Consider the following 115,343-nt stretch of genomic DNA (forward strand, 5'->3'; position numbering starts at 1 on the left):
AGTTGCTAACAAATAATAAACAGAAAGGCCGGAGTAGAAACACTGTGCGTTCAACAGGTTTTTCTACAGGCTCGTTAGCTGTCAGGTATTCCATGAAAAGTACATTTGTAATTTTGGGCTATATCACTTGCGTCCTCTCGTTTGCGGGGTGCGCCAAGACAGATCCGATTGAAATTGCATCACAAAACGATATTGAAGCAGTAAAAGCTTATGTAGACGAAGGATTTGATATAAACATTATCAACTCCAATGGCACGACGATGCTATTAGCAGCAACCATAGAAGGACACTCAGATTTAGTTGAGTATTTGCTTAAAAGTGGTGCAGACCCAAATTTGAGCAATCTTCAAGGCACGAGCCCACTTTTTGGCGCTTCTCTTTCAGGGTTTAATGAAATTGTTACCCGCTTGCTTGCAAATGGTGCCAATCCTAATATTCGGTTGGACGGTATTTACGTAACACCATTGATGATTGCGATTGCAAATAATAGAACAGAAGTGGTTGCTACTTTGCTTCAATATGGAGTTGACCTCACTATAGAAAACTCCGAAGGAAAAACTGCTGCTGAGCTAGTCGAAAACGAGGAAATCCGTGAGCTTTTTAATAAGTTTGCAAGCGGCAGCTAACAAGGCAAGTCAGCATCGCACCTGCGGTGCTGGACTCGCTAACGCTCGCCGCTGCTTGCGGCGTTATGTTTTTCAAAAGATAAATTTTAACACTCATCAGCAAATCTTTTTTCTCAACAATCTGCTCGTCATTACTCGTTAATGTTTAAAATCAAGTTTCACTCTCGGCTCGCACAATTTGTTGCCAGTCATAAAATATAGGGTACGTTTCTAGTGTATTGGTTGCGTGCTCGTGTTGGTTTTTCATTTTAAAAGCGGCTTGTTCGGTGTTGCACTTCGGGGTAGTATTTCAGCCAATTTAATAAATAAACATAACAAAGCAATGTTGCTGGACTCGCTAACGCTCGCCGCTGCTTGCGGCGTTAGGCCCTATGGAGAGTTACTTGTCAGTTATCGAGTGGAAAGAGCCTTGGCGTGCAATTCAGTTCTCTGCTGAGATTCCAGGGGTACAAAAGCAGTTCGAGCAGGAAATTACAAGAAAGCATCCCTTATACGGGAGGGGTGGGAAAGTGATTGGCCGTCGCATTGATTGCGACGACGTAGTTGTCGTTCTTGATGACGGAACTTACGTAAACGTCCACCTAGTATGGGGCTCTGGCCCTGGCGCCTACCCAGATAAATGGCCATCGTGGTTTGAGTATGGAGCTCGTGAAGGCTTCATAAAAAGTATGGCTGAAGATGCTTTGGAATACGGTGATGAAGCCTAACAAACGGCTGTTGTCGCCCCTGCGGGGCTGGGACGGCCTTTCCGCCGCTGCGCGGCTACAAGTCCGCCCCAAAGCCGGGCGTTATACGTATTTATACCTATGCCAAATCTGATTAAAACATTAATATTTTTTGTGCTTACAACAGTTTGCTTCAACACCTATTCTGTTGAAATAATTGGTGATGTTAGCGAGTCGGCCAAGCGAGAGGTATTCAGTGCATTTAAAGGGGGGCTTCCGGTAACTCATTTGGGCCATGTTATAAAGGTATACCCTGAACAAACCGGAGCGACAGTTTACAAAATAGAAGGAAAAGAAGGCATTTTCACTATTTACCATTCGCGCCATGAATATGGATATAAGTATTTCAATGCGAAATATAGCTGTCCTGAAGGCGAGTGTTTTTTGGTCTTTTATAATGACAGTCAAGTGTTGTATTAACTTCAATACGTATAACAAGTTGCTTAATTTTGTTCCGGCCACAAAAAGCGCGGCCTCCACTGGACTGCGGCAGCCAATTAGCAAAGCGTTATGTAGCCTTATGAAATCATTGATATTTGCTAGCTCAGTTTTGTTTTCACTCATTTGTTTAGCAAGTGAAGTGGAATTTTCGATAAGCAGCAATGAGCAAGGTAGCGTTCATTTAGTTACCGTATATGGTTCTTCGCAATCAGGCGCAGAACTTTTAAATACGTGGCATGATAAAGCCGAAAGTCTATGCCCTGGCGGTATTAGTAAAATAGAACCAAATAGCCGACCGATAGTCAGGGATAAAGCCTGTAGCGATGCCATTGAAGTCAAAGATGGTAAACAGCAATGTGAAGAGATTCGGGCAAATGTATTTGGCAAGGTTATCTGTAATGCTACATAACAAGGCGCTGTTGTCGCCACTGTCGTGGCTGGGACGGCTTACGCTGCGCTCCAGCCGCCCCAAAGCTTTGCGTTAGGCACTGTCGTTTAGTGCGGCAAGTCAATCAATAGTTAACTTTCGTAATTTCAAGGTGATCAATGACATCGTCACTAAATTTTGAGGTCTATCGTTCAGACCACGTAGGCATTTCAGTGCCGTCTCTCGACGACGCCATACTGTTTTGGACCGAAGCCCTGGGCGCTGAACTTATCCGCACCGGTGAAATGGCTGGCGACTTCCTGACGCAGGTGACCGGCGCCAAGAATTCAACCGTAAAAATGGCAATAGTTGAGCTCGCTGGCCAACAAATCGAATTGCTAGAGTACGACGATGTTACAAAGCGCACGGAGGCTCCCTCCAGGCCTTACAGTGCCGGGATACTTCACTTGGCCATTCAAGTAAGCAACATTGAGGCAGTGATCGAAAAGGTCGGTTATTATGGCTGGAAAGCTCAAGGTCGACCCCAGAAGATCGAAGAAGGCTCGCGTGCTGGTACTCGTGTGATGTATATCGTAGGTCCGTCAGGAACAGCACTTGAACTCATGCAACCGCCGTCCTTGGATAAATGATTCTATTTTCGGGCATGTTTCACAACTTCATGACGACTCAAACAGTTTACTGAGGTTGCCTTGGGTGCCCGACAAATCGCTGCAGTTGACTGCCCAAAGCGCTCCGCGCTTCGGCTTCCCTCCGCTGCCTTCGGCTGCTCCGGCGGCAACTGAGCCAAGGCGTTAGGCCGCAAGGGAAAAGTTCATGACGCTTGAGAGGAAGCAAAACGGGCCACTGAGCTGCTAAGTGGAAAAATGGTCGAGACTGTCTGGCCCCACCAACCAGGCGAGGTAGGGATCCGATTCAAGGATGGCAGCCGGCCTCTTCGTAGACATCAACGGCAATGCCCTCGAGCTTTCGATTACCAGCTCCACCGATGAATAAAGAATCGCAGCTAGTGGGATTTCCTTGCTCGCGGCCTAACAAATATGAGCGCTCCCAGAGTAATAGATAAACCGCTGTTCTGGCCGCGCTAGCGGCCAGTCAGTTATCCATCAGCAAGATAGACTGCTTTATCTGTCATCATGGTTAGCTGACGATTTATCAGCGGGTTAACTTGTATTTTCCAATCGGAGTAGCAACTTCTAAACTATGAGCTGCTTCACTGAGTATCTGCCAGGTAATTTGCTCATCATCCGCAGTTAACGTAAGCACCTTGTCTTGCCTGGTATAGGGGTACTGTCGGTTGCCAAAGCCCTTAATAACCTCTGTTATGGTATCCGCATTGATATCAACAAAGTTGCCGGCTTCCAGTTGATTGACACTGCCATCATCATAAACCACTTCTGTCATCACCCAGCGGCCGAAAATATCATCACTCTCGCTGGCATTGCTGCAAGAGGACGTGACGAAAGCGAATAGGGTTAGTGCAACTATATTCTTTATTTGTGCCATAGATTTATACATAACCTGCCGTAGTAAGGACGCTTTGCTGCCACTTTAGTGTTAGCAAAAATTATTGAAATCATATATATAAATTATCTATTTATAAACAAATAATTATCAATTTGGTTTGTCACTGGTGATTGGGTTGTAAACATACAGCGGCACGCTAACTTGAATTTTATACTCCTTTGGCGTATGGTGCGCTTATGCTGACAATTATTGAATCACCGCTATTTACCAAGTTGTGGCCTGATTATTGGACTGAAGAAGAACGAGCCGAATTTGCCGCTTTTTTAGCTGCCACCCCTGAAGCGGGTGACGTGGTGCCGGGCTCCGGCGGTTGCAGGAAGATCCGCTGGTCGCGCTCAGGAGCCGGAAAACGCGCCGGAGTCAGAGTGATTTACACGACTCAACTTAAAAGCGGGGCTTTGGTGTTGTTAGTTATTTACGCCAAGAGTGCGCTGGAGAATATCCCTGCTCACTTGCTGAAACAAATAGCACAGGAGATGGGTAATGCCGATTGATGAAAAAGAGCTGCTGAAAAGAGATGCTGGCCGCAACATTGGCGAAGAACTGCTACTGGCGATCCGTGATGTTAAGGCTGGCAGAGTCGGCCAAAGCTATGCTGTTGAGCCCAACGAGATTATTGCTACGCGGTTAAAGTGTGGCTTGTCACAAACGCAATTTGCTAAGGCATTGCATATTTCACCACGCACATTACAGCAGTGGGAGCAGGGCCGGCGTCAGCCATCAGGCGCAGCTGAAACTTTGCTGAAAATTGTGTCGAAATACCCGCAAATACTAGAAGAAGTAATGGCTTAAAATGTGGCCGGGCAAACAAGCTTGCTGATGCTCAGCTAAACAGCATAACTATTTATTAAGTGGCGCATTTCTTCTGTTATCCACTCAGTGATTTCACTGCTCGGGCTGTCGAGGCGTTTTACTATGCCTATTTCAATTAATATATCGCTTAAAAAGCCCGTTTTACGGCTGTTATTTTCTTGTAGAGCTAGAGTGGGTAACGGCAGAAGTGAGGGACCGATCATTACCTATATCCAAGGCGCAGCAAAAACGCTGAGATCGGTATTGTCGTCTCCGTTGAGGCAATTTAAACTCTTCACCTTAAGTTGCTATGGAGCTATACATGTTAGCGATTCGAACTACAAATGCAGTACCTGGTTTATCGGTGCACAGGGATATAGTTTTGTCGTTTTTTGGCTGGGCAGTATTTCTGACGGCCGCGACTTTGTATTGTATTTTGTATAATCAGTTTGTCGCTGTATCAACAGATACCTTCGTTCATTCCTTTATCTGGGGATTCAGAGAATACGCGCCATGGCTAGTTATTACTCCGGTATTGATGATGCAGTTGCGGCGAATACATCAATGCAACAACTCAAACTTTGTTCTTCGCTACGCTGGGCTTGTTATTTTAATGCTTAGCGCAGCCTTGATTACGCGCGTTGGTGTGGAGATGTACTTTAATTCTGAGTTTGGCTTTGTTGCCGGAGTTGTGGATTTTTTTCCAATCCAACTTAGCGTGTTAGCATTTTTGGTGATCATCTGGGAATGGTGTTTAGCTCCTGTCAAAGTTGAGAATAGCCAGCAGCTTCCAGCGCCATCAGTAGATGAGCAAGGTGCGCTAGAATTTTCAGCAGCTGTCGACAGGCCCAAAAGCCACAATGTGTTGGTGATCAAAGGCAATGGAGAGCGCTTGATCCGATGGGATTCTGTCGAAGTGATTTGTGCTGCAGGGAACTACATCGAACTTTATTGTGCAGATGAGAAATACCTTTTGCGAGCATCGATGAAGCAGCTCGAACAGGATTTGCCAACGGGATGCTTTGTGCGTATTCACCGCTCTTACATAGTAAATATTGCAGCAATAGATCGCATCATTACACAAGCAGCTGGCAATGGTGTTGTCGTTTTACGCAATGCGCAGCAACTGCCCTTAAGCAAAAGCTACAAACAAGCTCTGAAAGCTTATAAGTTTGCCACGTCGCAATCTGCATAATTCCATTAATCCCTTAAATCGGATACTCACACCATAAAGACTGTTTTTGTGGTCCATTCAGGCTGAAATGAGCTCTACGTCTTACATTGATAACGCAGAGGTATTGCTTATGGACACACAAAGTCATCTTGGTTTAACCAGTCGTAGCCTGCACTGGAGCATTGCTATTGGTTTTATTGCACTTAGCCTGATTGGTATTTATATGGCGAATACGGAAACGTTTTCGCTTTATCCGATACATAAATCGACAGGTATCATTCTTTTTGTCGTCATCCTGTTAAGGGTGTGCTGGAGATTAAAACAGGGCTGGCCAGCACCTGTAGGGCAGTACCAGAAAATTGAACAGTTGTTGGCGAAACTAACTCACTGGATTTTGCTGCTGGGCACCCTGGCTATGCCAATTACCGGCATGCTTTATTCAGGAATGAGCGGGCATGGTTTCGGTATCTTTGGCTTGACGCTTGTTAAAAGCAACGACGACCCTGAGCAGCCGGGAGAAGTGATCCCTTATAATGAATTGCTGTCGGCAATAGGTGAGCAAAGCCATGAAATTATAGGATACGCCTTAGTTGTTGCTATTGTTTTGCATATTGTGGGCGCATGCAAACATCACTTGCTTGATAAAGACCGCACATTACTGCGTATGCTGGGTAAGTAACTCTTTTACCACTAACTCTCACTCGTATGATACCGGGGCTGACGGTACTGGCACTATGCATAGTTAAACCGCCCGGTTGTTGATTAAATGGCGCATTTTTTCTGTTATCCATTCTGTGATTTCACTGCTTGGGCTGTCGAGACGTTTTACTATGCCTATTTCAACTAATATATCGCTTAAAAAGTCGGTTTTTACCGCTGTTATTTGATCAACAAACCACTGTGCCCCGGCGATATGCTCCGGCACTATTGCCCAGCCCTGATTTTGGGTTACCAGCTCACAAATTAAATAGTAACTGTCTAAATCCCAGTGGTTTGGGCTTAAGGCATTTTCGCGGTTCTCGCCGGAACGGTTACACAGCACAAACTGCCGGTACTGCTGCAGTTGCGCCAGACTTAATACACCGGCATTGGCCAGCGGGTGCTTGTTACCGACAATCAGTATTTTTTTAAAATGCCCTAAAGACTGCAAGGTTAACTCTGCCGGCAGAGCGCTGTTGCTGAGCATAAAACCAATGTCGGCTTTTTGCCTGGCAATGGCCATGGCAATGTCGTCTTGTGAGCCATTGGTAATAACCAAATGGGTATTTGGAAATAAATCGCCGACGTGAGAAAAAATAGAGTGAATGGTCTCCAGCGGTAAGGCTTCATCTATCGCAATACGCAGCGAAATGGGCTCTTTGCTGGCCGCCGCCAACGCTCTTGAATTCAGGCGCAGGCATTGGTTAAGCACTGCCCGTGCTTCGGGCAGCATTTCTTTACCCAGCGCGGTTAGGGCCGGGAATTTCGAACTGCGGTCAAATAACTCAAAACCTAAATCAAGTTCTAAATTAGCAATGGCACTGCTGATTCGTGATTGCGCTTTATGCAACTGTCTGGCCGCTGCGGAAAAAGAACCCAGCTCGGCAGCGGTAACAAAGGCCAGTAATTGATCTAAGGTCCAGTTCATTGCTATCTCCTTAAGCTGCGCGGTTAACAGCCGTTGCCTGGCTTAAACCTATCCGTAAATCAGATGGTAGCTAACTTTAATGTATCTTATTTTTATATATCATGCCGGTGTTTTCACACTATGGGTATCAGATCATGCAAGTCGTAACACCCGTTCAGCCGCAGCATTCTGTCGCTGGCGCATTTTGGCGTTTTGCCATTCCGTCTATCGTGGCCATGTTAGTCAGCGGTTTGTATCAAATTATTGATGGCTTTTTTGTCGGCCACTTTGTTGGTGCCAGCGGGCTGGCAGGCATCAATATGGCAATACCACTGCTGGGTTTAATTATGGGCTTTGGTTTGCTGGTGGGTATGGGGGGCGGCAGTGTATTGTCTAAATACCGTGGCGAAAACAACCTGGCAGGCACCCAGGCAACACTGGTTACCGCGCTTGTGTTGGTGGTGTTAATTGGTTTATTCGCCACCCTGGTGTTTATTACCTTTGGTAAAAGCCTGCTAACGCTACAAGGCGCAACCGGCATAACGATGGACATGAGCTGGAGCTATGTGCAGATCATGTCGTTTGGGGCGCTTATTTCCATTGGTGCCAGTGCCATGCCGATGCTGGTACGCAATGACGACAGCCCGAACCTGGCAACGGTATTTATTATCGTCGGTGCCTTAACGAATATTGCGCTGGACTACCTGTTTTTGGCCCATCTGGATATGGGATTACAAGGCGCCGCTATCGCTACCTTAATTGCGCAGCTGGCCACCTGTGTGCTGTGCCTGCGGTATTTTATGTCGTCAAAAGCCAAAACCAAACTGGCGATAAAGCAATGTGATAAAGCCATTGCCAGCCGTATTGTGCAGTTAGGTTCGTCAAATCTGGTGATGTTTATCTATTTCAGCTTTGTTATGGCGTTTCATAACAAGCAATTTATGGCCTATGGTGATACCACGCAATTGGCGGCCTTTGCAATTGTCGGTTATTTAGCCAGCTGTTACTACTTCTTTGCCGAGGGCTTGGTAAGCGGCTTGCAGCCGCCGGTAAGCTACTACTTAGGCGCCAAACAATACAAACGCATTACGCAAACGGTAAAACTGGCGTTTTCTGTCACTGTAGGCTCGGGTATTGCTATGGTGATACTGCTTAATCTTTTTCCGCAGCTGTTTATCGGCATTTTTACCAGCGGCAACGAGGCATTGCTTGAGGCAAGTAAAAACGGTATCCGGCTGCATTTGATGGCACTGTTTTTAGATGGCTTCCTGTTTATGGCTGCTATTTACTTTGTTGCCGTTGGTAAGAGCGGCCAGGCGCTGTTTGTATCTCTGGGCAATATACTCATTCAGCTGCCATTTTTGTTTATTTTGCCGAAGTTCCTTGGCATTGATGGTGTTTGGCTGGCCGTGCCGTTATCCAACATCGCCTTTGTATTGATTGTACTGCCGATGCTATTGGTTAACCTCAAAGGCCTGATGCAACTGCATAAAAAGCAGAGCAATACAAATAGGCTTGTGGCTCATTGCTAATAAAATACTGCTGGTGCTGCAGCGCTACCAAATAAAACTGACAGCAGAATTGATGAGAACTAGACTAATATAATCACTCAGCGTAAAGTGTCGGCGAAAATTACGGTTAACAGACGGCCGGAGCTCCCCCTGGCTTATTTTTCGGAATAACCGCAATACGCAGTTGTTATATTAAATAGCTCAGTGAGTAACGCTATGATCAATCAGCTACAGCAAAAATATCAACTGTCGTTATTGTTGCTACTGAGTTGTGTAGCGGTGCTGGGCGTTTTTCCGTTTGTAGTTATTCGTTATTTTGAAGGCAACATCACTGCTGCGATCATTGATATGACTTTAGTAGTAGGGATGATCGCTTTAGTTGCTTATGCACATTACTCCAAAAAAATCCGTCTTATTAGCGCTATATTAGCGCTATTTATTAATATTGGTGTTGTAGCAATTGTTGTAGCAAACGGTATAAACAGCTTCCTGTGGGTTTACCCTGTATTTGCAAGCACCTTTATTCTGGTAAAACCGATGGAGGCCTTTGGCATAAATATGGTCGCTGGAGCTTCTCTGATAGCGCTATCTGATATTTTTGATACCGTTTCAATGGGCTCCTTCATTGTAACGATATTGATGTTATCAATAAGCGCCTTTGTTTATGCCAGCCATGGTGTAAAACAGTTTCGTTTGCTCAAAGCGCTAAATACTGTTGATGCATTAACCGGTGCATTTAATCGCCGGGCTATGAGTTCAGATATACAAGCCGCTTTATATAATGCCGAGCGTAGCGGTATTAAGCAGTTATTAGCCATTGTAGATTTAGATCACTTTAAGGCCGTTAATGATAAATACGGCCATGCTGTTGGCGATCAGGTGCTAAAAGACTTTGTTAGCATTACCACATCACATATTCGAAAATACGATCGGCTTTACCGGTTTGGTGGGGAAGAGTTTGTGTTGTTAATGCTTCAAAGCGGTGAGCAACAACATGCGTTTGTTGATAATCTCAGAGCGGCTATTAGAACAGACCTGAAAACACCAGATGGTGAAGCGATAACGGTGTCATTTGGTGTTGCTGCCTGGGTGCCGGGTACTACAGAGGCTAGTTGGCTAAAACGTGCAGACGACGCGCTTTATTTGGCAAAAGAAAGTGGTCGTGACCTCGCCGTATTCAGCAATCACTAGCCGGCAACCACTAGCCAGTAACCATAAAGGGCACCTTGCGCAACGCACAAAGCAAACCCTTAAACCAAAACCTTTCACCTGCAATATAGAGATGTCTGAAACCGCACTGGGTTTTCTGCGCCTCAGTTAACAGCTAACTCTGCTAATATCTGCTTAATTTTCGTCATATGCTGAATTTCAATCACTTTGGCTGACGGGCTGGTTTCATTATGCAGGTTATAGAAAATGGTGGTCATACCGGCGGCGACACCGGCGTTTACGCCCGGCAGGCTGTCTTCAATAACCACACATTGCTCTGGTTTTACGCCTAACCGCGCTGCCGCGTGCAGGTACAGGCGTGGGTCGGGTTTAAAAATATCAATATCATAAGCACTGTAAATATGGCCGTTAAAAAATGGCAGCAACTGGCAGCGGCTAAGCGCCTGCTGCAGCTTACTTTGCGGGCCATTGCTTACCACCGCGCATGGCCAGCCCTGTTGTTGCACCCAGGCCAGCAGTTCCGGCACACCTGCTACCGGCTGCAATTGTTGCTCAAACAATTCGGCTACTTTAGCGCGGTACCAGGCTTCGGCGTCGTTATCCAGCGTTATATTGTGCACAGCAGCTAACTGGTCAAAAATACGTTGCAGTTCACCGCCGCGGTAGTCACGCATTAAATCTGCGACATTCAACTGTACATCATAGCGGGCAAATAGCAGTGCCAGTGCCTGGTTACACAACCACTCGCTGTCTACTAAGGTGCCGTCGCTGTCAAACAGCAGGCAAAGCTTTGTCATTGGTATCCTTTAATGCTTAAGGTTCTTGTTCGGTTTGTCCGACATCATCAGCTCAAGTTGGCCACCGGCGACAATTTCACTATGGTACAAAAAGCTGCGTGCTAGTGGTTTACCGTTTAGTTTTATACTTTGGATATAAGGCCGGTCGGCGCCATTTTGCAGGGCTTTAATGACAAATTTCTGGCCGGGGTAGTGGTTTTGGTCCAGTGTAATGCTGATTTCATCAAATAATGGGCTGCCAATATAGTAGATAGGATCGGCTTCAGTGCCGCCGGTTAGCTGAAACAAGCCAATTTTTAGTAGCACCGCCAGGCTGCCCATTAAGCCCTGATCTTCATCGCCGTTGTAACCACGCTCTGGCGATAAATCACTGTAAACCGCATCTACCACCCGGCGTGACCAATATTGTGTTAGCCAGGGCGCACCGGCAGCGCTAAAGATAAACGCTGTTTGCATACTGGGCTGGTTGCCGTAGTTAATCGGAATACGGCGGTACTCCGGGTGGGTTTCATGCGCATGGGCAGTGCCTGCGGTAAAGCCTTGCTGTTCGGCAATTTCAAAGGCAGTGTTTAATTTGCTAATCAGCTTATCTTTACCGCCCATTAGTTTGGCCAATCCGGCAATATCATGCGGTACAAACCAGGTACCCTGGGCGGCATTGGCTTCCACAAAGCCATTTTCATATTCAAAAGGGTCAAACGGTTGCTGCCAGCTGCCGTCAGTATTGCGTGGCCGCATATAGCCGCTTTGTTGATCAAACTGGTTACGGTAATTCTGAGCCCGAAGGCTGAACACTTTATAATCTGCAGTCTTACCCAGCGCTTTGGCCAGTTGCGCCAGTGCATGATCCTGAAAGCTGTATTCCAGAGTTTGGCCCGGGCCACGACGATGGCTGCCATAATTGCTTTCATCGGCTGGCAGCGGATAGGGGATATAACCCTGTTTAAGATAATAACGCATACCGCCACCCGTGCTGCTGTAATGTTCATAACCGGCGCGGGCCATTACGCCTTCTAAACTGTGGTTTTTCTTTATTGCCTGATAAGCCAGCTCTACGTCAAAATCGCGCAGACCTTTTTGATAATTAGATACCAGAAACGGTGTAGTAGGCGAGCCTGTCATCACTAACGTATCCTGCCCGCCGGAGGGGCCGCGGGGAATAAAGCCGCTGTCGTTATAATACTGCAGCAGGCTATTGCCCATATCGGAGGCAATTTGCGGGTAAGCCAGTGGCCACAGCGTGGCAATAGTCCATTGTGCACCCCAGAACGAATCGGAATTATGCTGGTTAAATTTAGGCTGGCCCTGCTCGTTTAGCGGTAACTGACCAAGGCGGGTCTGCTGGCCTGAATTATCCGGATACTGGCCGTTAACGTCAGAAATAGCGCGACGGCCTTGTAAGGCATGCCACAAATCGGTGTAAAAACGCCGTTGCTGCTGCAAACTGCCGCCTTTAATCTGAATATTGCTAAGCAGGCTATTCCATTGCTGCCTGGCTTCTTGCTGCACGCGGGTAAAATCCCAGTGCGGCAGTTCTGTCGCCATATTCAGCTTAGCGTTTTCTGCTGATACGTACGAAATAGCCACTTTCATCAGCGTCGGTGCGCTTTGGCCTGTTAGCTGCACTACAACACCGGCGTTATCACCGTTCACGCCTTGTACATTGTTAAATACCATATTGCCACGCCAGGCATCCAGTTTGGCAATAGGTTGATTAAACTGAGCATAGAAATACACTCTGACCGGTTTGGTACGCCGCTCGGTACCCTGATTAGTAATAAAACCGGCTAAGCTGTTTTCGTCCTGCAGCCAGGCTTCCGCGTGGCCCAGTTGCGAAGGGCCCATCAGGCCGCCTAATTGAAACAGCACTTGTTGCGGCTGATCGTTGGCATAACGGTACTGATGAAAGCCCACCCGCGAAGTGGCGGTTAAGGCGACATCTAACTGATAACGCTGCAGATGTAACTGGTGAAAGCCGGGTTGCACCACTTCGCCCTGATGCGAAAATGCTGAGGCGTAGTCCTGTTTTAGCGTGGCAAGCGGTGCCGTGCTGGACAGCGGCATTACCGATAAACCAGCCAGCTGCCATTCATGAATATGGTTAAAACCCTGCACGGTGTCTGAGTTATAGCGGTAGCCGCTGCCCCATTCACCCACTTGCTCGGTGTCGGGGAACAGGCTGACCATACCAAAAGGCCGGGCCGCTGAGCTAAAGTAAAACCAGCGGCTGTTAGCGGTGTCCAGATAGGGATATACCAGCTCTACCGGCTGCAGCTCTGGCTCTGCCGCACTTGCGGCCAGACAACTGAGCAACCCGGTAGCAAACAGCACCAAGCCCAGTAGCAGGCTTTGCAATTTGCCAGCAGCAAAGCGGTGACGGTCTGAGTTAAAACTAAACAGCTTACAGCTAAACAACATGGGAAATCCGGATTTGTTGTAATACAGAGTGCTATCTATAACAAATTGGCCTGTCCAGTTGCAAGTGTGGTTTGTCCGCTTTAGTCTGAAATCAGCAGTAAATAAGCCTGAGTTACTTCGCTGATATGCGCTTGCATAGCAGATCTGGCGCCGTCTGCGTCGCGCCGGCTGATGCACTGATAAATTTTTTCATGCGCCAGAATATTGGGCCCGGCTACCTGTTGCTGAATTTTTCGTGCAAATAACCGGCTTAGTTCTGAGCTTTCACGCAGTTGCCACAGCCATTCAATCATCGATTGCAGCGCGCTGTTGCGGGTGGCACTGGCAATTAACTGATGAAATTTGCCGTCATAAGCTTCGGCCTCACTGCTTTTTTGTGCCTGTACCAGCAGTGTCATCTGTTGCAGGTAAGCCTTGAGTTTTTGCAGCTCTTCATTGCTGATGCGTTCAGCTGCCAGCGCAGCGGCATCGCCTTCCAGTAGTAAGCGCGCCTCCATAATTTCCAGTGGGCCGGGGGCGTCGTCAGCCACTATTGAGCTTTTCAGACCGTGGCGTTTTTCTGCCGCTTTTTGCACATAAATACCTGACCCTGGACGTATTTCTACCAGACCGGATACCTCCAGCGCGATCAGAGCTTCGCGCACTGTCTGGCGGCTTACGTCATAACTTTGTGCCAGATCGCGCTCGGCTGGCAAGCGGGTGCCCGGCTGAAGTTCGCCGGCGCTGATCCGCCCGGCCAGCTTTTCGGCAATTTGCAGGTAAAGCCTTGAGCCTACGGGTGTTGAACGCTGTGGGCTGGTATTGGGTGTTAGCTGTACAGTTTTTGTCATCGTACTCTTTCAACAAAATTGGCTTTCAAAAAAATGGGCTTTAAAAAAAATTTGGCCAGACCAATTATTTTTTATTGTAAATTGGACAGTCCAGATGCTAATGTCTATAAATCGGCCAGACCAATTTAGTCGGTTGGTCAGCACTATTCAAGTTTTTAGTTGAGGAACAATATGAAAATCATTGATGCCAAAGTCATTGTAACCTGTCCGGGCAGAAATTTTGTTACGCTGAAGATCACCACTGATCAGGGCTTGTATGGTATCGGTGATGCTACCCTTAACGGCCGCGAGCTGGCCGTTGCCAGTTATTTGCAGGACCATCTGGTGCCGTGTCTGATTGGCCGCGATGCCAGCCAGATTGAGGATATCTGGCAGTTTTTTTACCGTGGTGCTTACTGGCGCCGTGGCCCGGTGGGCATGACCGCCATCGCGGCTATCGATGTGGCGCTGTGGGATATTAAAGCCAAAGCGGCAGGTATGCCGCTGTATCAGTTGCTTGGAGGTCGTAGCCGCGATGGCGTTATGGTGTATGGCCATGCCAATGGTCGCGATATTGCTGAAACGGTAGCAGAAGTAGGCAAATACATTGACCTGGGTTACAAGGCTATCCGCGCGCAAACCGGCATACCGGGTCTGGCCAGCACTTATGGTGTATCAAAAGACAAAATGTACTACGAACCGGCAGATAATGATTTGCCGTCAGAAAACCTGTGGTCTACCAGCAAATACCTGAACAGCGTACCCAAGCTGTTTGAAACACTACGCGATACCTATGGTTATGAGCATCATCTGCTGCACGACACCCACCACCGCTTAACGCCCATTGAAGCAGCGCAGCTGGGTAAATCGCTGGAGCCCTACAAACTGTTCTGGCTGGAAGATGCCGTTCCGGCAGAGCTGCAGGAAGGTTTCCGGTTATTCCGCCACCATACCACTACGCCCATAGCGGTGGGTGAGGTGTTTGCCTCTATTCATGATTGTCAGCAACTGATCAGCGAGCAGCTGATTGACTATATCCGTACCACCATAGTGCACGCCGGCGGTATTACCCATTTGCGCCGCATTGCGCACCTGGCCGAGTTATACCATGTGCGTACCGGCTTCCATGGTGCTACCGACTTAAGCCCGGTAACCATGGGCGCGGCGCTGCATTTTGATACCTGGGTGCCAAATTTTGGTATTCAGGAATATATGCGCCATACCGATGAAACCGACGAGGTGTTCCCGCACGATTACCATTTTGATAATGGCTATCTGAAGGTGGGCGATACCCCGGGCCATGGTGTCGATATCGACGAAGCCAAAGCGGCGAAATATCCCTACAAACGTGCCTATCTGCCGGTAAACCGGTTAGAAGATGGCACCATGTTTAACTGGTAACCGGCCATGAACAGCAGTAATAGCGCCACCCGCGCTGTAGTTTGTTTTGGCGAAGCGTTGATTGATTTTATCAGCCAGAGCCAAATACAGTCTGATGGCCTGAGTATTCCATTGTTTGCCCAGTACCCCGGTGGTGCACCGGCTAATGCTGCTGTGGCAGTGGCGAAGCTGGGCGGTAACGCCCGCTTTGCCGGTCAGGTAGGGCAGGATAGCTTTGGTTATTTTTTACAACAGGCGCTGCAGCACTATGGGGTGTGTACCGAGCATCTTGTGCTACACCCTACAGCGAAAACCGCACTGGCTTTTGTATCGCATGACAGCCATGGCGAGCGCAGTTTCAGCTTTTACCGCGATCAATCTGCTGACCTACTGTATAGCAGTGCGCAAATCCGGCCTGCGTTATTCAGTGCTGCCAGCCTGCTGCATTTTTGTAGCAACACCTTAGTAGAGCCGGGCATTGCCGGTGTAACAGCAGAGTTACTGCAACAAGCGCGTAATAACGGTTTGTGGCTTAGTTTTGACGTTAACCTGCGGCACAACCTCTGGCCTGCCGGGCTGGCGGATAAAGAGGTGGTGCGTGGCTTTGTTAACAAAGCGCAGTTACTGAAGTTTTCTCATGACGAATTGGCCTACCTGAGCGATAACCCAGAGCAGTATATTCAGCAATTACTGGCGGCAGAGGCGCATCTGGTGGTGATTACCCATGATGACAAACCCGTACGCTATTTTAGCCGCCATACCCACGGCAGCCTGGCGGTGCCGCGGGTACTGGCGGTAGATACCACCGCTGGCGGTGATGCCTTCATTGGTGGCTTGTTATATCAGTTAAGTTTACAGCCGGAGTTGGCGGCTTTTTGCCGTGAAACTGCCGCTATAGAGGCTGCCTTAGCCTTTGCTGCGCGCTGCGGTGCCCATGCCGTGACCCGTACGGGGGCGTTTCCTGCTTTACCGGTGCTGACCGATGTTGCCGGTGCAGCCTCTGTTGAAGGAACTCAGCTATGAGCCTTATTTCTGTTGTGCCACTGCAACAAAGTTATAACCGGGATTTTTTACTGACGCATTGTCGCGATATTCTGGCGTTTTACACTCCCCGGTTAATAGATAGCAGCGGCGGCTTTTTCCATAATTATCTGGATGATGGCAGCCTGTTTAACCCCGGCTTTCGCCAGTTGGTCAGCAGCACGCGGCTGATTGTTAACTATGCCCGTGCATCGGTAGAGCTTAATCAGCCGGAGTATAAAGACGTGGTACTGCATGGCCTGCAGTATTTAGAGCAGGTGCATTACCAAAACGATAGCCAGTGCTACGCCTGGACGTTGCAGGATCATCAGCCGCTGGATATGACGCAGCAAGCCTATGGTTATGCTTTTGTGTTGCTGGCATACAGTGCAGTGCAGCAGGCAGGTATTGCACAGCGGCGCGCCAAAATTGCCGAAACCTATGACTTACTGGAACAGCGCTTCTGGCAGGCAGAATATGGCCTGTACGCCGATGAAATAAGCAGCGCTGGTGTGCTTAGCCCTTATCGTGGCCAAAACGCCAATATGCATCTGTGTGAGGCAATGCTGGCGGCTTATCAGGCCACTAATGAGCCGCGCTATTTAGCCCGGGCCAAATTGCTGGCTAACAATATTACCGTGCGCCAGGCCGCGCTTACCGGCGGCCAGGTGTGGGAGCATTACACTGAAAACTTCCTGCCCGATTGGGATTGCAACAAAGACGATCCGAAAAACCTGTACCGGCCCTGGGGCTTTCAGCCCGGCCATCAAACCGAGTGGGCCAAGTTGTTACTGCAGTTAAACCGGCTGGACACCGATCCTGCTCTTGTGACCAAAGCCCGTAGCCTGTTTGATATCGCTTTTAAAACCGCCTGGGATAGCGAATTCGGCGGCCTGGTCTATGGCTACGATGCGCAGGGTAACTGGTGTGACGACGACAAATACTTCTGGGTGCAAGCCGAAAGCTTCGCTGCCGCTGCCTTGCTGTACCAAACCACCGGCGCAGCGCAATACCTGAGCGCCTATCAGCAGCTTTGGCAGTACAGCTGGCAGCATATGGTTGACCATCGGTATGGCGCCTGGTACCGCTTGTTAAACCGGCAAAACCAGCGTTACAGCAATGAAAAAAGCAGTGCCGGTGCCAAGTGTGATTATCACACTCTATGTGCCTGTTTTGATGTATTGGCAGCGATGCCAGCAGGGAGTAACTAATGCAATTATCCGGTTCTGCCTCATTAAAAACCAATCAATCAGCGATGAATGTCCGGCTGGCATTTTGGGCGATGACATCGCTGTTTTTTATCTGGGGTTTTATTACTGCGCTAAATGATATTTTGCTGCCATACCTCAAAGGCGCCTTTGCGCTGAGCTATCTGCAGGCGGGTTTAGTGCAGTTTTGCTTTTTTGGTGCCTATTTTGTCGTATCGCCACTGGCCGGAATATTACTGGAGCGTATTGGTTTTCAGCGCGGCATGGTGGTAGGGCTGCTAACTATGGCCGCCGGGGCGGCATTGTTTTACCCGGCGGCGGCTCTGGGCTGGTATTGGTTTTTTCTGCTGGCGCTGTTTGTGCTGGCGGCGGGTATTACCGTGCTACAGGTGTCGGCCAACCCTTATGTGGCTGTGCTGGGCGATGAACGCCATGCTGCCAGCCGGCTTAATCTGGCGCAGGCGCTTAATTCGCTGGGCCATACCGCAGGGCCCTGGTTTGGCGCGGTGCTTATTTTATCGGCAGGTACAGTGGTTGGCGACGCCAGCTCGGTGCAGGGGCCTTACTTATTGCTGGCGGTAATACTTGTACTGGTGGCGTTATTGTTTATCTGGCTGCGTTTACCGGCACTGCAACAAAACGACACCAGCAGCAAAGCCGGTTTTGTCAGTCTTATGCGCACTTATCCGCAGCTACGTTTTGGTGTGGTGGCTATTTTTCTTTATGTTGGTGCTGAAGTGGCAGTAGGCAGCTATCTGGTCAGCTTGTTTATGCAGCTGGATATTGCGGGGATGGACAGAGTTGCCGCGGGCAAAATGGTGTCTTATTACTGGGGCGCGGCTATGGTGGGGCGTTTTATTGGCGCCGGCTTAATGCGCTTTATTGCGCCTGGTTACCTGTTGGCGGCTAACGCCGTATTGGCCGTACTGATGATTATACTGGCGGTGAATAGTAATGGCGAAATCGCGATGTGGGCCATTCTGTCAGTGGGGCTGTTCAATTCTATTATGTTTCCAACTATTTTTACGCTGGCAATTCGTGGCCTGGGTGTACATACCGGCCGCGCTTCCGGCTATTTGTGTCAGGGCATTGTGGGGGGCGCGTTAATGCCGTTGCTGCAGGCCGGTGTAGCCGATGTATGGTCGTTGCAATGGAGTTTTCTGGTACCGGCCTGTGCTTATGTGTATATCGGCTGGTACGCCCTGGCAGGCAGTAAAGTCAAGGCTGTGCCGGACGCTAAAGCATAGATAGACAACTGTGCTGAATACTTGATACCGGTGTCATTTATGTGGCTTGTCAGCTGGGAAAGCCAGCGTTACCGGGCAGTAAGATGGCAGTAACCGGGGAGTTACTGCGTTGTTCAGCAAGTTTGACAGATTTTTGCTTAGATATTTAAGTAAAAAACGATAACTAATTGACACCGGTGTCAATGGTTGTTTAAGGTGAAAACGCTCGTAAAATAATCAACAGGGGTAGACATGAAAAATTATAAAAAAAGCACCATGTCGCTGGCCATCCTGGCGGCATTAACCGCAAGTATGCACAGCACGGTGTTAGCACAAGAAGCAGAACAGGCAACTAATGAAGAAGTTGAAATTATTGCCGTTAAAGGTTTTCGCAGCTCGGTGATCCGGGCAAAAGATATCAAACGCGATTCGATGATTGCGCAGGATTCGATAGTGGCAGAAGATATTGCCGACTTTCCGGATCTGAACCTGGCCGACTCACTGCAGCGGGTGCCGGGTGTGGCCATTACCCGCGAAGGTGGCGAAGGGCGGCAGATTTCACTGCGGGGCCTGGGGCCGGATTTTACCCGGGTGCAGGTAAATGGCATGGAGGCGTTGGGTATTTCGTCGTCGCCAATGGACAGCCGCGGTGCAGTTGGCCGCTCAAGGGCTTTCGACTTTAATATTTTCGCCTCAGAGCTGTTTAACCAAATTGATGTGAAAAAATCTTACTCTGCCGATCAGGAAGAAGGCGGCATTGGTGGTACGGTAAATTTACGCACTGCCAAACCGTTTGATTATGATGGTTTTCAGGGCGCAGTAGCCGGGCAGTTAGGCACCAACACTAATACCGACAGTAAAGATCCGCGTTTTGCCGGTATGTTATCCAACACCTGGGGCAACTTTGGTGCGCTGGCTTCTGTAGCCTACAGTAAAAAAGAATCACGCGAGATGGGGTATAACACCTATCGCTGGCGCAAAGTCAGAGCAGCCAATATCAGCGACAGCGTTGACGCGGGCGATGCCGCAGAAGCGGCTAATGGTAATGTCTGGTTTGCCCGAGGTAACCGTTATTCAGTATGGGACAACGAGCAACAGCGTTTGGGCGTAACCACTGCGCTGCAATACCGGCCAAGTAATGATCTGAAGTTTGCACTGGAATATATGTACGGCAAGCTGGAAAACGAGCTGGACGAGCATCATATTTCTACCGGTGGTACCAGCAGCACTGCGCTGGGCCGGATTGAGGAGCTGGAAGTTCTCGACAATAACGGCGATCTGGAGGCGGTATATGCCCGCTTCAGTAACTCGACTGTCCGCACGGAAAACCGCTCAGACTACAACGAGTCTATTTTTCAGCAACTGACATTTAATACCGACTGGCAAATTACCGATAATCTTGGTGTTAAGTTTCAGCTGGGTACCAGCACCTCTGACTACAACCAACCCAGATTAGACAAAGTTAACTTAACCCGCCGCGGCGGTATTACCACCGACTTTACTCAGGATCGGTTTTACGGTGTTAATACCTACGACTTTGACCCGACAGCGCTGGATGGCTGGACAGTAAAAGATCTGTACTTCCGTGAAGATTATATCGCCACCGATTTTGACAATGCCAAAGCAGATTTTGATTATGCCTTTGATAACGGCGGCATTTTAACTTTTGGTGCCAATTACAAAAAGTTTAAAAACAGCGGTAACATGCGTGAAGACGGCGGTTATGCTGAAAATAAAGCCACACCGCTAAATAACGGTATCAATACCATTTCTGATGCTGTCACCAGTGTTTACTCTGAGCACCCGAATATGTCGTGGTTGCAGGCAGATGTACGGGCATTGCAGGCATTTTATGGCCTGGAAGATTTAAAGCTGGGTGAAGATAAAATTATCCAGACTAACTCTTACACGGTAGAAGAAGAAACCAGCAGTTTATACACCCAGTATTACTGGGAATCGCTGATTGGCGGTAAAACATTACGCGGTACTGTTGGTGCGCGTTACTATGAAACCACGCTGACATCCAGCGGTGTGTCTAACGGACAGGATATCGTTATTGAGCGCGATTACTCAGGTGTGCTGCCAACATTAAACCTGGTGTACGAGCTGGGCGATGATTTACTGTTGCGCTTCAGCGCAGGTAAAAACCTGACGCGGCCTGCATTAAGTGCCATTTCGGTGTCGGCCAATGTGGCACAAATGACGGGTTCTCCGGGCGAAGTGGGCCGTATCGCCATTGGTAACCCTGATTTAAAGCCGTTTGAATCGACCAACTTCGATTTAGCGCTGGAATATTACTTTGAAGGTGTCGGCTCGTTATCAGCGGCGGTATTTCATAAAGATATTGAAAACTTTATTGTGACTGAATCCGTAACCGTGCCATACAGTGAACTGGGCTTGCCGGCGTCACTGCTGCCTACCGGCGCGACAGTGGATTCACTGTTTAACGTTACCTCACCGCAAAACTCTGATGCGTCAAAAATTAAAGGTGCAGAGTTAGCGTTTCAGCGCGATCTGGACTTTTTACCGGCGCCGTTCAACCAGTTGGGTGTTATTGCAAACTATACCTGGGTAGATGGCACTACGCTGTACCGCAACGTGCAGGGCTCGGGTGAGAACCAGGAGAAAAGCTTCCCGGGCCTGTCGAAACAGAGCTACAACTTTACGCTGTATTATGAATCTGACAGCTGGGGCGCCCGTATTGCCGCTGCACACCGCAGTAAATACATCAGCGCAGTTGAAGGCGGCTTAGCTGACGAAGATGAGCGTGGTTTCCATGACACCACCTACTTCGATTTCTCAGCATTTTACCAAATCACTGACTCGCTGAAATTTACTCTGGAAGCGATTAACCTGACTAACCAACGTGAAGTGCAGTACAGTGATTCCAGTGAACGGCCTTACAACACCACCACCAGCGGCCGCACTTACATGGCGGGTTTAAGCTATAAGTTTTGATTTACTGAACTAAGCTTTCATCGCTGCTAAAGCCTGCACCAGAGCCAGATAAAATGATCTCGGCACTGGTTCAGGCTTTGTTTTTTGTGTAACTTAAGCTGTTGTAAGCAGAAAGATATTTGGACAGCTGGCGGGCACCGGTATACAGTCGGTTAATCACGCTGCATGCTTAGTTAATCTTAATGGACGCTATGTCGAGCAAAAAACCTACCATCAAAGATGTGGCCCGCCTCGCCGGGGTGTCGTTTAAAACGGTGTCCCGGGTGGTCAATAACGAAGCCTGGGTCAGTGATGACATTAAAACCAGAGTGCAGGCAGTTATTGCCCAGCTGAATTATCAGCCCAACCGCACGGCGCGGCTAATGCGCACAGCGCCGTTTTCGCTGGCGTTTGTTTACGATAACCCCAACAGCCACTACGTAATAGAAATGCAAAACGGCATTTTATCGCAGTGCCGCCAGAAGGGCTTTGAGCTGGTTATCCACCCGACAGATTCTCATTCTGGCCAGGTGCTGCAGGAGCTAACCACCATTATTGGCAGTAATCAGGTTGGTGGAGTGATTTTGACGCCGCCACTGTCAGAAAACCGTGAGCTGGTGCAGCAACTGCTGGCCCAACAGGCCAAAGTAGTGCGTATAGTGTCAGGCTCTGCACCACCGGATGATCTGTGTCCGACAATTTATGTCGACGATGAACAAGCCGGTTTTAGTATCACCCGGCATTTGCTGACACAAGGCCACCGGCGCATTGCTTTTTTGGGCTATCACAAAGATCACCAGTCTTCACTGGGCCGCTATCGTGGTTATTGCGCCGCGCTGCACGAGGCCGGGTTAACAGTGTCAGAGCAACTGGTGATCACCGGTGATTTTACCTTTGACTCCGGTGTCGCCATGACCGAACAGCTATTACAACGCGGCGACAAGCCCAGCGCATTGTTTGGCTGTAATGATGAAATTGCCGCCGGTGCTTTATTTACCGCCCGTATGCACCAACTTGCGGTACCACAAGACTTATCGATAGTGGGCTTTGAAAACAGCCCGTTCTCGCGCCAAACCTGGCCAAGGTTAACCACAGTGCATCAACCCAATGCAGAAATAGCGGCCAAAGCTGCTGATTTACTGATTGGCTTAATGCTGGAATCGGAACAGCACAGTGAACATTGCGGCTTTGAGCTGCAGTTGGTATTACGTGACTCTGTATCTTTGTTGTCATAACCTGTCATTTTTAAAGTAAAAACAAGGGCTTAAAATTCATGTCAACGTTGTCATATTTTTAATTGACAACGTTGACAGTGCGATGCTAATTTGAACTCAGAGTGATGAATAAATCACCGCTCAGTAAGCTCTGGAACATAGGAAAAACGTTCAACAAACTATAATTAGCAACGAGAGAGCGCAGGTATGAACAGGTTGAAGCAGCACAAATTAGGTAAAAAAACAGTTATTGCATCGATTCTGGCGTCGTTATTATTTCCGGCGGTGGCACAGGAGCAAGTAGAAGATAAACCATCCGACGACGATAATTATGAAGTTATTTCTGTCACTTTCCGTGGCAGTTTAGTTGCGGCGGCAGATATTAAACGTCAGGACACCAAAGTAACTGATGCTATTACTACTGAAGACATCGGTAAATTCCCCAGCGAAAACATTGCTGAAGCTATTCAGCGTATTCCTGGTGTGCAAATTTCTAACGTAAACGGTCGTGGCTCAACAATCAGTGTGCGTGGCCTGGGTTCGCAATATGCACGCACCACCCTGAACGGCCAGACAATGGCCAGCGCCGATTTTACCAGTGGTTTTCGGTTTGACATTATTCAGACTGAACTGGCATCGTTGATTGAGGTAATCAAATCTCCTACAGCTGACATGGACACCGGCGGTTTATCCGGCACCATTAATATTGATACCGCCTCGCCTTTGTCTTTCAGAGAGCAAAAAATTCTGGTCTCGGCCAACGGCCAGTATTCAGAATTTTCACCCAGCGGTGATGTTACACCCAAAGCCAATTTTACCTATATTGACCAGTTTGCCGATAACACCGTGGGTGTGTTGCTGAATATGGGGTATCAGCAGTTAGACGACCGGGTAGATAACCTCTGGATGGACCGCTGGTTCGTTGATGCACAGGACGATGTTACGCCGCGCCGGCCACGGTATCGCCGCATTGACCGTGAAACCGACCGCACGCTGTTTAATGGTACCCTGCAGTGGCGGCCCGGCAACGAATTTGAAGCTAAATTTACAGCCGTGTATGCCGGCGATGACACCAAACAGGATCTGAACCAGCAGGTGTTTTTGTTCAATGAAAACCAGATCACCCGTTTAGGTGCTGCTGAAAATGGCGTGTATAACCAGATCCAAATTAATAACTTTACCACGGAAAATAACCGCCAGTTGGAAGAGAAAGACGCAAAATCAGAGGCTTACACCCTTGAATTGGATTACGACTGGAACGACTGGGCCTTTAGCAGCGTGCTGCATTACACCGCAGGCAAAGCGGTACATGATGAAGAAGCGGCGATATTAGCGACGGTAATTTCCCAGGCTACGCTGGATATCTCGAACCCGTCGAACGTGGTGTTTAATGTTGCTGAAAACTTAGCCGATCCGGCGCTGTATCCTGCGGTAATGCCGCGTAATGAATACCCCAATGGTGCCAGCCGTCAGATGGAGTCAGACGAAACCGCAGTGCAGTTTGATGCCACCCGTCTGCTGGATTGGCACGGTTTTACCAGTATTTCTACCGGCGTGAAATACCGTAAAGAAACACTGGAGCGTGAAGTTTACCGTACCGACCGTGCTGCAATTGGTGATGCCGATCCGGCAGATTTACCGTCGATGGCTGAGTATGGTTATCTGGTAACGGATTTTCTTGATAACCAGATGAGTATCCCGCACAGCTGGATAGCACCCAATATTCAGGCCTACCGTGATGCACTGGTGGCAGAAGGCGTAACAGTACCAACATTGTTTGCTGCTCAGTCCAGCTATTCAATGGAGCGGCAAATTACCTCGGCCTATCTGATGGCTAATTTTGAAACCGAAGTATTTGGTTTGGCACTGCGCGGCAATTTTGGTGGCCGTTACGAGCAAACCAAGCGTGATGTAAACACTTATCTGACCGGTGACACTCACCCGGATAACGAAGAAATTAAACTGGCGATAGGTGAAATTACCCAAAGCTATGATTACAACAACTTCCTGCCAAGTGCTAACTTTGTGCTGGCACTGAACGATGATATGCAGGTGCGTCTGGCTGCTGCCAAGGTATTGGTAAGGCCCATTTTAACCTCCAGCACCCAATTAGCTCCGTCGGAAACCTCCGGGGCAAACTCGGTTGGCAGCCGCACTTACACGGTAAACCTGGGCCAGCCAGAGCTAAAAGCTCTGACGGCGAATCAGCTGGATTTAGGCTGGGAGTGGTATTACAGCGAGGGTGATTCGTTAACGGTAAACCTGTTTCAGAAAGATATTAAAAACGGCACCGTCAGTGAGCTGGTGTGTCCGGCGCAATACAATGGTACAGCACTGGGTATGGCCGGTTCAGAATGCGTTGACAACAGCGGCAATATTTATGACATCACCGCCATTTACAACGACAGCTCAACGCTGACGGTAAAAGGCTACGAAATTGGCTGGAACCAGGGGCTGGATAACCTGTTACCGGTGGCCGGTTTTGGTTTAAGTTCTAACTATACCCGCATTCTGGTAGACGAAAGCGAAGGTTTTACCCTGAGCAATTCCTCTGAGCAAACCTGGAATATTACCGCCTACTGGGAAAACGAGGAATTCAGTGCCCGCGTAGCACTGAACCATCGTAGCCCTTATGTTCAGGACAGCAGCGATGCATTTTTTGCCCGTGAAGGCCGGGTGGTAAACGGCCGTAATCAGGTAGATTTGCTGTTAGGCTGGACCATCAGCGATCAGTGGTCGATGCGTTTTGGCGCACTTAACGTAACCGGTAAAGATGAAGAAGCCTACCGCGATGAGCAAACCCGTGCCTGGCAAACCACCAGTGTTATCGGCCGCAGCTACTATCTGGGTGTAAGCTTTAACCTGTAATACTTCGTAAAAACAGCAGCCTGCCGCCTGGGGCAGGCGCTGTGTTGTGCATTATAACGATGATAATAAAAGGACATCCCATGCATTTATCCCCGCTAAATTTATCGCCGCTAAATTTGTCTCAGTTTCGCCGCAAGCTACTGGCATCCTGTCTGTTGGCAGGTGCGCTGTTAAGCGGTTGCAGCCCGGCAGTTGAGCAAGCGCAAACCGCAGTGGCAGAACAACCAAACAGCGCAGGCGCTGAACCAGTGCGGCAACTGTTTGAGCGGGTGGCAGGCCATGCTGTACCGCATGTGCATTTTTCGCTGGTTAACGATGAGCAGCCAGATTGGTATCAGGTTGAGGCGCACGGCGGCCAGCTTTATGTCAGTGCCAATGCGTTAACGGCGCTAAGTTATGGTACTTATGAATATCTGCGCCAGATTGGCGCTATGTCAGTAAGCTGGGAGGGCAACCGGGTGCAGTTGCCACAGCAGTTTGCCGATTACCCGGCCGAGCGGGTTACAGCATTATTTCAACAGCGCGCTTACTTAAATGTTTGTGCTTATGGTTACACCACGCCGTGGTGGAGCTGGGATCGCTGGGAGCAGGAACTGGACTGGATGGCATTGCACGGGGTAAATAATCCGGTAGCGATGGAAGGCCAGGAATATATCTGGCAGCAGCTGTGGCGTGAGTTTGGTGTGTCAGATGAAGATCTGGCCGCTTATTTCTCTGGCCCGGCGTTTACCCCCTGGCAGCGGATGGGCAATATTGAAGGCCACGAAGGCCCGTTGCCACAGGCTTATATCGATAAAAAGCACCAGTTACAAAAGCAGATCCTGCAAAAAATGACCAGCTACAACATGAAACCGGTAGTACCGGCGTTTTCCGGTTATGTGCCGGAGCAATTTGTTAAAATGTTCCCCGACGCCAGAATTATTGAAATGAAAGCCTGGAGTGGCTTTCCTAAACCCACCTATTGGCTGGACCCTGCCGATCCGCTGTTTGCCAAAGTGGCCAAACGCTTTATTGAGCTTTATAACGCCGAATATGGTGAGCAGCAGTACTACCTGATGGATGCCTTTAACGAAATGCTGCCGCCGGTATCAAGCGATAACCGCTATCAGGATCTGGCCGGTTATGGCGAGGCACTTTACCAATCATTGGCGCAGGTTGTGCCCAACGCCACCTGGGTTATGCAGGGCTGGATGTTTGGCTCCGATCAGCATTTTTGGGATCTGCCCTCCATCGAAGCATTTTTAAGCAAGATACCTGATGACAAAATGATGATCCACGATATCGGTAATGACCGTTTCGATGTCTGGCAAAAAGCCAAAGGCTTTTACAACAAGCAGTGGGTATTTGGTTTTATCCATAACTATGGCGGCAGCAACCCGGTATATGCCGATTTTGACTACTACCGTGAAAAAGTGTCCGGCGTGTTGCAGCATGAAGATAAAGGCAATCTGACCGGTTACGGCGTTTTCCCTGAGGGGATACACGGCACATCGTCGGCATACGAATATATGTTCGATGTGGCCTGGCAGGGGCAGGCCACTGCCACCGGCGAATGGCTGCAACATTACCTGAATGCCCGTTATGGCAGCACCAGCCCGGCACTATTGTCGGCCTGGAACAAACTGTACAAATCTACGCTCAGCACTAAGTATTGGGAGCCACGCTGGTGGGAAGGCTCGGCCGGTGCTTATCTGTTATTTAAACGGCCATCTATCGAATACCTGCGTTACACCGGTGCGCCGGGCGATTTAACCATGCTGGATCAGGCATTGCAGCAATTGGTCGCGCTGCCGGCGAAAGAGCAAAGTACGACGTTATTCCGCTATGATTTGGTCGATTTTTCCCGCCATTCGACTACCCAACATATTGATATGCTGCTCCAACATACCATGCTGGCGTATCAGCAGGGCAAAGTGGAGCAGGGCGATAATTTCCGCCGCCAGGCCGGGCAACTGATACTGGGGGTGGATGCATTGATTGGTGGCCAGCAGGAAACGCTTTACAGCTGGGTTAATGATGCCCGCGCCTATGGAGACACGCCGGAATTGGCAGCGTTTTATGAGCGCAATGCCCGCAAGCAGGTAACCAGTTGGGGCGGCAGCAGCTTAAAAGACTATGCCTCTAAAGCCTGGCAGGGTATGTACGCGCACTTTTATCTGCCGCGCTGGCAGGTGTTTTTCGATGCCCAGCGCCAGGCCGCAGTAAGCGGTAAGCCACTGGATACTGCCGCACTGGAGCAGCAATTAATTGCCTGGGAAAACGCCTGGCTGGATCAGCCGTTACCGCCTGCATCAGCAGTACCGGATGATGTGGTGTCTGCAGTAAAAGCACTGCAGCAACTGGTGAAAGCCAGTAAAGCGCCACCGTCAAACCTTTAAGCAGGAATACACTATGCAATCACAACGTTTGCTGGCTTTAGATTTATTCCGTGGTTTAACCATTCTGTTTATGATTATGGTTAACAGCCCGAACACCTATGGTGAGTTTTCCCATGCCTACTGGGATGGCGTTACCTTTGCCGATTTTATTTTCCCGTTTTTTCTGATCATTGTCGGTGTGGCCGTGGCTATCGGTTTACAACCGGTAGCGCGCACCGCAGAGCAGCTAAGCGCTGCGCGGGTAAAAATTTTGCGCCGTACCCTGATCCTGTTTGGCCTTGGCATCTTTGTTAACCTGATTTACCTGAAATTTGCCGAGCTGCGCATTCTTGGCGTACTGCAACGTATTGCGCTGGTATATCTGGTGTGCTCGCTGCTGTCGATGCACTGCCGCACTAAGCGTCTGGTGCAAATCACGGTGTTTATTCTGCTGAGTTATTGGCTGCTGATTTTACTGGTACCAGCCCCTGGGCTGCCTGCCGGGCAACTGCAGCGTGATGCCAACCTGATCAACTGGTTCGACAGCCAATTTCTGCCTGGCATGTTGTGGCGTGGCAGCTGGGATCCGGAAGGCATACTCAGCACTTATCCTGCCATTGCCAGCGGTTTATTTGGCGTCATTATGGGCCGGCTGGTGCTGTTGCACAAACAACAGTTACCAACACTGGTAATGCTGCTGTTTGTGCTGGGTTTTAGCAGCTTTTTGCTCGGTTGCCTGTGGAGCTTGTGGTTTCCGCTGATTAAGCAAATCTGGAGCAGTTCTTTTGTTCTGGTAACCAGCGGTATGGCCAGCATGGTACTGGCATTACTGATTTGGTACACCGATGTACAGCAATACCGCAAGTTCAGCCATATTTCACTGGTGTTTGGCGCCAATGCCATTGTGGCTTATGTGCTGCATGTCGCGCTGGAAAAACTGCTGGAACTGCAAATTGCAGGTGTGTCGGTACATGGCAGTTATTTACAGTTGGCAGAGCAACTTGGCTTAAGCCGGTTTTTCAGTGCCGGGCTCTGGATACTTGCCTTTCTGGCCTTGTGTTACGTGCCGGTATGGTGGATGTATCAGCGCAAAATCTTCGTAAAAATTTAATGACATCAGTAGTGCAGTCTGAGGAGATTTTAGTGCAGCAAAGCGAACCACTTTTTATCGGGGTTGATGGCGGTGGCAGCAAATGTAAAGCCCGGCTGGAAAATGCCAATGGCCAATTGCTGGCTGAAGCAGTAGCAGGGCCGGCCAACCCGGCGACAGACTTTGTCCAGACAACCGACTCGATACTCAGCGCCTGTCAGCGCGTGCTGCAGCAAGCCGGTTACGCCAGTGCCATGTTAGCGCAAAGCCATGTGGTGCTGGGGCTGGCCGGGGTAAATGTACCGCGGGTACAACGGCAAATGCAAAACTGGCAGCACCCTTTTGCCAGCATGCAGGTAACTACCGATTTACATATTGCGTGTGCCGGTGCCCATGGCGGGCACGATGGCGCTATTTTAATTACCGGTACCGGTACTGCGGCTTTTGCCAGTGTTAATGGCGAGCAATGCTTGTTTAGTGCGCAGGGCTTTCCGCTGGGCGATCGTGGCAGCGGCGCCTGGCTTGGCTGGCAGGGCGTGTGCGCCACGCTGGACGTGCTGGATGGCCTGCAACCGGCAACAGAGCTTACGCGCAGTATTTGCCGTCGTTTGGCGGTAAGCAGCAATACCGATCTGATCAGCTGCTGTATAGGTTACAAAGCGGCAGATTACGGCCAGCTGGCGCCGTTGGTATTGCAACAGCAGCAGGCTGGTGATCCCTATGCCAGCGATATTCTGGCCAGAGGGCTGGGTTATATTCAGGCGTTATTGCAACGCCTGCAGGATAGCGGCGCAACACGCATTGCCATGATTGGCGGGCTGGCGCCGCAGTTGGCTGCGCTTTTACCTACTGCATTACAACAGCAACTTAGCCTGGTGCGGGGCTCACCGGAAGCGGGTGCTACAGCACTGGCACGGCAATATTTTTTGGAGAAAGTAACATGACATTAATGCAGCAGGAAGCCAGAGAAACCTGGCAACGTATTCAACAGCAAATCGACAGCAACGGCAGCTTATACGCAGAACTGGCAGAGCGCATTCGCAGCTTTGATCCGGCCTTTGTTTATATTGTTGGCCGTGGTACTTCTGATCATGCCGGTGTATTTGCCCGCTATCTGATTGAGGTAGAGCTGGGGGTGGTGGTGGCTGCCGCTGCGCCGTCGGTGGCCAGTTTATTTTCGCGCCAGCTTAAGTTACAGCGCGCGCTGGTGCTGCTTATCTCGCAGTCTGGCCGCAGTGAAGACATACTGGCACAGGCCCGCGCCGCCAAACAAAGCGGGGCTTTGGTGGTGGCGTTGGTAAACGATATCAGCTCACCGCTGGCAGCGCTGGCCGACTACGCAGTGCCGTTGCTGGCCGGGCCGGAAAAAGCCGTAGCGGCAACCAAAAGTTATTTGTGTACGCTGGCGGCGATATTACAGCTGGTTGCGCACTGGAAGCAGGATGCCGCGTTGCTTGGCGCATTAACCAGCTTGCCGCAAGCGCTGCAAAGCGTACTGGCACAACCGGCGCAGTTACAACTGCCGCACCTGCAACAACTGCGGCATTGTGTGGTGTTGGGGCGGGCTTTCGGTTATGCCATCAGCCGCGAAATTGCGCTTAAAATTAAAGAGGTATGCGGTATTCAGGCCGAAGCTTTTAGCAGCGCCGAGTTTTTACACGGCCCGGTATCCTTACTAAACCAGCCACTGACTTTGTTAAATGTGGCGCTTGAGGATGAAAGCGCCGGCGCGCATCAAACGCAAATTACCGAAGTAAAAAAACGCGGTGGTGAAGTAGTAACTTTGCAAATTGCGTTGCCGGGCATTCACCCGCGCCTGCAGCCATTATTGCTGATGCAGCGCTTTTATCTGGATATTGAAGCCATTGCTGTCGCGATGGGCAAAAACCCGGATGCCCCAACCGGGCTGAATAAAGTGACCATCACACTATGAGTAATAATTGTGAGTGTTAAATTATGAGTTTGGCTAATAACCCTGCACAAAGCCTGTATGTGGCGCAGTGCTTTGATGGCAGGCAGCAACTTAACGATGTCCGGCTAGACTGGCAAAATGGCCGTATCAGCGCTATTCAGGCCGGGGTTAAACCGGCACAATCCGGCCAACAGTTGCCGGGGCTGCTTTGCCCCGGTTTTTTTGACATTCAGGTAAATGGCGGCGGGGGCGTTTTATTTAACCAGCAGCCGGATATTGCCGCACTGCGCACTATCAGCCAGGCGCATTTGCAGTTTGGCACTACCGCTATGCTGCCTACAGTTATTACCGATGAGTTGCCGGTAATGCAGCGCTCTGCCGACGCGGTGGCGGCTTTGTTACCACAAACCGGGCATACGATAGTAGGTATTCACTTTGAAGGCCCGCACCTTTCAACCGCCCGGCGGGGTATTCACCCGGCTGCGTGTATCCGGCCACTGTCTGATGCCGAGATGACACTGTTTTGCCGTAAAGATCTGGGTATTGTTATGGTAACACTGGCACCGGAAACAGTGCCGGTAGCGCAAATTCGTGCGTTATGTGCAGCAGGCGTTATTGTCAGCCTGGGCCATTCTGCCGCAACGGCAGAACAAGCGCTGGCAGCCATTGACGCCGGAGCCCGCTGTTTTACCCATTTATTTAATGCTATGTCGCCGCTTACCAGCCGCGAACCCGGTATGGTGGGAGCGGCATTGGCAAGCAAAGATGTGTATTGTGGTCTTATTCTCGATCATCTGCATGTACATCCGCTGTCGGCCCGAATTGCTGCGCAATGTAAAGGTGAAGACAAACTGATCCTGGTCACCGATGCGATGGCACATACCGGCAGTGAGCTACAAACCTTAGCCTATCATGATACCGAAATTCGCCGCGACGGCTTAAAGCTTACACTACCCGACGGCACGCTGGCTGGCTCGGCGCTGGACATGCACACGGCACTACGGCACTACCACCATGATTTAGCATTGCCGCTTGGCAGCGGTTTAAAAGCGCTTAGCACCAACCCGGCAGTTTTGTGTGGCCTGCATACTGACATGGGTTACCTGCAACAGGGCGCGCTGGCTAATATGGTGCTGCTTAATGCAGATCTACAGTTACAACAGTGCTGGCTACAAGGCAGCCAAATTAATAACAATAACAGGAGAGTTGTATGACGCAGAGCAAAGCCGCAGGCAGCCTGCAACCGATTATTATTATCGGTGTGCTGTTTTTTATGTTTGGTTTTATTACCTGGCTAAACGGTGCTTTAATCCCGTTTTTACAACTGGTATGCCAGTTGGGTGAAGTAGAAGCCTTACTCATTGCTTTCAGTTTTTATATTGCCTACGTGGTAATGGCGCTGCCAATGGCGCGGGTGTTGATATGGTCCGGTTATAAAAATGCCATGTCAATTGGTCTTGGCCTGATAGCGCTGGGCTGTGCGCTGTTTATTCCGGCGGCGCTAAGCCAGCAATTTGGTGTGTTTTTGCTGGCACAATTTGTCGTGGGCTCGGGGCTTACTTTATTGCAAACTGCGTCTAACCCTTATCTGGTCAGGGTAGGGCCGGAGCAATCTGCCGCCGCGCGTATTTCGCTAATGGGTATTTTAAATAAAAGTGCCGGTGTGCTGGCACCTTTGGTATTTACCTGGCTGGTGCTGCAGGATCTGGGGCATATCACCGCTGAAAGCCTCGCCTTGCTGGACGAAGCACAGCGCCAGCAACAGCTGGAAATGCTGTCATTGCAGCTGATCACGCCTTATGCCGGCATTGCTGTGGCCATGTTGCTGCTGGCGGTGGCACTGCGCTTTTCTGCCTTACCTGATTTACCCGCCGAGCCTGCACCGGTTAGCACTGGCAAGGGCAAGGGCGATGCGTCGGTATGGCAGCACCGCCATCTGGTGCTGGGCGTTATTACGCTGTTTTGTTATGTTGGCGTTGAAGTCATCGCCGGTGACACTATCGGCTTGCTGGGGTCGGCATTAAAAGTACCGGGCGCCACTACGCTAACCTCTTACACGCTGGCATTTATGGTGCTGGGTTACAGTTTAGGTTTATTACTGGTACCACGGTTGTTATCACAGCGTCAGGCTTTAGCAACATCAGCCGCTTTGGGCCTGGTATTGTCGTTGGGTATTCTGCTGGCTGATGTACAAAGCACGGCTATCGCTGCAGTGCTGTGGGGCTGGGCGGGTATTCCGCTGTTGCCAGATCCGGTTAGCCTGGTGGCGTTATTGGGCCTGGCTAATGCGCTGGTATGGCCGGCGGTGTGGCCACTGGCGTTAGCGGGCTTAGGCTCGTTAACCCCAAAAGGCTCAGCCTTGTTGATTATGGGTATTGCCGGTGGTGCAGCATTACCGCTGATTTACGGCGTGCTGTCTGAACAAACCGGACCAATCAACGCTTACATGGTACTTTTACCCTGTTATGCGATGATTTTGTATTATGCGCTGCACGGCTGTAAGCGCACAGCAGCTAAACCGATATAGCTACAGTGCAAGCCGCAATAAATAAGTAAAAGAGGTAAATAATGAAGTTGTCTGTATGTGCATTAGGTCTGAGCATGGCTGTACTGGCCGGTTGTAACAGCAGCCCGCTGGTAACCGAAGCAAGCGATGCCACCGCCAACATCATCGACACCCGGCAGTGGCTGGCGGGCGATCACCATGTGCACACCCATTACAGCGTGCGCTGGGATACCACGGTGTTTCCACCCACGCCGATTATTGGCGGAGATGCTATTTATTCTATTCCGGTTAATGCCCAGATGGCGGCGCATCATGGTTTAAGCTGGATGGTTATTACCGATCACGGTGGGCCAAACCGCGCCAAACTGGCGCTGGAACAGGCTTATCCTGAATTACAGGCGTCACGTAAAGCGTTACCGCATATTTTGCAATTTTACGGCATGGAGTTTGACGTACCCGGCAACAGCCCCGGCGGCCGTCATGCCACCTTTATTATGCCTAAGCGGCCAACTGAAGCGCAGCAACTGTATGATATAGAAAGCAAATATAATGGTCGCCAGGGCATGCCACCGTCGGCTGATAAAGCCGATGACGCTTATATGCTGCTGGCGTTAAAAGCGATGGACGCGTTGCCCGACAAACCGTTGCTGCTTTCTAATCACCCCGGCCGGCTGGCAACCGGGTTTCGCAAATATAATAAAGTTACGCCAAAGCAATTACGAGACTGGCAAGACACTGCACCAGATGTAGTAATTGGTATGAGTGGCGCCGAAGGCCATCAGGCCGCCGTATTTAACCGTGACGGCAGTATCAAGCCAGACGGCGTGCGCGGTGAATACCCCGGTTATCCCACCATGGGCGGTTACGATCAGATGACTGCCCGTTTAGGTGGGGTGTGGGACAGCCTGCTTAGTGAAGGCCGCAAATGGTGGGTTACCGCAGTATCCGACAGTCATGGCCACTACACTGACGGCTGGGCTGACTTTTGGCCTGGCGAATATGCCAAAACCTATGTGTATGCCGATAACAATTACGACAGCATCTTCGACAATTTAAAAGCCGGGCGTGTATTTGCCGTTACCGGCGATTTAATTGACGCCCTGTTTGTTGAAGTGGCGGTAAAAGGCTCAGACCGCAGCGCCGGTATGGGTGAAACCTTAAGTGTAACGCCACAGGATGAACTGGTACTGCGGGTACGCTTTCGCGACCCGGATACCTTAAACGCCGGCGGCGATAACCCGCAGGTGGCACGGGTTGATGCCATTATCGGCCAAATCAGCGGCCCGGTCGCCGATCGTAATAGCGATGAAACCGCTACTACCCGGGTATTGCAGCGTTTTTACCAGCAAGACTGGCAACAACAAAACGGCTTTAGCGTATTGGAACTGCCACTTGGCAAGGTAACGGCCGATCAATACCTGCGCCTGCGCGGTACTAATCAGCGCGACGAGCTGGAACCGCAGCCGGATGAAAAAGGCGAAAACCCCTGGCATGATCTGTGGTTTTACAGCAATCCGGTGTTTATCAACGTTAGTAAAGTGCTGTAATCATAAGAAGTTTTGTGTAAGCAGAAATCACCTTGCTCACGCTAACACGCCGTAAATACATCCCTGTAGGCTCGATTCAGCCCATCCAGGGCTTCAACGGTTAGCTTAGAGCAAGCCGATTTCTGCTTCGGCGGTTATCGTATCCGTCATAAATCTATTTTGTGGAGCGACAATATGAATTTGCGACTAATACTGGCTGGCATTTTATGGTTGGGTCTGGCCTCCTGTGGTGCTGTACCTGCAAAGCCCAATCTGAAACACATTCATATTTTATATCCGGCCGGTTCGCCCAGGGCAATACAACTGGCTGCCACTGATTTACAGCAGGATCTGGCCGTGGTGCCGGGCGCAGAGGTTACCGTTAGCCCGCAACCGGATACTGCTGCCGATTTAACTATTATTATTGGCCAGCGAGAGTTGTTAGCGGCGCATCCGCTGCTAAATGAACACAGCCGCAGTGTGCTGCAGCACATTTCAGGCGCCCGTGGCGGGGTAATGCACCAGCAACCCGGTACCACACCGCTAATTATGCTGGCGGGGGCCGACGTACAAGGCACCCAGTACAGTGTGTACGATTTTAGCCAGCAGTTTTTGGGAGCAGATCCACTGGCATACTGGACCGGCAGCAAAGCCGCACCGGTGCCGTTTAGCAGCTTGCTAACCCTGACCACGCAGCAAATTGCTCCGCCGGTAGTACCGCTGCTGGTGTATTTTGAAAACGATGTTGACGAGCTGGCCAACTTTCGCGGCAACAGCCTGCAATACGACTGGCAAAGCTTTACCGCCATGATCGACAGCCTGGTACGGCTGCGCTACAACGGCATTGAACTGTTCGATATGCTTGGGCGGATCGAGTTTTACCAGCGGCCGGAATATACCGCCCGCTACCCGGATTACCAGCTGGACACCGCCTATTTGCAGCGGATGGTCGACTACATTCACGACAAAGGTATGCTACTGCAAATTGATATGATGATGGGGCGACAGCTGGGATCGCTGCCTGAAGAAGCAGCAAACTGCTGGTCGTCGCATAAAGACGAGTGGCTAAGCACCTGGCGTTATTATTTGCAGCATACGCCGATAAAACACGCCGACATTTTCGCCCTGCGCCCGCGTCACCAGATTTGGGATTGGGCCTACCAAAGCAGTTGCGGTGAAGACAAAGCCGAGGTATTTAATCAGGTATATGCTGCGCTTGGGCAATTAATTGACCAGTACAAACCCGGCGCCACTAAAGTGTGTACCTGCTACCACGATGGTATGGCGCTGTTTAACGGTAAATTTAACCCACCAAAAGATTTTATTGTCGCCTGGTCTGATGATGGCTGGGGCGATTTTGCAGAATTACCGGCTTCCTCTAAAGGCCACGCCATGGGCACCTATGTGCATGCCGGTTTCTGGCTAAACCATGATGTCGCCGATCCATACCCGCAACGTATTGAAGAGGTAATGCGCCGCATGTATCAGCAGCATCAGGCCGACCGCTATATGATGGTAAACGGCCAAACCTTCCGGCCATTTTTGCTTAATATAGAGGCCTATGCCGAAGCGGCCCGCTTGGGTAGTGCTTTTAATGGCGAGCAATTTTACCAGCAATGGCTAAGCCGCTATTTTGGTGATGCCGCCGCACCGCATGCACAGCAGGCATTGCAGCAGTTGCACCTGGCTCATAACGGCCATACCGGCTATGTTGAAATTCTGTGGCAAATTAAAGTGCTGCACGGCTTTTTGGCCAACCAACCGGTACAGCAACCCGGCCGCCATCATTTTGAGGTAACAGCAGCGCATATTCTGCCGTGGCTGGAAGCAACCCAGCCGCGTATTCAGGCGCTGCAGTTAGGCCAGCAATACGCAATACAAGGGCAAAAACTGTTGCAGCGTAATAATGTGTTCTACTACGACCATATTCAGCTACCGCTGCAGCTATACCTGGACTTACTGCAATATAACCAGCTGTTACTGCAACTGGCACAGCTAAAAATACAGGCACCGGCAGATTGGTTTAAAGCGTTGGGGCAGGGCTTATTACAACAGGCGCAGCAGCAGTTAACTACGCTGTACCAGCGCCGGTTGCAGGGCGATGAAGACCCCCGCTGGGCAGGCTGGTATCACCCCGACAACCGCCGGCCAAATAACGGCTTCCCGGCTGAGGCCGATCTGGCGGCTATAGCAAAAGCAATGCAGCAAGCCAGCAGCAAATAAGGTAAAGCTATTAAACGGATTCGTAACAGGATCAACGTTCCGTTATGCGAAAAATTTATACACACTGTTGCGTATCCCATGATGATTGTAAGGATACGCAGCAATGCTTACCGCCAAAAGTATTAGAAACAGTAGAAATCCCTTTGCGCCTCGGTTTTTGGTGGTATATCTGAGCCTGGTTATATCACTGTTGGCATCATTTGCCAGCAGTGCAAAAATAGCAGAATCTGCTGACAGCAATACTACAACTGTTGCCCCCGCAAGCTTTGACAACCCTGTAATTAAATACGATACAAAAGACCCGACCAACCAGGTGGGTGAGTTTATCTATACCGCAGATCCCGCCGTTATGGTGCTGGATGACACGGTGTACCTTTATAGCACGCACGACGAGCAGTCAGTCGACGGCAAAGATTATCGCATGTACGACTACCGGCTATGGACCAGTAAAGACATGGTTAACTGGCAAAATAAAGGCGCCGTATTTCGCTACTCTGATTTTAAGTGGGCCAGAGGCGATCAAAAAACCGGCAACGCCTACGCCCATCATGTTATCCAGCAAAAAGATCCGTCGGGTAAGCCACGCTATTATTTTTATGCCGCCGTAGAAGGCGGCCAAACTGAAGGCAAATTTGGTTTTTCGATTGGCGTGGCTGTATCCGACAGCCCTGCAGGGCCCTTTACCGATCCCCGCGGCATGCCAATGATTTTGCTGGAAGACACCGCCAGAGATAAAGAGCACAGCTGGCGCAATATCGACCCTGCAGTCTTTATTGATGATGATGGCAAAGCCTACCTGTATTGGGGTAATAAGCAGTTATGGTGGGTTGAGCTTGAGCCAGATTTAATCCATCTGAAAGGCGAAAGCTACACGCTGGATGCGGCTGGAAATATGCAAAACCGCGATACCAGCAAAGTCAAAATTCATACAGTCGATACCTTGCCTGATTTTGAAGAAGGGCCTTACCTGTCAAAGCACCACGGTATCTATTATTTGGTCTATGCAGCGGGTTTTCCGGAAAGCCTTGCTTATGCCACCAGCACATCCGCAACCGGGCCCTGGCAGTACCAGGGCATCATTATGGAACCGCTACCTGGCACCACCACCATTCACCCGGCGATGTTTGATTTTAACGGCAACACCTATCTGGCCTATCACAGCGCCGACCTTCCCGGAGGTGGCAATTACCGCAGATCAGTGTGCGTGGACAGAGTGTACTTTAATGCAGATGGCACTATTAAACCTATTGTCAGGACGTTTAAAAAATAGCGCGTTTAACAGCCCTATTCTGATGATACAGCTTAGATGACACAGCTCAGATGATACAAAAAGGAACCCCATTGTATGCAAAAGATAATAAAACCAAGGTATGACAGCATCCGGCTGAGCTTGCTGCTGGCCGCGTGCTTATTTACGGTGCAGGCTGTTGCGCAGGCAAACGATGTAATGACGCCCATTGCGACGCCGAAACAAAACAATGCAATCGACATCGGTACCGGCCCATTGCCTGGCGCTAAAACACCAGAGACATGGCATTCTCAGTATGGCAGCCGCTTTGTCCGCAATGTTACCCTTGCCACGCTGACACCCTTTTTGCCTGATCCGAAAAAGGCCAGCGGAGCCGCTGTGATCATTGCACCCGGTGGCGGTTTTCGCACCCTGTCGATGGATAACGAAGGCTGGGAGGTTGCTCAGGCCCTGGCCGATAAAGGCATTGCAGCCTTTGTGCTTAAGTATCGTTTAAATCAAACTCCGGCGGATATGGCTGAATTTAAGCGTTCGATGGACGAGATGTTTTCGGCAACCGGGCGCCGGCCGCCGCGGCCTGATCCGGCACAAATGAAAGCTAGTCTCGCGCCGCAACTGGAAGACTCCCGTGCAGCCTTCGCGCTGATCCGCAGCCGCGCAGTAGAGTGGAACATCGACCCGGACCGTATTGGTATGCTAGGTTTTTCTGCCGGTGCTATGCTTACCATGGCAACAACGCTGGTTGATAAAGACGTTGATAAAGAGGCTAGGCCCGCCTTTATTGGCAATATCTACGGTCCGATAGATGCGGTAGAAGTACCAGCCGATGCGCCACCGCTGTTTGTTGCACTGGCCGCAGACGACCCATTCTTCGCCAATGGTGAATTCGGTTTGATTAAGAGCTGGCATGCCGCCAAAAAGCCGGTCGAGTTTCATTTTTACGAGCAGGGCGGTCACGGCTTTGGTATGTACCCCAAAGAAACCACCAGTACCGGCTGGTTTAATGCCTTCACAAGCTGGCTAACAATGCATGGGATGTTCAAAGTTAAAGAGTAAGCACCAGGCGGCTAAGCCGCCTGGTTACTTCATGTGTATATGCTGCACTTAATACCTAGTCTGATAAGCTGTACCGATAAGTTATTGTAAGTTTTAAAGAAGCGGTGTAGTGTCTTGTACATTAAATTTACAAAGGCAGGCGAGCGTGTTTAAGTACGGGCCGACCCGTCGAATAAGCGTTAACTTTTCTCGGAGCGTGTGCCATTGGTAGAAGAATCTTGTAGTTTAATTGGGGCTTGGGTAGAGCCCAAATATATCATTCCAGCTGCCATGGTATTGCTTTCATCCGGACTTTTTCCGTTCCTTCTTCATAAATATAAAATAGCTAGAGAGCGTGAAGAAAAGCTGTTCGACACTAGAAAATCCGAGTATCAAGAGTATTTTAAGGTAATGGAAAAAGCTGCACGTTTGGCTGGTCAGGATTATGACAAATTTTTGTCTAGCACATTACCTGAAGCTTCGTTGCGTTTGTATAAGGAGGAATCCTCGCCCGAATCGATAGTTCATTATCAGAATACAATGAGTGAATTTACTAAAGGCATTCAGGAAGGCTTTCAGAAAGCAACGCATGAGCTGGTTGGGTTGCGGATCGTGTGTTCTGATGCACTTGCTGAGCTACTTGATAAGTTTGAGTCGTTGTACAAGGAAATTCTTGCTCTCCAGCCAATGATGCTTCATGAAATAAAAGAGTCTATGACGCCAGAGTCGTTTATTTCTGGTGAGTTTAATTTCGAAACTCCCACACAAGTAAAAATGGTAGAGATGGGCAAGGATCTAGGCTTGCTCCGAGATGCAATAATTAAGCAGATGAGGAGCGAGCTTGGTTATAAAAGTTAACAAACGCAGGCACGGCGACGGCTTTTACGTTGCGGCGTTGCCTTCACTTCAAAGCCGCACATGCTGCGGGCGTTAGTTTTAGGAACCAAGGGGTAGTCATGATTATTGATTTTACATCATGGGAGGCAAGTGATTATGCCGCTTGGTGGGGAGCGATAATTGCTTCTTTTGCTCTTATTTGGAATGTGGTTGTTTTTCTTCGGTCTGGAGCGAGGATTAAAATTGTTGTGACGCCAAATATGGAATTGCAACCTCCTATTCCGGGAAGCGAGGGGCAAAAATATATATTTGTTAAAGCCGTTAATACAGGTAGCTCAGCAACAACGATTACACATTTTTATGGATTTACTGCATCGAGTCACTTTGAACGGTTCAGAAAGAGAATTAATCAATTTATTATCAATGGTGATGGCAGTTACAACAAATTACCAGCCAAGCTTGAACCAGGTGAAGAATGGATTGGATTGGCTATTCAAGACGACGAATTGTTAAAAGAAAAATTGGTTTACTATGGCATCTACCATAATCAAAAAGATAAACCAGTTTGCAAGAAGGTTAAATTTGGTTCCTAACAATCGCCATCAAAAACGCGCCCTTTGGGCGCTCGACTCGCAACAAGTTGCTCGCGTGTGTGGTGGGCGTTAGGTAAGAGTGCCGATCGAATGTATATATTTGAAATGAATTTTCTTAAACCTGGGGACATTATCCTGACTTCTCAGGTAGGGGCTATCAGCAAAGCGGTTCGCTTATCCACTTTTAGTAAATTTTCTCATGCAATACTCTATGTCGGAGATGGAAGTTTTATTCACTCTGACGGGCAGGGAGTTCATTCAAATAATATTCAGCGATTGCTCTTTGACAATAAAAAACATGCTGAGGTATGCCGAGTATTAGACGGAAATTATGTGGATCAAGCAATAATGTTTGCTCGCTCTCAAATAGGAACGTCGTATTCAGTGAAAGAGGCTGTAAGAACGAGAAATCCTCTTTACCGTGGTGAGAAACTAAATAGGCAGTTTTGCTCACGTTTAGTAGCACAATCTTATGAGTATGCCGGTTTGCGACTCGTTAACAATTCGGATTACTGCACACCTAAGGACTTACAGCAGTCTTTGCATACAAGCATCGTAGATGGCTGCCTTCGGATTGCAGAGGAACATGAAGTCGAGTTCGCAAGGAGTGATAGCCCGATCCAAAGACAAACGGACATAACAAATTATATTCTAAAAGCAGTTAGGGAGCTTACACGAAGCGATATACAAAGCTTTGAAAACTTGGATCAATTTGTAATTGATAACCAAGCCTATGATGCGGAGATAACTAACATTGTAGTGAAATCGGGCTATCTAACTATGTTTGATTATGAACTAAAAAGAAATCCTTGGCGGTACAATGGGCAGCTGTTCTTGTCTTTGGGTATAGACGGTGCATATAAAAATGAGCGAGCTGAATTCGAATTAGAAAGTGCTGAAAAACAGGCTCAGCTCTATAGTCACAACTATCTAATGTGTCAGAATATTCTGGGCCGTTTCCCTCTCAGATATTTTGAGATGAAAATGGATCTATATAAGAAATTAATTGATTTTATGAATAAGCGAATTGAAGCCGCAAAGTATGTCATTAAAAATACCTAACAAACCGCTGCACGCCGATACATACTGCTACGCTCGTTTTTGTGTGTCGCTGCGCGGCACTTTACACAAAAACGCTCTCCGCAGTATGTACGGCACAATGGTTTAAGTATGGTGGTGGCGTTGCTCACTACTTAACGCGGCGTTAATGTCCGCTTTCGCTCTTAACAGACGGACAGAGTAGTCACCTTCTGTTATCAAAGTCTGTTTGACTCAGTGCAGGCATTAGTTAATGTTCAGTCAGATAACGAAATAAACACTGGTTCACGTTTTTGAGAGTGTTCAACCTTCACTTAACTTCGTTGACGCCTGCAGTTCTGCTCTGGCTTCTGGCTGGGTGATATATCTTTCTATTGCCGCCATTAGCACTGGCGCATCAATACCGTATGTAGACGTCATAATGACAAAATCAGCACCGGTCCATTTGCGGGATGACGCCATTTGCTTATTCACTTTAGCCAGATACGACGCCGGTTCGACTAAAATATGTTCCGGTGCAACCGACAGAAATACCGCCTGATTATTGTGGATTTCACCGCGGGATAAATCGGTAATCGCCTCCCAGGGAATGCAAACTTTGCTTTTGGGGTAGCCAAAGGTAAAACCTGACGGGTCGAACTGGATATAGGTTTTCGCCAGGCGGCCGCTAAATAAACCAACCAGCAACACAGCGCCGGTAAGGGCAATCAGCAGGGTAATGCCATAAAAAATCTTATTATCGTCAGGCTGAAACAGCATAAGGGTGCTGCCAAATGCCAGCATGCCAATACCGAGCAAAGCGATGCGCTTTTTAGATGCGTGGATAGGTTCACCGCCTACAACCGTTACAGCCCGTAATGACTGGCGCTGTAAGCGCAATTTGCGAACAATAGTGTGAGCCGCCACCGCGAAGCAGGCGCCAAAAAACACCAGTGTTGTAATACCGGTATTAAAATCTTTCTGAATAATCAGCAAGCCACTTAAGGTAAAAAGCAGGCCAATCAGGGCAAAGAGCCAGTCTTTGAAAGTGATTTTATCCAATGTGGATCCCGTAGCAGGTTGTGCCATTTAAGCGGCTTAGTTACTTTGATATACATCAGAACGATGGCCGATTTTAATTACGCTGATTACCAGTTGATCGTCCCTTATTTGGTAAATAATGCGGTATATTCCCTGACGTACACGGTATTTGTCTACCCCGGATAACTTAATGCAGCCCTCAGCTCTTGGGTTGAGCGTTAAGGTATCAATTTTCGCCAGTATTTTTTTAACGTCAGTATTAGGGATGCTTCGCAGATCTTTTGCAACCGACTTTTTAAACACCAGCTTATATTTTGCCATGCGCTTTTAAGTCATTAAGTAAGGCTTCATAGCTTATTTCCGGTTCGGCTACTCTGTCGGCGATGGCGGCTAAATCTTGCTGATCTTCGGCAATTAATAAACGCACTGCTTCGTCGATAATTTCGGACACCGAGCTATCGGTTGCTGCCGCGCGTAGCTTTAAAGCCTGATGAATTGCCGGTGCAAAATATACGGTCGATCTTTTAGACAGCGAACTCATATCACTACCCGTTGCAATGTACACATACTGACATTATAGCGCTATAACGTTATAGCGCCATAAGGAACACCGATGCCAATTAGCGCTTATCAGCGCATAGTCGGCATCGAGAACTGGTTAGTTGTTGCCTGGCCGGTAGGCCAGCGGGCGGTGATGGTTTTCATCCGGGTGTAAAAACGTACGCCGTCGGGGCCGTGCATATTGAGCGGGCCGAATACACTGCGCTTCCAGCCGCCAAAACTATGAAATGCCATAGGTACCGGAATAGGCACGTTTACGCCGACCATACCCACTTGCACCTGGGCAGCAAATTCGCGCGCGGCTTCGCCACTGGCGGTAAAAATGGCGGTGCCGTTGCCAAATTCGTGCTCGTTAATCAGTTTAAGGCCGTCAGCAAAAGACGGCACCCGCACTACGGCTAGCACCGGGCCGAAGATTTCTTCTCGGTAAATGCGCATACCGGGCTTAACGTGATCAAACAGTGTTGGCCCAACGAAATAACCCTGCGGATGGTTGGCCACCTGCAGTTTGCGGCCATCGGCCAGCAAGGTAGCGCCTTCGGCGACGCCGGCATCAATGTAGCTGCGCACCTTATCGGCATGCGGCTGGCTAATCAGCGGGCCCATATGTGGCTCTGGCGAACCTGTGCCGGGGCCGGTTTGCAGGGTGGCAATTTCCTGTTGCAGGCGTTCTGTTAAGGCATCGGCAACATCGTCACCTACGCACAGTGCTACAGAAATCGCCATACAGCGCTCACCGGCTGAGCCATAAGCGGCGCCCATCAGCGCACTGGTAACCTGGCCTAAATCGGCGTCGGGCATTACCAGCATATGGTTTTTAGCGCCGCCCAATGCCTGCACCCGTTTACCGTGCGCGCTGCCGGTGGCATAGACATATTCGGCAATCGGAGTTGAACCGACAAAGCTCACGGCCTGCACCCGTGAGTCGGTTAACAGCACATCTACTGCTTCTTTATCACCGTTAACCACGTTAAACACGCCTGCCGGTAAACCAGCCTCCAGCAGCAATTCTGCCAGACGCAGCGGTACAGATGGGTCTTTTTCAGACGGTTTAAGAATAAAGCTATTACCGCAGGCCAGCGCGATAGGGAACATCCATAAAGGCACCATGGCCGGGAAGTTAAATGGCGTAATACCGGCACAAACGCCTAAGGGCTGCATCAGGCTGAAACTGTCGACACCGCGGCCGACATTCATCGAGTGCTCGCCTTTAAGCAGATGCGGAATACCACAGGCAAATTCAACGACTTCCAACCCGCGGGTCAGCTCGCCCTGTGCATCAGAGAAGACCTTGCCATGCTCCTGGCTTATCAGTGTTGCCAGCTCGTCGCGGTGTTGCTCCAGCAAGGTTTTAAAGTTAAACATTACCCGGGCACGGTTAAGCGGGGTTACCTGGCTCCAGCTTTTAAAGGCGGTTTCTGCTACCGCTATAGCGCTGCGGGTTTCGTCGGCACTGGCCAGGCTAACCTGTGCCTGCGCTTCGCCGGTGGCCGGGTTATACACCGGCTGGCTGCGGCCGCTGTTGCTGGGCTGGTGCTGACCATTGATAAAATTACTTAGGGTTTTCATCGGTAAATCCTTGCTATTAATACGGTTGTTGTTGCTGTTTACGCTGATAATCCTCAAGTGCCTGCTGCACTGTGGCCTCGTTTGATACCTGTGGTATTGCCACATCCCACCAGGTGCTATTGTCGGTGCTTTGCTGTGGATCGGTTTTTATTTCAATCAGGTAACTGCGCTTTGCCGCGCGGGCACGTTGCAGTGCCTGCTCCAGTGCGGCAATGTCGGCTACCCGTTCGCTTAGCGCGCCCAAGGCTTTGGCATGGGCTGCAAAGTCGATATCCGGCGCATCGGCTGCACAGTCGTCCCACAGGTTGTTAAAGGCGGCATTGCCGGTGCCGCGTTGCAGCCGGTTAATACAGCCAAAACCACGGTTATCCAGCAGTACCACGATAATTTTTTGTTTTAGCAACACTGAGGTAGCCAGTTCAGAATTCAGCATCAGGTAGGAGCCGTCTCCCACCACCACTATGACTTCGCGTTCTGGCTGCGCCAGTTTTACACCGAGGCCACCGGCAATTTCGTAGCCCATACAGGAAAAACCATATTCAACGTGGTAGCTGCCGGGCCCCTCAGCGCGCCACAGTTTATGCAACTCGCCCGGCAAACCACCGGCAGCACAAACAATCACATCGCTTTTTGCCGACTGGCGTTTAACTGCGCCCAGCACCTGGGCATCGCTGGGCAATACTGCGCTGACGGGTGCTTTGGTCAGCTGGTCGTAACGCTGCTGCCATTGCTGGTTTAGCTGCTGGGCATGCGCCAGCCAGCCGTTTTCGCTTTGCCAAAGGGGCAGTGCTTTATGCAGCTGCGTGAGCAGCAGGGCAGCATCACCCACCAGCGGTACGGCATGGTGTTTGGCGGCGTCAAAGGCAGCAATATTAAGCTGCAGCAGAGGTTTACCGGCAAAGCCGGTGCGGGACTGGGTGGTAAAATCCTGCAGGCGACTGCCGACAGCCAGAATAACATCGGCTTCGGCTGCCAGTTGGTTGGCGGCTGCTGAACCGGTAACGCCAATACCGCCGACGGCACAAGGATGCTGCCAGGGTAGGGCGCCTTTACCGGCCTGAGTTTCGGCAACCGGGATCTGATGCTGCTCAGCAAACTCGGCCAGTGCCCGGCATGCTCCGCTGTAATGAACGCCGCCTCCGGCAATAATCAGTGGTTTGCGGGCCTTTAGTAACTGTATCAGCGCATCGGCCAGTTCATGTTCGTCGGCAGCGGGGCGGCGGATGCGGTGTACGCGTTTTGTAAACAGCGACGCGGGGTAATCAAAGGCTTCGGCCTGCACATCTTGCGGCAGTGCCAGTGTGACCGGGCCACAATTAACTGGATCAAGCAGGGTTTGTATCGCTACCGGTAAAGAGTGAATAAGCTGCTCTGGCCGGTTGATGCGATCAAAATAACGGCTAACCGGAATAAAGCAGTCGGTAGCGGCAATCATGGGGTTACTAAAGTTTTCAATTTGCTGCAACACCGGATCGGGTTTGCGGTTGGCAAAGTGATCACCGGCTAAAAACAGCACCGGTAAGCGGTTGGCATGGGCCAGGGCGGCGGCGGTAACCATATTGGTAGCGCCGGGGCCGACCGATGAGGTACAGGCCATTAGCCGCTGGCGGTTATTGGCTTTAGCAAAGGCGATGGCGGCATGTGCCATACCCTGTTCGTTATGGGCGCGCAGCGTGGGTAACTGCTCACGTACCTGATACAACGCTTCCCCCAGGCCAGCCACATTACCGTGACCGAAAATAGCAAATACGCCAGCAAATAGCGGTTTGGGCTCAGTGCTGTCTGGCGTGACGATATATTGCGCTGCCAGAAACTTTACCAGTGCCTGGGCGGCGGTTAAACGGATTTTGTCTGTCATTAAGTTTTTCCTTACGAGCTTAGTCCTTACGAGCCTCGTCGTTACGAGCTTAACTCTTACGCGCCAGCCAGGCCTGGGTTAGCGCCCGGTAATTGTGGCGGATTTGCTGCTGCAAGCCTGCATCATCCAGCTTGCCGGCCAGCCAGTCCTGACTGGCTTTGGCAAAAATAGTGCGGCCAATGGCAAAGCCGCGGCAAATCGGAAAAGCCGCGCTGTTGCGAAAGGCCTGCATCAATTCGTTAGCGGGGGCGTCCAGCCCCAGCAGTATCACGCCGCGGCAATGTGGTGACTCTTTGGCGATAAGCTCTGATACCAACTGCCAACCCGCCGGGCTTTGTGACGGAAGTTTCCACCAATCTGGCTTTATGCCTTGTTGATAAATCAGCTGCATGGCTTCAGCCACCGTGCTATCGCTGCAGGCCGAACCGGCCGGTGGGATCACTTCAAGCAGCAGTTCATGACCTGACACACAACAGGCCCGGTACAGTTCGTCCAGCTGGCGGCATTGTTGCTGCCAAAGTGCCGCTTCATCCTGCGGGTGCATAAACACCAGGCATTTAACAATATGCGAGCGCGGCCAACTGACTAAGCGTGAGCCGATAGAGCGGCCGCCTTCGAGTTCCAACGGGCGTGATGCCGGTACTTCAACCGGGCGGCCAATCCACCAGCCGGTGCCGGTAACATCGTTCAATGCATCCTGGCCGAAGGTATCGTCAATCAGTACTCCGGCCTGCACCGGCAGTTGCTGCTGCGCAACTTCCTGCTGGTAAGCAGCAAGAATAAGTTGCTTTAATTTAGGCAGGCGCGACAGCGGCGCCGCGGCAGCTTCGGCCATGTCGACAAACTGCTTGCGGTGATCAAAGGCCAGAATACAAAGTTCCGGCCAGCTGACCGGGTAACGGGTGGTTACCCGGTGCAGGTAGTTCAGTTGTGGATCAAGATCCGGCCGGCTAATGTTGTGTTGCTGCGCCAGATAATAATCCAGCTCTTCCGGCGTGGGTATGGCAGGGGCGCAGCCATGGCGCGACACCACTAAAGCACCACAGGCATTGGCGCAGGCACAGCAGCGTTCGTAACTTTCATCGCGCAGCCAGCCGCGTAAAAAGCCGGCCATAAAAGCATCGCCGGCACCTAATACATTTAATACCTCTACCTGCACGCCCTGGGCAAAAAAGGCATCGTCCAGCGAGTTGGGGATCTGGCCTTCAAAAATGCTGCAGCCCTGAGCGCCACGTTTTAGCACGATAACGGCGTCAGTGAGCTGGCGCAGCGTTTTTAAACAGGCGATGGTATCGGTGCTGCCACCGGCGATATGCACCTCTTCTTCGGTGCCGACAATTAAATCGCACAGCGGCACTATAGATTGCAGATGGGCGGTGACATTGTCATTGGACACAAAGCGGTTGTCGCCTTCGCCGGGCCGCGCCAGGCCCCACAGTACCGGCCGGTAGTCGATATCCAGAATTACTTTAGTCTGGTTGCGGCGGGCATAATTGATAGCGTGGCGCGCCACCTTATCAACATGGACAGTAGAAAAGTGGGTGCCGGTGATCAACAGCGCTTTGCTGGAGGCGATATAGGCCTCGTCAAAATCGCTGACATCAATAGCCATATCAGCGCAGTCGGCCCGGTAAAACAACAGCGGAAACTGCTGTTTGGTTTTAATCGACAAAATTGCCAGCGCGGTTAGCCGCTCTGGATCGGTAACCACATGGCTGGTATCACAGCCGGCGCGGGCCAGTTCTTCGCGGATAAACTGGCCGAACTGTTCGTCGCCAACCCGGGTAAGCATTGAGGCTTTAAGCCCTAAGCGGGCGGCGCCAAAGGCGATATTACATGACGAACCGCCAAGCGATTTGGCAAAAGAAGCGATATCCTGCAACCGGTCGCCAATTTGCTGGCCGTACAAATCAACTGAGGCCCGGCCTAAACAGATGACATCCAGAGTTTTATTCACACCACATCTCCCAAGAATTTTTCTGGTGAGGAAATAATCAACCTAGATTAGAATGAATTTTCTATTTATACAATACTTGGAATATTTGTTTTATTGAGTTAGACTCGATTCATCAGCAAATCGCCGTCACAGAGGTAACAGGGTGGAAGCACCGGTGTGTAATAGCCAGCAGGAACTGGAACAACTAATTGAGCAACGTTTTCAGCTGCTGAGTAACCGGCTGCAGCTGGTTGCGCGTTATTTGCTGGCGCACCCCGACACTGTTGCCTTTGGCACTACAGCAACCATTGCGCAAGGTGCTGGTGTGCATGCCTCGGCGTTGGTGCGTTTTGCTAATGCTTTTGGTTTTTCTGGTTTTACTGAAATGCAAAAGCTGTTTAAAAACCGTTTGCTGCAAACCAGCCCGGATTACCAAAGCCGCATAGTGGCTGTGCAGCAGGACCAGTCTGTACCGGTGACTCAAGCCGGGGTGCGTTATTTGCAGCAAATTGCCGCGGCAAATGAAGCGGCTATGGTGCAGTTGTGTGATGAGCTGGACGCTGGCTTATTGCAACAAGCCTGCGAGCTGCTGGCCAAAGCCCGGCTTATTCATATACAGGGCGCAAGACGCTCTTACCCGGTAGCCAGTTACGCCGGTTATTTGCTAAGCAATACCGGTTTGCCGGTGCATTTGCTCGATGGTGTAGGTTATATGCAAACCGGCCCGCTGAATTTACTCGGTGCCGATGACGTGCTGCTAGCCATCAGTTTTGCGCCTTACGCGGCAGAAACCCAGCAGGTAATCAGCCGGGCGGCGGCAGCGGGTTGCCGCATTATTGTGATTACCGATCACCGGTTAAGCCCTTTAACCGCGCAGGCTGACGTTGCCCTGCTGGTACGCGAAGCCGAAGTGCATTCGTTTCGGTCATTAAATGCCAGCATGAGCCTGATCCAGGCCCTGGTGCTGGCGCTTATTCACGATGCTGAAGCTCTGGCTGCAGCAGCAAAACCTGCCGGCTAAGGAGCTCACTATGTCCTATTTACACCGTAAACCTATGGCGGCTGATGCCAGCGGTGTGATTCAGCATATTACACCGCAAAACGCCCATTGGGATTACGTGGGTTTTGATGTAGTGCTACTTAAACCGGGCCAGAGTGCAAAGTTTATCAGCGGCCACAGCACCGAGCTGTGCGCTGTGCTGTTATCCGGCCGCGCTGATTTAGCCACGCTGGAACAGCGTTTTACCAGCGTTGGGGCACGTAACAGCGTATTTGATGCTGTGCCACCTTATGCACTGTATTTACCGCCGGGCGAAACACTTACGGTAACTGCGATCACAGAGTTGGAACTGGCACTTTGCCGGGCACCGGCGCAGGGGGGGTTGCCGGTACGGCTTATTACGCCGGATGACTGTGTGCAGGAAACCCGTGGCCAGGGCACTAATACCCGCCAGGTATGTAATATTTTATTTGGCAATTTACCGGCTGAGCGGCTGCTGATTACTGAAGTGATTACGCCGCCGGGACACTGGTCGAGCTATCCGCCGCATAAGCATGATACCGATGCTATTCCACAGGAAAGTGCATTGGAAGAAACCTACTACCATAAGCTTAACCCCAGCCAGGGCTTTGCCTTTCAGCGGGTGTATACCGATGATCGGCGTATAGATGAAACCATTTGCGTAGAGCATAACAGCGTGGTGCTGGTGCCGGAAGGCTATCATCCGGTTGGCGCACCGCACGGTTACGAGCTGTATTATCTGAATGTGATGGCGGGCCCAAGCCGGCAGTGGGTGTTTAAAAATGATCCGCAACATGAATGGATCATAAAAAAATGACAACACTGCGCTCAGCTTTAGTGCAGGTTATTTCACCGGCCAGGTTGGCTGGTCGATTCCCGTACGATCAGTTCGCAGTCAAATATATCCGCGCCGCCGTCATTGCCCGCTGCCGTTTCGCCTTTAAGTTTTTTAATCAGTTTAAACGCCGCCCGGTAACCAATGGCATTAATGGGTTGGCGCATCGACGTCAGGTTTGGCCACACTTTGGTGGTAAGCGAGATATCGTCAATACCACAAACCGACAGCTCTTCCGGTATTTTGATACCGCGACGGTGAGCTTCGTACAATACACCCACCGCCATTTCATCGTTGGCCGCCAAAATAGCGGTAGGGCGGGGCGTGCGGCTAAGCAGTGTGGCAGCGGCGTCTACGCCCGACTGATGCGTGTAATAGCCTTGCACAACCAGCTGTTCATTCAGCGTGATACCGGCATCGGCGATGGCATTACGAAAGCCCCTTTCACAGCGGTGGCTGGATTCCTGATCCGGATGGCCCAGCACAAAAGCAATGTCTTTGTGGTGCAGGCGCAGCAGATATTGCGTCATCTCGTAAGCGGCTTTGACACCGTTAAAACTTACGCAATCGCCACTGTCCTGATCTTTAGGCCCAATGCGGATATAGCGCACCCTTTTGCGCTGCAGCATGTCCAGCAGGTCTTGCTTGTCGCTAAGCGGCGGCACCAGGATCAGGCCATCGGCCAGGGTGTTATCAATAAATTCTTCAATTTCATACACCAATGTTGGCGAGCGGTAATTGCAGTCGTAAAGAAACAGCCCCATATGTTCTTCGCTACAGCATTGCAGAATGCCTTTTTGCAGTTTTTGCAAATAGCCGGGGCTGGGGTTGTCGGCCAGCAAGGCAATAAACAGCGAACGGTTTTTGGCCAGTGCCATACCCAGTGGGTTGCGCTTAAACCCCAGTTGGTGAATAACTGCCATCACCTTAGTGCGGGTTTCTTCCGACACATTAATTTCATTGTTGATCACGCGCGACACGGTTTTTTTCGATACACCGGCATGACGCGCCACATCGTTAATGGTTACTGATGACATGTTTTGGCAACACCTCTGTTCTGGAGCAAGCAAATGAATACTACTTAGCCTTAAGCCGTAATAAGTTGCCGGTATAACTGCACCACCCTGTCTCTGGTGGTTAAATTGGCACAGGCTACTGCGCTGTATATTCTGGCGGGTAAAACCCGCTGGCACAGTGACTTATTGCGGTCAGCTTGACAAAGGTTCTAGCTATAATGCAAATTGACACCGGTGTCAATTTGCATTATAAAATTTATTATTGCCAATAGCCCGGCTGGTCTGTTGCTATTGGGTTTATTTATGCTTGGCAGGAGTACTTTTGGTGACTGAAGTTGACCCTATTAAACAGGCCAGCCCACAGCTGCTGCATGGTGCCTATACAGCTTTGGCCTATGCCGGAACGCTGGCTGGTTACAGTTATGTGCATCAGGCGCTGGCTAATCCGCTGTTTGCCCGTTATCTACAGCATTTATTGCACTATGAACTGGCAACGGCACCCATGCTGGCGGATACCGCAGCCGTGCTGCAGCAACTGGCCACAGTGGCGGACGAAAAAAGTTTACTGCAACTTACGCAAAACGGTTCACAGCAATTATTGCCCGGGATTCTGGCCACTGCAGAGCAGCGGCTGGCAACCGGGCAGGGCATTGAGGCGTTGTGTTTTACTCTGGCAGCCTGGCTGCGCTTTAGCATGGGGTTTGATGCTAAAGGCGATACGCTGGATGTGATTGATCCGTTGGCTGAGCGCTTGATGCAAATACGGCTGCAGCACTGGGATCATATCGACGAGCTGGTTGCACAGTATCTGCTGGTTACTCCGCTGTTTTCAGCTACGCTGCGCGACAATGCAGTGTTTCGCGACCGGCTAACCTACTGGCTAAGTTATATTTTGGCAAACGGCGTGGTAACGGCGCTGCAAACTTTAGTTTTGGAAGTGCAGGATTACTCAGCTGCGCCGCGTTTAGCCGGAGGACAAGTATGATTAAGGTTACGGTGTGGAATGAGTGCCGTCATGAAAAAGAAGACGCCGACGTGCAGGAAGTGTACCCCGAGACGATTGGTGGCTGTATTGTCGATAATTTAGCGCCCTACGGTTTTGATTTAACGCTGGCAACCTTAGACGACCCTGAACAAGGCTGGCCGGCAGAGCGTATTGAGCAAACTGAAGTGGCGATTTGGTGGGGCCACAGATACCACGATGAGCTGAGCGATGCACTGATTGATCAATTACAGGCGCGGGTATTGGCCGGTATGGGCTTGATAGTGCTACACAGCGGCCATCATGCCAAGTTATTTAAACGGCTGATGGGCACCAGTTGTAACCTGAGCTGGCGTGAGGCAGAAGGCGGCGAACGGGAGCGGGTGTGGTGTCTGAAACCGTCGCATCCTATTGCTTATAATATTCCACCGCAAATTGAGCTGCCACAGTCAGAAATGTACGGTGAGCCTTTTGATATCCCTGAGCCGGACGAGCTGATTTTTAACTCCTGGTATCAGGGCGGTGAAGTACTGCGCAGTGGCTGTACCTTTCAGCGTGGGCGCGGGCGGATTTTTTTCTTCTCACCGGGACATGAAACCTTCCCGATTTACCGCAACCCACATATTATCCAAATTCTGGCCAATGCCATTCAGTGGGCGCATCAGCCGCATCAAAGTGGCTGGATGCTGGGCAACTGGGGCCGGCCGGTGCCATTGGAAGAGGGGGCACCGAAACAAACTTACTTTAAAAAGCCGCGTAAGTTGATGCTGGCGGAGAAGGCTGCGAAGAAGGCAGAAAAATAGCCACGCCAGGATGGCGTACAAGTGACTTTGTAAAACTTAATGGGTCAGAGCTTTGGCTCTGGCTTTTATTGCTTTCAGCTTGTTCTCCCATAGTAAATGTATAGAAAATTACCCCATTTCTGTTGCCTGACACTTTATATAAGATTTCAGCATGGCTGAAATCTTCAGCTGCCGCGCATGAGTTTATTTAATAGCAACTCATGCGCCTTGCGACTAACTTTTCAGGTTAGACACACAATTAGGTGAGAGTGAACTAGTGATAAATTTTTATTAATTAGGCAATTTTTGTTTGATTCTGATTTCTCGGAAAAAGGGCAGGCCTTAACCCTGAGAGATATTTCATACGCATTGACTAATACTGGGCTCTTATTGATATACTGTTTACATCGACACTTGGCTTGATGAGTAAACATTAATGGCGATAAAGATTTCCATAATTAACTTCAAGGGTGGGGTGGGTAAAACAACTCTTGCCTTTCATCTTGCTACTCATCTCGCCGAAAAAGCGAAGGTCTTGGTTGTAGACATTGACCATCAATCTAGCATGTCCATAGCTCTACTCGGAGGTACATTGTGGGAAGAATGCAGGAACTCCGGAAAGACGTGTAACCGAATTTTTGAGTCTTTCTGTAACCGAAAAATATCTATGCCGGGTCCAGAGATTATCATTGGTAATGTTCTCCATCAAAGACAGCCTAATTACAATCTCTATCCAAACCTTGATCTTTTGCCTGCTCAATTTGAACTGGACGACACTGAAATCGAGATGGCATCCACTACGATGGGAGGACCTACGGTCTCTGAGTGGACGAAGAGGACATTGTTGGCGGAATGGCTAGACGCAGTAGAAGCAAACACGAAATACGACTATATCGTTTTTGACTGTCCTCCGGCGACTAAGCTGGTAAGCCAAAATGCTCTCGCTGCAAGCGACTACTTTGTAATACCTGTGATACCAGACGAGTTATCGAGTCGAGGCGTTACTCACTTCAAGAATCTGGTCACCGAAAAAATCGATAAGAAACTCGCTTTTCTTAAAGATGCGGCAGGCATTACTGCAAACGATGTCCCCAAAGCCTTCGTTCCAACAACTAAATTAGCTGGCATTGTTCCATTCATGGCAAAGACTGCCGGGAATGCTGCTTCTGGGCTAACTAATATACATACCGAGCAAATTGCAGCACTGAGAAAACAATGGAAAAGTGATGTCCTTAAATCTGTTGTGAAGCACTTAACAGGTGTTCCAGAATCAATAAATGCTGGTTGGCCGGTATGGAACCAGCAAGGCATCCAGGCAAACGTATCGGATCAGGTTGTAAGTATGATGCAAGAAGTTTGTGTCGAAATTGAAAGCAGGATAAAGCAGTGAAAAGCAGAGAAGTTAAAAATGATGAGATCAGACCGAATTTTCAACAGTTGGTCAAATCAGTTAACAACACTTTGCGAGGATTACAAATCGCTGATGCTGATCCTGCGCTGCTATTAGCCTATCAGAAGTTGCTTGACCATCTGAATAGTTGCAACCCAGAGCTTTTAAATCAAATATTCGGCTCATCTTTCTCTGCGAAACGAGAGGCTCGGAGAGCTCGAATCAGCATGTCGGATAGCGAGATTCATAAACTCAGCAATGAGGATTTAGAAAAACTTTTGGCTTTGGAAGATTCTACAAAAGTGCAGCTGGCTAAAATTGCTGAAATTCGATTCAGTGTCACAAAAGGGACTATTTCAAAACTATCGAAGGAGGCATTGCGCTTAAAACTTCAGAATCTTATTGATAACGAGAAAACACACCAAGCAATAGGAAGGGTCGCACGTAGTTCAAGTTGAAAAGTGTAACGAATGTAGTAGGCGCAATTTTATCGCTCGCCCGAAATTGCTTTAGAGTATGAGATTCACACAGGAGATCAGAGATGCCTGCCATACATCAGCTTGCGACCCTTACCTCTAAAGGCCAGATCACCCTGCCTAAACACATCCGGCAAGCACTGGGAGTTGATATAGGCGGTAAGATTGCGTTTGATTTGCATGAAGATGGCAATATTACCGTGCGCCGGGCAGAGCACGAACATCAGGATCCGGCTATCGGCGCTTTTCTTAATCTGTTAACGCAGGACATTCAGGCAGGCAAACATATTCAGTCTCTTCCTGCTGAATTAGTTCAGGCTATGGAAAAGCAATCCTTGTATAAAGCCTGTCTGGACGACAGTATTGATGGCGATGTTGTTATCTGATTTATCAATGATTTGCAGCAATGGGTTACAGCGTGATGACCAGAGTCTGTAAGCCGTTATCTAACTAACAATCATGAGGTCAGAGCCAAAGCTCTGACCCATTAATTTTTATAGCGTTACCGGCACGCCATGCTGGCTGGCGGATAATTTTATCGCATCCCATAACTGGGCCATGCGCAGGCCTTGTTGGACGTCGGATGGGTTTTCTATTTCGCCGTTACGACTTTGCATAAATACATTCATCAGGTTGTTGGCGGCTTCTTGATCTTTACGTACCACGTTACCCTGTGCATCCTCTATTTCCATCCAGCGGCCCCAGGCGCAAATGCGCACTATGGCTTGTGGGAAGAAGCACTCGATACGGGATACACAGCGGATGCTGCGGCCGCAGGCATGCAGGTTAAACAGGGTGCCGTCATTTAATTCGCCTGAAACGCTTGTCACTACATCCACCGGAAAGCCGTGGTTATGCATAATGGCGCTGATGCGGGAGAAGGGTTTACTGGTGATTTTAGATACCGTGTTCATCATATGGGCGCCGGTATCAAACATAAAACCGCCGCCGGAAATTTCAGGTACTTGTTTCCAGTGGCCTTGGTATTTGTCGGCCCAGTCTTCCCAAATTGCTGCATTAATGCTAACTAAAGCGCCGTATTTTTGGTTGGCAATGGCATCTTTCAGCTCTTGCACCAGCGGTGATAAACCGCCCTGATAAGCCACCACCAGAGTTTTAGCGGATTTTTGCTGTGCAGCCGCTAAAGCTTCAGCTTCAGCCACACTGGTTACCATAGGTTTTTCCAGCAGTACGTCCAACCCTAACTCCAGCGCCAGCAAGGCTTGTTCGGCGTGATTGGCATGCGGAGTACAGATATAGACGGCATCCAGTTGCTGGTGCTGGTCTTTTAACAACGTTTGCCAGCTATCAAAACAGAGTGGGGCAGTTTTGCCTGCTTCAGCTGCGATGTGGCAGACGTTGTCCATGGCTTTACCATTGGGGTCCATCACGCCAAGCAACTGAATATCAGAACGCACTATCCAGGTTTGAATATATTGAGTGGCTTTGGTGCCACAGCCGATAATTGCCAGTTTTAATTCCACTTCGCTCTCCCAGATGCTGCAAGGATAGTTGCCATTGCACGGCAGCATCATTTTGTCGTGCATTGCTGATCAAATTCTGCGCTTTATGCATTAGCCTGCAACACCTGTTGTTACACAATCTGCCTTAGATTAGTGCGCTTTGCTATGCCTAACTGCACCATTAAATTGCATATTGACACCGGTGTCAATAAGCGTATTATCAAAACAGACAGGGTAATTAGTACAAAAAATAGTCGTGTTAGTGTAGCTCCTCAGGGGCACAGATAACCGGCAAACAGAAATGCACTAAAGTGCAACAAAATTAAAGAGCTAGACTATGAGCTGGACGACTAAATCTCTGGTACTGCTGCCTTTGGGTGCAGTGCTCGTCGCAGCTGTTGGCTGGTGGTGGGGGGAGTCTCCATCAGCTCAACGGCAAGATCTGCCCACGCTGGTAATTGCTGAACACCGTACTGCACGGATACAGGCATTACAGCAGCTAAAACCGGCACTTGAGGCCGAATTGGGTGTGTACCTGAAAATAGTGGAATATCCGGCACCGCCGCAGGATTATTTCACTAAGCTGGTGACTGAACTACGCGCTGGCAATGCGCCCGATGTGTTTACTATTCCCCGTGATTTACAAATGGACGATCTGGCTGCTGCCGGATATCTGGCCAACCTTACAGACGCTGTTGAACAGTGGCCTGGGTATCAGCATTTGCCTGAGCTGGTTAAACAGCTAACCCGTGCCAGCTTTGATGAGCAGGTGTATGTGGTGCCTTCTATCGTGGCGGTAGAACAACTGTACTACCGGCATGATTTACTGACGGCAGCAGGTATCAGCACCGCACAGCCGCAAAGCTGGCAGGATTTACTGTCACGCAGCCAGCAAATTAAACAGCAACTGGGCCAGTACCCGTTGTTAATTCCAGCGGGGCTAACCTGGGGCATGGGTAGCTATACCGAAGGCTTTCGCTATTTACTGGCCAGCTTCAGCGATTACCAGTTACTGAATGTGGATAATCAGTATGTGTTGGCAGGTGAGGCGGTGCGTGCGTCCTTTGATTTTTACCAAACCCTGGTACAACAACAGTTGATGCCGGTAAAACCCTTACTTAACCCTGAACCCTGGGTTATCCCGAAATATGAAATGTTTCCCAAAGGCCAGTTGCTGATTACCACCTGTGGTAGCTGGTGCAAAGTATTCGACTGGGGGCCGGACAGCCGTAACCCGATCCCTAATGTGGACAAGGCAGTGCAAACCTGGAAATTTCCCAGTGCCGATGGTGGCGAGCCTTTTGCGTTGGCCTCGGTAGTGTATTCCTGGGGCGTTAATGCTAAATCACGCCAGCAGCAACTGGCACAGCAACTGGTGCTGGCGCTGGGCGAGGTTGATGTGGCGCTGGTTTATGCAGAAAAATTGGGCAATGTGCCGGCCCGTCTGGACGCGGCGCAGCATCCGGGTTTTGCGGCGCTGGGCAGCCGGATGGAAGATCATGCGTTGTTACCGCAAGCGCGTGCGCTGCGCACTACGGTGGGTGCCAATGCGATGATGGCCGGCGTAGCGCAAGCCTCTGAAGCTGTGCTTACCGGCCGTTCAGACGCCGGCCAGGCGCAACAACAACTGATTGATTATGTAACCAATGTATTAGGTGATCAGCAGGTAAAGCCACAGCTGACGGTGGCAGCGCTGCCAAAAGGAGGTAAGCAGCATGATTAAACTGACTTACGAAAACCGCCGTCAGCTTGGTTACCGTTTTATGATGGCTCCGGCTTTATTGCTGATGGCGGCTTTTATTGTATTTCCAGCCTTTTATGCTTTTAGCTTAAGCCTTACTGACGATGCTTTACTGGGTTTTGCTGCGCAAGAATCTTCTTTTGTTGGCCTGCGCAATTTCAGCCGTTTATTTGGTGATCCGCTGTTTTGGAACTCACTGAAAGTGACATTGATTTTTGTCATTGGCTCTGCCGTTATCGGCCAGTTTGTGCTGGGGTTTTTATCTGCCCTGGCGCTACAACGGCCGGTACGTTATAAGCCCATTTTTAATGCCATTATCTGCCTGCCCAATGCCGTGCCGGAAATGGTAGTGGGCTTTTTATGGATCTCAATGTTTGCCAGCGGTGAGTACGGTACATTAAATCGTTTTGTTGCCTGGTTTGGTGTCGATCCGCAGCAATGGCTGTATACCTTCCCGCTACTGTCGATCATTATCGTCAATACCTGGCGCGGTATTGCCTTCGCCATGATCTTGTTAACGTCGGGTTTAGCGGCAATCCCTAAAGATATTTATGAAGCGGCGAGGGTTGATGGTGCTACTGATACCCAGGTGTTTTGGCGTATTACTGTGCCCATGATGATGCCTACAATCTTCCTCTATATGTTTATTTCTACGGTAACCACCTTTGCTATTTTCGGCTTGGTGTACACCCTTAGCCGCGGTGGACCTGCTAACAGCACCGAAATACTGGGTATTTATATTTACAATCAGTCGTTTACTGCATTTCAACTGGGCTATGGTGCCGCTGTGGCTGTGGTGAGTTTAGTGGTGTCGATGATCCTTGGGATTATTTATGTTAAAGCCCTGAAGGTGGAGGTTTAGATGGTTGCTGTTGTCCGGTCTTCCTCTGAAGACGTTACTGTAACGCATCATGCATCACAGCGGCGGGCGTATCTGACGCTGGTGCTGATTTCGCTGTTTTGTATGATGCCGTTTTTCTGGGTAGTGCTGGCGGCCTTTGATCCCAAAGCCAGCCAGTTTTTACAAATTCCGCAGGGCGTTACGCTGGATCATTTCAAAAATATTTTTGCTAACGAAAGTGGTATGCGCTGGGTGCTTAACTCTGTGGTGATTGTTGGCAGTGCCACTATTTTAACCCTGATTTTTGCCGGCTTTGGCGGCTATGCGTTGTCGCGTACTCAGGCCTGGTGGAAGCGGCCGCTGCTGTACGGCATTATTCTGGTGCGGATAGTGCCACCACCAGCACTGATAGTGCCGGTGTACAAAGTGATGCTGTTTTTAAATGACTGGATAAATGGCCTGATTAACCAGTTTACCGCCGATGTAGAGCAACAACAGATGCTAAGCCGGATGTTCTCTTTTATTGACGGTTATTTGGGCTTAATTCTGATCCACTGCGCCATGCAATTACCGCTGGCTATCTGGATTATGAAAACCTTCTTTGATGCTATCCCGAAAGACTATGAGGAAGCCGCTGCGCTTGATGGCGCCAGTCAGTGGCAAACCGTGCGCCATGTGCTAATACCACTGGCGTTACCGGGTTTTGCCGCTGCTGGCTTATTTGCCTTTATTAACGCCTGGGGCGATTTTTTAATGCCACTGATGTTTACCTCGTCACCAGAGCTGCAAACATTGCCACTGGGCATGTTCCGCGCTTTCTTGCGGGTAGACGCTATTGATTACGGCTTTTTAACCGCGCTGGCTGTTATTTATACTCTGCCGGCTGTTATTGCATTTGCTTTTGCCAGAAAGTTCCTGACTCAGACTTTCTCTGGCGGCGTGAAAGGTTAACAGGATTTTGTTATGTCTCATATTGAACTAATTGATATAAAAAAGAATTACCTTGGCACCGAAGTAGTCAAAGGTATTAGTGTCACTATTGATCAAGGCGAGTTTGCCGTTATTGTCGGGCCGTCTGGTTGCGGTAAATCGACCTTGCTACGCATGATAGCGGGGCTGGAAGATATCAGCAGCGGTGAGCTGCGCATTGGCGGCAAAGTGATGAACCATGTGTCGCCGGATCAGCGTGAAATTGCCATGGTGTTTCAGTCTTATGCGCTGTATCCGCACATGACGGTAGAAGAAAATATAGGTTTTGCTCTGGCATTAAAAAAAGTAGATAAAGCTGAAATTAAACGGCGGGTAATGGAGGCGGCCCAAATGCTGGAACTGGAGCATTTGCTGGAGCGTAAACCTGCTGCCCTGTCTGGCGGGCAGCGCCAGCGGGTGGCGATTGGCCGGGCTATTGTTAAGCGACCAAAAGTGATTTTGTTTGATGAGCCATTATCTAATCTGGATGCAAAATTACGCGTACAAATGCGCACTGAGCTAATGCGGTTGCACCGCGAGTTCGGTTCTACGGTGGTATATGTGACTCATGATCAGGTAGAAGCGATGACCATGGCACAGAAAATTATTGTACTGCACAACGGTTATGTATCTCAGTTGGGTAAGCCGATGCAGTTGTATCGTGAGCCGGAAAATACTTTTGTCGCGCAGTTTATCGGTGTGCCTAAAATGAACCTGCTCCGTGGCAAATTACAGGGCAACAACTTTTATTTGCAGTCTGGTCAGGTGGTAGACATTGGTAATGGCTATACCAGTGGCAACGATTTGCAATTGGGTATCCGGCCAGAGCATTTAAAACTGCAGGCTACCAGCACTCAGGGAGGGTGGACTGTTGATGTGGTTGAACGCTTAGGAGTGGAAAGCTTTGTACACCTGCATAATGCCACCATGGAACAACTGGTAGTAAGGGTTGAAGGCGACTGCGAGTTGGCTGCAGATATACAGGTAAACCTGCAATTTGATGCCGCCAGTTGCTTTCTGTTTAGTGACAAAGGCCAGCGGCTGCTGCGTAAACCTGCGATAGAGCAAGCAGCGGGGTAGGCCCCGCTGCATTAGGATGCCTGCTATGACAAGTTATCTGTCGTGATACAGCTCACAGGCTTCCAGTGTATTCTCAACTAAACTGGCCACCGTCATCGGGCCTACACCGCCTGGCACCGGAGTGATATAGCGCGCATGCTTTACCGCTGCGCCGTATTCCACATCGCCTACCAGTTTACCGCTGTCCAGCCGGTTAATACCCACATCAATAACCAGGGCGCCCGGTTTTACCCAGTCGCCCGGAATAAATTCCGGCCGGCCTACAGCTACAACCAGCAAATCAGCACGGCGTACCTGCGCTTCCAGGTTTTTGGTAAATTTGTGGCAAACCGTTGTAGTACAACCTGCCAGTAATAGCTCCAGCGCCATTGGCCGGCCAACAATGTTGGAGGCACCCACGACAACTGCATCCATACCTTTTACATTAACACCGGTGCTTTGCAGCAGTGTCATAATGCCTTTAGGCGTGCAGGAGCGCAGCGCTGGCATGCGCTGGGCTAAACGTCCAATATTGTATGGGTGAAAGCCGTCGACGTCTTTGTGCGGGTTTATGCGCTCTAAAATGGCGGATGAATCTAAGCCGGCAGGTAACGGCAGCTGCACCAGAATACCGTCTACAGTGTTGTCGTTATTTAATTTATCAATTAATTCCAGCAGCTGTTGTTCAGTGGTATCAGAGGGTAAGTCGTAAGATACAGAATGAAAGCCAACTTCTTCACAAGCCTTGCGCTTGCTGCCTACATAAACCTGGGACGCCGGGTTTACCCCTACCAGCACTACGGCTAAGCCCGGTGCTCTTTTACCTGCTGCAACCCGGGCGCGAACCTGAGCGGCAACTTTATCTTTTGTTGCCTGGGCAACGGCTTTGCCATCAATAATTTGTGCTGTCATTTGCTTACGTCTCTGCCATGATTTTACTGTGTTATATTTTCGCACAGCTACCAGCAGAACTCCATCCTGCAATGGGCACGGCACAATAGGTTCAAATAATAGGCAATCAGTTGATTTGTGCAAAAAAAGGTTTGACGCTATTGCTGGGCGGCTGTAATATTCCGCCCCGTTGCAGCAGTGCAGCAAAGTCGGTGATTGGCGCAGCTTGGTAGCGCACTTGGTTTGGGTCCAAGGGGTCGCAGGTTCAAATCCTGCATCACCGACCAATTTTAAAATGGTTTGGTATACAACATACCTGTCATTAAATTTATAGCTTGGTAGGGCTTCGATTTGCGCCCGTAGCTCAGCTGGATAGAGCAACGCCCTTCTAAGGCGTGGGTCATAGGTTCGAATCCTATCGGGCGCGCCATAACAAGCGCAAAACAGTTTCAGTGGTGGTTGTAGCTCAGTTGGTAGAGCCCCGGATTGTGATTCCGGTTGTCGTGGGTTCGAACCCCATCATCCACCCCATCTTTCTTTGAGTTCATATAGTCGGTGATTGGCGCAGCTTGGTAGCGCACTTGGTTTGGGTCCAAGGGGTCGCAGGTTCAAATCCTGCATCACCGACCATTCTCCCTTAAGTTAAATAAGCTCACTTGGTTTAGATTCTGCATCTCGGATAAATCTCCCTTCTTTAGAGTAAATGCTTTTTTACAGCAATTATCCACAGTCAGTTATTAAACAATAAAATCCAGTTCCCAAATCCTTAAATCTTATTGTATGCTGCTATTTAATATCAGATTAAGGATGATTATCTTGATAATTGCTGAAACCCCACGCTTGCGTATCCGGCATCTTACGGCTGCAGATGCTGCCTTTACTTGCCAGCTGTTAAATGAACCCTCTTTTATTGAAAATATTGCTGATCGTGGTGTGCGCTCCAAGTTAGACGCTCTGCATTATTTGGCCGAGGGGCCAATTAAAAGTTATCAGCAACATGGCTACGGCTTATTTCTGGTAGAAACCAGCGATAATAAAATACCGATTGGGTTTTGCGGACTGCTGTTTCGCGACTATCTGCAAGAAACAGATATCGGCTTTGCGTTTGCACCTCAGTTCTGGGGCAAGGGCTATGCGCTTGAGGCGGCTTCTGCAGTGCTGCATTTTGGCTACCAGAAGGCTAAACTCAGACGTATTGTTGGCCTGGTCAGTGCCGGTAATCTCCCGTCAATTAAAGTATTAACCCGCTTAGGTCTGAGTTTTGAGAAAGTAGTGCAAGTTCAGCCGTCATTAAAAGATGTTCAGCTGTATTCCTAAACGCTGACAGAAATGTAATTAAATTACAGCTTTAGTCGTTTTTGTAGGCTGCGCTTTGTGAATGGTAGGTATTCACAATGGATATAGTTAATAAATATCAATAAGTTAATCGTTGAATGTCCCTATCTTTGTTTTTCTAAACTGTAACCTCGGTGGAATCAGGTTACAGTTTTTGCTACTATAGCCGCCGGAACAACCATTGGAGGAGTTATGATTAACCCATCCTGGCGGCGGGTCGTGCTTAAAGTTGGCAGTGCCCTGATAGCGCCGGAAAACCAGGGGTGTAGTGAACAGTTCCTGCGCCCCATCGCTGAATTTATCCGGCAGTGCCGGTTACAGGGTCTTGAAGTGATCCTGGTATCATCAGGTAGTGTGGCTGCTGGCCGCCATCATTTTAATTTTCAGCATCAACGAGTTCCTATCGCACTAAAACGGGCGATGGCAGCTGTTGGCCAGAATCAGCTAATGAATTTCTGGAGCCGCTGTTTTGACTTTCCTTGTGCACAGGTATTACTGACCCACGGTGATCTGAGCGACCGGGTGCGTCACGTTAATATTCAAAACACATTAAAACGTTTACTCGACCATCAGATACTGCCTATCGTCAATGAAAACGATACGATAGCCACTGATGAACTAAAAGTAGGCGACAACGACAATCTGGCTGCTATGGTAGCTACGGTTGCTAACGCAGATGCTTTAATTATTTGTTCTGACGTTGATGGCCTGTATACCGCAGATCCAAACAAAGACCCAACAGCCAGCCTGATCCCCGAGGTGCGTATTATTGACCAGCGTATCTATACTCTGGCCGGTGGTGCTTCATCTAAAGTGGGTACCGGCGGTATGTACACCAAAATTGAAGCGGCGGAAAAAGCTGCTGCACATGGTATAGATACCGTTATTATTGATGGCCACAAACCAGACGGTTTTCAGTGTATTTTAGCGGGTAAAAATCCGGGCACCATTTTTTATGGTCACGCTAAGCCCCTACCGGCTAAAAAACATTGGGTGCGGCACACACTCAGAGCCAAAGGCGAGATTTGGGTCGATGATGGCTGTGTCGAAGCTTTATGCCGCCAGGGTGCTTCATTGTTGTGTAGCGGTATAGTAAACATTAGCGGTGAATTTGATTCAGGTGATGCCGTTCTGGTGCGCTGTGCTTCTGGTAAGCGTAAAATTGCCAAAGGTGTCAGCCGTTTTAGTGCCAGCGAATTGTTTTCTATTAAAGGTCAACAAAGCCGCGATATCGCTTCTTGCCTTGGCTATTGTCCAACGGGTAGTGATGCGGTGATCCATCGCAGTGAAATGATGTTACTGGAGAGAATATGACTACCGATGTCGCGGCAACGATAGCCGCTAAAGCGTCACAGGCAGCTAAAGCTGTAGCAAATTTGACGACAGAGCAGAAAAACTTTGTCCTGCAGAGTATGGCAAACCACATCCGTAATGCCAGCGCTGCAATACTTGATGCGAATAAAGATGAAGTGGCCACGGCCAGTGCCAATGGCACTAGTGCAGCTATGCTCGACCGTTTAACACTGAATCATGACCGTATTGATGCCATGGCCAAAGCCATAGAGCAAATTATAGCCTTGCCGGATCCGGTTGGCGCAACGCGGCATATTGAACAGCGCCCAAACGGCATTAATATCGAAAAGCGCCGCATTGCACTGGGCGTTATTTGTATGATTTACGAAGCACGGCCTAATGTAACTGCCGACGCAGGGGCTTTATGTTTTAAATCCGGTAATGCGGTTATTCTGCGCTGCGGCCGTGAGGCTATTCAAACCAGTCTGGCCATAGCGGCGGCGATGCAACAAGCGCTGCGCGAACATGATTTGCCCGATGAAGTCGTTAGCATAGTGCCGGATCCTGATCGTGACTTAATGCTGGCACTGTTAAAACAGGATCAGTATATCGATTTGGTGATCCCACGTGGTGGTGAAGGCTTAATCCGCTTTGTTACCGAGCACAGCCGTATTCCGGTTATTCAGCATTACAAAGGTGTCTGTCATCTGTATGTTGACCAAAGCGCCGATTTAACTATGGCACTGGGGTTATTGCTTAACGGCAAAGTACAGCGGCCCGGTGTGTGTAATGCGCTCGAAGGCTTATTGGTAAACAAGCACATTGCCAGTGATTTTCTGCCGTTAGTAGCCAATGCGCTGGCACAACATGATGTTATTGTTCACGCCTGTAAAAACAGTATCGGTTACTTTAATCAGGCGCAGCCGATTGCTGATAATGAGTTTGGTCAGGAATATCTGGCGCCGGAAATCGCTATCCGGATGGTAGATGATCTGGATGCCGCCATGGCCCACATTGACCAGTTTGGCAGCCAGCATACTGAGGTTATTTGCACAGCCGACCAGGCTAAGGCAGAGCGCTTTATCCGCCAGGTAGATTCTGCCGTGGTCATGCACAATGCCTCGTCACGTTTCTCTGATGGTGGTGAGTTAGGCTTAGGTGCTGAGATTGGTATTTCTACCAGTAAGCTGCATGCTTACGGCCCTATGGGCCTTGAAGCGCTAACGACTGAAAAATATGTGGTAACCGGCAGCGGCCAAACCCGTAGTTAACAGCCGTCACTGCAGAGAGAAATTAACGCAGCAATAGTAATTTACTGACTATGCTGCGTTTTTTATTTTGTCGGCATACTGTCTTAGTACGGCCTTGTTAAGGGCTCGACGTCAGACATTTACCCCGCTATAATGCCGCGTCCTATTTTATAACAGGTCTGGTTCAGTGCTGCGTTTTGATACCAGATCACACTAGTAAGGCGTTAATTACACGCCCGTTTTTGAATTTGAGGTAACAAGATGCAAGTTTCTGTGGAAACCACTCAGGGTTTAGAGCGCCAAGTAACTATCACTGTTCCGGCCGACAAAATTGACTCAGAAGTAAAAAGCCGTTTACGTGATCTGGCCAAGCGTCAGCGTATCGACGGTTTCCGTCCGGGCAAAGCGCCGGTAACACTGATCCAAAAGCGTTATGGTCTGGCAGTATTGCAGGAAGTTGCCGGTGAGCAAATGCAGCGTCATTTTTATGATGCCATTATTGCCAACAAACTGACTCCGGCAGGCTCACCAACTTTCGCTCCTGGCCAACTGGAGCAAGGTAAAGATTTAGAATTTAAAGCCACTTTTGAAGTGTATCCGGAAGTGGAAGTTAAAAACCTGGATAAAATTGAAGTAAGTAAGCCCGTTGTTGAGATTGCCGATGCCGATTTAGACAAGATGCTGGATACCCTGCGTAAACAACACGCTAAGTGGGAAGAGGCCACAGGCAAAGCGGCAATCGGCGATCGGGTAATTATTGATTTCGTAGGTTCTATTGACGGTGAAGAGTTTGAAGGCGGTAAAGCCACTAACTTCACTTTAGAGCTGGGCCAGGGCCGTATGATCCCAGGTTTTGAAGACGGTATCGTAGGTAAGAAAGCCGGTGAGCAAGTTACTGTTGATGTTACTTTCCCGGAAGAATACCACGCCGAGAATTTAAAAGGTAAAGCGGCAAGTTTTGCTGTTACGGTAAATAAAGTAGAGCAGCAGGTACTGCCTGAACTGACTGACGAATTTGCCACCTTGTTTGGTTTAGAAACTGCCACTGTTGATGCACTGAAAGTAGAAGTGCGTAAAAACATGGAGCGTGAACTGAACCAGAATATCAAGGCTAAAGTAAAAGATCAGGTGATCAAAGGTTTACTGGCTAACAACGACGTAGACGTACCACAAGCACTGATTGCTGGCGAAGTAGACGTACTGCGTAAACAGGCTCTGCAGCGTTTTGGTAATAACGTGGATCCTAAGCAATTACCAGAATTGCCAGCGTCACTGTTTGAAGAACAAGCCAAAGATCGCGTAAAAGTAGGTTTGTTGCTCGGTGAAGTTATCAAAACGAATGAACTGAAAGTAGATGATAAAAAGGTTCAGGCGTTAATTGAAACTGTTGCTTCTGCTTATGAAGATCCGCAAGAAGTGGTACAGTACTACAACAGCAATAAAGAGCTGTTACAAAGCATGCGCAATGTAGCACTGGAAGAGCAAGCCATTGAAGTTATTCTGGCAGGCGCTAAAGTGACTGAACAAAAAGCGGCTTTTGACGAGATAATGAACCCGCAAGCCGCCAACTAACGTTGACTTATTTTGGCTTGACGGCTTTAATGGCTCGGACAACAGTTCGGGCCATTTTATTTTCTGCAACAGCAAAACCCAGCTATTTAAAGGGAACTCTGAAATATGTCTATGCCGCAACATTTAAATGATCTTGTCAGCGCACTGGTACCTATGGTTATTGAGCAAACCGCCAAAGGTGAACGGTCTTATGATATATATTCGCGCCTGTTAAAAGAGCGGGTAATTTTCTTAACCGGCCAGGTCGAAGATCACATGGCCAACCTGATTGTGGCGCAATTATTGTTCTTAGAATCAGAAAATCCGGAAAAAGACATCTATATTTATATTAACTCGCCAGGTGGCTCTGTTACCGCTGGTTTGTCAATTTACGACACCATGCGTTACATCAAGCCAGATATTGCTACGGTATGTGTCGGCCAGGCGGCTAGTATGGGCGCATTTTTATTATCTGGTGGTACTAAAGGCAAGCGTTACTGTTTACCTAACGCACGGGTGATGATCCATCAGCCGTTAGGTGGTTTCCAGGGCCAGGCTACTGATTTTGAAATTCATGCCCGGGAAATTTTAAGCATTAAAGAGAAATTAAACCGCTTAATGGCTGAGCACTGTGATAAAAGTTATGAGCAGGTTTGCAAAGATACTGAGCGTGATAATTTCTTAAGTGCGCAGCAAGCCTTGGATTATGGCCTGGTAGATGCCATATTAACCAATAGAGAAACGAAGTAATCATTTTAGGCAGCCCTGCGTTACAGGGCTGCACCGTAGTGAAAGAGGTAGTTACATGTCTGATCACCGCACTGACGGCGATAAGAACGGTAAACTGTTGTACTGTTCTTTTTGTGGCAAATCACAGCATGAAGTGCGTAAGTTGATTGCAGGCCCACAGGTTTATATTTGTGATGAATGCGTTGATTTATGCAATGACATCATCCGCGAGGAAATTAAAGACATTTCCCCGAAACGTGATGCCGACAAATTGCCGGTGCCGCGTGAGATCCGTAATCATCTTGACGATTATGTCATTGGTCAGGATCATGCGAAAAAAGTGCTGGCAGTGGCGGTGTATAACCATTACAAACGCCTGCGCAGTGCACAGCATAAACAAGATGTTGAGCTGGGTAAGAGTAATATTCTGCTGATAGGCCCTACCGGTAGCGGTAAAACCTTGCTGGCCGAAACGCTGGCCCGTTTACTCGATGTACCTTTTACCATGGCTGATGCGACCACCCTGACCGAAGCCGGTTATGTCGGGGAAGATGTCGAAAACATTATTCAGAAGCTACTGCAAAAATGTGACTACGATGTAGAAAAAGCCCAGCGTGGTATTGTTTATATCGATGAAATCGATAAAATTTCGCGTAAGTCAGATAACCCGTCTATCACCCGTGATGTATCAGGTGAGGGCGTGCAGCAAGCGCTGTTAAAGCTGATTGAAGGTACTGTTGCCTCGGTACCACCGCAAGGTGGCCGTAAGCATCCACAGCAGGAATTCCTGCAGGTTGATACCTCAAAAATTCTGTTCATTTGTGGCGGCGCTTTTGCCGGCTTAGACAAAGTGATTGAGCAGCGCTGTGCCAAAGGTTCAGGTATTGGTTTTGGTGCTGAAGTGCGCAGCAAAGAAAGCACGCGCAGCTTAAGTGAGTCTTTCCGTGATGTAGAACCGGAAGATTTGGTGAAGTACGGTTTAATTCCGGAATTTATTGGTCGGTTGCCGGTTGTTGCCACCCTAACTGAGCTGGATTTAGCGGCCTTAGTGCAAATTCTCAGTGAGCCGAAAAATGCTCTGGTGAAGCAATTTGCGGCGTTATTCGCGATGGAAGAGGTAGAGCTGGAGTTCCGGGAAGACGCACTAAAAGCCATTGCACAAAAAGCAATGGAGCGGAAAACCGGCGCCCGTGGTCTGCGTTCTATTGTTGAAGGTGTGCTGCTGGATACCATGTATGAACTGCCGTCAATGCAGGATGTGTCAAAGGTAGTGATTGACGAAACCGTGATCCGCGGTGAGAGTGACCCTATTTTGATTTATCAGAGCAGTGAGCCCGTTGCGGCTGAGTCGCATTAATCCTGTCACAGGAAAAAAAAGGAGCTGAATCAGCTCCTTTTTCGTATATGTAATTGAAGTTTTTAAAACGAACCCCATATACTGAAACATATTCGCGCCTGCAGTAACTAAATTCGAGAGAGAATCAATGACATCAGAACACGCTGAACGTTTGCATATGCCGGTGCTGGCACTGCGCGACGTTGTCGTCTACCCCCATATGGTTATCCCACTGTTTGTTGGTCGGGCGAAATCGATTAAATGCCTTGATGCAGCCATGGAAAACGACAAACAAATTTTCCTGGTTGCGCAAAAAGATGCCACGCTGGATGACCCGGCAGCGACTGATCTATATGAAGTAGGGACGGTTGCGACGATTTTGCAATTATTAAAACTACCCGACGGTACCGTTAAAGTATTGGTAGAGGGCAGCCGTCGCGCCCGTCTGGCTGAATTTACAGAGACAGACAAAGCCTTTGCGGCCTATGTTGATATTATCGAAACTGCGGAAGTAGACAGCCGTGAGCAGGAAGTGTTTCTGCGCTCTGCTATTAATCAGTTTGAAGGTTATATCAAACTGAATAAAAAGATCCCGCCAGAGGTATTAACCGCGCTGACCGGTATAGATGAACCTGCACGGCTGGCCGATACTATGGCCGCGCATATGCCGTTAAAAGTGGAAGATAAGCAAAAAGTGCTGGAAATCTTCGACGTGACCGAGCGGCTTGAATATCTGATGGCGATGATGGAGAGTGAAATTGACATTCTTCAGGTAGAGCGCCGTATTCGCAGCCGGGTGAAAAAGCAGATGGAGAAAAGCCAGCGCGAGTATTACCTGAACGAGCAAATGAAAGCTATTCAGCGCGAACTGGGTGAGCTGGAAGATGCGCCGGACGAATTTGAAACGCTGAATAAAAAAATTGAACAGGCACAAATGCCACAAGAAGTGGCAGATAAAGCCCGTAGCGAGCTACAAAAGCTGAAAATGATGTCGCCAATGTCGGCAGAAGCTACAGTGGTGCGCAGCTACATCGACTGGCTGGCCAATGTGCCGTGGAAAAAGCGCAGCAAGGTGAAGAAAAACCTTGCGGTGGCCGAGCAAATTCTTAACGCAGACCATTATGGCCTGGAAAAAGTAAAAGAGCGCATTGTTGAGTATTTAGCCGTGCAGCAACGGGTGAATAAGTTAAAAGGCCCAATCCTTTGTCTGGTTGGTCCTCCGGGTGTGGGTAAAACGTCACTGGGCCAATCGGTTGCTAAAGCGACCGGGCGCAAGTACGTGCGGATGGCGCTGGGCGGCGTGCGTGATGAAGCTGAAATTCGTGGTCACCGTCGTACTTATATTGGTTCTATGCCAGGCAAAATTATCCAGAAAATGGCTAAAGTTGGTGTGCGTAACCCACTATTTTTACTTGATGAAATCGATAAGATGGCATCAGATTTTCGTGGTGATCCGGCCGCAGCGCTGCTGGAGGTGTTAGATCCTGAGCAAAACACGTCATTCAGTGATCACTATCTGGAAGTAGATTACGACTTATCCGATGTAATGTTTTTCGCAACGTCCAACAGCCTGAATATTCCTGCGGCGTTGCTGGACCGGATGGAAGTGATTCGTCTGGCCGGTTATACCGAAGATGAAAAGCTGAATATCGCCAGGCAGCATCTGATCACCAAGCAAATTGGCCGCAATGGTTTAAAAACCAGCGAAATTGTGATTGAAGATAGCGCCATTATCGGCATTATCCGTTATTACACCCGCGAAGCTGGTGTACGTAGTTTAGAGCGTGAAATCTCCAAATTATGCCGCAAAGCAGTTAAGCAAATATTACTGACCAAAGACTTAAAGCAGGTGGTGATAAACCAGCAGAATCTGGAAGATTACCTTGGTGTGCAGCGTTATGACTATGGTAAAGCCGAAGATAGCAACCGTATCGGCCAGGTAACAGGTTTAGCCTGGACTGAAGTAGGCGGCGATTTACTGACCATTGAAGCGGCGTCGGTGATGGGGAAAGGCAAACTGACCTTTACCGGTTCACTGGGTGATGTGATGAAAGAGTCTATCCAGGCGGCGATGACAGTAGTTCGTAGCCGTGCAGCAGGCCTGCGTATCAATGAAGACTTTTATGAAAAACGCGATATTCACGTGCATGTACCGGAAGGTGCCACGCCAAAAGATGGCCCCAGTGCCGGTATTGGCATGGTAACGGCGTTGGTATCGAGCTTAACCGGTAATCCGGTGCGGGCTGATGTTGCCATGACCGGTGAAATTACGCTGCGTGGTGAAGTATTACCCATTGGTGGCTTAAAAGAGAAGCTGCTTGCAGCGCACCGAGGTGGTATTAAGCGGGTACTTATTCCACATGACAACGTGCGCGACTTAAAAGATATCCCAGATAATGTGAAAGGTGATATCGAAATTTGCGCCGTAAAATGGATAGACGAAGTGCTTGAACTGGCTTTACAAGAGCCGTTGGAGCGTGTTTCAGTGGTTGAAACGGTAAAAAATCCAGCAAAAAGCAAAAAAACGGAAAAAAATCCTGCATAGGGGCTTTTCATTCCTGTTGGCTGTGCTAAGTTATGGAAAGTTTCGACCAAGCCCTTGTTATACAAGGGCTGCAGTCAAAGCCAGAACTATTAGTTTTGCTGCTTTTTTGCTTGCAAGCGTGAAAAATGCTTGTTATAACGATGAAGCTCACTTACAGAACTAATGAAGTGTAGTTGTTGAAAATAATAACAATTGAAGGGGATGATATTGTGAACAAGTCTCAACTTATCGACAAAATTGCTGCTGGTGCAGACATTTCTAAAGCAGCAGCAGGTCGTGCTTTAGATTCGTTCATTGATGCTGTTACCGAAGCTCTTAAAGAAGGCGACTCTGTAGCATTAGTTGGTTTTGGTACTTACAGCGTACGCGAGCGTGCAGCCCGTACTGGCCGTAACCCACAAACTGGTGCAACTATTCAAATCGCGTCTGCGAAAATTCCTTCTTTCAAGCCTGGTAAAGCGTTAAAAGACGCCTGTAACTAAGCTTTAGTTTGGTACAAACACAGTGCCAGTTTTGGGAGTACATTGTAGTTAAGCTTGGCCGGTTAGGTTCTGATTAACTACAAAAGGCTGCTTAATACGCTAACCACAGTCTCCCAAAGGCTTCTCTAAAAAAAGCGCATCTGTTAAGATGCGTTTTTTTTTACGGCAACCAAGATGCGTTTTTGTTGCCTCCCAGCCGTTAAAGATGAATAAAGAGATCGTGCTAAGATGTTAGAGAGAATCAGAGAAGGCTCGCAGGGAATCATTGCCAAGTCTATTTTAGGCTTAGTGATCCTGACGTTCGCATTAGCAGGTGTTGGTAGTTATTTAAGTACGCCTGCCGAAGTTAATGTGGCAGAGGTTAACGGTGAAAAAATTAGCCGTGAAGACTTTGACCAGGCATTTCAGAATGAGCGGTCACGACTGCAACAGCAGTTTGGCGAAATGTACGCGACCCTTGCAGCCGATAGCGCTTATATGAATAATTTTCGCAGTGAAGTGCTGGAACGTCTTATCGACGAAACCCTGCAAAAGCAATTCGCTGCAGAGCTAGGCTTGCGTGTCAGTGATGATCAGGTGCGTGAAGCTATCCGCGGCATGACAGAATTTCAGGTAGATGGTCAGTTTAATAATGACCGTTACCAGGCGCTACTGCGCCAGGCCGGTTATCAGCCGGATCAGTTCCGCGAGCTGATGCGCGAGCAAATGTCGCGTAATCAACTATTAGTAGGCTTATTAAGCAGTGAGTTTGCTACAGTCAAAGATATGCAGTTGCTGGCTAAGTTACAGCAACAAAGCCGCGATATTGAGTTTGTGCGTATCGCTGCGGCTGACTTTGCCGACAAAGTTGAGCTGACTGAGCAAATGCTGCAAGACTATTACACAACTAATATGCAGCAATTTGAGACTGAACAAAAAGTTGCCATTGAGTATGTGGAATTATCAGCCGCGGCGCTGGCGTCAGATACCGATGTTACTGAGCAGCAACTGGTTGAATACTACGAAGCTAACAAAGCCCGTTATACCCGCGATGAACGTCGGCAGGTTGCGCATATCATGCTTGAAGCCGAAGAGGATGACGCTGAAGTCGCTGCAAAAGCTGAAGCTATTTTACAGCAGTTAAAAGCCGGTGCTGATTTTGCCGAACTGGCTAAAACAGAATCTGCTGACACCTTCTCTGCGGAAAACGGTGGTGTGCTGGACTGGCTGGCTGCCGGTGATGTTGACCCTGAATTTGAACGTGTTGCTTTTGGCATGACGGAAACAGGTGAACTGAGCTCTGTGGTTAGAAGTGCTTATGGTTATCACATCATTAAGTTAGTTGCTTTGGAACCGGCGCAGGTTCAGGAATTGGCAGAAGTATCGGCAGATATTGCTGAACGTATCAAGCAAGATGCAGCTACTGCAAAATTTTATGAATTGCAGCAACGCTTAGCCGAAGTGAGTTTTGAAGTGCCGGATACGCTGGAAGATGCAGCTTCGGCAGTGGACATGAAGGTTATATCAACGCCTTTATTTAGCCGTAATGAAGCGACAGAGCCTTTGTCCGCTCCCGCGGTAATGAGTAAAATTTTCGATAGCGGCTTTATTGAAGAGCGCTTAAACAGCGAGATTATTGAGCTGGATAACCAACGTGCCATTGTTGTGCGTGTTACTGATTACCAGCCAAAACGTACACTGTCGCTGGAGGAGGTTAAAGCTGAAGTTGAAGCGTCTGTTCGCGCAGAGCAAAGCTCGTTGTTAGCCAAAGCAAAAGGCGAAGAGATACTGGCAGCGGCAGCACAAAGCAGTTTAAAGGCTCAGGCTGAGCAAGCATCGCTGACGCTGGAACAAGCTACAGATACACCACGTTTTGGTGGAACTCTGGACGCGCAAATTCGAGCTAAAGCTTTTGCTATGCCTCGCCCGGCAGATAAACCGACTATTGAGCTGGCCACACTGGCAAATGGTGATACTGCACTGGTATCGGTGCTGGCAGTGAAAGATGCCGAAGTGACAATGGTGCCTGAACCTGCTCAGCTGGATCGTCTGGCAGAGCAGCAGGCCGAACAGTATTACCGTGCGGTAATTGCAGCGTTAAAAGCCAAAGCGGAAATAAGCCGTAACCTGCGCGAAGCGGTAACGGATACTGAATAACAAAGATACATTGATAAAAAAACCGTGGCTTGCCACGGTTTTTTTATGTAATAGCGCTATTAATTAGTTTGCGGCTGTAGTCATGCTCAGCGTGAGCAAATACATGCGCAGTGTTACCGTAATCGAGCGCTTTACCCTGATGCAACACCAGTAAATCGTCAGCAATATGGCGTACCAGCCGCAAATGGTTGGTGATCAGTAAGTAAGCCAGACCGGATTTTTGCTGTAACTCCAGCAACAGGTTAACAATTTGCGCCCGCAGTGATGGGTCCAGTGCGGTAAGGGCTTCATCTAAAATAAGTAGTTTAGGGTCAAGGATCAGGGCTCTTGCCAATGCTACCCGTTGCAACTGGCCGCCGGAAAACATGTGTGGGTAATATTCGCTGTGTTCATCCAGCAAACCGAGCTGTTTTAATGTCTGGCGTATTTTTAACTTGCGCTGTTGCGGGTCCAGCACTGTGCTGAAGCGCAAGACGTCGTCCAGCATCTGGCCTATTTTCTGGTGCGGGTTTAATGATTTAGCCGCATCCTGAAAAATAAACCGGATAACATGATTGTACTGCCGGTAGTGGCTTATTTTAACGTGCTGGCCTGCCAACAGGATATCGCCGCTGTCTGGTTTTTCAATTCCTACCAGCAGTTTTGCCAATGTGCTTTTGCCTGAGCCGGTTTCACCGACAATAGCCAGAGTTTTACCTTCTGACAGTGTAAAGCTGATGTTTTCCAGAGCGATAACGCTGCGCTGACTGAACCAGCCAGTCTGTTTGCGATAGGTTTTACACAGATCTTTGACTTCAAGCAGCGTGTTCATACGTCTTTTTTACCGGTTAAAGGAAAATGGCAACTGTAGTAATGATTTTGCAAACGCTCCAGTGTTGGCGTTTTTACACATTCTTTGCGTGCATTGGGGCAGCGCGGGCCAAGACGGCAGCCTATGGGTAAATGTTGCAGCACCGGAATACTGCCCGGTAGCGCATACAAGGGGGTTTTAGGCTGCAGATTAGGCTGAAATTCCGGCACGCTTTTAATCAGGGCATGGGTATAGGGATGATACGGATGTTTGATAATACTGGCAGTTTCGCCGGCTTCAACCAACTGGCCACAGTACAGTACACTCAGGCTTTGGGTGTAACGGGCTATACTTTCCAGCTCATGGCTTATAAGCAATACTGAGGTGCCTTTTAGCTGGTTAAAACTTGCCAGCAGACGAAATAATTGCGCCTGGGTGGTACTTTCCAGTGCCGTGGTCGGTTCGTCAGCAATCAGTAGTTTCGGGGCTTTGGCAATCGCCATAGCGATCATAATTTTCTGGCAAACGCCTTCAGACAGCTGGTAAGGATAGCTTTGCAATACTGCTTGGTGGTCACGTACGCCTACTTTGTGCAGTAAACCGATAACTTTGCGCCGGCGCATATATGCGCGTTTCCACCAGGGGCCTTCCAGCAGATGATCGGGAATAGCCTCTTCGAGTTGCTCCAGTATTGCGGCGGTAGGGTCAAGACTACGGCTGGGCTCCTGGTATATCATGGCAATATCACGGCCGATCACTTTACGCTGCTGGTCGTAGGGTAAACGTAGTAAATCCTGGCCACACCAGTTAAAGCGGTCGGCATTGACCAGCCAGCGCTTGTTTAGCACGCCAACAATCGCTTTGGCGATTAAGCTTTTACCTGAACCAGATTCACCCACCAGACCACGGGTTTCGCCCTCGCGCAAGCTAAGATTAACTCTGTCGACTGCACGAATTAACCCGTCCGGGGTTTTCAGCTCTATGGTCAGGTTTTTTATATCAAGTAACAGCATTAGTTTTCCCGCCGCTTTTTCATGGCGTTACGAAGGCCATCGCCCACCAGATTGACCGACAGTACTGCAGTAAAGATCAGTAGCCCCGGTAGTGCTACGCCGGCAGGCGCAACATAGATAAGATCCAGCGAGTCGGCAATAATAGCGCCCCATTCTGCAGTAGGAGCCTGAGCACCAAGCCCGAGAAAGCCCAGCGCAGCGATGTCCAGAATAGCAGTTGATAGTGCCATCGTTGCGGTTACGGTAAGCCGCTCCCAGATATTGGGTAAAATAAGCCGGGTAAGCACCTGCCAGTTGCTGGCGCCGTCTAAACGGTATGCGGTGACATAATCCTGATTCAGCTGCTCAGCTATAGCATTACGGATGCTATGGACAAATTGTGGCAATAAAGCCAGCATAATGGCCCACAGCGTATTTATCAGGCCAGGACCAAGTATGGCTACGATAATGATCGCCAACAGCAGAGAGGGGATAGTCAGCGCCAAATCGAGCACATGGTTTAATGCACTGGATTTTACGCCCTTGCTCATACCTGCCAGTACACCGAGCAACAAGCCTATCAATAAAGCGCCTACTACTGTGATAAGGGCAATACCAAAGGTATAACGGGCTCCTACCAGCATACGTGAGAACATATCGCGGCCAAGATCATCGGTACCAAAGGGATATTGTACCAATCCCTGCTCGGACCAGGACGGCGCAATTAGCAATAGGGCATCGTTTTGCAGGTAGGGATCATGTGGTGTCAGTAATGGCGAGAGCAGCGCCAGCAGAAAAAACAGAATAAACAAAACCAGCCCGGACATGGCACTGTGCTGGCGGGCAAATTCACGCCATAGCAGTAATAGTGGTGAACGGGCTTGTTGCTCATCTGGCAATAAACGAAAGCGGGCCATCTCAACGCTTCCTTGCTAAAGGGTTAAACAGCGTATGCAGAATTTCCGTCAACATATTTACACTGATAACCAGGGTTGAGATAACCAGCAAACCCGCCTGTATAGCCGGGTAATTGCGCTGATAAATGCTGTCTATCAGCCAGCGGCCAATACCGGGCCAGGAAAAAATAACTTCAGTAATCATCGCCAGCGTTATAAGGGTACTAAATTGCAGACCTATCTGGCGGATAACCGGCAATAGGGCGTTACGCAAAGCATGCCGGTACAATACTTGCGCCCGGTTAAGCCCTTTGGCGCGTGCGGTTTTTATATAACTTTGTTCCCAGACATCCAGCATAGAATCCCGGGTAAAACGGATCATCACGGTGGTGGGGAAGGTTGCCAGCACTATCGTTGGCAGCAATGTGTGGCGCAGTGCATTAAGCAGAGCTTCTGTCTGATGCTGGCTGTTGGCCAGCAGAATATCAGCCAGCATAAAACCGGTAACATGCGGGATTTCATATAAGACGCTAATGCGACCAGCCGTCGGCAACCAGCCAAGGCCGATTGAGAACAGCATAATCAGTAGCAGTGCCCACCAGAATATCGGTATTGAATAACCTGCTATCGCCAGTGCTGAAATAATACGGCTGACAATACCCTCTGGTTTTATCGCGGCAATAATACCCAGTGGAATGCCGACAAAAAATGATACCAGCAGAGCGTAAGCTGCAAGTTCCAATGTCGCTGGAAGCAGTATTTTAATTTCTTGTAGCAGCGGTTGTTTACTGGCAAAAGACAGGCCCCAATCGCCACTAAAAATACGCTGCAGGTAGGCTATATACTGTTGTATATAGCCGCTATCTAAGCGGTACTCTGCCGTTAATTGTGTTGCCATTTCAGCAGAAATATCTGTCATGCCGGTAAAGTTTTGCAGCGTATTGCCCGGAAACAGATACCCCAGGCTAAATGCCAGTATACTCAGAGCAATAAAAACAAAAGCCAGTAAGAACAGACGGCGCAGTAAATACAGGATCATTTAACATCCTTAACGGCTGTTGCCAGCGATATACCGCCGTAAGGGTTAATGTCAATGCCGCTGATGTCACTGTTAAGCGCCTGAAAGCGCTGTGAATGAGCGATACTCAGCAGCGGCATTTGTTCGGCCAGATATTGTTGGGCAGCCATGTAGTAACTACGACGTTGCTTTTGATCCGATGTCAGCAATGCCTGGCTGATAAGGCGATCAAAGTTAGCATCGCACCAGTTGGCTCTGTTAGTGCCGGTTTGGGCGGCACTGCAACTTAGCAGTGGCCGGAAAAAGTTATCCGGATCGGCATTATCGGCCGACCAGCCAATCAGCACAGAATCGTGCTCGTTATTACTCAGTTTGCGGCGAAAACTGTTCCACTCGTAAGATACTATTGTGGCCCTGACGCCAATTTGCGCAAGATCTGCCTGCATCATTTCGGCCATTTTCAGTGCATTGGGGTTATACAGGCGTTGCACCGGCATTGCCCAGATATCCATACTAAAGCCATTGGCATAGCCTGCTTCGGCCAGTAATGCTTTAGCCTGGGTCTGATCAAAAGGTAATTGTGGCAACTCAGCATTATAGGCCCAGGAAGTTGGCGGTAATACAGAGTTTGCCGCTGTGGCATAACCAAAATACACCGCCTGTAAAATGGCTTCGCGATTAATTGCCATCGCCAGTGCCAGCCGTACTTTGGCATTGTCAAAAGGTGGTTTGGCGGTATTAAATGCCCAGAAGCCCACGTTCATACTGGTACTTTCCTGCACGTCGACATCTGGCCGCTGGCTGATAAGGCCAAGCTCTGCTACCCGTGGAAAGGCCACCACATCACATTCGTGGGTGAACAGTTTAGCCATACGCCGGGCGTTGTTTGGCACTATGTCAAACACCAACTGCTCCGGTTTTGCCAGCTCGCGCCAGTAGGTCTTGTGGCGGTAATATCGTATCAGTACGTCTTTTTGGTACTCTTTAAAGCGAAACGGCCCGGTACCAACCGGATGGCTGTCAATACGGCCGGGTTGGCCTTGAGCAAGCACAGAAGCGCCGTATTCTGCAGATAAAATGGCGGCAAAATCAGTAGCAAGATTGGATAAAAACGAGCTATCCGGCCTGCTTAACTCAAACCGTACAGTATTGCTGTTGACAGCAATTACACGCTCAACCAAATTGGCCCAGTCAACACTTTGAAAAAACGGGTAGTTACCGCCGCCCTGATAATGAAAAGGATGGCTTTTATCCATAATACGGTTGAAGGTAAATACCACATCGTCGCTGTTAAATGCCCGGCTGGGGCTAAAGTATTCGGTTTGATGAAACTGCACATCCGGACGCAGCGTAAACTCATACACGGTGCCGCTGTCATTCACTTGCCAGTGGGTAGCCAGTAAGGGTTTAAGCTCGCCGCTTTGCGGGTCAATATCCAGCAGGCGGTCATATAATTGCTGGCTGATAGCATCAATAGTCGTGCCGGAAGTGACCAGTTGCGGGTTAAACGACTCTGGCGAGCCTTCAGAGCAATATACTAAACCGCTGCGCACGGTTTCAGGCAACTGCGGCTGACAGGCACTTACAACGGTTGCCATCAGCAGAGACAAAAAACGGCGCCTGGGTGCTGAGCGTATTATCTGGCTAAAGCTAACGTTCATGCTTGCTGGCTTTCCAGTAACTGATATTTTTTCATATAGCCACGTAGCTGATGATAGGTCAGATTCAGCAGTTCAGCCGTTTTTTTCTGGTTGTATTGGCTGGCAGCCAGTGCTTGTTTAATCAGGTTGACCTCAAAATCCTGCGACAGAGTTTTAAAATCCTGCACCTGGTTAAAATCGAACTGGTTACTCTTTGTTGCAACTACAGCAGTGGTAGCAACAGGCAACGTGTTGGTGTTTTCCTGTACCGGCAAGGCTTGTGCCTGCGGGCGCGGAGCTTTAATGCGCTGTCTTGGCCGGTAAGGTGATTCAAAAGGGTCTAACTGAATGTCGTGCACCGGAACATAAGCATTATTAGTGCGGTATACGCTACGCTCTACCACGTTTTTCAGTTCGCGCACATTACCGGGCCAGTCGTAGTCAAGCAGGGTGCGCTTGGCTTTTTCACTAAAACCACTGAATAGCTCAAAGCCCAGTTCGCGGGCCATATTAATGGCAAAATGTTCGGCCAATACCATAATGTCTTCCTGACGTTCACGCATCGGCGGTAAAGTAATAACATCAAACGCCAGCCTGTCCAGTAAGTCAGCACGGAATTCGCCCAGCTCGGCTAATACCGGTAAATCTTCGTTAGTCGCACAAATCAGCCTGACGTCTGTTTTTATCGAACGGCTGCCACCTACGCGTTCAAATTCGCCATATTCAATTACCCGTAACAGTTTTTCCTGCACTAACCCTGGGGTGTTCGCCAGCTCATCGAGAAACAGAGTGCCGCCATGAGCCCGCTCAAAACGCCCTTCATGGCGTTTACTGGCGCCGGTAAAGGCACCGGCTTCGTGGCCGAATAATTCACTTTCCAGCAGGTTTTCATTCAGTGAGGCGCAGTTAAGTGTAAGGTATTGCTGATCCCAGCGTTGCGACAAAAAGTGCAGACGGGCTGCAATCAGTTCTTTACCAGTACCACGTTCACCGATAATTAATACCGGCTTGTCTAAGGGCGCTATTTGTGAGACCTGATCCAGCACATTAAGAAAACTGTTAGACTGGCCCACCAGATTATCTTGTTTGAATTTTATGCTCATGGCGTGCTATTTGTTAGTTAAATTGGCTAATTAGTAGTGTATTTCATAATATCCGTCAGCAGAAGCTTTAACGCAAAATAAATAAAAATGGATACTAATCATTGGTTTAAAATAATCTGCAAAGTTGGCAAGGAAACTGAATAGATTAGGTTGTACTAAACCAGTCATTTAAGAGGTAAATATTATGGGTATTTTTTCACGCTTCTCAGACATAGTGAACTCAAATATCAACGCGCTGTTGGATAAAGCCGAAGATCCGGAAAAAATGGTCCGCTTGATTATTCAGGAAATGGAAGACACTTTAGTAGAAGTACGTTCTTCTTCTGCTAAAACCATCGCCGAGAAAAAAGAGTTGCAGCGGGTGGTAAACCGTTTGCAGGAAGAAGTAGCCGACTGGCAGGCTAAAGCCGAGCTGGCGCTTAGCAAAGAACGCGAAGATTTAGCACGCTCTGCGCTGATTGAGCGGCAAAAAGCGTCTGATCAGGCTAATGCAGTGGCAGCTGATATTACTAATCTGGACGAGCATATTAGCAAGCTGCAGGACGAAGTAGCACAGCTGCAGGAAAAGCTGGCGGATGCCAAAGCACGGCAGAAGTCTATGTTGATGCGCCAGCAAACAGTGGCATCACGCCTAGAAGTGAAAAAGACGCTGGACAGCAACCGTATTAACGATGCGATGTACAAGTTTGAGCGTTACGAGCAGAAAATTGATACGCTGGAAGCCCAGGTTGAAGCCTATGACTTAGGTAAGAAAACCCTAAAGGATGAGTTTGCTGAACTGGCTGCACAGGACAAAATTGACAATGAACTGGCGGCATTAAAGGCTAAAGTTAATCAGAAAGATCAAGACGCCTGAGCAGCAGGCGTTTAGGAGTAACTCATGGATTTGTCAGAAGTCATTGGTGTACCAATTATCCTGTTTATGATTTTTGTGGCACCGATCTGGGTAATCATGCATTACCGCAGCAAGAACAAAATGGGGCAGGGGTTGTCAGATCAGGAACTGTTACAGTTAAATGATCTGGCACACCGGGCAGAGAAAATGGCCGATCGCATTAAAACGCTGGAAGCCATTTTAGATGCAGAAAGTCCGAAATGGAGGTCTTCACATGACTAAGCTTAAGCGTGAACTGTTACGTGATGATGCCAATGGCAAGATAGCCGGCGTATGCGCCGGTATCGCCGACTACTTTGGCTGGGAGCTTTGGTTGGTGCGTATCATTACCGTATCTGCATTTTTTCTTGGTGCCGGCGGTTTGGTATTAGTGTTGTACATAGCAGCCTGGGTGGTGCTGGAAAAAAAGTCCAAAGCCGCCTTCAGAGCAACAACTACGGCTGATTTAAGCCCGGCAACAGAGAAGGTGGTAGAGGTGAAAACCCGGTTATGGCAGCGCGGCGAGGCACCAAAAGACGCGCTGCAACATTTAACCAATCAGTTTAACGGACTGGAGCTGCGTTTGCGTGATCTTGAGCGCCACGTTACATCAGCTAAATTTCAGTTAAATCGCGAACTTAACAGCCTCTAGGGTGGTAAGCCTTAGCTTATGAATGTATTTAAGCATCTTCAACATCAAAGGCGCGAGCTGACAGGCCGCGCTTTTGATCGTCATTTACGCCTAGGGGTTACCGGGCTTAGTGGCTCAGGTAAAACAGCATTTATTACCTCATTGGTACATCAGCTGACGCAGGGCGATCAGCCGTCTAATTTGCCATTTTTTGATGTGGTACGTGAACAACGTTATCTGGGCGGGCGTTTGGCAAGCCAGGTCCTGGCTGTACCGCGCTTTCCACTGGAGCAAAACCTGCAATATCTGCAGCAAGACCCACCAGCCTGGCCACCATCAACCACGGGCTGGAGTCAGTTAAGCCTGCAACTGCGCTATAAGGCCGCGTCAGGTTTGCGCTCTCACCTGCAAAGTCACAGCGAACTGGCGCTGGATATTATCGATTATCCCGGGGAGTGGTTACTGGATTTACCGATGCTGGATATGAGTTATGCCCAGTGGTGTGAGTTTAGCTGGCAGTTGTTTGCCAAAACCCATCGCAGTGCAGCGGCACAACCGTTTGAACAATTACTGCAAAAAACCAATTTGCAGGATGCCAGCGAATTACATCTGCAGCAGCTTACTGACAGCTACAAGCAGTTACTAACACAATTTCATCAAACGCCCGGTGCTTATTTGAATCAGCCTGGCCGTTTGCTGGTGCCGGGGGTATTGTCTGGCGCCCCTATGCTGCAGTTATTTCCATTGTTACCGCAGCAGGCAGAGCAACCTTCTGCCCTGGCAACCCAGTTAGAGCAGCACTACGATAGCTATCGTAAACATGTGATCAAGCCGTTTTACCAGCAACATTTTTCAGCGCTTGACCGTCAGGTTATTCTGGTCGATTGCCTGTCGGCACTGAACGCCGGTTATGCGGCTATTACCGAGCTGCAACAGGCGCTGCGGCTTATTTTACAAAGCTTCAATTATGGCCCGTCCAGCCTGTTAAGCCGGTTGTTTAAGCCAAAAATCAGTAAAGTATTATTTGCAGCCAGTAAGTCTGATCATGCTACACCCGAGCAACACAAGGCCCTTACTTTGCTGTTACAACAGTTATTACAACAGCCGCTGAAGAACAGCCAGTATCAGGCTGCTACCACTGAGGCCATGGCGATAGCAGCAATACGGGCCAGCAGCAGCGGTTTTGTGCAGGCTGACGGTTTGGCACAGCCTTGCATCAGCGGTACCGGGCTGGATCAGCAGGCACTGACCTATTTCCCCGGCGACATACCTCCAACCGTGCCGCCTCAAGCGGTGTTTGAACAACACAAGTTTGCTTTTTTACCGCTGCGGCCGCTGCCGTGGAATGACACTCAGGCTTTACCTCATGTGCGGATGGACCATGTACTGCAGTTTATCCTTGGAGACAAATTACGATGAGCGAATTAAAGCAAGCCCGTCATTTTAGCCAGCCGAAGCTGACGCCAGCCGCCGTTGAGTTAAAAAGTGCCAGTTACTACCACGATGACAACTTTGTTAGTACGCCAGCAGCAGAGCCTGCCAAGCCAGTAAAAACCAACCGCTGGTGGTGGCGCTTGTCAGCGGTAACCTTGCTGACTATTGTTGTGCTGTCGGTTTGGCAGTGGGGTGTAATGGTGCAACACAGCTGGCAGCAAAGTGTGCTGCAAGGCGGCCTGTTAAGCCTGGTTACTCTGGCAGTGCTGGTGTTACTGACAAGCCTCATCTGGCGTGAAGTGAAGCTATGGCGCCGTTTAGCCCGCAACCGGCATTGGCAGCAAAGCGCGCAGCGTATCCGCCACAGCGTACAATTTGGCGAAGCACACAAGCTGTGTCAGGCGGTGGCGGCCAGCTTGCCAGCAAGCCCTGACATTAGCGCAGCAATAGACCAGTGGCGCGCAGCAATAAAAGATGAGCATAGCGATGAAGAACAGCTGGCGCTGTTTGAACATTTTGTTTTGACCGTGCTGGATAAACAGGCACAGCAAATCATTTATCGCGCTGCTACAGATACCAGCATGGCGGTGGCAATCAGCCCCTTTGCGTTGGCCGATATGATAGTAGTGTTGTGGCGTAGCAGCCGTTTGGTGCGTGAACTGGCGCAGCTGTACGGTGGCGCTATAGGCCAGTTACGCAGTATGGTGCTGTTAAAGCGGCTGTTTGCAGCGCTGCTATGGGCTGGTGGCTCAGAGCTGATGTTGGATATGGCCTCTGACGTTATTGGCAGCGAGTTAACGGCTAAGTTATCGGCCCGGGCCGGGCAGGGGGTGATTGCCGGTTTATTGGTCGCCCGCCTAGGTAATCTGGCACAGCAACAATTACGGCCACTACCGGTAACGGCTGCAGCCAAAGTCAGTATTAAATCACTTGGCCGTGCTTTATTACAACGTTTTAGCACTGCTGCGCAAACTAAAGCTGACAGTACCGGATAAACTTTGCTGATACCGCCAGACTGCAAGATGTCTGGCGTGCTTCCATTAATATTAGTTTCTGCTATTTGTTACAGCGACTTTAACTTTCAGTAGCAGTAACTTTATGCATGACAATAATAAAAAAGCCGAAACCCTGTGTATTCACGCCGGTAAAGAAAAAAATCAACACGGTACTTTAGCCACGCCGCTGTACCAAACCTCCACCTTTATTTTTGATAACGCCGAGCAAGGCGCGGCCCGTTTTGCCGGTGAAGCTGAAGGCTATATTTATACCCGACTGGGTAACCCGACCACCCGTGAGCTGGAGCTAAAAATAGCGGCGCTGGAAGGCATGGCTGATGCCGCCGCCACGGCTACCGGCATGGGCGCTGTTGCAGCCAGTACTATGGCTTTTTTACAGCAGGGCGATCATTTAATTGCCAGTAAAGCCATTTACGGCTGCAGCTTTGCATTGTTTAACCATATGTTTGCCCGTTACGGCATTGAAGTTAGCTTTGTCGATATGACAAACCACGCTGCAATTGAACAAGCCCTTAAACCTAATACCAAAATGCTGTTTGCTGAAACGCCAATAAATCCGAATCTGGTGGTGCTGGACCTGGCCTTTCTTGGTGATTTTTGCCAGCGCCATCAGCTGATTTCAGTGATAGACAATACCTTTCTTACGCCGTTGCTGCAAAAGCCAGCCGATTACGGCATTAATATCGTGATCCACAGCGCTACCAAATACCTTAACGGCCATGGCGATGTGGTAGCGGGACTGATTGTAGCGGATAGCGAAACTATTAAAACCATCAAACTGACCACATTAAAAGACATGGGTGCCACTATTAGCCCACATGACGCCTGGTTGATTATCCGCGGTTTAAAAACGCTGTCGGTGCGGCTGGAACGCCACTGCAGCAATGCGCAGACGGTAGCAGAATATCTGCAGGCACATCCTGCGGTGCGCGAAGTGTTTTATCCGGGTTTGCCATCGCACCCTGGCTTTAAGTTTATTGGTAACCAGATGAAAGCTGCCGGTGGCGTGCTGGCGTTTGAGCTAAATGCTAGTCTGGACGACAGCCGCTATTTTATTAATCAATGTAACTTGCTTAGCCTGGCGGTAAGCCTGGGCGATGCCGAATCACTTATTCAACATCCGGCGTCGATGACACACAGCCCTTACACTGCAGAAGAGCGGCAGATGGCAGGCATCAGTGATGGTTTAATCCGTGTTTCAGTAGGGCTTGAACATGTTGACGACATCATCGCCGATCTGGCACAGGCGTTGGATAAAATGCAGCAACGCCAGCGTTAAGTCGCCAGCCTTGTAAGGCTATGTTTACGCCAGAGTAGCCAACTTTAGGCGGTAACGAGATTAACTCTTGCCGCACTATCGCTTAGTATCCGCTGTAACTAATTATCTGCTCATTATTCAAATTACAAAATGGCAGCTAAGCGGGACACTCCCGTATAACAGATTATTCAACAGGTTGTTTATGAGTAAGTCGAGTAAATATATCTCCCGTCAGTCTGACGAGCAGGGTATTATTGCCTGGTCAGATGAAGAAAACCAAATTTGGCATGAACTGATCACCCGCCAGCTTAGCGTGATTAAAGGCAAAGCTTGTGATGAATATATGGCAGGCTTGGACAAGCTGCAGCTACCCACTGACCGCATTCCGCAACTGGACGAAGTCAGTAAGGTATTACGTGCCACCACCGGTTGGGAATGTGCAGAAGTACCGGCGTTAATCAGCTTTGACAAATTTTTTGAGTTATTGGCGAATAAGCGTTTTCCGGTAGCGACCTTTATCCGCAGCCGTGAAGAGTTTGATTATCTGCAGGAGCCTGATATCTTTCATGAAATTTTCGGCCACTGCGCTATGCTTACCAACCCGGCCTTTGCCGAGTTTACCCACATTTACGGTAAGCTCGGGCTGGCAGCCAACAAGCAAGACCGCGTCTATCTGGCCCGCTTATACTGGTTTACTATTGAATTTGGTTTGTTAACTACACCTGAAGGTTTACGCATATATGGCGGCGGTATTTTATCCTCGCCCGGTGAAACTACCTACGCACTGGAATCTGCTGTGCCTGAGCGTAAACCCTTTGATGCAGTTGATGTTTTGCGTACACCATACCGTATCGATATTATGCAGCCTGTGTACTTTATGATTGAACGTATTGACCAACTGTTTGATATTGCCCATCTGGATATGATGGCTCTGGTTGAACAGGCCAGAGCACTGGGGCTGCATGCGCCAAAATTTCCGCCCAAAGAAAAACAAGCAAGTTAGGATTACAGAATGTCTGAATTAAAAGCAATGCAATGTGAAGCCTGCCGCGCTGATGCGCCTAAAGTATCTGACGCCGAGCTGCCAGAGCTGATGCGGCAGATCCCCGACTGGACGCCGGTAGTACGTGACGGTATTTTACAGTTGGAACGTGAGTTTAAGTTTAAAAACTTTAAGCTGGCCTGGGCGTTTCATAATAAAGTGGCCGAGCTGGCAGAAGCAGAAGGCCATCATCCTGCACTGTTGCTGGAGTGGGGCAAGTTAACAGTAACCTGGTGGTCGCATTCGATTAAAGGCCTGCACAAGAACGACTTTATTTGTGCAGCTAAAACAGACAGCTTGCTGTCGGCTTAGTAAAGTATTTATCTTTCCCCCGACGAGTGGTGTTATAACACCACTCGTCTCAGTTACCCGCTAAATAGCGCGTTTGTTCACATTTCTTTACAAAACTACTGGTCTCAACTCATCGTTTTACCGTATTATGCTGTTAATTACTTGGTCTTGGGGCACTTTGCGGTATGCGTTTAGAAATTCAATGCCAGAACAGGCTTGGCCTGGCACAGGAAGTATTAAATGTACTGGTAAGTTATCAGCTGGATCTGCGCGGTATTGAAGTGGACCCAAGCTTAAGCCGGATGTACGTGTCATTTCCGACAGTAAACTTTGAAAAATTTCAGGAGTTAATGACTAAGATGCGCCGCATCACCGGCGTGGAAGATGTTAAAACCACTGCTTTTATGCCGTCAGAGCGTGAGCATAATGAACTGTCTACCTTACTTAAGACATTGCCGGATGGCCTGATTGCCGTTGATATTAAAGCCAATGTTACGGTAATTAATGACGCCGCGCTCGAAGCGTTGTCGGTAGAGCATAGTGCTATTGCCGGTCAGTCATTGCAGGGTATGGTGAAAGGCTTTAATTTTCAACGCTGGTTAGAAGGCGATGATGTGCTGGCGCAAACCCGACGCTTAGAAATTCACGGCAAGCGCTTTGTTGCTGATATTTTGCCGGTGATGGTGCCGGATGAAACCGGCCATGAGATTCTGGCCGGTGCGGTGATTAATTTAAAATCTGAAAGCCGGCTCGGCCAGCATATGGTGGCGTTTAAAAAAGGCGATCAGGAAAGCTTTAACACTCTGCAGGCACACAGTAACTTAATGCGTAAAGTGGTACGCGAAGCGAAAAAAATGTCACAGCTGGATGCGCCTATTCTGATTATGGGCGAAACCGGTACTGGTAAAGAGTTACTTGCCCGGGCATGTCACGCTGCCAGCAGCCGCACCGGTAAACCTTTTTTAGCCCTTAGCTGTGCGTCGTTGCCAGACAACGTAGCAGAGTCTGAGCTGTTCGGGTATGGCGCCAATGCGTTTCCCGGTACAGCAGAGGGCAAAAAAGGCATATTTGAACTGGCCAACGGCGGTACGGTATTCTTAGACGAAGTAGGCGAAATGTCGCATCAGTTGCAAACCAAGTTGATCCGCTTTTTGCAGGATGGCAGTTTTCGCCGAGTTGCCGATGAAAACGAAGTAAAAGTCGATGTAAGGGTAATTTGTACCACGCAAAAAGATTTACCCGGCATGGTGCAGGAAGGCAAGTTCCGTGAAGATTTATACTATCGCCTTAATGTGCTGACGCTGGCTTTACCGTCACTGCGCGAACGCAAACAGGATGTGATACCGCTGGCTGAATTCTTTATTGCCCGTTTTGCTGCAAGGCTTGGCCGTAAAGCGCCAAAGTTAACCGACAGCTGTGCCAATTTTCTGCAAAATTATCCGTGGCCGGGTAACGTGCGTCAGCTGGAAAATGCATTGTATCGTGCTATTACTCTGCTTGAAGGCTTTGAACTGGATAAAGATCATTTGCAGTTACCCAGTTACAACAACGATTTTGGTTATTTAGAGCAAGATTTCGACGGTACCCTGGATGAAGCGGTAAAACGCTTTGAAGCGAACTTGTTGCGTAAATTGTTTCCTGCTTATCCCAGCTCGCGTCAGCTGGCAAAAAAACTCGGTTTAAGTCACACGGCAGTCGCCAATAAATTGCGTGACTACGGCATTAATCGCAAGAGTGTAAAAATTTAACTACGCTTTGTGCGTAAAACTATACTGCAAGGGGGCTGCCAGAGCGATTTGGCGGCCCTTTTTGATCGCTTTTTAGAAAAATCGTTATTTTGTATCTACAGCTTTACAAAACAGCGCTTTAACAACGATCAGGCTGTTATTTGTTGCCCCCTTCCTTTTTTTTGCCGCAAGCGCATTATTAGCGCCAACCAAGACGTAGTTAGGACTATAACAATGACAGATAAAATTAATCCGCTGGGAACTGATGGTTTCGAGTTCGTTGAATACACTGCTGCTGATGCCGACGGCATTCAGAAATTAAAAGATTTGTTTTATGCATTGGGCTTTACCGAAGTCGCACAACATCGCTCAAAGCAAGCCTGGTTATATAAGCAAGGCGACATTAACTTTATTGTTAATGCTGAGCCAAACTCGCAGGCAGAAGAATTTGCCCGTAAGCACGGCCCAAGTGTGTGCGCCATGGCATTTCGGGTAAAAGATGCGGCTCATGCATTAAAACATGCCGTGGCTAACGGTGCTAAAGAGTATAAAAACCAGATAGGCCCAATGGAGCTGAATATCCCGGCCGTCTACGGTATTGGCAGCAGCCTGCTGTATTTTGTTGACCGCTATGGTGCCAGCTCTGTGTACGATGTTGACTTTAAATATTATGACAACTGGCAGCTTGAAATGACCAAGCACGGTGTTGGCCTGGAAGTGCTGGATCATTTAACGCATAACGTAATGCGCGGCAATATGAATACCTGGGCCGGCTTCTATGAAAATATCGGTAACTTCCGTGAAATCCGTTATTTTGATATTGAAGGTAAGCTTACTGGCCTGGTATCAAAAGCGATGACAGCGCCATGCGGCAAAATTCGTATTCCTATTAATGAATCCTCTGATGACAAATCACAGATTGAAGAATTTATCCGCGAATACAAAGGCGAGGGTATCCAGCATATTGCGCTGACAACCGAAGACATCTATGAAACTGTGCGCACTTTGCGCAGCCGTGGCATGGATTTTATGCCAACACCGGAAACCTACTACAACAAAGTAAATGACCGTGTAGTGGGCCACGATGAAGACTTAGAGCAACTGCGTGACTTACGTATTTTGATCGACGGCGCGCCAATGAAAGATGGCATTTTGCTGCAAATTTTCACCAAAACCGTGATTGGCCCGGTGTTCTTTGAAATTATCCAGCGTAAAGGCAATGAAGGCTTTGGCGAGGGTAACTTTAAGGCACTATTCGAGTCTATCGAAGAAGATCAAATTCAGCGCGGAGTGTTAAGCAATGCGTAAATGGGCATCGTTTCCGTTAAAGGAAGGTGATGTATCAAGACAGGCGCACGCAGATTTTCCTGAGCAGGCGATATATGAGCGTGAAACCGGCCGCAGCGGCTTTTTTGGCCCGGCCACGCACTTTCATCACCGCCATGCGCCTACCGGCTGGATTGACTGGCAGGGGCCACTGCGGCCACACCTGTTTAACTTTAATGACATAGGTGCCGATAACACTAATTCGCCGTGGGCCGTGCCAAATTTGCTGTTTAATGCGCATTGTAAAATGCGCACCTGGCGGCTGAATGACAACATGAGCAAACTGGTGCGCAACGCCGACGGTGATGAGCTGCTGTTTATCCACGAAGGCAGCGCCGAGCTGTATTGCGATTACGGCCATATGACAGTGCGGGACGGCGATTATATTGTTATTCCGCGCTCTACCATGTGGCGGTTAGAGCCAAAACAGCCGATGTTTATCCTGCTGGTTGAAGCCACTAACGACAGCTATCAGCTGCCAGAAAAAGGTTTGGTAGGTAACCACGCTATTTTCGATCCGGCTATGCTGGATACGCCAAAAATTGATGATGCCTTTAAAGCCCAGTACAGCGAGCAGCAATGGCAGGTAGAAGTAAAACGCCACGGACAGGTATCGGTTATTACTTATCCGTATAACCCGCTGGATGCTATTGGCTGGCATGGCGAATTAGCAGTAATGCGCATTAACTGGCGCGATATCCGCCCGCTGATGAGCCATCGCTATCATTTACCACCGTCGGCGCACACTACCTTTGTCGCCCAACGCTTTGTGGTGTGTACCTTTGTGCCACGGCCGATAGAAAGCGATCCGGGTGCACTAAAAGTACCTTTTTATCACAACAATGACGATTACGATGAAGTGCTGTTTTATCATGCCGGTGATTTTTTCAGCCGCGATAATATCGAAAAAGGCATGGTTACTTTCCACCCGGCCGGTTTTACTCATGGCCCGCACCCGAAAGCTTTTGCGGCGGGGCGTGAGTATAAAAAGAAATTTACCGACGAAGTGGCAGTGATGCTTGATACCCGTGATGCACTGGAAATAGGCACTGCGGCGTTGGCCACGGAAAACCCGGAATACGTTAACAGCTGGAAAGTAAAACCTGAGCAGGCGAAGGAATAATAATGAAGTTAGCAAGTTTAAAAAATGGCAGCCGTGATGGCTTGCTGGTTGTCGTCAGCCGCGATTTAAGCCGCTGTGTAGCCGCGCCGGCAGTAGCCGCTACTATGCAGCAATTGCTGGACAGCTGGGCACAGTTAAGCCCGAAGCTGGAAGAAGTGTATCAGGCGCTGAACAGCGGCAAAGTAGACGGCGAAATGGCGTTTGACGAAGCTCAGTGTGAGTCGCCTTTACCACGTGCATATCAGTGGGCCGATGGCAGCGCTTATGTTAACCACGTAGAGCTGGTGCGCAAAGCGCGTAATGCCGAAATGCCGCCAAGCTTCTGGACCGATCCGTTAATGTATCAGGGCGGTTCAGATGATTTTATCGGCCCGCGCGACAATGTTGAAGTGGTCAGCGAAGACTACGGTATCGACTTTGAAGGCGAAGTAGCAGTAATTACCGACGATGTGGCGATGGCGTGCAGTGCTGATGAAGCGCGCAGCAAAATCCGCTTATTTATGCTGGTCAATGATGTCTCCTTGCGTGGCCTTATTCCGAATGAGTTAGCCAAAGGCTTTGGCTTTTTTCAATCTAAGCCTTCATCTGCGTTCAGCCCAGTAGCCGTAACACCGGACGAGCTTGGGGCTGACTGGCGCGATGGCCGTGTACATCTGCCGTTGCTGTCGACTTACAACGGCAAACTGTTTGGTAAGCCAAATGCTGGTATCGATATGACGTTCGACTTTGGGCAGTTAGTCGCGCATGCAGCGAAAACCCGTAATCTGGGCGCCGGGGCTGTTATCGGCTCTGGTACAGTATCGAATAAGCAGGGCACCGAATATGGTACTGCTGTGGACGAGGGGGGAGTAGGTTACAGCTGTATTGCTGAAATTCGCATGATTGAAACCATTCGGGATGGTAAGCCGGCTACTGCTTTTATGAAGTTTGGCGATACTATTCGTATGGAAATGCTGGATGTGCAGGGCAATAGCATCTTTGGTGCCATTGACCAGCAAGTAGTGCAATATAAAGCCTGAGTTTGACTCAGATTCGGTAGCATCACTGCGTACATTTTTTCCGCGACACGCCGTAAACCCATCCCTGGGGGCTCGACTCAGGCATCCATGCCTTCAACGGTCGCGGAAAAAAGTACATCTGTGCTTCTACCTGGTTCAACTTCAGGGGATAACAATGAAACTCTACGGTTACTGGCGCTCTTCAGCAGCATATCGTGTGCGTATCGCGCTAAACTTAAAACAACTGACGTTTGAAAATCTGCCGGTGCATTTGGTAAAAAATGGCGGCGAGCAACACAGCCCTGACTACAAAACACTAAACCCGGCAGAACTGGTACCTGTGCTGGTAGATGATGATCTTAGTCTTAACCAGTCGCTGGCCATTATAGAATATCTGGACGAAACCTATCCGCAGCCGGTGTTATTACCGAAAGAACCCACAGCACGGGCCAAAGTGCGCGCGCTGGCACTGGATATTGCCTGCGATATGCATCCGCTGAATAACCTGCGCGTATTGCAATACCTTACCGGGCCTTTAGCCTTAACTGAACAGCAAAAGTTAAACTGGATTAGCCATTGGCTTAATACCGGCTTTAGCGCATTAGAACAACGCTTAAAACAAAGTGCCGGGCAGTTTTGCTTTGGCGATGAGGTAACGTTGGCAGATATCTGTTTAGTGCCGCAAGTTTATAATGCCCAACGGTTTGCGTTGGATATGTGCGCTTTTCCTACTGTGATGGCCGTACACCACAATTGCCAGCAACTTGCCGCCTTTGCTCTGGCAGCCCCTGAGCAACAGCCAGATGCACAAATAAGCTAAGGCAAAGTAAAATGTTGCTGCCGTCGTGTAATCACGGCAGCAGCATTTCATCTGTTTTGCTAGACGATTAGCTATATTCGCCTATGCTTATACAAATTTCTGTCTTCCAGATACAAGTCCACATTGCTTAGCTGACAGCAACATGCTGTAGTAGAGCCTGATCAGCGTTAACCGTGCAGCGGCCAATATAGCCGAAGAGGTACAAAATTATGAGTAAACTAATGGCCGCAGTGAATCAGCGGACAAATCTGGTAGGTAACAATCGGCTGGAGTTACTGTTGTTTCGTTTGTATGGCCCCCAGCCGTTTGGCATTAACGTGTTTAAAGTGCGCGAAGTGTTGCAGTGCCCGGAGCTGACAGAAATGCCTGGCTCCAGCCCGCATGTGCGTGGTATTGCGCATTTACGTGGTGTACCGGTGATGGTAATTGATTTAAGCCAGGCTACCGGTGGTAAACGTATTGAAGATTTATCTACTGCTTATGTACTGGTAACCGAATACAACCGCCATACGCAGGGTTTTTTGGTAAGCGGTGTCGACCGCATTGTTAACACAAACTGGGATCAAATCATGCCCCCGCCCAAAGGTGCGGGGGCAGGGCATTACCTGACCGCTGTTACCCAGATTGACGGTAAGCTGGTACAAATTATTGATGTAGAAAAAGTCTTCGCAGAAATAACACCAATCAACGAAGACGTCAGTGAAGATATTAAAGTAAAAGCGACAGAGCGTAACTTTAAAGACTTGATTGTGTTGGTAGCAGATGACTCTGCAGTAGCACGTAATCAGGTAAAGCGCGCGCTTACGTCAATTGGTATTCAGGTTGAGCTGGTTAATGACGGTAAATTGGCGCTGGATTGGTTAACCGCCAAAGCGGCAGAATTAGGCGGCGATATTTCTACAAAAGTGCCGTTACTGATTTCTGATATTGAAATGCCGGAAATGGATGGTTACACGCTGACAGCAGAAATAAAAGCTAACCCGGCACTGCGACAAATGCATGTTGTGTTGCACTCATCGCTTAGCGGTGTATTTAATGAAGCCATGGTGAAAAAAGTAGGCGCAGATCAGTTTATCGCTAAGTTCCACCCTGACGAGCTGGTTTCAGCAGTACAAAAATGGATGCAGGCAGACTAAAGCTGATTCTGGATTGAAAAAGTAGACAGGCAATAAAATGAAAGTATTTTCTCTACCCAAAAGGCCGCTGAACCGCGCTTTAGTTTACGCGGGCTTGTTCGGTATTATATTTCAGCTAACGGCGGCATGTTACGCCTGGTGGCATGATATTGGTTTACAGGCCAGCTGGTTTTTAACCTTATTAGCACCTTTACTGTGTATTGCATCCGGAACGGTTTCTGCGTTGCAATTACAAAAAGAACCAGATTAACCGGCTATTTGCGCGGTTTAAACATACCCTCTACCCGCACATCGCGGATCCCGGTTTCGGTAAAGTAAAAATTTATCTGGCCGGGACCGCGGTTAAAATAATAGGTCTCATCGTTTAGTTGCAGCACAAAGTTTCCCGGTGCATTTACTGCCAGCGGATCAGCAAACAACTTTATAGAGTATTGCTCCAGTTGTAATTCAAAACTGCTAAGTGGCTTGTTAACAAAGTCAGGCACCCAGACATGACTGTTATCCTGCAGAATGACAGCAATAGAATATTTTTGTGGGACAGAGGGCACATTCAAGCTTTGCTTGCCAACAATAAAGCGGTAGGTACCATCCTGACGAAAGTAACTAAAGCCGAAATCGAATGTCTGGCTGCTATTGTCTGTAAGCGTTACCTTGCCCTCGCCACTGATATCAAACTGTGCCTGACTCAATGGTGTGAACATTAACGCTGCGCATAACAGCAGATATTGCAATTTCATGATATTGGCCCCGAATAATACCAGCCCCGTTAGCGGTTTATACCTGCGTCATACTAACCATTAGTTTCAGCTGTTGGCCTGGCTGCAGGTAGTTGCCGGTATTAATATTGTTCCACTTTACAATGTCAGACACTGAAACGCTGAAACGTTGTGCAATTCTTGCCAGAGAGTCGCCTTTGCGCACCTTGTAGGTGACCGTACGGGATATTCCCTTGTCACCTGTTGCAGTGATAGGTTGCCATATCGCTAGCTTTTGGCCTGGCTTAAGTGCAGAGCGCTGCGCTATAGCATTCCACTTTGCCAGTTCAGCCACTGTAACCTTGTGCTCACGGCTAATATCCCACAGGGTATCGGCATCTTTAACAATATACTCCAGCTTAGTGCCGTTATTACCTTTTTGCTGTGCTTTGGCTATCCGGTTTGGCTGGCTCAGGCTGTAATTTTGCTCTTCAGCAGAAGATACCGGTAACAGCAAATGCTGGCCAAGGCGAATGGTATTGCCATCAAGTTTATTTATACGCTGAATAGCACTGATATTAGTGTCATGCTTTTGGGCAATTTTACCAAGAGTATCGCCTTTAGCTACGGTGTAACGTTTCCAGCGTAGCCATTCTTTAGTAGGCGTTTGCGCCAGCTTTTGCCGGAAGGTTTCTACCTGATGTACCGGCAGTACTAAATGGTGCGGACCGTCGGGATCAGTGGCCCATTGGCTGAACCCCGGGTTTAATGCCTGTAGTTCAGCAATACTCAGCTCTGCCATCTCTGCGGCTATGGCCAAATCAATTTGATTGCCCACTTCTACCACATCAATTTTCGGTTCATTGGCAATAAACTTCCAGACAATATCAAATTCATCCGGGCGCTTTAGAATATCTACCAGTGCCAGCAACTTAGGCACATAAGCGGTAGTTTCGGAGGGTAAATCCAACGACCAGAAATCTGTGGGTAAACGCTTTTGCTTATTGCGTTGAATAGCTCTTAAGATCCGGCCTTCACCAGAATTATACGCGGCAATGGCGTTGAGCCAGTCACCTTCGAGTTTATCGTGCAGATACTGCAGATAATCTAACGCCGCCCGGGTGGAGGCCACTACGTCACGACGGCCGTCATACCAGAAGTTTTGTTTTAGACCAAAACGCTTACCGGTAGCAGGCATAAATTGCCACATGCCAGAAGCAGCAGCATGAGAATAGGCAAAAGGATCAAAAGCACTTTCTACAATAGGCAGCAACGCCAGTTCCAATGGCATTTGGCGTTTTTCCAACTCTTGCACGATATGGAATAAAAACGGCTGGGCACGGCTGGCTACTCTGTCCAGATAAGCCTGATGGCTGCTGTAAAAGTTACGTTGCTCCACTATCGGCCGGGTTTGTGGCACATTAAAACTCATTTGCAACTGAATGCGTTGCCATAAATCTTCTAATTCTGTGGCATCAAGTTCAATAATATCGTTGCCTGAGGGTTGGCCTGCACTCCATAAACGATTGGCTATTTGCTCGGCACTGGCGGCGTGCTTATGAAAATCTGCCGGCTTGTTTTGTGGGGCTTTTACTACAGGAGGTATGTTAGTTTTGTCAGTGCTATTTGTACTAACACATCCTGCAAGGATCATGGCTCCAGCCAGGGCAGATAATCTTCTCAGCATTATTTTGTTCCACATGTAAAAAATCGAATGTTACCTGTTCGGTCACTGAATGCAAGTCAGCTTTTAAACTGGTCCTTACTGGCTCTTAACCAGCTAAACAACGCCAAGGCGGTATTTTTTTGCCATTTTTCCTGTAGGTTTTTGTTATTACAGCGTAAAAATGGATTAATTTGTTTCTCTTTTGCTAACACTGCAGGCAGGGTTGGCTTTTTTGCCAAACGTAAATCATGACAACGTTGCGTGTATTCGAGTAGTGCCGCGTTATCTGGTTCCACAGTTAAAGCAAATTTTAAATTAGACAGGGTGTACTCGTGGGTACAGTAAATCTGGGTGCTGTCGGGTAACGCCAGCAACTTCTGCAGCGATTGCCACATTTGTTGCGGGCTACCTTCAAACAGCCTGCCACAACCTGCGCTGAATAAGGTATCACCAGAAAACAAAACCGGTGCTGAATAAAACGCAATATGGCCTAAAGTATGTCCCGGTACAGCAATAACAGCAAAAGTAAGCCCTAACTGAGCAATGACAACCAACTGATTATCGCTCACAGTTTCTGTCAGCAGCGGTATGCGACTAACTTCCATCTCCGGGCCTATTACCCTGACATGCGGAAATTGCTGCTGTATTGCTGCAATCCCGCCGGTGTGATCGGCATGGTGGTGTGTAATCAGTATCGCCACAGGTATTTTTTGCTGTTGTTGTAAAAATCCCAAGACCGGGCCGGCGTCACCGGGGTCAACTACAATGCAACTGGGGTTGTCTTGCTGACATAACACCCAAATATAGTTATCCTCAAACGCTGGCACTGGAGTAATGTGATACATAATGACAACCACCTTAATGAATCCGGCTGTTAACTTAACATGAAACCGGCACTGAGCGAAAAAGACCGTACTTCGCCGTCAGACTGGCAACAGTTTACGCAAGGGCAAGCGCTGGCTGATGCGATATCCCGTCAGTTGCAGCCCTGGTGGCAGCAAATTTTTGGTTACTACATGCTAAAAGTCGGTGATCTTAGCTGCCAGCTGGATACCAGTAACTGCAAAATTCAGCACCATATCGGTGTCGGCCGCTTCTGCCCGCAAGCCATGTTACTGGCTGAAGCAGATGCTTTACCTATTACTGAAAACAGTGTAGACGCTGTGTTGTTAAGCCATTGCCTGGAATATACTGCAGATCCACATCATTTGGTACGCGAAGCACACCGCGTGCTGGTGCCTGATGGTTATTTGTTGCTCAGTGGTATTAATCCATACAGTAGCGTTGGTTTATTAAAGTGGCTGCCAGGGCTGGCGCATAAGTATCCATGGCATGGCCGGTTTTTCAGTGCATCACGTATTAAAGACTGGCTGCATCTTATTGGTTTTGAAGTGTTGTCAGAGCAGCGTTTCTTTTGCTCTGCCATGCTGGCAAAAGAGTATAAGGCAACCCGCTGGCAGCTGTGGAACGAACAATATATGAATTATTTCGGCGCTAGTTATTTGCTGGTCGCCCGTAAACGCGAGCTGCCGCTGACACCTATTAAACCAAAGTGGCAACTCAGCCCGGCTTTTGCGCAGCAGGTTAAAGGCGTTAGTGCCCGACAGCGTTCAGATTAGTTTTGCTGCATATAGCGGTTAACACCCGCTATAGCATCGTCTGCCGCCAGTGTCATAAAATGCAAGCGTGAGTTTTCAGCTTCCGGCGGCGGGCTTATCTCAAAGCCCAGGCTGGCATAACATTGCAGGGCAATATTGTTGTGCCGGTGTACGTACAGCGAAATATTACGGTATTGTTGGTTTAGCGCCTGAATGATCAGCTCACTAATCAACGTTTTAGCCAAACCTTTGCTGCGTTGCTGCGGGTGGATAACCAACCTGGCCAGATGATGGCAGCCAAAACGGTCACAAACCTGGCCAAAGCCCAGTACGGTATTGTTGTCGCTATCAAGTAAGCTGTAACTTTGGGTGCCGGGCCGGCACAACAGTTGAAGAAAACGCAGCTCGGTGCACGGATAATCAAAGTTATCGCCGCCCCAGCTTTGTTGTTGCTCAGCACTACTAAACCAGTGTTGCAGTTGCAGCATTTCACCGACACTGGCCAGTACCAGTTGTGTATTCATTTAGTTCTCTGTCAAAACGCCTAAGCGGCTTTACCACATTAAATCATCAGGAATTTTAAAGTCGGCGTAGGGGTCGTCTTCATCTACCTGTTGTTGTTTCACATTCAGCACAATAATACTGTCGCTCTGGCGCTGCTTAATTTTTTCGGCAACGGCGGCAGGTACCAGATAATACTGCTCGTCTTGCTTAGCAATGGCTAACAGGCCACGGCTGAGCTCATCATGCAGTTTGTTATTAACATACAGCCGCTTGACCAGCTTTCCATCGGTAAAGTTGTAGGCCACTTCGCCCTGAGCTTTAATGGTGTTGTTACTAATAAGCTGTTTAACCTGTGCTGCGATTGCTTTTTGCTGCAGTGCGGCTTGTTTTTGCTGGTTTAAAACACGGTCGCGCTCTATTTGTTGCTGGCGTGCTTGCTCTGCCAGCACACTGGCTTCGTTAACTATTTTCTGGTTCTTGCCAGCCTGAACTTTCTGCTGGTGCTTCTCTTTTTTTACAGCCTTCAGCTTTTTGGCATCTGCCAGGCCAGCTTTTAACAGTTGTTCTTTTAGTGCATTACTCATGGTGTGCCCTGATTGTTCAATGCTTTTAGCGGTTGTTGTAATGCGCTTATAGTAGCGCAAAGGCTGCCAGTTAAGAAATCAAACTAACTCAATTTGCCAGCTTCGGTTATCATATAGCGGTAATTTAAGGTTTAAGAGGTTCACTTTGCCATTTAATGATTTATCGCTTGATCCGCGGCTAATGCGCTCGGTACAGCATCTGGGCTTTGTTAAGCCAACTGAGATACAGCATGAGGCCATTCCTGCTGTGATGGTTGGCCGTGATTTAATCGTGTCATCGCAAACCGGTTCAGGTAAAACGCTGGCTTATTTATTGCCAATGATGCAACGCTTACTGAAAAGTCGACCGTTGTCCAAGCGTGACGCGCGGGCGCTGATACTGGCGCCGACACGTGAATTAGCCAAGCAGGTGTATGCGCAGCTGCGCTTGTTTGTGTCTAATACACCGTTAACGTCAGCGTTGATTGTCGGTGGTGAAAACTTTAACGATCAGGAAAAGCTGCTTAAACGTGAGCCAAACATCATTGTCGCCACGCCGGGCCGTTTTGTTGATCACCTTGAGCATAAATCAGTATTTATTAATGGCCTGGAAATGCTGATCCTCGACGAAGCGGATCGGATGCTGGATTTAGGCTTTATGCCGCAGCTAACGGTGATCAATAAAGCTGCAGATCACCGTTTACGCCAGACTTTGCTGTTTTCTGCCACATTAGATCATGCAGAAGTAGATGAACTGACATTGGCATTGCTGAAAAATCCGTACCGCGTTGCTATTGGTGCATCGCACCAGCAGCATCAGGATATTAGCCAGCGGTTTTTTCTGGCTGATCACCTTACTCATAAAGAAGCTCTGCTACAGCACTTTTTACAGCAGGATGATATTAAGCAACTGATTATTTTTACCGCCACACGCGAAGATGCCGAGCGCTTAGCGCTGCTGTGTGAGCAGCTTGGCCGCAGTGCTGTGGCGTTAAGCGGAAAATTAACGCAAAGCAGCCGTAATGCGGTAATGCAGGCTTTTGCTACCGGCAAGCACCAGGTATTGGTTACTACTGATTTAGCCTCGCGAGGCCTGGATTTATTGCAGGTGTCGCACGTTATCAACTTCGATTTGCCCAAGCACGCAGAAGAGTATGTGCATCGTATTGGCCGTACCGGCCGTGCTGGCGCCAAAGGCCAGGCGATTTCATTGGTTGGGCCAAAAGATATAGCAGCACTGGAGCGCATAGAAGCCTTTTTACGCCAGCCAACCAGCTTTACTGAAGTAGAAGGATTAGCTGCTAAGTTTGACGGTAAGCCCAAAGTCGCAAAGGATGCAGTTAAAGCTGTAGCCGGTAAAAAGGCCGTGCAGGGTAAAGCCAAAGCTAAAACTAAAACTAAAGCGGTTAAGCCGCTGACGAAAAACGCACCGCAGTTTTTTGAAGGTGGAGACGATGGTTTAGCTCCGGTAAGGCGTAAACAAAAATAAATTAACACTGATTATTTTTTCAGCACTATTGCTGCTACACTAAAATTGTTGCTGTTTAGTATGCTGACAACAACAGGGTTATCAGTAACGTGGCTCATGTTGCTGGTACGGTCAGAGCAGAAATATTTTCTGTGCGGCAGGCAAGGTTATTGACCCCTTATATGGCTTACCTGATAATGAGGGCGAAAATATATGCTAGCCAGCTGAGATGGCCGGTTATATTTAAGTCGCCAGCGAGCTGGCAAATTTAGTTAAAGTAAGAGAGTGTTATGTCACAGTTAATTTCCGGTTCAGTTAAGTGGTTCAACGAAGAGAAAGGTTACGGTTTCCTGGAGCGTGATGGTGGTAAGGACGTTTTCGTTCACTTCCGTGCGATCAACGGTACCGGACGTAAAACTTTAGTTGAAGGTCAGAAAGTTACTTTTGAAGTAACTGAAGGCCAAAAAGGCCCACAAGCTGAGAACGTAACTGTTATCGGGTAATTCCGGCCAGGCTTGCATAAAACCGGCTTTTGCCGGTTTTCTGTTATCTGCAAAGCACTAATATTGGCATTTATTAAAACGGCAAGGCCAGTTGCTGTAAAGCCGCAGTTTTAAAGCCTATTTGTAAACCTATTAATCTTACCCCTTGTTGCTGGCGCCGTTGCCAGGCTTCATCCAGTAGTGGTAGCAGTTTATCAAGCTGTAATGGCTGGCCTTGTTTTTCTACGGTAGTCTGGCGAAAGTCACTGAACTTCAGTTTAATACCCACTTTCTGAATCGGCGTCAGCCGTCCTGCAGCGGTGTTGCTGTAGTGATCCAACCGGCGTTGTAACTGCGGCAGCAATTGGCTTAGTGTTTCTACGCACTCGGTATATTGCAGTAAATCATGCTCAAGCGTGCGTTCTACCCCCAGCGATTTTCGCTGCTCGCGGCTGCATACCGGCCGCTCATCAATACCCTGGCTGCGCTTTAACAAGCTATCGGCCAGGCTGCCAAACTGTTTTACCAGCAAAGGTAGCGGGGCGCTGGCAATATCGGCGCAGTAGTTTAAGCCCAACTGACTTAAGCGCTCGGCTGTTTTAGCTCCCACACCTGGCAAGCGTTTAAGCGGCAGTTTTTTAACAAAGCTGCTTACATCATCGGGGGTAATAACGCATAAACCATCGGGCTTATTTTCATCGCTGGCAATTTTTGCCAGAAACTTATTCGGTGCCACACCGGCAGATGCGGTAAGGCCGGTTTCAATAAAAATACTGCGGCGGATATCTTCAGCAATACGGGTGGCACTGCCATGAAACAGCGGGCAATCGCTGACATCCAGATAAGCTTCATCTAATGACAATGGCTCTATGCTGTCGGTATAGCGGGCAAAAATGGCCCGGATTTGCCGGCTGGCGGCACTATATTTTTCCATATTGCCGCTGAGTAAGGTTAAGTGCGGGCATAGCTTTAATGCCTGGCCGGTTGGCATTGCTGAACGCACGCCATAAGCCCGGGCAGGGTAGTTGCAGGTAGATATTACGCCGCGAGCTTGCCTTGAGCCACCAACAGCAATAGGAATATGCTTCAATGCGGGGTTATCGCGCATTTCCACAGCAGCAAAAAAACAATCCATATCTATATGTATAATTTTGCGCATGCAAACACCGGGCTGTTTTTATATACAGTATATTAGGCCGTGTTTTCTATGATGTAAAGCTTGCAACACAGAGTTGTCTGGTCAAATCAGCAGTGCTTTTGGGTTTTAGATGTTTAGATGGCTAAGTTGAGAGTGCATAAAGTCGTTTTTAAAGGTAGAATGGCGGCCAAATTTTACTAAGCCAGTTTTGATTCAGCTGAATTTGATTAAGACTACGCGTGCAAGCCGCGCCAGGAGAGAGCATGTTAAAGCGTGATATGAATATTGCCGATTTTGACCCACAATTATGGCAAGCGATAACCGATGAAAATGACCGTCAGGAAGCCCATATCGAGCTTATCGCGTCAGAAAACTATGCCAGCCCACGCGTATTGCAGGCGCAAGGCTCTCAGCTGACCAATAAATATGCTGAAGGTTACCCACATAAACGCTACTACGGTGGTTGTGAGTATGTCGACGTTGCTGAAGATCTGGCGATTGCCCGCGCTAAAGAACTGTTCGGTGCAGATTACGCTAACGTGCAACCACACTCCGGCTCACAGGCTAACTCTGCGGTATTTCTGGCGCTGTTAAATGCAGGTGACACTATTTTAGGCATGAGCCTGGCTCATGGTGGCCACTTAACTCACGGCGCCCATGTCAGCTCATCCGGTAAACTGTATAAAGCTGTGCAGTACGGTCTGCACCCAGATACCGGCGTAATTGATTATGACCAGGCTGAAGCACTAGCACTTGAGCACAAGCCAAAACTGATTATTGCCGGTTTCTCGGCCTATTCTGGTATTGTTGACTGGCAACGGTTTCGTGATATTGCAGACAAAGTAGGTGCTTACCTGATGGTAGATATGGCCCATGTTGCTGGCTTAGTGGCCGCTGGTTTATATCCGAACCCGGTACCGGTAGCTGATGTGGTGACGACTACCACACATAAAACGTTGGCAGGCCCGCGCGGTGGTTTAATTTTAGCGCGTAAGAACGAAGAAATTGAGAAAAAGCTGAATTCAGCGGTATTCCCCGGTGGCCAGGGCGGCCCGTTAATGCACGTTATTGCTGCAAAAGCGGTAGCCTTTAAAGAGGCACTGCAACCTGAATTTAAAACCTATCAGCAGCAGGTATTGAAAAACGCTGTAGCGATGTGTGATGCCATGCAGCAACGCGGTTACAAAGTGGTTTCTGGTGGTACACAGAACCATTTGTTCCTGATGGATTTAATTGACAAAGATATTACCGGTAAAGAGGCTGATGCCTGGTTAGGCCAAGCACACATTACCGTAAATAAAAACTCAGTGCCAAATGACCCGCGCTCGCCGTTTGTTACCTCTGGTTTGCGCATTGGCACCCCGGCTATTACCCGTCGCGGTTTTAACGAAGCAGAAGCGCGTACTGTAGCAAACTTTATTTGTGACGTGCTGGACAGCCGAGGCGATGCCGGTGTTATTGATAAAGTGCGTGGCCAGGTATCTGAGCTGTGCAGCCGCTTCCCGGTTTATGCGTAAACACTGATTAAGTGCTATGATGGCCGCTATTGCGGCCATTTCTTTATCTGGCCCTTTCTTTTTGGCTTTTGGGCATCTTAGCAGGATTTCTATCATGTACTGTCCGTTTTGTAATGCAGACGATACCAAGGTAATTGACTCACGCCTGGTGGCCGATGGCCATCAGGTGCGCCGGCGGCGTGAATGCCTTGCTTGCCATGAGCGCTTTACTACCTTTGAGTCAGCCGAACTGGTGATGCCGCGCATTATTAAACGCGATGGCTCGCGTGAGCCCTTTAACGAAGATAAGCTGCGCAGCGGCTTGCTGCGGTCTCTGGAAAAGCGGCCGGTATCCACCGAGCAAATTGAACAGCTGATCAATAAAATTAAGTCTCAGTTACGTGCCACCGGCGAGCGGGAAGTGGGTAGTCAGTTGCTGGGCAACCTGATTATGGATGAGCTGGTTAAAGTAGATAAAGTCGCTTATGTGCGCTTTGCTTCTGTATACCGCTCGTTTAAAGATATCCGCGAATTTGGCGAAGAAATTGCCCGCTTAGGGGAAAAAGCCTGATGTTTAGCGCCGCTGATACCACTTTTATGGCCCAGGCCATTCGTCTGGCTGAGCTTGGTCGTTACACCACCAGCCCAAACCCGAATGTCGGCGCAGTGCTGGTACAAAACGGTGTAGTTGTTGGCTCTGGTTATCATAAACAAGCCGGTGGGCCCCATGCCGAAGTGTTTGCTCTGCGTGAAGCCGGCAGTGCAGCCAAAGGCGCCACCTGTTATGTCACGCTTGAGCCATGTAGCCATTATGGCCGCACGCCACCTTGTGCTGAGGCATTGATTGCTGCCGGTGTTGCCCGCGTAGTAGTCGCGATGCAGGACCCGAACCCACAGGTAGCCGGGCGTGGCGTGGCTATGCTGCGCTCTGCCGGTATTCAGGTTGATGTAGGGCTACTCGAAGCACAGGCACGGGCATTAAATCCGGGCTTTTTAAGCCGGATGGAGCGCAAACGCCCCTATGTGCAGCTAAAACTGGCTGCCAGTTTAGACGGGCGCACCGCGCTGGCTAACGGCGACAGTAAATGGTTAACCGGCGCTGCCGCCCGCTCAGATGTGCAGCATTACCGCGCACAAAGCTGTGCTATTTTATCTACCGCTACGACAGTGCTGGCCGACAATGCCCGGTTGAATTTACGTGCTGAACAACTGCTGCAAAGCGTGACAGCACTGGAAAGTGGCGAACTGCGCCAGCCCAAGCGGGTGATTCTGGACCGAAACGGTGTACTCGATCAGCGCCAGGCTATATTTAATGACGGTGGCGAAGTATTACTCTGTGTCAGTAAGGTTGAAAACTCGCGGCAACTGCCCAATATCGCCAGACAAATTCATTGCCCTTTAGATAACAATGCGCAATTTGATTTAGTGGCACTGCTGGAACACCTAGCACTGCGCGAAAATGTCAACACCTTGTGGGTAGAGGCGGGGGCTACATTGGCCGGTACCTTATTACAGTTAAATCTGGTGGATGAGCTGATAGTGTATATAGCACCAAAGCTGCTGGGTAGCACAGCTCAGCCGCTGGCAGTGCTGCCCCAGTTTACTGCTCTGGCGCAGGTGCCTGAATTAAGCTGGACAGACATACGTATGGTTGGGTCGGATATCCGCCTTACGGCCACGCTAAACCCTGCGCCAATCGGATAACGGGATAACCTATGTTTACAGGTATTATTGTAGCTACAGGCAAGCTCAGTGCGATACAGCAGCGAGGTACTGATATCACAATCACTATCGATAGCCAGAGCCTGGACTTTTCTGACGTAAAGCTGGGCGATAGCATTGCCAGTAACGGCGTGTGTTTAACGGTAACCAAACTGGGTAAGCACAGCTTTGATGCTGATGTGTCATCAGAAACACTGGCTCACACCCTGTTTGGCCACTATAAAACCGGGCAGCTGATTAATCTGGAAAAAGCCATGCTACCTACAACGCGCATGGGCGGGCATTTAGTCAGCGGCCATGTCGATGGTGTTAGTAGCGTAACCAAAATTGAGGCCAGCGGCCGCGCCTGGCACATCTGGCTTACGTTGCCCAAAGCACTGGCGCATTATATTGCCGCTAAAGGCTCTGTCACTATTGATGGTGTCAGCCTGACGGTAAATGAGCTGAGCAATGATGCCTTCAGGCTTACCATAGTGCCGCATACGGCAGAGCAAACTACCATTTCCCAGCTTAAAGTAGGTTCTAAGGTACATCTGGAGGTAGATTTAATTGCCCGTTACCTGGAACGTTTACTCAGTAAAGACAATGGCAGCGCCAGTAGCGGTGTCAGTATGGCGCTGTTGGCTCAGCGTGGTTTTTTATAAATAAGGTTTGTTATGCAACTGAATACTCCTGCTGAAATTATTGAAGACATCCGCCAGGGCAAAATGGTGGTGCTGATGGACGATGAAGATCGCGAAAACGAAGGCGATCTGGTGATGGCGGCAGAATATGTTACGCCCGAAGCGATTAATTTTATGGCTACCCATGGCCGCGGTTTAATTTGCTTAACGCTGACGAAAAAGCGCTGTACACAATTAGCTTTACCGTTGATGGTTGATGCGAATAAATCGCCGTTTTCTACTAACTTTACCGTGTCAATTGAAGCAGCAGAAGGCGTTACTACCGGTATTTCAGCAGCAGACCGTGCCCGCACTGTTAAAGCGGCAGTGGCACGCGATGCCAGGCCCACCGATATTGTGCAGCCTGGGCATATTTTTCCGTTGATGGCACAAGATGGCGGTGTGTTGGTGCGCGCCGGTCATACCGAGGCCGGTTGTGATCTTGCCCGTTTAGCCGGGCTTGAACCTGCCGCGGTCATTGTTGAAGTACTAAACGACGATGGCACCATGGCGCGGCGGCCTGATTTAGAGCTGTTTGCGCAAAAGCACGGTATTAAAATTGGTACTATTGCTGATTTAATTGAATACCGCAACTTAAATGAAACCACCATTGAGCAAGTGGCCAGTTGCCAATTACCTACCGAAGTGGGTGAGTTTAAGCTGGTTACCTTTAAAGATACTATTGATAACCAAATTCATTTTGCTTTGGTAAAAGGTGACATCAGCGCCGATGAGCCGACCTTAGTGCGGGTGCATTTGCATGATACCTTCAGTGATTTATTAATGGCCGACCGGGCAGCAAATCGCAGTTTTCCATTGCATACCGCCATGGCACGTATTGCCAAAGATGGTGGCGTGTTGGTGTTACTTGGTAAGCATGAATCTACCGACGAGCTTATCCGCACAGTACAGGCATTTGAAGCCGAAGATAAAGGTGAAAAGCCGCGCAGTGCTCCGTGGAAAGGTACCTCACGTAATGTGGGAGTGGGCTCGCAAATTCTGGCCAGTCTGGGGGTGAAGAAAATGCGCTTACTCAGCCAGCCGAAAAAGTACCATGCGTTGTCTGGTTTTGGCCTGGAAGTAGTGGATTACGTTAGCGAATAACCGTGCTACCGGCTTACAAAGAAAGCGTCAGCCAACATAACAAAGACTATGCCGGTTTAAGCAGTGTTGTGCTATTATGCACGGCTAATTTTCAGCGGTCAGATTTTAAGGGCAACTTATGCAGGTTATTGAAGCAGGGTTTTCTGCCAACGGTAAGAAGTTTGCGTTAGTCGTAGCGCGGTTTAACAGCTTTATTGTTGAGAGCTTATTAAGCGGTGCAACCGACACATTGCAGCGTATTGGCAACGTAGCAGAGCAGGATATCACCGTGATCCGTGTACCGGGCGCCTTTGAATTGCCGCTGGCGGTGCAGCGTGTTGCTGCCAGTAAAAAATATGACGGCATTATTGCCCTGGGTGCAGTTATCCGCGGTGGTACGCCACATTTTGAATATGTATCCGGTGAATGTACTAAAGGTATTGCCCAGGTAATGATGCAACATGACATTCCGGTAGCTTTTGGTGTACTCACGGTAGACAGCATTGAGCAAGCCATTGAGCGCGCAGGAACCAAAGCCGGTAACAAAGGTAGCGAAGCTGCCATGTCTACGCTGGAAATGGTTAACCTGCTGGCCAAGCTGTAACAGGAAGAGACGCACAGATGAAACCTAATGCCCGTCGTCAGTCACGGTCACTTGCAGTACAGGGAATATACAGCTGGCATGTCAGCAAAAACCCTATTGCAGATATTGAGCAACAACTATTATTAGAAACCAACGTTAAACATCTCGATGTTGGCTATTTTCAGGATCTGGTGCGTGGTGTGGTAAAAAACCATGCGGTACTGGATGAAGCATTAAAACCTTATTTAGATCGGCCGTTCGATGAAATTGATTTTGTTGAAAAAGCCATATTGCGGGTGTCAGCTTACGAGCTGAAATACCGTCTTGATGTTCCGTATAAGGTGATTATCAACGAAGCTATTGAGCTGGCCAAAGCGTTCGCCGCCGACGACAGCCATAAGTTCGTTAACGGCATTCTGGATAAAGCCGTACGCGTACTGCGTCCAAGTTAAAAGGAGAGCCGGCATCAGTCGGCTTCTTAGTTTTATGGGTGAATTCGAACTCATTTCCCGCTATTTTGCCAACTGTGGCGCCAAACGCGCTGACAGTGCTATCGGTGTTGGTGATGATGGTGCTGTACTGCAGGTGCGTGATGGCTATGACTTAGTGGTTACCACCGACACTATGGTGGTAGGTACGCACTTTTTTCCTGATGATGAGCCCCGTGCGCTGGGTCACAAACTAGTGACCGTAAATGTCAGTGATTTAGCCGCCATGGGCGCAGAGCCAGCCTGGTTATCGCTGGCGCTGACATTGCCGGCCGTGGATGAGCCCTGGGTGGCAGCCTTTGCCGCTGGCTTACACGAAACCGCTGAATACTACAATTGTCAGTTAATTGGCGGCGACACCACCCGTGGCCCACTTAGCCTGACCATGATAGCCAAAGGCATAGTGCCGCGAGGTAAAGCACTGACTCGCAGCGGCGCCAAAGTAGGCGATTATATTTATGTTACCGGCACTTTAGGTGACGCTGCTCTGGGGCTGAAACTGTGTCAGGGACTGCATGAAGTCAGTAAAAAGCATCAGACCCATATTCTGCAACGTTTTCATTATCCTTCAGCCCGGGTTGCACTTGGCCAGGCGCTGAGGAATATTGCCAGCAGTGCCATGGATTTATCTGATGGTCTGTATAGCGATATTCAGCATATTATGAAACGCTCAGCAGTGGGGGCCAGTATTGATGTTGCCCGTTTGCCACTGTCGCAAGCGGTTAAAGACAGTTGCGATAGCGCCACGGCGATACAACTGGCGTTATCTGGCGGTGAAGACTACGAACTGTTGTTTACCGTACCAGAAGCCCGGCGCGGTTCGCTGGATGTATTGCTGTCACCCTACGGTATTGGCGTTAGCTGTATCGGTCGTGTTACCGGTGCTGCCGGTAAGCTGGAGCTGAAGCAGGGCGAACAACCGTTTAACTACCAGCATAATGGCTTTAAACATTTCTTATGAACGAACTGAAGTTTAACCTCAGAAAGTGGCATCAATTTCTTGCCGTGGGTTTTGGCAGTGGCTTATCGCCGGTAGCGCCGGGTACATTTGGCACGCTGGCAGCGGTGCCATTGGTGGCGCTGTTGCTGTGGGCTGGCAATATTTGGCTGTTAACCTTTGTTGTTATTGGCAGTGTGCTTGGTATCTATATCTGTGGCCAGACAGCGACTGAAATGGAAACTCATGACCATAGCGCTATAGTGTGGGACGAAATTGTTGGCTATGGCATTACCATGCTGTGGGCCCCGCTGCACTGGCAGACGTTTTTACTGGGGTTTGTCTTATTTCGTCTGTTTGATATTGTAAAACCTTGGCCAATAAGCTTGCTGGATCGCCATCTGGGCGGCGGTATTGGCATTATGCTTGATGATATTGCGGCCGGTGTCGCTGCGCTTATTGTGTTGCAATTGTTACTGTCGTTTTTACCACTGGGCTAATGCAAGATAAAAAAGAGAGTGCATCAATGAAAAAAGCCTTACTGTTGTTTTTATTGTTGTGTCCTCTTACTTTGTATGCGTACAACCAACCATCGGTATATGATTTTGATATCAAGCACTGGAACAGTGCCGATGGCCTGTCCAGCAATTCAGTACGTTCTGTCAGCCAGGATTCGCAAGGGTTTATCTGGTTAGGGACTCTGTATGGCCTGAATCGCTTTGACGGCGTGCAGTTTGAGCATTTTACCAAAGAAACCCATCGCCATCTGGCCAGCAATAGCGTTACCCGCCTGCTACATGACAGCCAGGGCTATATGTGGGTGGGCACCAAGTCTGGCCTGTCGGGGGTTGACCCGCTGACATTACAGTTTGAACGTTATCAGATCCTCTCTGAAGTTACTGCTATTATTGAAGTCCGCCCCGGTGAAATCTGGGTGGCAGCTGATCATTTATTTCGTATCCACAATGGCCATGTCAGCCGGGTAGAGCAGGTGCTTTCGCAGGTAAGCCAACTGGAGCTGGTGGGTGAGCACATCTGGATTATGGGGTCTGAGCAGCTGTACCGCATGGATCTGGACGGAAATGTAAAAAGCTACACCTTACCGGCCGAGCTTATTCAAACGCCTGTTTATGATTTGTACTGGACCGAAAAAGGTTTACATATTGCAGGTGAGTCTGGGTTTTATCACCTGGATGTTGCCACTAGCGAGGTACAAAAGTGTCAGCTGCCGGATCAAAACAGCACTGCAGTATACAAACTACTGCGTGACAGCCGTGGTAATAGTTGGATATCAGCCCACCGTAAATTATTTCATAAACACGCCAAACAGCCCTGGCAGCATATTACCGGCGACGAACTGGGTAGTTATCCTTGGTTTAGTGATATTTTTGAAGACCGTGATAACAATATCTGGTTGGCCAGTTTCAGCGATGGCCTATACCGCGCAGCAGTAGGAAATATTCGCCGGGTAGTACCGTTTCAGCCAGACGCTGTGGTACGCAGTGTCGCCGTTACGCCCTCAGATACATTGTTGGTGGCCGGGCAGTCGGATATTGGTGAGTTAACAGCTGATGGTCAATACCACAGCCTGATCAATGCTGAACAGTTGGGCAGCGGCACTGTGCACGACATTTACTGGTCAGATGCCAACCATTTATGGCTTGGTACTGACAACGGTATTCTGGCATATCAGCGGGATACCAAGCAGCTTACGACACAGTTTGATAGCTTAAAAGGCTTTGCCGTAAGAGTGCTGCAAGCGGATATAAATGGTGGTCTATGGATTGGCGGTGTGATGGGGCTGGTGCATTACCAGCATAATACGCTGACACCTTTTGCGTTGAACACTGAGCTGGAATCCCGCCATATTACCGTGTTGCAGCAAAACGATAAGCAACTGGTCTTTGGCACTACCCGTGGCTTATATCAGTACGAACAGCAACGCCTTAGCCGGTTGGGCGTGGGCACGGCGTTGTACAACAGTTACATTACTGCCTTACAGTTATTACCCAACGGCCATTTACTGGCCAGTACGCTGGATGACGGCATCTTTATTCGTCGTGCCGACAACAGCTGGTATCAGTTGCATACCGCTAACGGGCTACCGCACAGCCCGGTAGTCAGCATGACATACGATGGCGCAACAGATTATATCTGGATCAGCAGCCACAAAGGCATTTTTCGTTTACGCGCGGCAGAGCTTGACCGGCCAAATCTGGATAACCTGCCAATCGAAGATGTGCTGGGGCCACATGATCGCCAGTTGGGCACTGTACCCGGGCGCTGCTGTAACGGCGCTGGCCATGCCAAGGTTGCATTATGGCAGCAGCAGTATTGGTACCCTACATTAAAGGGCCTGGTGGCCGTGCCGGCGGAGCTTAACCGTAAAGCCGATAAGCCCGTACAGCCGGTAATTAAACTGGTGCAGGGCCAGCAAACTTATGTTCTTACCGCCGAGCAGCAACGTTTGGTATTAGAGCTGGATGATCGCAACATCAGCATTAAATACTCTGCGCTGGAATTTATCAAACCGGCTGCTTTACAGTTTCGTTATCAGTTAACCGGCTTTGAACATAGCTGGCATGACGCTGCAGACCGGCGTGAAGCCGTTTACACTAACCTGGAACCCGGACGTTTTGTGTTTCGCGTACAAACCCGGCTGGAGAATGAACCCTGGGCTGCTGCGCAAACACAGGACCTTGAACTGGTGGTACCCAAGCGCTTTGACGAAACGCTGGTATACCGTGGCTTATGGCTGGTGCTATTTTTGTTTTGTCTGTACGGCCTGATCTGGCTGTTAAGGCGCAATACTGTACATCAGCAACAACAGCTGGAACGCCTGGTAAAGCAGCGTACACAAGAGCTGGAAAACAGTAACCTGAAACTAAATGAGTTAAATGAACAACTGGCATTACTAACCCACAAAGACAGTTTAACCGGTCTGCGTAACCGTCGTTTTATGTTTGAACAGTTGCCAAAAGACATTGAACACTTTCAGCGCAACCGTGAGTCTATGCAAACGCAAGGTAAATGCGTGGCGTTAATTCATCTGGATCTGGATAACTTTAAACAGGTTAATGACCAGTTTGGTAACAGTGCTGGTGATAGCTGTATTCAACAGGTAGCCGGTTTGCTGATCCGTGAAACACGTGGCTCAGATTATGTTGTACGCTTTGCCGGTGAAGAGTTTGTCCTGGTGCTGCGTGATATACCGCTTGAGCTGGTAGAGCAGTTTAGTTATCGCCTGAATGAGCTGGTGGCTAAAACGGTGTTTAATTTACCTGACGGGCATCGCACCCGCTTAACCTGCTCAGTGGGCTATGCTGTCTACCCGTTAGAATTACTTGGCGGGCAGTTGATTAACTGGGAAGTGTCGTTACAGCTATCTGAAATGGCGCTATATCATGTTAAGCATGCGGGTAAAAATGGTGTAGCGACTATTCACTTTGATCAGCAGGTTGATGCGTTTGAATTTGAAGACTCATCGCATGTTGAAGCACAGGTAGAGCGTCTACTGGCTGCCGGGTTGGCGCATTTTGAGCTGAATAATACCCGCTGATAACGGTTTGTTAGCAGCGGGTTTTTAGTGGTGTTAACGGTTAAAGCCGTTGTTGGATACTGGCAAGAATACCGTTGTTGTCCAGCGCCAGCTCAGTATAAATTTCTTCCTGGCTGCCATGCTTAATAAAGTGATCCGGCAAACCCAGGTTCAGGCTTTGCACCGCCAGCCGGGCTTTAGCAATAAACTCATTAATGGCTGAACCGGCCCCACCGGTTATGGCATTGTCTTCAACCGTGACAAACAGCTGATGGCTTTGTGCCAGCTCAGTTAACAAGCTTTCATCAAGTGGTTTGACAAAACGCATATCTACCAGAGTGGCGTTTAACTGCTCTGCTGCATGCTGACAGGCACTTAACAGCGGGCCAAAAGCCAGTATGGCGACATTCTCACCCTGGCGTACCACTTTGGCTTTACCCAGTTGCAGCAATTGCATTTGCTGCTGGGCATCAATACCGGTACCACTGCCGCGCGGATAACGCACTGCTGCAGGTCCCTGATACTGATAGCCGGTATATAGCATCTGGCGGCATTCATCTTCGTCTGATGGCGTCATAACCACCATATTCGGAATGCAGCGCATAAAGCTGATATCAAAAGCCCCCTGATGGGTTGGGCCATCGGCACCGACTACGCCAGCACGGTCAACCGCAAACAGCACATCAAGGTTTTGCAGGGCTACGTCATGGATCAATTGATCATAACCGCGCTGCAAAAAACTGGAGTAAATAGCCACTACCGGCTTTAAGCCTTCAATGGCCATACCTGCGGCCAGCGTTACAGCATGCTGCTCGGCAATGGCGACATCGAAATAGCGTTTAGGGTAGCTTTTAGAAAACCGGACTAAGTCAGAGCCTTCCCGCATAGCAGGCGTAATGGCCTGTAAGCGTTCATCCTGCGCTGCCATATCGCATATCCAGTTGCCAAAGATATTCGAAAAACTGGGACGGCCGGCCTTTTTCGCCGGTTGCTTTTTATCATCCGGATTAAATTTAGACACGGCATGATAGCCAATAGGGTCGGCTTCTGCCGGGGCATAACCTTTGCCTTTTTTAGTGACAATATGCAGCAGCTGCGGCCCTTTTAAATTACGCATATTGCGGATGGTATCTACCAGCCCCAGTACGTCGTGACCATCAATTGGGCCTATATAGTTAAAACCCAGCTCTTCAAAAAAGGTGCCTGGCGTAACCATGCCTTTAAAGTGCTCTTCAGCACGGCTGGCCAGTTCATGCAGCGGCGGCACACCACTTAAAATCTTTTTACCGCCTTCGCGCAGGCTGGTGTAAAAGCTGCCGGATAAAATACGGGCAAAAT

At 49.1% G+C, this 115,343-nt stretch carries 106 protein-coding genes and 4 tRNA genes (1 of these 110 running past the window's edge); 83 read left to right on the top strand and 27 right to left on the bottom strand.

Going from position 1 to position 115,343, the window contains the following annotated elements; genetic code table 11:
* The 5 genes from MJX74_RS02850 to MJX74_RS02870 all read left to right on the top strand — a co-directional run.
* Positions 1-626 (top strand): ankyrin repeat domain-containing protein (locus tag MJX74_RS02850; RefSeq protein WP_240220742.1); only part of this gene is annotated, 626 nt, incomplete at its 5' end.
* Between the two features lie 383 nt (positions 627-1,009).
* A complete protein-coding gene (locus MJX74_RS02855; protein WP_240220744.1) occupies positions 1,010-1,333 on the top strand; it encodes a hypothetical protein in 324 nt (107 codons plus the stop codon).
* Positions 1,334-1,432: 99 nt separating this feature from the next.
* Complete coding sequence (locus MJX74_RS02860) at positions 1,433-1,771, top strand: hypothetical protein (protein WP_240220746.1); 339 nt, start codon at positions 1,433-1,435, stop codon at positions 1,769-1,771.
* Between the two features lie 100 nt (positions 1,772-1,871).
* On the top strand, positions 1,872-2,201 hold the full coding sequence (locus MJX74_RS02865) for a hypothetical protein (protein WP_240220748.1): 330 nt from the start codon (positions 1,872-1,874) through the stop codon (positions 2,199-2,201).
* A gap of 137 nt (positions 2,202-2,338) precedes the next feature.
* Positions 2,339-2,809, top strand: a complete 471-nt coding sequence (locus tag MJX74_RS02870) for a VOC family protein (RefSeq protein WP_240220750.1) — start codon at positions 2,339-2,341, stop codon at positions 2,807-2,809.
* A gap of 523 nt (positions 2,810-3,332) precedes the next feature.
* On the opposite strand, the gene MJX74_RS02875 is transcribed toward MJX74_RS02870, so the two are convergent.
* Positions 3,333-3,683: a hypothetical protein gene (locus MJX74_RS02875; protein ID WP_240220752.1), complete on the bottom strand. Its 351-nt coding sequence runs from the start codon at positions 3,681-3,683 to the stop codon at positions 3,333-3,335.
* A gap of 197 nt (positions 3,684-3,880) precedes the next feature.
* Here MJX74_RS02875 and MJX74_RS02880 point away from each other — a divergent pair, with 197 nt between their 5' ends.
* The 4 genes from MJX74_RS02880 to MJX74_RS02895 all read left to right on the top strand — a co-directional run bounded on the left by MJX74_RS02880 (position 3,881) and on the right by MJX74_RS02895 (position 6,349).
* The gene (locus MJX74_RS02880) at positions 3,881-4,198 is read left to right on the top strand and encodes a transcriptional regulator (protein ID WP_240220754.1); all 318 of its coding nucleotides are present in this window, start codon (positions 3,881-3,883) and stop codon (positions 4,196-4,198) included.
* Positions 4,188-4,496 carry a helix-turn-helix domain-containing protein gene (locus MJX74_RS02885; protein ID WP_240220756.1) on the top strand — a complete coding sequence of 103 codons (309 nt, stop codon included), beginning with the start codon at positions 4,188-4,190 and terminating at the stop codon, positions 4,494-4,496. Before MJX74_RS02880 ends, MJX74_RS02885 begins: the two co-directional genes overlap by 11 nt.
* Positions 4,497-4,818: 322 nt before the next feature.
* Positions 4,819-5,691, top strand: coding sequence for a LytR/AlgR family response regulator transcription factor (locus MJX74_RS02890; protein ID WP_240220758.1), 873 nt, complete (start codon positions 4,819-4,821; stop codon positions 5,689-5,691).
* A gap of 109 nt (positions 5,692-5,800) precedes the next feature.
* On the top strand, positions 5,801-6,349 hold the full coding sequence (locus tag MJX74_RS02895; protein ID WP_240220760.1) for a cytochrome b: 549 nt from the start codon (positions 5,801-5,803) through the stop codon (positions 6,347-6,349).
* 63 nt (positions 6,350-6,412) lie between these two features.
* On the opposite strand, the gene MJX74_RS02900 is transcribed toward MJX74_RS02895, so the two are convergent.
* Positions 6,413-7,297 (bottom strand): LysR family transcriptional regulator, encoded by an 885-nt coding sequence (locus MJX74_RS02900; protein WP_240220762.1) that lies wholly within the window; start codon positions 7,295-7,297, stop codon positions 6,413-6,415.
* 134 nt (positions 7,298-7,431) lie between these two features.
* Between MJX74_RS02900 and MJX74_RS02905 the strand changes: the two genes are divergently transcribed.
* A complete protein-coding gene (locus tag MJX74_RS02905; RefSeq protein ID WP_240220765.1) occupies positions 7,432-8,808 on the top strand; it encodes an MATE family efflux transporter in 1,377 nt (458 codons plus the stop codon).
* Positions 8,809-9,003: 195 nt separating this feature from the next.
* The gene (locus MJX74_RS02910) at positions 9,004-9,978 is read left to right on the top strand and encodes a GGDEF domain-containing protein (RefSeq protein ID WP_240220767.1); all 975 of its coding nucleotides are present in this window, start codon (positions 9,004-9,006) and stop codon (positions 9,976-9,978) included.
* 122 nt (positions 9,979-10,100) lie between these two features.
* Here MJX74_RS02910 and MJX74_RS02915 read toward each other — a convergent pair whose 3' ends face one another.
* The 3 genes from MJX74_RS02915 to MJX74_RS02925 all read right to left on the bottom strand — a co-directional run bounded on the left by MJX74_RS02915 (position 10,101) and on the right by MJX74_RS02925 (position 14,002).
* A complete protein-coding gene (locus MJX74_RS02915; RefSeq protein ID WP_240220769.1) occupies positions 10,101-10,754 on the bottom strand; it encodes an HAD-IA family hydrolase in 654 nt (217 codons plus the stop codon).
* Between the two features lie 9 nt (positions 10,755-10,763).
* Complete coding sequence (locus MJX74_RS02920) at positions 10,764-13,172, bottom strand: GH92 family glycosyl hydrolase (RefSeq protein ID WP_240220771.1); 2,409 nt, start codon at positions 13,170-13,172, stop codon at positions 10,764-10,766.
* Positions 13,173-13,252: 80 nt separating this feature from the next.
* Entirely contained in the window at positions 13,253-14,002 is a 750-nt protein-coding gene (locus MJX74_RS02925; RefSeq protein WP_240220773.1) for a FadR/GntR family transcriptional regulator, read from the bottom strand.
* Between the two features lie 171 nt (positions 14,003-14,173).
* On the opposite strand from MJX74_RS02925, the gene manD reads away from it, so the two are divergent.
* From manD to MJX74_RS03025, 20 genes are all read left to right on the top strand, one after another.
* Positions 14,174-15,382, top strand: coding sequence for a D-mannonate dehydratase ManD (gene manD, locus MJX74_RS02930; protein ID WP_240220775.1), 1,209 nt, complete (start codon positions 14,174-14,176; stop codon positions 15,380-15,382).
* A gap of 6 nt (positions 15,383-15,388) precedes the next feature.
* Positions 15,389-16,384, top strand: a complete 996-nt coding sequence (locus tag MJX74_RS02935) for a carbohydrate kinase family protein (protein ID WP_240220776.1) — start codon at positions 15,389-15,391, stop codon at positions 16,382-16,384.
* Positions 16,381-17,592: an AGE family epimerase/isomerase gene (locus tag MJX74_RS02940; RefSeq protein ID WP_240220777.1), complete on the top strand. Its 1,212-nt coding sequence runs from the start codon at positions 16,381-16,383 to the stop codon at positions 17,590-17,592. Before MJX74_RS02935 ends, MJX74_RS02940 begins: the two co-directional genes overlap by 4 nt.
* Positions 17,592-18,836 carry a sugar MFS transporter gene (locus MJX74_RS02945; protein ID WP_240220778.1) on the top strand — a complete coding sequence of 415 codons (1,245 nt, stop codon included), beginning with the start codon at positions 17,592-17,594 and terminating at the stop codon, positions 18,834-18,836. The genes MJX74_RS02940 and MJX74_RS02945 overlap by 1 nt, the downstream gene beginning before the upstream one ends.
* 231 nt (positions 18,837-19,067) lie before the next feature.
* A complete protein-coding gene (locus tag MJX74_RS02950; RefSeq protein ID WP_240220779.1) occupies positions 19,068-21,773 on the top strand; it encodes a TonB-dependent receptor in 2,706 nt (901 codons plus the stop codon).
* Between the two features lie 191 nt (positions 21,774-21,964).
* The gene (locus MJX74_RS02955; RefSeq protein WP_240220780.1) at positions 21,965-22,987 is read left to right on the top strand and encodes a LacI family DNA-binding transcriptional regulator; all 1,023 of its coding nucleotides are present in this window, start codon (positions 21,965-21,967) and stop codon (positions 22,985-22,987) included.
* A gap of 186 nt (positions 22,988-23,173) precedes the next feature.
* Positions 23,174-25,834: a TonB-dependent receptor gene (locus tag MJX74_RS02960; protein ID WP_240220781.1), complete on the top strand. Its 2,661-nt coding sequence runs from the start codon at positions 23,174-23,176 to the stop codon at positions 25,832-25,834.
* Positions 25,835-25,914: 80 nt separating this feature from the next.
* Positions 25,915-28,212 (top strand): alpha-N-acetylglucosaminidase, encoded by a 2,298-nt coding sequence (locus MJX74_RS02965; protein ID WP_240220783.1) that lies wholly within the window; start codon positions 25,915-25,917, stop codon positions 28,210-28,212.
* A 13-nt stretch (positions 28,213-28,225) separates the two neighbouring features.
* Positions 28,226-29,302, top strand: coding sequence for an acyltransferase family protein (locus MJX74_RS02970; protein WP_240220785.1), 1,077 nt, complete (start codon positions 28,226-28,228; stop codon positions 29,300-29,302).
* A gap of 32 nt (positions 29,303-29,334) precedes the next feature.
* A complete protein-coding gene (locus tag MJX74_RS02975) occupies positions 29,335-30,225 on the top strand; it encodes a glucosamine kinase nucleotide-binding domain-containing protein (protein WP_240220787.1) in 891 nt (296 codons plus the stop codon).
* Entirely contained in the window at positions 30,222-31,214 is a 993-nt protein-coding gene (nagB-II, locus tag MJX74_RS02980; protein ID WP_240220789.1) for a glucosamine-6-phosphate deaminase NagB-II, read from the top strand. Before MJX74_RS02975 ends, nagB-II begins: the two co-directional genes overlap by 4 nt.
* A gap of 23 nt (positions 31,215-31,237) precedes the next feature.
* Complete coding sequence (gene nagA, locus MJX74_RS02985; RefSeq protein ID WP_240220791.1) at positions 31,238-32,407, top strand: N-acetylglucosamine-6-phosphate deacetylase; 1,170 nt, start codon at positions 31,238-31,240, stop codon at positions 32,405-32,407.
* A complete protein-coding gene (locus MJX74_RS02990; protein ID WP_240220793.1) occupies positions 32,404-33,720 on the top strand; it encodes a sugar MFS transporter in 1,317 nt (438 codons plus the stop codon). Before nagA ends, MJX74_RS02990 begins: the two co-directional genes overlap by 4 nt.
* A gap of 41 nt (positions 33,721-33,761) precedes the next feature.
* On the top strand, positions 33,762-35,246 hold the full coding sequence (locus MJX74_RS02995) for a CehA/McbA family metallohydrolase domain-containing protein (protein WP_240220794.1): 1,485 nt from the start codon (positions 33,762-33,764) through the stop codon (positions 35,244-35,246).
* Between the two features lie 174 nt (positions 35,247-35,420).
* Positions 35,421-37,448 carry a glycosyl hydrolase 115 family protein gene (locus MJX74_RS03000; RefSeq protein ID WP_240220795.1) on the top strand — a complete coding sequence of 676 codons (2,028 nt, stop codon included), beginning with the start codon at positions 35,421-35,423 and terminating at the stop codon, positions 37,446-37,448.
* Positions 37,449-37,551: 103 nt separating this feature from the next.
* Entirely contained in the window at positions 37,552-38,718 is a 1,167-nt protein-coding gene (locus tag MJX74_RS03005) for a glycoside hydrolase family 43 protein (protein ID WP_240220796.1), read from the top strand.
* Between the two features lie 75 nt (positions 38,719-38,793).
* Positions 38,794-39,753, top strand: a complete 960-nt coding sequence (locus tag MJX74_RS03010) for an alpha/beta hydrolase (RefSeq protein ID WP_240220797.1) — start codon at positions 38,794-38,796, stop codon at positions 39,751-39,753.
* Positions 39,754-39,957: 204 nt separating this feature from the next.
* Positions 39,958-40,590, top strand: a complete 633-nt coding sequence (locus MJX74_RS03015; RefSeq protein WP_240220798.1) for a hypothetical protein — start codon at positions 39,958-39,960, stop codon at positions 40,588-40,590.
* Between the two features lie 98 nt (positions 40,591-40,688).
* Positions 40,689-41,162 carry a hypothetical protein gene (locus MJX74_RS03020; RefSeq protein WP_092791552.1) on the top strand — a complete coding sequence of 158 codons (474 nt, stop codon included), beginning with the start codon at positions 40,689-40,691 and terminating at the stop codon, positions 41,160-41,162.
* Between the two features lie 57 nt (positions 41,163-41,219).
* The gene (locus MJX74_RS03025) at positions 41,220-42,224 is read left to right on the top strand and encodes a YiiX/YebB-like N1pC/P60 family cysteine hydrolase (RefSeq protein ID WP_240220799.1); all 1,005 of its coding nucleotides are present in this window, start codon (positions 41,220-41,222) and stop codon (positions 42,222-42,224) included.
* A 279-nt stretch (positions 42,225-42,503) separates the two neighbouring features.
* On the opposite strand, the gene MJX74_RS03030 is transcribed toward MJX74_RS03025, so the two are convergent.
* The 6 genes from MJX74_RS03030 to MJX74_RS03055 form a co-directional block, all read right to left on the bottom strand.
* The gene (locus MJX74_RS03030; protein ID WP_240220800.1) at positions 42,504-43,241 is read right to left on the bottom strand and encodes a hypothetical protein; all 738 of its coding nucleotides are present in this window, start codon (positions 43,239-43,241) and stop codon (positions 42,504-42,506) included.
* 36 nt (positions 43,242-43,277) lie between these two features.
* Positions 43,278-43,541, bottom strand: coding sequence for a type II toxin-antitoxin system RelE family toxin (locus MJX74_RS03035; protein WP_240220802.1), 264 nt, complete (start codon positions 43,539-43,541; stop codon positions 43,278-43,280).
* Positions 43,528-43,761: a CopG family transcriptional regulator gene (locus tag MJX74_RS03040; protein ID WP_068229951.1), complete on the bottom strand. Its 234-nt coding sequence runs from the start codon at positions 43,759-43,761 to the stop codon at positions 43,528-43,530. Before MJX74_RS03040 ends, MJX74_RS03035 begins: the two co-directional genes overlap by 14 nt.
* An 89-nt stretch (positions 43,762-43,850) precedes the next feature.
* Positions 43,851-45,350, bottom strand: a complete 1,500-nt coding sequence (locus MJX74_RS03045) for a CoA-acylating methylmalonate-semialdehyde dehydrogenase (RefSeq protein ID WP_240220805.1) — start codon at positions 45,348-45,350, stop codon at positions 43,851-43,853.
* A 16-nt stretch (positions 45,351-45,366) separates the two neighbouring features.
* Positions 45,367-47,208, bottom strand: coding sequence for a 3D-(3,5/4)-trihydroxycyclohexane-1,2-dione acylhydrolase (decyclizing) (gene iolD, locus MJX74_RS03050; protein ID WP_240220807.1), 1,842 nt, complete (start codon positions 47,206-47,208; stop codon positions 45,367-45,369).
* 49 nt (positions 47,209-47,257) lie between these two features.
* A complete protein-coding gene (locus tag MJX74_RS03055; RefSeq protein WP_240220809.1) occupies positions 47,258-49,165 on the bottom strand; it encodes a bifunctional 5-dehydro-2-deoxygluconokinase/5-dehydro-2-deoxyphosphogluconate aldolase in 1,908 nt (635 codons plus the stop codon).
* 142 nt (positions 49,166-49,307) lie between these two features.
* Between MJX74_RS03055 and MJX74_RS03060 the strand changes: the two genes are divergently transcribed.
* Both MJX74_RS03060 and iolB read left to right on the top strand, forming a co-directional pair.
* Positions 49,308-50,165, top strand: coding sequence for a MurR/RpiR family transcriptional regulator (locus MJX74_RS03060; protein ID WP_240220811.1), 858 nt, complete (start codon positions 49,308-49,310; stop codon positions 50,163-50,165).
* A gap of 10 nt (positions 50,166-50,175) precedes the next feature.
* Positions 50,176-50,982, top strand: a complete 807-nt coding sequence (gene iolB / locus MJX74_RS03065; RefSeq protein ID WP_240220814.1) for a 5-deoxy-glucuronate isomerase — start codon at positions 50,176-50,178, stop codon at positions 50,980-50,982.
* A gap of 32 nt (positions 50,983-51,014) precedes the next feature.
* Here iolB and MJX74_RS03070 read toward each other — a convergent pair whose 3' ends face one another.
* Positions 51,015-52,037, bottom strand: a complete 1,023-nt coding sequence (locus MJX74_RS03070; protein WP_240220816.1) for a LacI family DNA-binding transcriptional regulator — start codon at positions 52,035-52,037, stop codon at positions 51,015-51,017.
* A gap of 304 nt (positions 52,038-52,341) precedes the next feature.
* Between MJX74_RS03070 and MJX74_RS03075 the strand changes: the two genes are divergently transcribed.
* From MJX74_RS03075 to MJX74_RS03095, 5 genes are all read left to right on the top strand, one after another.
* Positions 52,342-53,001: a mannitol dehydrogenase family protein gene (locus MJX74_RS03075; RefSeq protein WP_240220818.1), complete on the top strand. Its 660-nt coding sequence runs from the start codon at positions 52,342-52,344 to the stop codon at positions 52,999-53,001.
* On the top strand, positions 52,998-53,801 hold the full coding sequence (locus tag MJX74_RS03080) for a ThuA domain-containing protein (RefSeq protein ID WP_240220820.1): 804 nt from the start codon (positions 52,998-53,000) through the stop codon (positions 53,799-53,801). The genes MJX74_RS03075 and MJX74_RS03080 overlap by 4 nt, the downstream gene beginning before the upstream one ends.
* Before the next feature lie 415 nt (positions 53,802-54,216).
* Positions 54,217-55,170, top strand: coding sequence for a ParA family protein (locus MJX74_RS03085; RefSeq protein WP_240220823.1), 954 nt, complete (start codon positions 54,217-54,219; stop codon positions 55,168-55,170).
* Complete coding sequence (locus MJX74_RS03090) at positions 55,167-55,628, top strand: hypothetical protein (protein ID WP_240220825.1); 462 nt, start codon at positions 55,167-55,169, stop codon at positions 55,626-55,628. Before MJX74_RS03085 ends, MJX74_RS03090 begins: the two co-directional genes overlap by 4 nt.
* A gap of 83 nt (positions 55,629-55,711) precedes the next feature.
* A complete protein-coding gene (locus MJX74_RS03095) occupies positions 55,712-56,032 on the top strand; it encodes a type II toxin-antitoxin system PrlF family antitoxin (RefSeq protein ID WP_240220827.1) in 321 nt (106 codons plus the stop codon).
* 108 nt (positions 56,033-56,140) lie between these two features.
* Here the strand turns inward: MJX74_RS03095 and MJX74_RS03100 are convergent, their stop codons facing one another.
* Complete coding sequence (locus MJX74_RS03100) at positions 56,141-57,130, bottom strand: Gfo/Idh/MocA family protein (protein ID WP_240220829.1); 990 nt, start codon at positions 57,128-57,130, stop codon at positions 56,141-56,143.
* A 316-nt stretch (positions 57,131-57,446) separates the two neighbouring features.
* Between MJX74_RS03100 and MJX74_RS03105 the strand changes: the two genes are divergently transcribed.
* From MJX74_RS03105 to MJX74_RS03120, 4 genes are read left to right on the top strand one after another with little or no spacing between them, the layout of a single operon-like run.
* Positions 57,447-58,832: an ABC transporter substrate-binding protein gene (locus MJX74_RS03105; protein ID WP_240220831.1), complete on the top strand. Its 1,386-nt coding sequence runs from the start codon at positions 57,447-57,449 to the stop codon at positions 58,830-58,832.
* Positions 58,825-59,712 carry a carbohydrate ABC transporter permease gene (locus tag MJX74_RS03110; RefSeq protein ID WP_240220833.1) on the top strand — a complete coding sequence of 296 codons (888 nt, stop codon included), beginning with the start codon at positions 58,825-58,827 and terminating at the stop codon, positions 59,710-59,712. Before MJX74_RS03105 ends, MJX74_RS03110 begins: the two co-directional genes overlap by 8 nt.
* Positions 59,713-60,642, top strand: coding sequence for a carbohydrate ABC transporter permease (locus MJX74_RS03115; protein ID WP_240220836.1), 930 nt, complete (start codon positions 59,713-59,715; stop codon positions 60,640-60,642).
* A 12-nt stretch (positions 60,643-60,654) separates the two neighbouring features.
* Positions 60,655-61,740, top strand: a complete 1,086-nt coding sequence (locus tag MJX74_RS03120) for an ABC transporter ATP-binding protein (RefSeq protein WP_240220837.1) — start codon at positions 60,655-60,657, stop codon at positions 61,738-61,740.
* Positions 61,741-61,773: 33 nt separating this feature from the next.
* On the opposite strand, the gene folD is transcribed toward MJX74_RS03120, so the two are convergent.
* Positions 61,774-62,631: a bifunctional methylenetetrahydrofolate dehydrogenase/methenyltetrahydrofolate cyclohydrolase FolD gene (gene folD / locus MJX74_RS03125; protein WP_240220838.1), complete on the bottom strand. Its 858-nt coding sequence runs from the start codon at positions 62,629-62,631 to the stop codon at positions 61,774-61,776.
* Positions 62,632-62,820: 189 nt separating this feature from the next.
* On the opposite strand from folD, the gene MJX74_RS03130 reads away from it, so the two are divergent.
* From MJX74_RS03130 to MJX74_RS03190, 13 genes are all read left to right on the top strand, one after another.
* Positions 62,821-62,897 (top strand) — tRNA-Pro (locus MJX74_RS03130).
* Positions 62,898-62,963: 66 nt separating this feature from the next.
* Positions 62,964-63,040, top strand: a tRNA-Arg gene (locus tag MJX74_RS03135).
* Between the two features lie 25 nt (positions 63,041-63,065).
* A tRNA-His gene (locus tag MJX74_RS03140) sits at positions 63,066-63,141 on the top strand.
* A gap of 22 nt (positions 63,142-63,163) precedes the next feature.
* Positions 63,164-63,240, top strand: a tRNA-Pro gene (locus tag MJX74_RS03145).
* A 186-nt stretch (positions 63,241-63,426) separates the two neighbouring features.
* Positions 63,427-63,927 (top strand): GNAT family N-acetyltransferase, encoded by a 501-nt coding sequence (locus MJX74_RS03150; protein ID WP_240220839.1) that lies wholly within the window; start codon positions 63,427-63,429, stop codon positions 63,925-63,927.
* Positions 63,928-64,137: 210 nt separating this feature from the next.
* The gene (gene proB, locus MJX74_RS03155; protein ID WP_240220840.1) at positions 64,138-65,259 is read left to right on the top strand and encodes a glutamate 5-kinase; all 1,122 of its coding nucleotides are present in this window, start codon (positions 64,138-64,140) and stop codon (positions 65,257-65,259) included.
* On the top strand, positions 65,256-66,509 hold the full coding sequence (locus MJX74_RS03160) for a glutamate-5-semialdehyde dehydrogenase (protein WP_240220841.1): 1,254 nt from the start codon (positions 65,256-65,258) through the stop codon (positions 66,507-66,509). Before proB ends, MJX74_RS03160 begins: the two co-directional genes overlap by 4 nt.
* Before the next feature lie 240 nt (positions 66,510-66,749).
* Positions 66,750-68,060, top strand: a complete 1,311-nt coding sequence (gene tig, locus MJX74_RS03165; RefSeq protein WP_240220842.1) for a trigger factor — start codon at positions 66,750-66,752, stop codon at positions 68,058-68,060.
* 105 nt (positions 68,061-68,165) lie between these two features.
* Positions 68,166-68,789: an ATP-dependent Clp endopeptidase proteolytic subunit ClpP gene (clpP, locus tag MJX74_RS03170; RefSeq protein WP_240220844.1), complete on the top strand. Its 624-nt coding sequence runs from the start codon at positions 68,166-68,168 to the stop codon at positions 68,787-68,789.
* A 55-nt stretch (positions 68,790-68,844) separates the two neighbouring features.
* Positions 68,845-70,125, top strand: a complete 1,281-nt coding sequence (gene clpX / locus MJX74_RS03175) for an ATP-dependent protease ATP-binding subunit ClpX (protein WP_215397185.1) — start codon at positions 68,845-68,847, stop codon at positions 70,123-70,125.
* A 127-nt stretch (positions 70,126-70,252) separates the two neighbouring features.
* The gene (gene lon, locus MJX74_RS03180) at positions 70,253-72,649 is read left to right on the top strand and encodes an endopeptidase La (protein WP_240220846.1); all 2,397 of its coding nucleotides are present in this window, start codon (positions 70,253-70,255) and stop codon (positions 72,647-72,649) included.
* A 209-nt stretch (positions 72,650-72,858) separates the two neighbouring features.
* A complete protein-coding gene (gene hupB, locus MJX74_RS03185; protein ID WP_008220336.1) occupies positions 72,859-73,131 on the top strand; it encodes a nucleoid-associated protein HU-beta in 273 nt (90 codons plus the stop codon).
* A gap of 228 nt (positions 73,132-73,359) precedes the next feature.
* Positions 73,360-75,267, top strand: coding sequence for a SurA N-terminal domain-containing protein (locus MJX74_RS03190; protein ID WP_240220848.1), 1,908 nt, complete (start codon positions 73,360-73,362; stop codon positions 75,265-75,267).
* Positions 75,268-75,310: 43 nt separating this feature from the next.
* Here the strand turns inward: MJX74_RS03190 and MJX74_RS03195 are convergent, their stop codons facing one another.
* From MJX74_RS03195 to pspF, 6 genes are read right to left on the bottom strand one after another with little or no spacing between them, the layout of a single operon-like run.
* Positions 75,311-76,078 carry an ATP-binding cassette domain-containing protein gene (locus MJX74_RS03195; protein WP_240220850.1) on the bottom strand — a complete coding sequence of 256 codons (768 nt, stop codon included), beginning with the start codon at positions 76,076-76,078 and terminating at the stop codon, positions 75,311-75,313.
* The gene (locus MJX74_RS03200) at positions 76,075-77,070 is read right to left on the bottom strand and encodes a peptide ABC transporter ATP-binding protein (RefSeq protein WP_068229974.1); all 996 of its coding nucleotides are present in this window, start codon (positions 77,068-77,070) and stop codon (positions 76,075-76,077) included. Before MJX74_RS03200 ends, MJX74_RS03195 begins: the two co-directional genes overlap by 4 nt.
* Positions 77,070-77,966: an ABC transporter permease subunit gene (locus tag MJX74_RS03205; RefSeq protein WP_068229983.1), complete on the bottom strand. Its 897-nt coding sequence runs from the start codon at positions 77,964-77,966 to the stop codon at positions 77,070-77,072. Before MJX74_RS03205 ends, MJX74_RS03200 begins: the two co-directional genes overlap by 1 nt.
* A gap of 1 nt (position 77,967) precedes the next feature.
* Complete coding sequence (locus MJX74_RS03210; protein WP_240220852.1) at positions 77,968-78,984, bottom strand: ABC transporter permease; 1,017 nt, start codon at positions 78,982-78,984, stop codon at positions 77,968-77,970.
* Positions 78,981-80,573, bottom strand: a complete 1,593-nt coding sequence (locus MJX74_RS03215; protein WP_240220854.1) for an ABC transporter substrate-binding protein — start codon at positions 80,571-80,573, stop codon at positions 78,981-78,983. The genes MJX74_RS03210 and MJX74_RS03215 overlap by 4 nt, the downstream gene beginning before the upstream one ends.
* Before the next feature lie 47 nt (positions 80,574-80,620).
* Positions 80,621-81,706 carry a phage shock protein operon transcriptional activator gene (gene pspF / locus MJX74_RS03220; protein ID WP_240220856.1) on the bottom strand — a complete coding sequence of 362 codons (1,086 nt, stop codon included), beginning with the start codon at positions 81,704-81,706 and terminating at the stop codon, positions 80,621-80,623.
* 184 nt (positions 81,707-81,890) lie between these two features.
* On the opposite strand from pspF, the gene pspA reads away from it, so the two are divergent.
* The 15 genes from pspA to MJX74_RS03295 all read left to right on the top strand — a co-directional run bounded on the left by pspA (position 81,891) and on the right by MJX74_RS03295 (position 95,632).
* Entirely contained in the window at positions 81,891-82,562 is a 672-nt protein-coding gene (gene pspA / locus MJX74_RS03225; RefSeq protein WP_240220857.1) for a phage shock protein PspA, read from the top strand.
* Between the two features lie 24 nt (positions 82,563-82,586).
* On the top strand, positions 82,587-82,823 hold the full coding sequence (gene pspB / locus MJX74_RS03230) for an envelope stress response membrane protein PspB (RefSeq protein ID WP_068229994.1): 237 nt from the start codon (positions 82,587-82,589) through the stop codon (positions 82,821-82,823).
* A complete protein-coding gene (pspC, locus tag MJX74_RS03235) occupies positions 82,816-83,232 on the top strand; it encodes an envelope stress response membrane protein PspC (RefSeq protein WP_240220858.1) in 417 nt (138 codons plus the stop codon). Before pspB ends, pspC begins: the two co-directional genes overlap by 8 nt.
* Before the next feature lie 18 nt (positions 83,233-83,250).
* Positions 83,251-84,630, top strand: a complete 1,380-nt coding sequence (locus MJX74_RS03240) for a YcjX family GTP-binding protein (RefSeq protein ID WP_240220859.1) — start codon at positions 83,251-83,253, stop codon at positions 84,628-84,630.
* Complete coding sequence (locus MJX74_RS03245; protein WP_240220860.1) at positions 84,627-85,640, top strand: TIGR01620 family protein; 1,014 nt, start codon at positions 84,627-84,629, stop codon at positions 85,638-85,640. Before MJX74_RS03240 ends, MJX74_RS03245 begins: the two co-directional genes overlap by 4 nt.
* A 103-nt stretch (positions 85,641-85,743) precedes the next feature.
* Entirely contained in the window at positions 85,744-86,940 is a 1,197-nt protein-coding gene (locus MJX74_RS03250) for a trans-sulfuration enzyme family protein (RefSeq protein ID WP_240220861.1), read from the top strand.
* 181 nt (positions 86,941-87,121) lie between these two features.
* A complete protein-coding gene (phhA, locus tag MJX74_RS03255; RefSeq protein ID WP_240220862.1) occupies positions 87,122-87,922 on the top strand; it encodes a phenylalanine 4-monooxygenase in 801 nt (266 codons plus the stop codon).
* Positions 87,923-87,931: 9 nt separating this feature from the next.
* Positions 87,932-88,273 carry a 4a-hydroxytetrahydrobiopterin dehydratase gene (locus MJX74_RS03260; protein WP_173502169.1) on the top strand — a complete coding sequence of 114 codons (342 nt, stop codon included), beginning with the start codon at positions 87,932-87,934 and terminating at the stop codon, positions 88,271-88,273.
* A gap of 164 nt (positions 88,274-88,437) precedes the next feature.
* Positions 88,438-90,000 (top strand): transcriptional regulator TyrR, encoded by a 1,563-nt coding sequence (gene tyrR / locus MJX74_RS03265; protein WP_240220864.1) that lies wholly within the window; start codon positions 88,438-88,440, stop codon positions 89,998-90,000.
* A gap of 213 nt (positions 90,001-90,213) precedes the next feature.
* Positions 90,214-91,287, top strand: coding sequence for a 4-hydroxyphenylpyruvate dioxygenase (hppD, locus tag MJX74_RS03270; protein WP_240220866.1), 1,074 nt, complete (start codon positions 90,214-90,216; stop codon positions 91,285-91,287).
* Positions 91,280-92,428, top strand: a complete 1,149-nt coding sequence (locus MJX74_RS03275) for a homogentisate 1,2-dioxygenase (RefSeq protein WP_240220868.1) — start codon at positions 91,280-91,282, stop codon at positions 92,426-92,428. The genes hppD and MJX74_RS03275 overlap by 8 nt, the downstream gene beginning before the upstream one ends.
* A 2-nt stretch (positions 92,429-92,430) precedes the next feature.
* Complete coding sequence (locus tag MJX74_RS03280; protein ID WP_240220870.1) at positions 92,431-93,447, top strand: fumarylacetoacetate hydrolase family protein; 1,017 nt, start codon at positions 92,431-92,433, stop codon at positions 93,445-93,447.
* 154 nt (positions 93,448-93,601) lie between these two features.
* Positions 93,602-94,246 carry a maleylacetoacetate isomerase gene (gene maiA / locus MJX74_RS03285; RefSeq protein WP_240220872.1) on the top strand — a complete coding sequence of 215 codons (645 nt, stop codon included), beginning with the start codon at positions 93,602-93,604 and terminating at the stop codon, positions 94,244-94,246.
* A 209-nt stretch (positions 94,247-94,455) separates the two neighbouring features.
* The gene (locus tag MJX74_RS03290) at positions 94,456-95,382 is read left to right on the top strand and encodes a chemotaxis protein (protein WP_240220874.1); all 927 of its coding nucleotides are present in this window, start codon (positions 94,456-94,458) and stop codon (positions 95,380-95,382) included.
* 37 nt (positions 95,383-95,419) lie between these two features.
* Positions 95,420-95,632, top strand: a complete 213-nt coding sequence (locus MJX74_RS03295; protein WP_240220876.1) for a hypothetical protein — start codon at positions 95,420-95,422, stop codon at positions 95,630-95,632.
* 4 nt (positions 95,633-95,636) lie between these two features.
* Here the strand turns inward: MJX74_RS03295 and MJX74_RS03300 are convergent, their stop codons facing one another.
* The 3 genes from MJX74_RS03300 to gloB are packed head-to-tail and all read right to left on the bottom strand — an operon-like array spanning position 95,637 to position 98,588.
* Positions 95,637-96,119: a hypothetical protein gene (locus tag MJX74_RS03300; protein WP_240220878.1), complete on the bottom strand. Its 483-nt coding sequence runs from the start codon at positions 96,117-96,119 to the stop codon at positions 95,637-95,639.
* Between the two features lie 37 nt (positions 96,120-96,156).
* Positions 96,157-97,764, bottom strand: a complete 1,608-nt coding sequence (locus MJX74_RS03305) for a LysM peptidoglycan-binding domain-containing protein (RefSeq protein WP_240220879.1) — start codon at positions 97,762-97,764, stop codon at positions 96,157-96,159.
* Between the two features lie 56 nt (positions 97,765-97,820).
* Positions 97,821-98,588 carry a hydroxyacylglutathione hydrolase gene (gloB, locus tag MJX74_RS03310; protein ID WP_240220880.1) on the bottom strand — a complete coding sequence of 256 codons (768 nt, stop codon included), beginning with the start codon at positions 98,586-98,588 and terminating at the stop codon, positions 97,821-97,823.
* Positions 98,589-98,627: 39 nt separating this feature from the next.
* Here gloB and MJX74_RS03315 point away from each other — a divergent pair, with 39 nt between their 5' ends.
* Positions 98,628-99,362, top strand: a complete 735-nt coding sequence (locus MJX74_RS03315) for a class I SAM-dependent methyltransferase (RefSeq protein ID WP_240220881.1) — start codon at positions 98,628-98,630, stop codon at positions 99,360-99,362.
* Here MJX74_RS03315 and MJX74_RS03320 read toward each other — a convergent pair.
* Both MJX74_RS03320 and MJX74_RS03325 read right to left on the bottom strand, forming a co-directional pair.
* Complete coding sequence (locus MJX74_RS03320) at positions 99,359-99,865, bottom strand: GNAT family N-acetyltransferase (protein ID WP_240220882.1); 507 nt, start codon at positions 99,863-99,865, stop codon at positions 99,359-99,361. The two genes, MJX74_RS03315 and MJX74_RS03320, sit on opposite strands and share 4 nt — an antisense overlap.
* Positions 99,866-99,895: 30 nt before the next feature.
* On the bottom strand, positions 99,896-100,429 hold the full coding sequence (locus MJX74_RS03325) for a DUF2058 domain-containing protein (protein WP_240220883.1): 534 nt from the start codon (positions 100,427-100,429) through the stop codon (positions 99,896-99,898).
* 145 nt (positions 100,430-100,574) lie between these two features.
* Between MJX74_RS03325 and MJX74_RS03330 the strand changes: the two genes are divergently transcribed.
* Both MJX74_RS03330 and MJX74_RS03335 read left to right on the top strand, forming a co-directional pair.
* The gene (locus MJX74_RS03330) at positions 100,575-101,897 is read left to right on the top strand and encodes a DEAD/DEAH box helicase (protein WP_240220884.1); all 1,323 of its coding nucleotides are present in this window, start codon (positions 100,575-100,577) and stop codon (positions 101,895-101,897) included.
* Positions 101,898-102,166: 269 nt separating this feature from the next.
* The gene (locus tag MJX74_RS03335; protein ID WP_068230058.1) at positions 102,167-102,379 is read left to right on the top strand and encodes a cold-shock protein; all 213 of its coding nucleotides are present in this window, start codon (positions 102,167-102,169) and stop codon (positions 102,377-102,379) included.
* Positions 102,380-102,452: 73 nt separating this feature from the next.
* Here MJX74_RS03335 and dinB read toward each other — a convergent pair whose 3' ends face one another.
* Positions 102,453-103,517 (bottom strand): DNA polymerase IV, encoded by a 1,065-nt coding sequence (gene dinB, locus MJX74_RS03340; protein WP_240220885.1) that lies wholly within the window; start codon positions 103,515-103,517, stop codon positions 102,453-102,455.
* Positions 103,518-103,759: 242 nt separating this feature from the next.
* Here dinB and glyA point away from each other — a divergent pair, with 242 nt between their 5' ends.
* The 10 genes from glyA (at position 103,760) to MJX74_RS03390 (ending at position 114,026) form a co-directional block, all read left to right on the top strand.
* Positions 103,760-105,013, top strand: a complete 1,254-nt coding sequence (gene glyA / locus MJX74_RS03345) for a serine hydroxymethyltransferase (RefSeq protein WP_240220886.1) — start codon at positions 103,760-103,762, stop codon at positions 105,011-105,013.
* Between the two features lie 94 nt (positions 105,014-105,107).
* Positions 105,108-105,563, top strand: coding sequence for a transcriptional regulator NrdR (gene nrdR / locus MJX74_RS03350; protein ID WP_068231240.1), 456 nt, complete (start codon positions 105,108-105,110; stop codon positions 105,561-105,563).
* The gene (gene ribD / locus MJX74_RS03355) at positions 105,563-106,696 is read left to right on the top strand and encodes a bifunctional diaminohydroxyphosphoribosylaminopyrimidine deaminase/5-amino-6-(5-phosphoribosylamino)uracil reductase RibD (RefSeq protein ID WP_240220888.1); all 1,134 of its coding nucleotides are present in this window, start codon (positions 105,563-105,565) and stop codon (positions 106,694-106,696) included. The genes nrdR and ribD overlap by 1 nt, the downstream gene beginning before the upstream one ends.
* Positions 106,697-106,707: 11 nt before the next feature.
* Positions 106,708-107,358 carry a riboflavin synthase gene (locus MJX74_RS03360; protein WP_240220890.1) on the top strand — a complete coding sequence of 217 codons (651 nt, stop codon included), beginning with the start codon at positions 106,708-106,710 and terminating at the stop codon, positions 107,356-107,358.
* Between the two features lie 12 nt (positions 107,359-107,370).
* Positions 107,371-108,480 (top strand): bifunctional 3,4-dihydroxy-2-butanone-4-phosphate synthase/GTP cyclohydrolase II, encoded by a 1,110-nt coding sequence (gene ribBA / locus MJX74_RS03365; RefSeq protein WP_068230072.1) that lies wholly within the window; start codon positions 107,371-107,373, stop codon positions 108,478-108,480.
* A gap of 118 nt (positions 108,481-108,598) precedes the next feature.
* The gene (gene ribH / locus MJX74_RS03370; protein WP_068230076.1) at positions 108,599-109,063 is read left to right on the top strand and encodes a 6,7-dimethyl-8-ribityllumazine synthase; all 465 of its coding nucleotides are present in this window, start codon (positions 108,599-108,601) and stop codon (positions 109,061-109,063) included.
* A gap of 17 nt (positions 109,064-109,080) precedes the next feature.
* Positions 109,081-109,494, top strand: a complete 414-nt coding sequence (gene nusB / locus MJX74_RS03375; protein WP_068230079.1) for a transcription antitermination factor NusB — start codon at positions 109,081-109,083, stop codon at positions 109,492-109,494.
* Between the two features lie 34 nt (positions 109,495-109,528).
* Positions 109,529-110,491 (top strand): thiamine-phosphate kinase, encoded by a 963-nt coding sequence (thiL, locus tag MJX74_RS03380; protein ID WP_240220892.1) that lies wholly within the window; start codon positions 109,529-109,531, stop codon positions 110,489-110,491.
* Positions 110,488-110,967, top strand: a complete 480-nt coding sequence (locus tag MJX74_RS03385; protein ID WP_240220893.1) for a phosphatidylglycerophosphatase A family protein — start codon at positions 110,488-110,490, stop codon at positions 110,965-110,967. The genes thiL and MJX74_RS03385 overlap by 4 nt, the downstream gene beginning before the upstream one ends.
* A gap of 26 nt (positions 110,968-110,993) precedes the next feature.
* Complete coding sequence (locus MJX74_RS03390) at positions 110,994-114,026, top strand: ligand-binding sensor domain-containing protein (RefSeq protein WP_240220894.1); 3,033 nt, start codon at positions 110,994-110,996, stop codon at positions 114,024-114,026.
* Between the two features lie 40 nt (positions 114,027-114,066).
* Here the strand turns inward: MJX74_RS03390 and dxs are convergent, their stop codons facing one another.
* A protein-coding gene (dxs, locus tag MJX74_RS03395; protein ID WP_240220895.1) for a 1-deoxy-D-xylulose-5-phosphate synthase crosses the window boundary here: on the bottom strand, positions 114,067-115,343 show its 3' portion. Its footprint extends 583 nt past the window's final position; the window shows 1,277 of its 1,860 coding nt (coding positions 584-1,860); the start codon falls outside the window, past its right edge; the stop codon is at positions 114,067-114,069.

This window comes from Rheinheimera hassiensis, assembly GCF_022436675.1.
GTDB classification, from domain to species: Bacteria; Pseudomonadota; Gammaproteobacteria; order Enterobacterales; family Alteromonadaceae; genus Alishewanella; species Alishewanella hassiensis.

Excerpts from the sequence above, each read along its gene's own strand:
- clpX (WP_215397185.1), top strand. The coding sequence starts at position 68,845 with ATGTCTGATCACCGCACTGACGGCGATAAGAACGGTAAACTGTTGTAC.
- MJX74_RS03045 (WP_240220805.1), bottom strand. The coding sequence starts at position 45,350 with ATGAAAACCCTAAGTAATTTTATCAATGGTCAGCACCAGCCCAGCAAC.
- MJX74_RS03190 (WP_240220848.1), top strand. The coding sequence starts at position 73,360 with ATGTTAGAGAGAATCAGAGAAGGCTCGCAGGGAATCATTGCCAAGTCT.
- MJX74_RS02970 (WP_240220785.1), top strand. The coding sequence starts at position 28,226 with ATGCAATCACAACGTTTGCTGGCTTTAGATTTATTCCGTGGTTTAACC.
- MJX74_RS02995 (WP_240220794.1), top strand. The coding sequence starts at position 33,762 with ATGAAGTTGTCTGTATGTGCATTAGGTCTGAGCATGGCTGTACTGGCC.
- MJX74_RS03320 (WP_240220882.1), bottom strand. The coding sequence starts at position 99,865 with ATGAATACACAACTGGTACTGGCCAGTGTCGGTGAAATGCTGCAACTG.
- ribBA (WP_068230072.1), top strand. The coding sequence starts at position 107,371 with ATGCAACTGAATACTCCTGCTGAAATTATTGAAGACATCCGCCAGGGC.
- MJX74_RS03095 (WP_240220827.1), top strand. The coding sequence starts at position 55,712 with ATGCCTGCCATACATCAGCTTGCGACCCTTACCTCTAAAGGCCAGATC.
- nagA (WP_240220791.1), top strand. The coding sequence starts at position 31,238 with ATGAGTTTGGCTAATAACCCTGCACAAAGCCTGTATGTGGCGCAGTGC.
- MJX74_RS02960 (WP_240220781.1), top strand. The coding sequence starts at position 23,174 with ATGAACAGGTTGAAGCAGCACAAATTAGGTAAAAAAACAGTTATTGCA.
- MJX74_RS02915 (WP_240220769.1), bottom strand. The coding sequence starts at position 10,754 with ATGACAAAGCTTTGCCTGCTGTTTGACAGCGACGGCACCTTAGTAGAC.
- MJX74_RS03315 (WP_240220881.1), top strand. The coding sequence starts at position 98,628 with ATGAAACCGGCACTGAGCGAAAAAGACCGTACTTCGCCGTCAGACTGG.
- MJX74_RS02875 (WP_240220752.1), bottom strand. The coding sequence starts at position 3,683 with ATGGCACAAATAAAGAATATAGTTGCACTAACCCTATTCGCTTTCGTC.
- MJX74_RS02925 (WP_240220773.1), bottom strand. The coding sequence starts at position 14,002 with ATGACAAAAACTGTACAGCTAACACCCAATACCAGCCCACAGCGTTCA.
- MJX74_RS03000 (WP_240220795.1), top strand. The coding sequence starts at position 35,421 with ATGAATTTGCGACTAATACTGGCTGGCATTTTATGGTTGGGTCTGGCC.
- MJX74_RS03260 (WP_173502169.1), top strand. The coding sequence starts at position 87,932 with ATGTCTGAATTAAAAGCAATGCAATGTGAAGCCTGCCGCGCTGATGCG.
- MJX74_RS03335 (WP_068230058.1), top strand. The coding sequence starts at position 102,167 with ATGTCACAGTTAATTTCCGGTTCAGTTAAGTGGTTCAACGAAGAGAAA.
- maiA (WP_240220872.1), top strand. The coding sequence starts at position 93,602 with ATGAAACTCTACGGTTACTGGCGCTCTTCAGCAGCATATCGTGTGCGT.
- MJX74_RS02950 (WP_240220779.1), top strand. The coding sequence starts at position 19,068 with ATGAAAAATTATAAAAAAAGCACCATGTCGCTGGCCATCCTGGCGGCA.
- MJX74_RS02955 (WP_240220780.1), top strand. The coding sequence starts at position 21,965 with ATGTCGAGCAAAAAACCTACCATCAAAGATGTGGCCCGCCTCGCCGGG.
- MJX74_RS03245 (WP_240220860.1), top strand. The coding sequence starts at position 84,627 with ATGAGCGAATTAAAGCAAGCCCGTCATTTTAGCCAGCCGAAGCTGACG.
- MJX74_RS02935 (WP_240220776.1), top strand. The coding sequence starts at position 15,389 with ATGAACAGCAGTAATAGCGCCACCCGCGCTGTAGTTTGTTTTGGCGAA.
- MJX74_RS03240 (WP_240220859.1), top strand. The coding sequence starts at position 83,251 with ATGAATGTATTTAAGCATCTTCAACATCAAAGGCGCGAGCTGACAGGC.
- MJX74_RS03020 (WP_092791552.1), top strand. The coding sequence starts at position 40,689 with ATGATTATTGATTTTACATCATGGGAGGCAAGTGATTATGCCGCTTGG.
- MJX74_RS03110 (WP_240220833.1), top strand. The coding sequence starts at position 58,825 with ATGATTAAACTGACTTACGAAAACCGCCGTCAGCTTGGTTACCGTTTT.
- hppD (WP_240220866.1), top strand. The coding sequence starts at position 90,214 with ATGACAGATAAAATTAATCCGCTGGGAACTGATGGTTTCGAGTTCGTT.
- MJX74_RS03040 (WP_068229951.1), bottom strand. The coding sequence starts at position 43,761 with ATGAGTTCGCTGTCTAAAAGATCGACCGTATATTTTGCACCGGCAATT.
- MJX74_RS03300 (WP_240220878.1), bottom strand. The coding sequence starts at position 96,119 with ATGAAATTGCAATATCTGCTGTTATGCGCAGCGTTAATGTTCACACCA.
- iolD (WP_240220807.1), bottom strand. The coding sequence starts at position 47,208 with ATGACAGACAAAATCCGTTTAACCGCCGCCCAGGCACTGGTAAAGTTT.
- MJX74_RS03325 (WP_240220883.1), bottom strand. The coding sequence starts at position 100,429 with ATGAGTAATGCACTAAAAGAACAACTGTTAAAAGCTGGCCTGGCAGAT.
- MJX74_RS03250 (WP_240220861.1), top strand. The coding sequence starts at position 85,744 with ATGCATGACAATAATAAAAAAGCCGAAACCCTGTGTATTCACGCCGGT.
- MJX74_RS03290 (WP_240220874.1), top strand. The coding sequence starts at position 94,456 with ATGAGTAAACTAATGGCCGCAGTGAATCAGCGGACAAATCTGGTAGGT.
- MJX74_RS02880 (WP_240220754.1), top strand. The coding sequence starts at position 3,881 with ATGCTGACAATTATTGAATCACCGCTATTTACCAAGTTGTGGCCTGAT.
- MJX74_RS03275 (WP_240220868.1), top strand. The coding sequence starts at position 91,280 with ATGCGTAAATGGGCATCGTTTCCGTTAAAGGAAGGTGATGTATCAAGA.
- MJX74_RS02870 (WP_240220750.1), top strand. The coding sequence starts at position 2,339 with ATGACATCGTCACTAAATTTTGAGGTCTATCGTTCAGACCACGTAGGC.
- clpP (WP_240220844.1), top strand. The coding sequence starts at position 68,166 with ATGTCTATGCCGCAACATTTAAATGATCTTGTCAGCGCACTGGTACCT.
- glyA (WP_240220886.1), top strand. The coding sequence starts at position 103,760 with ATGTTAAAGCGTGATATGAATATTGCCGATTTTGACCCACAATTATGG.
- pspB (WP_068229994.1), top strand. The coding sequence starts at position 82,587 with ATGGATTTGTCAGAAGTCATTGGTGTACCAATTATCCTGTTTATGATT.
- ribD (WP_240220888.1), top strand. The coding sequence starts at position 105,563 with ATGTTTAGCGCCGCTGATACCACTTTTATGGCCCAGGCCATTCGTCTG.
- MJX74_RS02860 (WP_240220746.1), top strand. The coding sequence starts at position 1,433 with ATGCCAAATCTGATTAAAACATTAATATTTTTTGTGCTTACAACAGTT.
- MJX74_RS03115 (WP_240220836.1), top strand. The coding sequence starts at position 59,713 with ATGGTTGCTGTTGTCCGGTCTTCCTCTGAAGACGTTACTGTAACGCAT.
- MJX74_RS02940 (WP_240220777.1), top strand. The coding sequence starts at position 16,381 with ATGAGCCTTATTTCTGTTGTGCCACTGCAACAAAGTTATAACCGGGAT.
- nrdR (WP_068231240.1), top strand. The coding sequence starts at position 105,108 with ATGTACTGTCCGTTTTGTAATGCAGACGATACCAAGGTAATTGACTCA.
- nusB (WP_068230079.1), top strand. The coding sequence starts at position 109,081 with ATGAAACCTAATGCCCGTCGTCAGTCACGGTCACTTGCAGTACAGGGA.
- thiL (WP_240220892.1), top strand. The coding sequence starts at position 109,529 with ATGGGTGAATTCGAACTCATTTCCCGCTATTTTGCCAACTGTGGCGCC.
- dinB (WP_240220885.1), bottom strand. The coding sequence starts at position 103,517 with ATGCGCAAAATTATACATATAGATATGGATTGTTTTTTTGCTGCTGTG.
- MJX74_RS02885 (WP_240220756.1), top strand. The coding sequence starts at position 4,188 with ATGCCGATTGATGAAAAAGAGCTGCTGAAAAGAGATGCTGGCCGCAAC.
- MJX74_RS03120 (WP_240220837.1), top strand. The coding sequence starts at position 60,655 with ATGTCTCATATTGAACTAATTGATATAAAAAAGAATTACCTTGGCACC.
- MJX74_RS03385 (WP_240220893.1), top strand. The coding sequence starts at position 110,488 with ATGAACGAACTGAAGTTTAACCTCAGAAAGTGGCATCAATTTCTTGCC.
- MJX74_RS03160 (WP_240220841.1), top strand. The coding sequence starts at position 65,256 with ATGACTACCGATGTCGCGGCAACGATAGCCGCTAAAGCGTCACAGGCA.
- MJX74_RS03205 (WP_068229983.1), bottom strand. The coding sequence starts at position 77,966 with ATGGCCCGCTTTCGTTTATTGCCAGATGAGCAACAAGCCCGTTCACCA.
- MJX74_RS03010 (WP_240220797.1), top strand. The coding sequence starts at position 38,794 with ATGCAAAAGATAATAAAACCAAGGTATGACAGCATCCGGCTGAGCTTG.
- MJX74_RS03280 (WP_240220870.1), top strand. The coding sequence starts at position 92,431 with ATGAAGTTAGCAAGTTTAAAAAATGGCAGCCGTGATGGCTTGCTGGTT.
- pspA (WP_240220857.1), top strand. The coding sequence starts at position 81,891 with ATGGGTATTTTTTCACGCTTCTCAGACATAGTGAACTCAAATATCAAC.
- folD (WP_240220838.1), bottom strand. The coding sequence starts at position 62,631 with ATGACAGCACAAATTATTGATGGCAAAGCCGTTGCCCAGGCAACAAAA.
- MJX74_RS03070 (WP_240220816.1), bottom strand. The coding sequence starts at position 52,037 with ATGTCATCAGTAACCATTAACGATGTGGCGCGTCATGCCGGTGTATCG.
- MJX74_RS03005 (WP_240220796.1), top strand. The coding sequence starts at position 37,552 with ATGCTTACCGCCAAAAGTATTAGAAACAGTAGAAATCCCTTTGCGCCT.
- MJX74_RS02865 (WP_240220748.1), top strand. The coding sequence starts at position 1,872 with ATGAAATCATTGATATTTGCTAGCTCAGTTTTGTTTTCACTCATTTGT.
- MJX74_RS03390 (WP_240220894.1), top strand. The coding sequence starts at position 110,994 with ATGAAAAAAGCCTTACTGTTGTTTTTATTGTTGTGTCCTCTTACTTTG.
- MJX74_RS02920 (WP_240220771.1), bottom strand. The coding sequence starts at position 13,172 with ATGTTGTTTAGCTGTAAGCTGTTTAGTTTTAACTCAGACCGTCACCGC.
- MJX74_RS03080 (WP_240220820.1), top strand. The coding sequence starts at position 52,998 with ATGATTAAGGTTACGGTGTGGAATGAGTGCCGTCATGAAAAAGAAGAC.
- MJX74_RS03360 (WP_240220890.1), top strand. The coding sequence starts at position 106,708 with ATGTTTACAGGTATTATTGTAGCTACAGGCAAGCTCAGTGCGATACAG.
- ribH (WP_068230076.1), top strand. The coding sequence starts at position 108,599 with ATGCAGGTTATTGAAGCAGGGTTTTCTGCCAACGGTAAGAAGTTTGCG.
- gloB (WP_240220880.1), bottom strand. The coding sequence starts at position 98,588 with ATGTATCACATTACTCCAGTGCCAGCGTTTGAGGATAACTATATTTGG.
- iolB (WP_240220814.1), top strand. The coding sequence starts at position 50,176 with ATGTCCTATTTACACCGTAAACCTATGGCGGCTGATGCCAGCGGTGTG.
- MJX74_RS02905 (WP_240220765.1), top strand. The coding sequence starts at position 7,432 with ATGCAAGTCGTAACACCCGTTCAGCCGCAGCATTCTGTCGCTGGCGCA.
- tyrR (WP_240220864.1), top strand. The coding sequence starts at position 88,438 with ATGCGTTTAGAAATTCAATGCCAGAACAGGCTTGGCCTGGCACAGGAA.
- manD (WP_240220775.1), top strand. The coding sequence starts at position 14,174 with ATGAAAATCATTGATGCCAAAGTCATTGTAACCTGTCCGGGCAGAAAT.
- MJX74_RS03210 (WP_240220852.1), bottom strand. The coding sequence starts at position 78,984 with ATGATCCTGTATTTACTGCGCCGTCTGTTCTTACTGGCTTTTGTTTTT.
- proB (WP_240220840.1), top strand. The coding sequence starts at position 64,138 with ATGATTAACCCATCCTGGCGGCGGGTCGTGCTTAAAGTTGGCAGTGCC.
- MJX74_RS02900 (WP_240220762.1), bottom strand. The coding sequence starts at position 7,297 with ATGAACTGGACCTTAGATCAATTACTGGCCTTTGTTACCGCTGCCGAG.
- MJX74_RS03305 (WP_240220879.1), bottom strand. The coding sequence starts at position 97,764 with ATGCTGAGAAGATTATCTGCCCTGGCTGGAGCCATGATCCTTGCAGGA.
- pspC (WP_240220858.1), top strand. The coding sequence starts at position 82,816 with ATGACTAAGCTTAAGCGTGAACTGTTACGTGATGATGCCAATGGCAAG.
- MJX74_RS03105 (WP_240220831.1), top strand. The coding sequence starts at position 57,447 with ATGAGCTGGACGACTAAATCTCTGGTACTGCTGCCTTTGGGTGCAGTG.
- MJX74_RS02910 (WP_240220767.1), top strand. The coding sequence starts at position 9,004 with ATGATCAATCAGCTACAGCAAAAATATCAACTGTCGTTATTGTTGCTA.
- tig (WP_240220842.1), top strand. The coding sequence starts at position 66,750 with ATGCAAGTTTCTGTGGAAACCACTCAGGGTTTAGAGCGCCAAGTAACT.
- nagB-II (WP_240220789.1), top strand. The coding sequence starts at position 30,222 with ATGACATTAATGCAGCAGGAAGCCAGAGAAACCTGGCAACGTATTCAA.
- MJX74_RS02965 (WP_240220783.1), top strand. The coding sequence starts at position 25,915 with ATGCATTTATCCCCGCTAAATTTATCGCCGCTAAATTTGTCTCAGTTT.
- MJX74_RS03295 (WP_240220876.1), top strand. The coding sequence starts at position 95,420 with ATGAAAGTATTTTCTCTACCCAAAAGGCCGCTGAACCGCGCTTTAGTT.
- MJX74_RS03200 (WP_068229974.1), bottom strand. The coding sequence starts at position 77,070 with ATGCTGTTACTTGATATAAAAAACCTGACCATAGAGCTGAAAACCCCG.
- MJX74_RS02890 (WP_240220758.1), top strand. The coding sequence starts at position 4,819 with ATGTTAGCGATTCGAACTACAAATGCAGTACCTGGTTTATCGGTGCAC.
- phhA (WP_240220862.1), top strand. The coding sequence starts at position 87,122 with ATGAGTAAGTCGAGTAAATATATCTCCCGTCAGTCTGACGAGCAGGGT.
- pspF (WP_240220856.1), bottom strand. The coding sequence starts at position 81,706 with ATGAGCATAAAATTCAAACAAGATAATCTGGTGGGCCAGTCTAACAGT.
- MJX74_RS02895 (WP_240220760.1), top strand. The coding sequence starts at position 5,801 with ATGGACACACAAAGTCATCTTGGTTTAACCAGTCGTAGCCTGCACTGG.
- MJX74_RS03085 (WP_240220823.1), top strand. The coding sequence starts at position 54,217 with ATGGCGATAAAGATTTCCATAATTAACTTCAAGGGTGGGGTGGGTAAA.
- MJX74_RS02945 (WP_240220778.1), top strand. The coding sequence starts at position 17,592 with ATGCAATTATCCGGTTCTGCCTCATTAAAAACCAATCAATCAGCGATG.
- MJX74_RS03035 (WP_240220802.1), bottom strand. The coding sequence starts at position 43,541 with ATGGCAAAATATAAGCTGGTGTTTAAAAAGTCGGTTGCAAAAGATCTG.
- MJX74_RS02990 (WP_240220793.1), top strand. The coding sequence starts at position 32,404 with ATGACGCAGAGCAAAGCCGCAGGCAGCCTGCAACCGATTATTATTATC.
- lon (WP_240220846.1), top strand. The coding sequence starts at position 70,253 with ATGACATCAGAACACGCTGAACGTTTGCATATGCCGGTGCTGGCACTG.
- MJX74_RS03195 (WP_240220850.1), bottom strand. The coding sequence starts at position 76,078 with ATGAACACGCTGCTTGAAGTCAAAGATCTGTGTAAAACCTATCGCAAA.